Below are 88913 nucleotides of genomic sequence, written 5' to 3' on the forward strand. Positions count from 1 at the left end.
CTCGACCCAGGAGTCCTACGCCAAAGCGGTGTGGGGTTCCAAAGGCGTCGACATTCTTTCCTATCAAAATCAGGATCAGGTGTACGCCGACCTGGTAGTGGGGCGACTGGATGCTTCGTTGCAGGGTTCCATACAAGCCAGCTACGGCTTCTTGAAAACAGCGGAGGGCAAAGACTATGAGTTTGCCGGTGCCACCCTGGATGATCCGGGCTTCTTCGGCGTGGGTGATGGCCTCGGTCTGCGCAAGAACGATGTCGCCTTGCGCGAAGACTTGAACAAAGCCCTGGCAACCATTCTCGCCAACGGGACTTACGCGCGGATCAACAACAAGTACTTCGATTTTGACGTCTACGGTGCCAAGTAACCCACGGCCGATTCGTTGAGCAGGGCGCTCGTTAACTGGCCGAAGAAGGCAGGACGATGGTGGTGGTCACCCGCGAGATGGCGTTTGCCAGGCAGGTGTCCAGCCGCGTGATCTTTCTGCATCAGGGGCCGGTGGAAGAACAGGGCGCGCCGGGCAGTGTTCTGGAGCATCCCCGCAGTGAGCGCTTGCAGCAGTTTCTGGCGGGGAGCCTCAAGTAACGCCAAGTGCTGCGCTGGCTGTCGGGACCACCATCTGGTGCTGGTTAGCTGGAGACCACTACAACCGGTACATGCACTTTTTTAAAGCGCTATGCATAGCAACGCGCACCAGACGGAAGCGGCACAATGGACTTTCGCCTCCATTAGCTCAAGCGTCTCGATTTGCACCCTTGGCAATTCGCTTTCCTGGGAAGTCTGCTCACCCTTGCTGAAACTCGCCTGGATCGCAGTCGCCGTGACAATCATCTCCAGCCCGGGAGCCTGGACTGCACACAGGATCAGTCTCTCGGCTGCCGACTGGCACAAAGGCTGCAAGGCTCACATCGGATTCACCTGGAACGTATTCCTCAGGACAGCCCCCTCGGTCAACGACGATCGATTGGCCGAGCAGGCCATGGGTATCACTGGTGCATCAGGCAGGGAAGTCTGGTTTTAACACTGCAAAAGAACAGGCAAAGGCGCCTGGAACCGAAGGGTTTCAGGCGTTTTTTTTTGCTTTTTTAACCGTAATGGGTTTTGGGGGCGTGTATGAAAACAGCCGCACAATTGCTGAAACTGAAGGCCATGCAAAACCAGCACGTGCATGGCATCGCACCAGATCAGATGGTGTTTGAAGCGCTGAAGATGATGGCTGAAAAGAATGTGGGGGCTCTAGCCGTGATAGAAGAGGGGCGGGTGGTTGGCGTTGTCAGCGAACGCGACTACGCACGCAAGGTCGTTCTGCTGGGCCGCTCTTCGGTCGGTACGCCGGTCAGGGCCATCATGAGCGCGCCGGTCGTGACGGCAGACAGTCGGCAGAGCATCGAGCGTTGCATGGTGGTCATGACCGACAGTCATCTGCGCCACTTACCGGTGGTAGAGGGTGATCAACTGATTGGCCTCTTGTCGATTGGTGATCTGGTGAAAGAAGCCATCGTCGAGCAGGCCGACCTGATCCGGCAACTGGAACACTATATCCGTGGACATTGAAGCGACCTGGGGTAAGGCGGATGCAGGGCTCATAGGCATCGCTGCGACAATTTATGACAGTGAGTCAGGTTTACCAAGTGGTGAGGGCGTCGTTGATGCAGGTATTTGAGAGAAGCCTCAGGCACTTCATGTAGACAGTGCCCAAGGCAGGATTTCTTAAGCTCAGGCGGGCGTAGCCTTCAGACAGTGCGCAGCGCGGCCTCCCATTTGGCAATCACCAACGGTGCCAAGGCATTGCCAAGTACGTTCAGCGCGGTCGTCGGCATTTCCATGAGCCGGTAGACCCCGGCAATAAATGCAATGCCCTCCAGTGGCAGTCCGGCAGTGGGCAGCGCTGCGCCAGGCCTACCCCAAAGTGCAGATCGAACCGTCGGTGGAACTGAGCAGTGAGTTGTTTCGCAAACTGGAAAATGATCAGCTCGATCTGGTCATCGTTCCCGACGTCTACAACGATGCTCGATTCGTAAGTACGCCGTTGAAAAGTGTCGAGAATGCCTGGATGTGTGCCCCGAGTCTGATTTGCGCCCCGGATCCGGTCAGTCTCGAAGTCTTGGCCAATTGCACTGTGTTGACCCAAGGCTCTCAGTCCGGCACTGGTTTGATCTATGAGCGTTGGCTAGCCTCGCATAACGTGCAGATGCCCAAGACAATCACCAGCCATAACTTGCTGGTGCAGGTCGGGCTGACCTTGTCCGGGGTCGGCGTGAGTTACCTGCCCAAGGCTTGCCTGTCCCACTTGATCGAGCGTGGAGCGTTGCGCGCGTTGGTCACGACTCCAGGATTACCACGAATTCGCTATGCCGCTCTGTACCGTACGGATCGACAGTTTGGGCTGAATCAAAACGTGGCGCAGTTGGCGCTGCAATGCTGCGATTTTTCTCGTTTGTTGCTTTAAGCGCAGTGCCAAGGAGTTGGCATTCGAACGGCTTGGTCTTTGTCGCAATACTGTAATAATACGGTCATAGAATTGACACGAGAGCTTACATTTCCTCAAGTCGGCCTTCGGCCTTTTTCATGGATGAGAAAACCCCATGCGTCGTGTTGTGTTCAATCAGAAAGGGGGCGTTGGAAAATCCAGCATTGCCTGCAATCTAGCCGCAGCGAGTGCTGCCGAAGGGTACCGAACACTGCTGGTTGATCTCGATCCCCAGGCAAATTCGACGCACTACCTGACAGGGCTGATCAACGAGAGCATTCCAGCGGGCATCGCTGACTTTTTCAAACAGACACTATCCGGCGGCTTCGAAGGCAGAAGGAATCGAGTGGTCATCACTGAGACCTCTTACGATAACCTTCACTTGGTGACTGCTTGCTCCGACCTGACTGACCTCCAGTCAAAGCTCGAGTCCAAATACAAGATCAACAAGCTGCGCAAGCTTCTGGTTGAACTGTCCGAGGACTATGAGCGCATCTATATCGATACACCACCGTCACTCAACTTCTACACATTCAGTGCGCTGGTAGCTGCAGACAGTCTGCTGATCCCATTCGATTGCGACAGCTTTTCTCGCCAGGCGCTGTATCGCGTCATCGCTCAGGTTGAGGAGCTGCGTCTTGATCACAATGAATCCCTGATAGTGGAAGGGGTGGTGGTCAACCAGTTCACCGGGCATACCGGCTTGCACCAGAATCTCGTTGATGAGCTGTTGGCAGAAGGTTTGCCTGTGCTGCCGGTTTACCTGAGCAGCTCCGTCAAGATGCGCGAGTCTCACGAGGTATCAGTACCCATCGTCCACTTGGCTCCTCGGCATAAGCTTTCACGGGAGTTTTTTGGTTTGCTGGATGCCTTGGAGCGGGCCGCTTAGGACATAGAGAACCTGGCTGATTGAAGACCCTTGAGGCCCGTATGGTTCGGTTTACGAGGGTGGTCATAATCTTCGCACTGTGACGAAGCCGGAGGATGAATGAAAGGAAGCTGCGCTTGTGGAACTGTAGGGTATGAGATCGACAGCATTGATATGCCTATCAGCCATTGTCATTGTATTACCTGCCGGAAGACCCATGCTGCTGCCTATGTCTCCACGGCTGGAGTGCTGAGAGAGCATTTCAGATGGACTCGCGGCCTCGATGTATTGAGGGCTTTCGAGTCATCTCCCGGCAAGATTCGACACTTCTGCTCCCACTGCGGATCGCACCTTGCAGCTGAACGTATCGGCTCAGCCGCAATGATCGTGCGCGTAGCTACGTTAGACGAGGAGCCTGGCTCCAGGCCCGAGTATCACATCTGGACGGAGCAGGACGTGGCGTGGCTGGATGGGGAAGGTCTACCCAAATATTCGCAATGGCAGCCTGATCGATAATGGAAAATTTGCTTGGACATATCGCCATCGCCCTTATGGCTGGGAACGGGTAGGCGACTTCGCCGGACGCTTACAAAGCTTCGGCCCATTACCTCACGACGCGCGGCCATGAGTTCATCAACGAGCCGCAATCGAACATCAGCAGTCAGCGAAGGGTTGCTGTAGCGCTACAACTGCCCTTTGACTACAAAGCATCCACCGTCAGGAGTCATTGGGCTCATCTCTACAACTCCATGGTGCTCTGGTGCGGCACACTCAAGCTCGTCATGTCTTGCAGCGCAATGTTGGTGAGGCACTCTCAGCTGGTAACGGTTTGACACTCTGTAACTCGCATCCAGCCATTAAAAAAAGCACCCCTTACTCCCGGATATCATGATTTTTCACAAGCATGAGCCTTCCATATAGTCCTCCCAAGCCCACTTGGAACACGGTTGTGTTTCCCTTGATGCGAGACAACTTTATGGAAAACAAGAAACGCACCGTCCAGGCTTCAGAGGTCGGGATGGGGACTCGAGTCGTATGGGGAGGAGAGCAGGTTCAACATCCCTACAATGCGACCCAGACACCCATCGTGGTCAGTGCCGCCTATGGCTATGACGATATCGATAAGTGGTATGACGTGGCATTGGGAAAGGAGCCCGGTTTCATTTACAGCCGGATGAGCAATCCCACTGTCTCCGTCCTGGAAGATAAACTCTGTGAGCTCGAAAACGCAGAGTCGGCTGTAGCTTTCAGTACCGGAATGGCCGCAATCAGCGGTGTACTACACACCTTCCTGTCCTATGGGCAGCGTGTGATCTCTACACGTGACAGCTACGGTGGTACGAACAAAATTTTTGAGGAGTTTCTTCCTCGCATGGGTGTGGAGGTAACCCTTTGCGATACGCTCGACACTGTGGCACTTGAGCAGGAGATCGCTAAAGGTTGCAGCGTCCTGTACCTGGAAACACCCACGAACCCAACGCTGAAAATCGTTGATATTCGACGCCTTGTGGCAGCGGCGAAGCAAGTGGGCGCTTTGGTTGTTGCGGACAATACATTCGCGACGCCTCTGAATCAGAATCCGCTCGCTTTAGGCGTTGATGTGGTTGTGCACAGCGCGACCAAATTCCTGTCCGGTCATGGTGATGTGCTCGGTGGTGTGGTCTGCGGCGCCGAGCATTTGATGTCTCAAGTTCGCCATTACCGCGAAATCAATGGTGCCTCGCTGGATCCTTTTTCGGCGTATCTAATCATCCGAGGTATCAAGACTCTGGCTCTGCGTCTTCGCCAGCAACAGGCGAGCGCGAAGCTTTTGGCCGAGTACCTCTGTACCGAGCCGCTGGTCGAGTCTGTGAACTATCCGGGGTTGCCTCAACATCCAGGTCATGACATCGCTCGATCGCAAATGAACGGATTCGGAGCCATCGTCAGCTTCGTGCTGAAAGGAGGCATGGACACAGTGACTCGTTTGCTCCCACTGCTCAGATATGCGCATCGGGCGGGTAATTTGGGCGCTGTCGAGACTATCTATGGGCCGGCTCGAACGACCAGTCACGTAGAAAATACCTTGGAAGAACGTCAGGCACTTGGAATCTCCGAAGGTTTGGTTCGAGTGTCCGTAGGTATTGAAGATTCAGCAGATTTATTGGCTGACCTGAAACAAGCCTTCGCGTCAGTGCGAAGTAAACAAGGTGATGCAAGCCTTCACGCTGACAGTGCCCAACGTTTCATTGAGGTAGGCGCCTGAATACGGGCAGGACTTTCGATATTCATCTTAAGCCCTTCATGAAGAATGAAAATAATAAAATCCAGCGACGACAAAATTGTACTGCCCAAAAGCCGGTTACAAGGCGTTTGTCCGAACATTTCATGAGAATAAAACTATGTCCACGAATATCGAAGATAATCAGCCCGATCCAACCTCGCGATACAAAAAGGCAATGCAAACCAGCAACATCGTTATGTTGGCACTGGGCGGTGTGATCGGTACTGGGTTATTCCTTACTTCCGGTTACACGGTTAATCAGGCAGGGCCACTCGGTGCAGTGATCGCTTACATCATCGGTGCAGTGATGGTGTATTTAGTCATGGTCTGTCTCGGTGAGTTGGCTGTACAGATGCCGGAAACCGGATCTTTCAGTAGCTATGCAACGCGATACCTGGGCCCAGGCACAGGCTATACAGTGGCCTGGCTTTACTGGCTCACTTGGGCAGTAGCTATCGGTTCAGAATTTACAGCTGCGGGCATACTGATGGTTCGGTGGTTTCCCGACACACCGGTCTGGATCTGGAGTGCGCTGTTTGCCATTGCAGTTTTCTTGAGCAATGTTGTCTCTGTTCGGTTGTTTGCAGAGACTGAATTTTGGCTTTCGCTGATTAAGGTTCTGACTGTTATCACGTTCATTGTGATCGGCGGAGCGGCAATTTTCGGTCTTTTTCAAGTACAGAGTTTGCAGGGGGCGGGACTTTCCAACTTCACACGTGAGGGACTTTTCCCCACCGGGTTCTTACCCATTGCAATGACTCTCCTGGCTGTTTCCTTCGCATTTTCCGGAACCGAGCTGATCGGGATTGCGGCAGGTGAAGCGCAAGATCCACAAACTAGCGTGCCCAAGGCAATCCGCACGACAGTGGTACGTTTGGCGCTGTTCTTCGTGGGGACAATTTTCGTCCTTGCGACGTTACTGCCACGAGAACAAGCGGGGCTGGTAGAAAGTCCGTTCGTGATGGTGTTTGAGCTGATTGGCATCCCATACTCTGCCGACATTATGAACTTCGTCATTCTCACGGCACTGATTTCCGCCGCTAACTCGGGGCTGTATGCCGCATCGCGCATGCTGTGGACATTGAGCGATCAAGGACATATGCCTAAGCGCTACGCCAGGCTCTCCAGTCGGGGCACACCGGTGAACGCCATCGTGCTTAGTATGGCGGGCGCAGTGGCTTCTCTGCTCAGCAGTGTGTTTGCCCCTGATACGGTTTACCTGGCCTTGGTGTCCATTTCCGGGCTGGCGGTCGTAGTCGTGTGGATGAGCATTGCGGCAAGCCAGATCGCGTTCCGTCGTCAATACGTCGCTAATGGTGGACGAGTTGAAGACCTGCATTTCCGTGTGCGTGGCTATCCATGGGTGCCGATCGGTGCACTGTTGTGTTGTCTGCTGGCCTGTGTGGGTATCGCTTTTGATCCTGAGCAGCGAGTGGCGCTTTACTTCGGACTCCCCTTTATCGCGTGGTGTTATTTCGTTTACTGGATCACTCGAAACAAGAGAGCAGAGCGGTTGGCTTTAGCCGCAGCCGCTCATTCCTCTAGCACCGCGTGAATTTCTCAGGCAATGATTGCGCATAGATAAAGTCCTGATGAGGTTGCGCCGATGAGTCAAAAGTCACTACCACCCTTGAATTGGTTGAGGGCATTCGAAGTATCGGCGCGTTGTTTAAACTTTACCCATGCGGCGCAAGAGCTCCATTTGACTCAAGGAGCTGTGAGTCAGCAGATCCGTCAGTTAGAAAGTCACCTCGGTGTGGCGCTGTTCAAGCGCCTGCCTCGAGGGCTTGGCTTGACCGAGGAAGGGCAGTCGTACCTGCCTGTCGTACAAGATGCGATCAGTCGCCTGGCAGTCGGCACAAACGAGATTTTCGGCCAGCGTAATCGAAGACATTTGAAGGTGCGCGGCAGCCTTTCCTTTCTTCACTATTGGTTGGCCCCCCGACTCGCTGATTTTTGTCGGGAGTTTCCCCAGATTGATATTCGATATATCAGCAATATTTGGGTGAAAGAACCGGACGGCGAGGATGACCTGGAGATTCGCTGGGGATGCGGTGAGTGGTCGGGCTTGCACGCTCAGCGATTGACTTGGGACATCCTTCAGCCTGTTTGCTCTCCAAAGCTCATGGCCAGCTCACCCATACATGAGCCTCGCGACTTGATGAACCATTCCCTGCTTCACGTGTTGGGTTACGAAGAAGGTTGGGGTTACTGGTTGAAGCGAGTTGGAGCAGACGACGTCGACTATTCCCGTGGCCTTCAGTTTGACACGCTGATTTCCACGATCCGTATGGCCGAGTTGGGGCAGGGCGTTGCGCTGGCACGGTCTTCCGTGGTCGAGGATTTGCTTAAGAGTGGGCAATTGGTTGCGCCATTCAATCATCGAATCGAGGCAAGCGAATCCTTTTATCTGGTGCACGAACAGAACGAAGTGCTATCGCCTGATGCCGCAAATTTTTCTACCTGGCTGGTGGCTCAAGCCCATCGCCTTTTGTAAAACTGATTTGGAGTTGTCATGCATTATGTAAGCACTCGCGGCGGCGACATGCGTGCTGATTTTCGCAGTGTGGTTCTGTCGGGGCTCGCCGAAAATGGTGGTCTCTATGTCCCGGCCAGTTTGCCTGTCTTCACCGAGAAACAGATTGCCAGCTGGTCGTGGCTGCCGTTTGATGAGTTGGTTTGGCGAGTGGTTTCGCCTTTTGTCGGCTCTTCCATAGACGAAAGCACCCTGCGTGCCTTGCTCAGTGACAGCTATCAACAATTCAAGCACCGCGCTATTACGCCGCTTGAGCAGATCGGGCATAACGAGTGGATACTCCAGCTGTTTCATGGCCCGACCGGTTCTTCCAAGGATTTCGCCGCGCAATTGCAGTCGCGCCTGGTCGAACATTTTCTGGAGGAGGTCGGTAAAGAAGCGTTGGTGGTCGGTGCAACTAACGGTGATACCGGCGTCGCGGCGCTTGAAGCCTTTGCTAACTGCCCGGCCGCCCGCTTGGCGATACTGTATCCGCGCGACGGGCTTGCGCCTGGGCAACTCAGTGCCTTGCAGGCAGCCGACCCGCAGCGGGTTCAGCTGTTTCCGGTTGACGGTCATTTCGATGATTGCCAGACACTGGTCTCCCGACTCTTGCGTGAGTGGCCATTGGACGGAGTGTTGCCGGTCTGTTTCAACTCGACCAATTGGATCGGCGTCCTGGCCCAGATCGTTTTTTACTTCCACGCAGCCTTGCAACTGGGCGGTGGCACGCGTCCCGTTGGCTTTAGTGTTCCAGCTGCCGGCTCGGCCGAGATCTATGCCGGTTACATTGCGCAGAAAATGGGATTACCCATCAATCAGGTGATCATTTCCACCAACAGCAATGATGCCCTGCACCAGTTTTTTCATTGCAATCGCTACTCCACCCGGATGACTAATCGAACAGTGTCGCCGGCGATGGACTTCTCGTTGTTTTCCAACCTGGAGCGGTTTATCTGGGAGATTTACGAGCACGATGGCTGCTCAACAAAAGCGCTGATGGAGCATTTTGAAAGTTGCGGAGAAATGAGCATCGGCAACCAGCAATGGCTGCGTGCACGAGTACTCTTCGATTCCTATGCGGTAGACGAATCCCAGGTGCGCGATGAAGTAGTCGAGCTGTTCCGAGAGACAGGCTCGGCCATCGATCCTCACACCGCTGTCGGTGTACTGGCCGGCCGGCTTCATCGACGCAGCCTGGGCGCGCCGATGGTCACCTTCGGGCAAATTGCGCCGGCCAAGTCGGCGGCGCTGTTGGCCGAGCTGGGCGTCTGGCAAGCAAGCACTCCGAGCACTGTCGAGGTGCGCGCGCAACCACCGTACCTGGCCAAGGGCGATCTGGACGGTCTGTGCCAGGCTCTTCGTCTGGCGCAGCAGAGGCCTGCATGAAGCGCATTCTGGATCCGTTGGACGAACGCATACTGGCCGAACTTACCGCCAATGCGCGAATAGCCCATATCGAACTGGGTGCCAAGATCAACTTGTCGCGCAATGCGGTGCGCCAGCGCATTGAGCGTCTTGAGCGCGACGGTGCGATCCAGGGCTATACGGTACGACTCGGTGAGTCGCGGCGGCCTACGTCGCTTATCAGCGCGGTGATCTTCGTCTACCGCTACGACCGCATGCGTGGCGAAGAAGTACTGACTGCGCTGCGCTCCATTCCCGAAGTCGTGCAATGTGAAGTACTCAGTGGTGAGTTCGATTTAATGCTGCGTGTGAATGCCGCCACACCTGAACGTGTCCATCTCGTTTGGAAGGAGATCGCGGCGATGCCAGGGGTGGAAAACACCGTGACATCGTTCGTCCTTTCCGCGGTGTTTTGACAGCTGAGTAATTGCACTGACCTGACCCGCCATTTGCAGCGGACTTGACCAGCACGCTTCGTAGTCTTGACCCTCAGAGAACAACCCGAAGCTGCCTTTCGCAAAAGGCAGCTAGCGGCCAGAGGCGGGCACCTCTGCATCTCGCAAACGCGACTCTCAGGCGCGCTTGGGAAGCTTCCAGTTCGGGCGGATGAAGTGGCATGTGTAGCCATTCGGTATACGTTCGAGGTAATCCTGGTGCTCTGGCTCCGCTTCCCAAAAAGGCCCCGCCGGTTCGATTTCGGTGACTACCCGGCCTGGCCACAGGTGTGAAGCATCGACATCGGCAGCGGTGTCCTCGGCGATGTCGCGTTGCTGTTCGCTGAGGTAGTAGATCGCTGAACGATAGCTGGGGCCAAGATCATTACCCTGACGGTTGGCCGTGCTGGGATCGTGTATCTGGAAGAAGAACTCAAGAATCTGCCGGTAGGTGATCACGACAGGGTCGAAGACGATCTCGATGGCTTCAGCGTGATTGCCATGGTTGCGATAGGTGGCATTCGGCACATCGCCGCCGGTATAACCGACCCGTGTGTGCAGCACACCGGGATAACGCCGTAGCAGATCCTGCATGCCCCAGAAGCAGCCGCCGGCGAGAATGGCAGTTTCGGTTTGACTGGTCATGGTCTGTCCTTCCTCTCGGGGACGTTGGGTATAGCCATTGTTATGAGGGCGTATTGGCCAATTCCAAGGTTTCGTGCAAACAGTACTGGAATGATCGCTTCTGGCCGCTTTCTGCCTGTCGCCGCTACCGGTGGCAATGGGCAATTCTTTGCCGATCATGGTTACGAAGCGTGCTGGTCAAACCCGATGCAATCGATGGTCAGGTCGAATGCAAGAGGGTCATCATGTGAAGTGCAATTTCGCAGACAACATCGTGCTTGGGCAAAACGCCCAATTAATACAGCACTCTGCCATATTCAACTGCCAAAGCCCGGCTCTTAGGATGTTCCTATCGAACAACATCAATATAGGAACAGCGTTTATGACCGAGTACAAAATTGCCTTGGTAGGGTTTGGTGGCGTGAACCGTGGCTTCGCCCAATTGGTCGCCGATCGTAATGCCCAGTGGAAAGAGGCCCTGGGCTTCACTATCAAAATTGTCGGTGTCACCGATCTGTTCCTCGGCTCAATCGTTGCTAAAGACGGTCTGGATGCAAAGCAGTTGGTTGCGCTGCCGGTTGAGAAAGGCGCATTCGCTCAACTGCCCGGCGGCAATGCTGAGGCCTTCAACGAAACCGTGATCAAGCATTCCGGTGCAGACATCATCGCTGAGGCCACTTTTACCAATCCGGTGGATGGCGAGCCTGCAACGACCTTTTGCCGCTGGGCCCTGGAAAGCGGCATTCATGTAGTGACCACCAATAAGGGGCCTATTGCGCTGCACGGTGCCGAGCTCAAAGCGTTGGCTCGTCGCAACCCGGTCGCTTTCGAATACGAGGGAGCGGTGATGAGTGGCACCCCCGTTATTCGTCTGGCCAAGCAGGCCTTGGCGGGTGCCAGCGTGCAAGGCTTCGAAGGCATCCTGAACGGCACTTCCAACTACGTGCTTACCCAGATGAAAGACGGCCTGGCGTTCAACGATGCCGTCGTACAAGCGCAACAGCTCGGCTACGCCGAGGCAGATCCAACCGCCGATGTGGAAGGGTTTGACGTACGCCTCAAGGTGGTGATCCTGGCCAACGAACTGCTCAATGCACGACTGAATGTCAGCGATGTAGCGTGCTCGGGGATCAGCAATATCAGCGCGGAAGATATTGCCCAGGCAAGTGCCAATGGCGCGAGCTGGAAACTGATTGGCTCAGCCGATCGTGCAGCAGATGGCTCGGTTCGAGCGAGTGTGGAAGCCCGGTTACTGTCGAACTCACATCCTCTTGCCGGAATCAGCGGTGCTACGAATGCAGTGTCATTCAATACCGAACTGCTGGGAGCTGTCACGGTGTCCGGGCCTGGGGCAGGGCGTATCGAGACGGCCTTCGCATTGCTGTCGGACATCGTCGCCATCCACACCGCCCACGGCAAATAACAGGAGATAGTGATGAGCGTATCCAGCATGGCCAGTATCCAGCTTGTTGAAGCCAAACAGATTGATGTGTTCAGTCCATTCGATGGTCATTTGGTAGGGAGCGTCCCTTGCCTCGATGCCGCCGCGGTTCCTGGCTTGCTGGAACGCGCGCGAATCGGCGTGCGTGAGAGTGCGGCAATGCCTCGTCACCTGCGTGCACGCATTCTTGAGGAGGCGGCCCGACGTGTAGAGCTTGAGGCTGAAGCGTTTGCCAAACTCATTGTTGCGGAGGCGGGGAAGACGCTGCGACAAGCAGAGAAGGAAGTGAAGCGATGTGTGAACACGCTGAAGCTGTCAGCGCAAGAGGCGCGTCGTAACGCCGGGGAAGTGATTCCATTTGGGGCTTATGAAGGATCGGAGTCGCGTCAAGGTTGGTTCACACGGGAACCGTTGGGGCTTATCGTCGCGATCACTCCCTACAACGATCCACTGAATTTGGTCGCCCATAAACTCGGCCCGGCAATCGCCGGTGGCAATGCCGTGATTCTGAAACCCTCGGAACTTGCGCCGTTGTCTGCTCTCAAGCTCGTTGAGTGCTTGGTGAATGCGGGTCTTCCACCCTCTGTGATTACCCCGGCTACTGGTGGCGTCGACTTGGGTAAAGCATTGGTGGAGGTTCGCGAAGTTCGGATGATTTCCTTTACGGGTGGTTTTGCCACGGGTGAGGCCATTGCTCGTAGTGCCGGGTTGAAGAAGCTGGCCATGGATCTGGGAGGAAATGCCCCGGTTCTTGTGCTTGAAGATTGTGATATCGAACCGACCGTGGAGTCCTGTGTGTCTGGTGCCTTTTGGGCAGCAGGGCAGAATTGCATCGGCACTCAACGCATCCTTATACACCGTTCAATTTATGAGGACTTCCGTGAGCGTTTTGTCAGCCAAACACGCGCCTTGGTAGTGGGTGATCCTGATCAGCGAGCAACGGATGTAGGGCCGATGATTACGGAACTGGCGGCCCGTCGTACCGAACAATTGGTAAATGAAGCACTGGCCGAGGGAGCCGTTCTTCTGTGTGGGCACCATCGCCATGGGGGAAACTATGCGCCAACCGTGCTTGAACATGTGAGGCACAGCAGTACGATTTGGCAGCAGGAAGTCTTCGCGCCGGTGGTTATCCTGGAGCCTTTTGACCACCTGGAAGACGCTATTGCTCTGGCCAACGCTCCTGAGTACAGCTTGCATGCGGGAATCTTCACACGTGATCTTTCCAAGGCCTTGAAATTGGCGCGTCGGATTGAAGCGGGTGGCGTGATGATCAATGATTCTTCCGATTATCGTTTCGATGCCATGCCTTTCGGTGGTTTCAAGTACGGAAGTTTGGGGCGCGAAGGTGTTCGATTTGCGTATGAGGACATGACGCAGCCTAAAGTCGTCTGCATCAACGAGCTGGATTCACGGTATGGCTGACTACGCACTTTGGTAGCCGAGCCGCTCCCTCAATCGCGGAACCGAGAAGTCCAGGAAAGCGCGCAACTTCAGAGGCACTTGGCGCTGGCTGGGATAGAGCAGGTTGACGGGCATGGGCGCAGGTTCATACGCCTCCAGCAAGGTTACCAACGCGCCCGATTCAACTAGCTTATCCACCTGATACGACAATGCTCGTGCGATTCCTGCCCCGGCTGTTGCGGCGATGATCGCCGCCTCGGATGAGTCTACGACGAGCCGCGAGGAGACACGGATCGCCTGCGCAATTGCGTTTGTACCGAAAGCCCAATAGTTCCCGGTCCAGAAACCTTCGTACGTCACACAGTCATGCGATTCAAGATCATCGGGCGTCGTCGGTGTGCTGCGGGCTTCCAGGTAAGCGGGACTCGCGCACAGCACCTGTCGAAGCAACGCGACACGCGTGGCGATCATGCTGCTGTCGGGCAGTTCGCCGAAGCGTAGAGCGAGATCGACGTGCTCCTCCAGGAGGTTCACGTTCCGATCGGTCAGTTGCAAGCGCACACGGATGTCCGGATAGGCTCGGAGAAACTCCACGACAACGGGCACAACATGCATTTGGCCCATGATCGCGGGCGCGCTGATGGTCAACTCCCCTTGCGGTGCATGATATTCGCCGGATGCAGTTCGCTCGGCTTGCGCGATCGCCTCCAGGATCCGCCGACATGAGGCGACGTAGTCATGCCCTGCATCGGTCAGAACAAGTTTGCGGTTGCCGCGCAGGAGCAGGCGCATGCCCAAGTGCTCTTCAAGGTCCGAGACCCGGCGGCTGACTTTGGCGAGGGGGATACGGAGCTGGCGGCTGGCGGCGGAGAGACTGCCAGCTTCTACAGCGGCCACCAGGATGGTCATGGCTTCGAGTCGGTCCATGGTCTCTCACCTGTGAAAGGATTCCTTGCGAATCTACAGGCTAGTCGTTGGAGAGTGAAGGGCCTAATGTCTATCCCATTGGCAATCGCCATCCACGGCAGTAAGGCATGAATACGCAGTGTCTGTACCTGTACGCCAAGCTGTTGAGGCACCGTCTTACGTCGCCCAGAGCGACCTTCGCAGGCTGCCAACCCAATGGAGTCGAGCATGACAACGATAGAGCGCCCTGCCATTTTCGCGTTCGCATCTCTGGGCCTGATCTGGGGCAGCAATTTCATTTTCATGAAGTGGGCGGCCGAACTGATCAGTCCTATCCAGATCGTGTTCCTGCGAGTGCTGTTCGGTTTCTTCCCGATTCTGGCGCTCGCGCTTTATCGCGGCGTCCTGCAAAAGCAACACCTGCGTCACTGGCCCCACTTCCTTGTCATGTCGATATTGGCGACCGTGTTGTATTACTACGCCTTCGCAAAGGGGACCGCGCTGCTGCCATCCAGTGTCGCCGGCATGCTCAGCGGTGCCATCCCGCTTTTTACGTTTGTGCTGACGACGCTGTTCCTGAAGCAAGAGTCGATAAACGTCAGAAAGATCGTCGGCGTGGTATTGGGGTTCCTGGGTGTGCTGTTGATCGCTCGCCCCTGGAGCACCGGTACTGGCGGGCTCGATCCGTGGGGCGTGGGCTACATGATCCTGGGGTCGCTCAGTCTCGGAAGCTCGTTCGTCTATGCCAGGCGATTCATGTCGAACCTGGAAATCGCGCCCCTCGCGTTGTCCACATATCAGGTCGGATTGGCGCTCTTCATTCTCGCGCTGATGACGCCCTATTCGGGCTTGAGCAACATCGGCCAGAGTGGCGTCGCCTTGAGCGGACTCGTCCTCGGTCTTGGACTGACCGGCACCGGGATCGCGTATGTCCTCTACTACTTCATCGTACAGCGGATGGGAGCGGTGCAAGCCTCGACAGTGACGTACCTGCCACCGGTGGTGGCGCTGCTGATCGGCATACTTGTTGGGGAGGGGCTGCGAGCAATGGATTTGATGGCGATGAGCGCAATTCTCGTTGGCGTGTATGTGATCCAGACGCCAGTTCGGCAGCGCTAGGAACGTCCGCTCATGGCTCAGTTCAGAGACAGACGCAACACTTCGCTTCTTTCGACAAAGCTGCGCTGGGCGAAGCCAAAACCCATAGTTGCCGGTCAGCATTGGCTGAAATTGGTCGACTGCGGCCTGTCGCTGCTGCGCAATCCATTAAACGCAGGGTTTGATTCTATTGCCCGCGACAGGCTGCCGGTTTCGCGGATGGCTTCCAACAGCGCTAGGTCTTCAATCGACAGCATGTTCCAAATATTCGAACGAGTAGACCGGAAATCTGATGCGTCATTCGAATGGTATCGGCAGATGATCACTCTCAATCCGCAACCAATCATGGACGGACCTACTGATCACTACCGAGGATTGCACTTACCCGCGTTGCCGTCGTTTACCACAGTGGCTGGCGACGGCGCCATGCTGCTTAAGGTCAGAACTCAGGACACGCGATCGCTGGAAGGGTTGCTAGAAGTAATTCATTCGATTGATGGATTCACCGGAACTCGCAGCTACATCGTATTAACGCCTCACCTAGAGCGCGGGCCATCGCCGGTGCTCTCGGAATGAGTCGGTTGATATCCTGTGGTCTTCTGCTCGAAAATTGAGCAGAAGCAATTGAACAATCGTCAGTTTTCTGTATGCAGAACCGTGTTTACTGGAGCAGTTTTCGGTCAGCGGCAACATTGCTGTTCCCTTGGCCTTCCTTGACTGCTTCTGGGACGCGCATTGCGACTGCCTTATTCACCTCGGTGTTGCCAAGCTGTCCGCTATCCCAGGCTTCAGTGAGCTCGTCTATTCGATCCGCGATTTGAGGTGTTTTTGATCGGACGAGGCAGCGCGTGTTGCCGACAAATTCCTCTATCAGGTACAGCGAATCGCCAACATCCAGCTCCAGTTCCTGCAACGCCTCATCAGGAATTCGAATCGCACCGTCACCATCCCATTCTTCGATCATGATTTTCATAGGTGGCTTTCTCAGTGTGTGGTCTCCGTTGCTTTGAACCGGTGGCACGTTTTACAGATCCGGATAATCATCAAGCCTAAGGCTACGAGCAGCCCCGCCCCCCGGCTCTCGCTTAGGCGTATGTATCACTCCAGCTTCAGCATTAGCACGCATCTGTTCGAGCTCTTTATGAAATGCCTTGTCCTGAACCGTGGGTTTGCTGGTGTACGGTTTGCGCTCTGGTTCAGGCTTGGCTGCGTAAGTCGTTAACACGTCTGGATCGTGCTGCAGCTTTTCTTGGACTTGCGATTCCAGCATCGCACGGAGGGCGTCTTTATCGGGACGGCTACATCACCTGACCCTCGTTGTTCCACCCAAAGCGTTAGCTCCATGATGGCGGCCTCCAAGGCAAGCTGATTCTGGTTGATCTTGTACAGCAGGGAAGGGAGCAGGTCTGCGTTCGACATCGCGATTCCTCCGTGGAAAGAAAAAGCGTAGCTGGAGGTGATGTTAAAGACCGGGCAGTCCACGACTGCGATTTAGGTATTCCCGAAAAGTCATCCGCACTAGGAATGACGAAACGAGTGGATCATAGGCTCAGGGACGTACGACCTGCTCCACTCTGACGTGAATGCTCGGCAATCAGAATCGAACAAACAGCGTCTGCCTCTCCCCTGGTCTTGAACACACCATGCTTGCTAGCTGAGCCTCCCTCGACAAGGTCAACGACCCTGTATCGCTTACTGCCATCTTCCAGTCCGGTGGTCTCAATGACCCGGAATCTTGGGTGCATGGTGCGTTCCCTGCTTAAGATTGGTGATCTAGGAGTACCGGTATGACTCCATGATTTCAACAAGTTTGCAGGACTGAGCTGAGACAATTATGAGTGTCGGCGTGCTCTCTGGCTCCCGAGGAGTCTTGCTTGATTAGGTCGGGCGCATGTCACCATAAATCGAGTTTGCGTCGACGATGATGAATGGCTGAAACCTGCGGAGGCAGATTAGGTGTCAAGGGCTGCAATCAAACCAAGCGGACGATCAAAGCATCAAGAGCCAGCAGTGATTTACCTAATCGACCTCACGCGCAATGGCTTTGCCACCTCTGAAGGATCGCTAGTCCCCCAAGGTGGCCAACACTCAGTCAGTGAGTCACACACCCCTGCGGTATTTTTCCGGCAAAACTGTCAACCAGACTCGCCACCACCATCTCGCCCATTCGCGTTCGGGTCTGCAGCGTCGCGCTAGCGCGGTGTGGCTGCAGCACCACTTGCTCGTTTCCGTACAGCGCTTCGGGAACGTTCGGCTCGTCGACAAATACATCCAGCGCCGCACCTGCGATCCCACCGGCAGCAAGTGCAGACACCAGATCAGCCTCGTTGACGAGTTTCCCCCGAGCCACGTTGATCAAATACCCGCCCTTGCCCAGAGCTTGCAGCACCTGGGCATCGATGATGGCTTCAGCCTTGTCGGCGGCGGCCGCGAGAATCAGCGCATCACTGTCGCTGGCCAGTTGCTTCAGATCGGCGATGAAGGTGTGGTTCACATCGCTCATCGGCTGCAAATCGGTGTAAATGATCGGGCACCCGAACGCCGCCGCGCGGATCGCCACTGCTCGGCCGACTCGCCCCATGCCGACGATGCCAATGCGCATGCCGGAGACCTGGCGGGCCAACGGCAACGGTGCCAACGGTGTCGCACTGTGGGGCCATTGGCCCGAGCGCACGTAACGATCACTGGTGCACAACCCACGACATACAGCAATCAACAATCCGATCGCCAGATCGGCGACATCTTCGGTCAGCGCGCCGATCGTCGCGGTCACGCGGATCCCGCGATCCCGGGCGTAGGCCAGATCCACCGCATCGGTGCCTACGCCGTTGACTGCCACCACTTCCAGGTTGGGCAGCTGCGCCATCAGCGCTTGGCTGATTCCGGTATGCCCGCCGGTGATCACGCCGCGAATGTTCACGCCATGCTCCTGCAAATAGGCTGGCTTGTCGGCCTGCTCGAAGTAACGTCTGACCGTAAACAGTTCATTGAGCCGGGTATTGATTTCAGGGATCAGGATCGGGCTGAGCTGCAAGACTTCTGGCTTCATGTAAACCTCGAATAACGAAATGGAATGGCGGGTTCAACCGCGACCGGCAAACGGCATGGCGGTGGCCATCACAGTCATGTTCAGGACGTTCGCCTCCAGCGGCAGACCGGCGATGTAGCGCACGGCATCGGCCACATGCTTGACGTCCACCATCGGTTCTACCGCGATGGTGCCATTGGCCTGGCGTACGCCTTTGGTCATGCGCACTGACATTTCGGTCAGGGCGTTGCCGATGTCGATCTGACTGCAGGCGATGTTGAATTCTCGCCCGTCCAGGGCCAGGGATTTGGTCAGTCCCAGCACAGCATGTTTGCTGGCGGTGTAAGCGCTGCTGAACGGTCGCGGGGTATGGGCTGAAATCGAGCCGTTGTTGATGATGCGACCGCCTTGTGGCTGTTGCCGGCGCATCAGTCCGAAGGCGCCGTGGGCACAGAGGAAAACGCCGTTGAGGTTCGTGTCGATTACGTTTCGCCACTGCTCGAACGTCAGTTCATCCAGTGGTACGGCGGGAGCATTTACCCCGGCGTTGCTGAACACGACGTCCAGGCGTCCGTACACCTCCGCGATGGTTGCGAACAGCGCATCGACACTGGCCGGATCGCGCACATCGGTGGGCACTGCCAACGCTTCGCGTCCTTCGCCAGCCGCCAAATCGACCAATGCCTGCAAAGGCTCCGGCCGGCGTCCGGCCAATACCAGTGTGTATCCATCGGCCATCAAACCCAGGGCCACGGCGCGACCGATTCCGCTTCCGGCGCCTGTTACCAGGGCCACTTTCAAAGGACTGGACATGTTGTTATCTCCTTTTCAATTCATTAGGGCGTGCGCCGGGTTTAAGGTCGCTGGCTGACGCGCATTTCAAGTTGGCCGATGCCGTCGATCCCGGCGTTGATGATGTCGCCTGGTTGCAGTACGTCGACGCCTGCCGGGCTACCGGTCATGATCAGGTCACCGGCCCTGAGCGCCACCGACTGAGAGATGCGGCTGATCACTTCACTAACCGACCAGATCTGACTGTCGAGGCTGGCGCGCTGGCGCTCTTGGCCGTTCACGTTCAGCCACAACTCGCCATCGGGATGTCCTGCGCGAGTAACCTGCACAATGGCGGTCATCGGTGCGGCGCCGTCGAACACCTTGGCACCTTCCCAAGGCAAACCATTGCTCTTGGCCAGGCGCTGGACATCACGACGAGTCAGGTCAAGTCCGGCGGCGTAGCCCCAGACATACGCCAAGGCCTGGCTTTCCGGAATGTTCGCGCCACCTTCACCAATCGCCACGACGAGTTCGATTTCGTGGGCGAATTCTTCGGTCAACGACGGGAACGCCACCTCACCCACGGCATCAACCACGTTGCTCGCCGGTTTCATGAAGAACACTGGCGGCTGGCGGGATTGACCTTGGGTGTCTGGCCAGGGGTAGTTGCGGCCGACGCAAAATACCCGGCCAACGGGAAAGCGCTGCTGGCTGCCGGCAACCGGTAAGGTCACGGGCAAATCCGGAGTGAAAACGTATTCGGTCATAGTCATTTTTGTCGTTGTCCTGTTGGAAGCATCAGCCTACGGCGGCTTCGTTTTGCGAAGTTGGACGAAAGCCGCTTGATGTTGGAGAAAAACGCTTTTCTGAGCTCAGCGCGCCTTGAGTTCAATGCGATACAAGCGACCGAGCAGCAACGAGTAAGACAAGGTGCCAATCAGCGCCACGCCGCCAATGAACCAGAAGGCGTAGGCAAATGTGCCGGTCGCGTGGACGATGCCGCCGATCACGATCGGGGTGACGATCCCGCCGATATTGGCGGCCAGGCTGGTGACCCCGCCGGTCAGGCCGATCAGTTCCTTGGGCGCCACTTCCGACACCGCGGCCCACGACGATGAGGCGATGCCCTGGGCGAAAAAGGCGATGGTCAGCACGGCAATGCAGATCACGTTCGAGTCGGTGAAATTCACCAGGACGATCGACATCCCCAGCATCGATCCGACTACCAATGGCAGCTTGCGAGCGAAAGACATTGAATAGCCGCGACGGATAAGCAGGTCGGAGACGATGCCGGCGAGCAAAATGCCGACTGTCGCGCCTACGAACGGCAGTACCGCGAAGATCCCGGCCTTGATCATGGTCAGCTTGCGCTCTTCGATCAGGTACGTCGGGAACCAGGTCAGGAAGAAGTACAACGCCGAAGTGCTGGCGAACTTGCCGATGCAAATCGCCCAGATCTGCCGATAGCTGAACAGCTCGGCGATCTGCCGCCAGTTGAATTTGGTACGTTCCTGACTGCTCTTGACCAGGCCACCGCCGGATTCGATGTACTTCAGTTCTTCCTTGCTGACTTTTTTGCAGTTCAGCGGATCGCGGTACAAGTACAACCAGGCCACACCGAAGACAATGCCGAGTGCCCCGGTGCTGTAGAACACATGGCGCCAGTCATAGGTTGTCGCCAGCCATAACAGCACGCCGGTAAACAGTGCCGTGCCCAGATACTGGCCGCACACGTAAATGCTGCTGGCCATGCCCCGTTCCCGGGCTGGGAACCACAACGTCACCGCGCGGCTGTTGGCCGGAAAGGCCGGCGCCTCCATGGCGCCGACCGCCAGGCGCAGCCCGAACAGCGACGCGAAGCCCGTGGCGAAGCCCTGGCACACGGTGACGGTCGACCAACTGATCAGCGATACGCCGTAGGTAAATCGGGAGCCGAAGCGATCGGCCACAAACCCGGCGGGCACCAGGGCGAGGGCGTAAGTCCAGGCAAACGCGGAAAAAATCAGGCCCATTTCGATCTTGTCCAGGCCCAGATCTTTGGCAAGGAACGGTGCCGCAATCGAGATGTTCACCCGGTCGATGTAGTTGATGATGGTTGCAATCAGCAATAGCGAGAGCATGAACCAGCGCCGACGCGTTGGCAGTCGCTGAGGCAGCACGGCGTCCCGGGCGCCGACACCCACCGACGGCGCGGTGGACGGGGAGGTTTGCGAGTTCGACATGAGTAGACCTTTCTATTGTTAGAAGAATCGAGATGTTCGCGCGTAGCCGAATCCGATGCCTCCGAGGCCGGGGCAGAGCAATCGCTACTTGAATGAGAGGCGCGGACAGCAGCTGTCAGGCGCTCAGATACGCCTTCGGCCAAGGGCATTCGGGGGAGGGGTCGAGAGGGAGAAAAGCTTGTTCATGGGTGCGCACCTTTTGATTGTTTTTGGAAGGGTCGGGCTGCATTGGTTGTCACAGTGGTCGTACAACTATCGGAAATCAACGAGGGCGTTAGATCGTTTTTTCTCTTCAAAACAGCCGTTAACGCAGGTGTCCAAGAAAAATAAAATCAGCAATTTTCTATTTATCAGTTAAATATGAACATTAACTATATGATTTATATGGTTTTAATATTTTTTATTGAGCGTCGTTTTTTGGACAGTCGACGTAGCACATGTCGGCGCTGATTGAAAACTGACCCACCCTGCCGATTGAAAAATGACCCAGGACGGATTGCTGATTTTTGCCCCAGCAATTGTGGATAAGCTTAGCAGTAGTGTTCTGGTTGACGATGCATCCAGCCCCACCGCATGTAGGCATGCAGCAGGGCGTTTATGAAGCGGATCAAAACGGCTCATCGTCCTCGATACTCTCTTCATCCTTGCGCTTTCGTTCTCGTGATTTGATCTTTGTCTGGTCTGCCAAGGTGCTGTGTTGAAGGCGGTAAGACTCGTTGCCCGTTTCGACGATGTGGCAGTGGTGTGTCAGCCGATCCAGCAACGCTGTAGTCATCTTGGCGTCGCCAAACACACTCGACCATTCCGAGAAGCTGAGGTTGGTAGTGATGACCACGCTGGTGTGCTCGTACAGCTTGGACAGCAGGTGAAATAACAGGGCTCCACCGCTTTGGCTAAAGGGCAAATATCCCAGCTCATCAAGTATCACCAGATCTGTGCGAAGCAGTCCCTGGGCGATTCGCCCTGCCTTGCCATCGTACTTTTCACGCTCCAGCAGGTTCACCAGATCCACCGTAGAAAAGAAGCGCACTCGTTTGTTATGGGCCGTGATTCCGGATACAGCCAGGGCACTGGCCAGGTGTGTTTTTCCGGTTCCCGGCCCACCGATGAACACAACATTCTGCGCGGTTTCAGTGAACGCCAAGCTAGATAGATCGCTGACCAGCCGGGCATCAGCGCTGGAAACGCTGAAGTCAAAGCCCGCCAAATCACGGTGCATGGGGAGTTTTGCCATGTTCATCTGGTGGTTCACCGAGCGCACCGCGCGATCCGCCTGTTCCTGTTGAAGCAGATGCTCCAGCAGCCATTTCGATGAAGCCGTTGAGGCTGTTCCTTGAGAGACCAGTTCTTCCCAAGCACTGGCCATACCGTGCAAGCGCAGCTCTTTGAGTTCTGTCATTAAGTCACGCATTGCGGTTCTCCTCATCGGTCGTACGGAGCCGGTCGTAGCGAGCCGTATTGGCAACAGGTGCCACCTTGAGTTGCAGGCTGGTTTCTACGCAGGAGGTGGTGCAGTGGAGGTCAGCCGGGCGAGGACATTGAGGATGTGATCGGCGCTCAGACTGCCCGACTCAAGTACCAGCTCCACTGCCACCAGCACCGGTTCTAGACCGGCGATAGCACAGCAGCCAGTACCTGCATCATGATTCGATCACCGTTGGCGTGACGCCTCAGTGCCCGTTTGAGAAGCAGTAACGGCTTCGGTAGATCGGCAAATGGCGCGCCATTACGCAGTGCACCAGGCTTGCGTTCGATAAGCGGGATGTAATGCTGCCAGTCAAAACTGACCTGATCTCGATCAAAGAGGCGCTCGTGACTAGCGATCACCGTTTCATCGGCGATGACCACGATTCGCGAAGGATACAGACGGCTGCTGACCCACTGGCCGACTCGCTCACATGGCACTGAATAGCGATTTCGCGCCACGCTGATCAGGCAGGTGCTGGAGACCCGCACGGTACGTTCGACGTAGCCATCAAACGCTGTCGGCATCGGCATCATTTCAACCCGCTCCAGCTCCAAGACCTCGGCCACCGTCAGCCCGCTGTACTGCGGATGCACCAGCTCGCTCCAGAGCGACCGGCAGCGTTGACCGAGCCAGATATTCAGCTCTTCGAAGGTGTGAAACATGCAATCTTGAGCGTCGATCCAGATGCGCCGTCGGCTGTCTTGGACGTTCTTTTCGACGATGCCTTTTTCCCAACCCGAGGCGACGTTGCAGAAGTCCGGATCGAACAGGTAGTGCGCGCACATTACGGAAAACCTGGCATTGACCGTACGGCCTTTGCCTTTGTTGACCTTGTCGACAGCCGTTTTCATGTTGTCGTAGATGCCGCGACGTGGCACGCCACCCAACGCTCCAAACGAACGGGTATGGGCATCAAACAGCATCTCGTGCCCTTGGCTGGGATAGGCAACCAACCAGAATGCGCGACTGGCGCAGAGCTTCATGTGAGAGACCTGGATGCGTCGAAACAGGCCGCCGATCAGCAGACCTTCTTCGCTCCAGTCAAATTGAAAAGCCTCACCCAAGGCAAAAAGTCAGCGGTACAAAAGCGCGTAAAGACTTGCCTTGCTCGCCTCGCCAAGAGCGCACGAACGCCGTGAGCTGGCTGTAGCCGCCGTCATAACCCTCGGCCTTGATCTGTTCGAAAAGTGCTTTGGCGCTTCTGCGGTTGTGCTTTGCCCGGAACGAATCGGCTTTCAGCGCCTGTTCTAGCGTGTCGTGGAATGGGCTGAGTTTGTTGAAGATTGCGCACCGCTGGTACGCCGGTTGAGTGGCTTCGGGTGCTCTGACCCATTTTCGGATGGTGTTTCTCGACAGCCCGGTACGCTTGGCTATCTGATGCAGCGAGAGCTTGTCGCGGAAGTACATCCGCCGGATTTTTCCCAACATTTCCATGCTGATCACCCTGTGTTCTCCTGCTCGAAAAGTGAGCAGAAGCAGTTGAACACCTGGGTCAGTTTTCAGTCGGCAGAACAGCCTCTACTGGGTCAGTTTTCGGTCAGCGGCAACACACAGTGAGGCTTCGGTAATTTGCCAATAAGTATGGAATCCATCACGCTCCAGATTCACTCGGCAGGCCATTGGCATGATGCAATGGTGATCAGCTTCAATTCATCAGGAGATAGCCTTCGAAGCCGATGCAACATCAACTACCTGCCCGAATACCTTGCGGATCAGTTCATTCAACTGGGTACGGTTAAAGCGCCGGCCGTCAGTGCGAACCTCCCACTGGAATGGGATGTTCGGCGAGAGCTCGCCCCAGCTTTTCTGCACGATATCATCCCGGCTGGTGCTGCACGTCGGCACATATTGTCTAGAGCAGCAGTACCGCCAGGGATCTCGACTGATCTCTTTCTGCTGCAGCAATTCGCCGCCGCTCCCGTTGGACACACGCGCGTAAAAAACGCGGGCGAAACGCTGTATCCCGCAGGCAAAGTGACTGATGGGGCTACGCGAGAAGAGGTTGTTCAGGAGGGTATGGCCTTTCTCGACCTGGCCAGGGAATCGGGAAGGCCAATAATCGGCGCGCTCGGGGCCGGTGGTGTAGCTCCAAAAATGCTGCTGGTCGAAGATGCTTCGGGGCGGCTTTATCCTGATGGGCTGTTAAACGACGCAGATGTATGCCGACATTGGTTTGTTAAATTCCCGCGTCACACCGCAAGTAAATTAGACCGCGATATCCTGCACAGCGAGTACTGCTATTATCGTGCGCTGGGCTCGTTGGGATTCGACACGATCGCCGCCGAGGGGCTGGCATATGAAGCGGCGCAGATGCCTAGCATTTGGATGCAAAGATTCGATCGGAACATCACCCACGGCGGGGTGGAGCGCATCGCGGTCGAGTCTATGTACTCGCTATGTGGCGTCAGCAATCGAGGTGGTTTTTTGAACCATTTCGATGTCGTGAATCGGCTAGCGGAAACATGGATTGCTGCCGGCCAAGAATCTGAATTACCGGACATGGTGAGCGAGTACCTGCGGCGGGATTTGATCAATCAGATCCTCGGGAACACCGACAACCATGGCGGAAATCTCTCGATCCTTCGGGGCAGGGAGCGAGTGAACTTTGCTCCCATCTATGATCTTGCGCCCATGCTGATGGATATCGAGGGTGTTGTGCGGATCACACGGTGGTCAGCAAATATTGAACGGTTAGGTTCGGTCGATTGGGGGGCTGTGTGTGCTCGTTTCGCGCATAGGGCAGATCCGGAATGGTTGTTCGATCGCTTACAGGCGGATGTTCGGTTGCTGCTGGCGTTGCCGGACTTGCTACAGGATCTAGGACTGCCCCAGGAAACCTGGCGCTCGCCGATGATTCCGCTCAGGAGTCTCGAAGATACGTTTCGCAGGTGGAAGTTGATGTGATTGTTCCACTCAACGGTTGCTTTATTGACAGTAAAGACAAGCTGTACATCTTGGTCGGCCAGGGCTCGAGAACGCACGCGCTTTGGCTAGCAGCTATCAAGTCGTTGAGAGCTGCTAGCCAAAGCTGATGCTGTGGATAAAGAGCTGGTTGCCCAGCTGGCCGACGATGATCTGAGCAGTCGTTTACTGAGCCTTCCGTGCGTCGGCCCGATCACCGCCAGCCAGCTGGCCGTGGAGATGGGCGATGGAAAACAGTATAAATGCAGCCGCGACTTTGCCGCCTCGGTGGGGTTGGTACCCAGGCAATACAGTACCGGCGGGCGGGCCAACCTGTTGGGGATCAGCAAGCGCGGCGACAAGAGCCTCAGGCGACTGTTAGTGCAGTGCGCTCGGGTCTATATGCAGAAGTTGGATTACCAAAAAGGGGCTCTGGCCGACTGGGTGCGCTCGCTGCTGATGCGACGCCACTCGAATGTGGTGGCCTGTGCCCTGGCCAACAAATTGGCGCGTATTGCCTGGGCTCTAGCGACTCACCATACACACTATGAAACAGGGTCAGACGCCTTGAGCGCCTGACTCTGTTGTTGCAGCAATATCACGATTCACCCTTCAGGTTTTGCGATAGCTGAACAACAGATGACGTGAACGGCCAACCGGCCTGACGAAGATCCTGACACGAAAATCGGCTTTTGAAGCCGCGTCAGTTTTAAGGATCGTCAGGCGCGACCCTCATCGTGGCGCTGGGGCATACCCCAAACAGACGCCGGATAGATTTAAGCAAGCCAACCACTTCACCCGTTATGCAGTATTGCAAAAGTGGGGGTGACCATAGATTTTCGGTCAGCGGCAACAGCTCCGGCATCAGTACACTCAAGCATTTACTACCGCACTACATCGAGCTGATCGGTGATCGCCGCCGGACCTTCCTTTACAACAGAGCTTACTAATCAGCTGTGACGGAGCCCCGTCTTCCTGATGCTTTAGCTGTACTGAAGTTTTTGATCTCAAAAAACGTGGATTGATGTCAAGTACGAAAGACGTTGAGATGAACCTCGCAGATCACGTTCTGCGTCTCCTCGATAACTAGAAAAAGAGGTTCGCGCCTTATGCGCAAGTTCATGAAAGCCTTAACGCTGGCGTCCATCACAATGATCTCAGATCCATTCGTTGCTCATGCTGAAGAGGCCACTAAGGCAGCTGGTCCAGCCTTCGTGGTGCACAAACTGACTGATTTCCTCTACGCCATCGGCGAGCCCACGTACTACCAGAAAAATTTCTCCTACCTGCTCGTAGGTGAGAAACAGGCTCTGATGTTCGACGCAGGTGCAAACCAGAAGGAGGACATTACAGCGGTGGCGAAGAAAATCACCAACAAGCCACTCTCAGTTCTGCCATCGCATCTGCACTTTGACCATCTGGGCGGCCTGCACAATTTCCAGAGTGTGTACTTAGTCGATACCCCTTTCACTAGCAGGTTCAAAGGGAAGGATGGCCTTTACCACGTACCGGAGCCGGTGTACCTGGGCAACTTCGATCACATGGTAGTACCGCCCTTCAAAGTCTCGCGGCTGGTGAAACCACAGGAGATTATCGACTTGGGTGGCCTTCGGGTTCGCTTGCTGAGCGTACCCGGGCACACTAAAGACGAAGTGGCTTTGTGCGATGAGGCACATGACATCCTGCTGGCCGGTGATCACCTCTATCCATCCTGGCTCCTGGCAGGAAACCTGAAGGACTACGTGTCTTCACTCGATGCCACTCTGAAAGTCATCAATCCGAAGACCGCAATCTACGGCGCCCATGCTGATGAAGACCCATCGAGAGTACCGGCCATGACCTATGCTGAAGTTTTGGCCATCCGCGACAAGATGCTGCTGATCCAGGCAGGACGGGCCAAGGGGGAGTCTTTCAGTGACCCAGAGCTCATCAAAAGCTCCGAGCTGTACAAGGTGGAAAAGGACATCAGCATCCTGACCAACATCCGCTTCACAGATGGTCGCGGGTACGGTTACTGATCAGGCCGGACCACCGTATCCAATAACCAGTCGATGAACGCCCGCACCTCCGGGCGTTCACGTGCGCTTTCGGAGCAAACGACGTAGTAGTTGTGTCGCGTCGGCACAGATATTGGCAAAGGGCAGACCAAACGGCCTTCATCCAGATCCCGGGCAGATACTGTTTCATCACTCAATGCTACACCGAAACCTTCCCGTGCAGCCTGAAGCACCATACCGAAGTCTTCAAAGTGGATATTCTCAAGCCCACCACGCGCGAACCCCGTCTCAGCAAGCCATTGTTGCCACTGACTACCGTCATCCTCATGTAGCAACCGGTGCCTCACCAGATCCCCGACGTCATGAATGGCAAGCGCCCCCCGCAAATGCTGGGGACTGCATACGGGAATCATGCGTATACCGTGCAGCAGGCGCCACCAGTAGCCAGGCCATGGAGGGGGGCCATAAACCACCGCAACATCTGCCCGACGCCAGTCCACCAACGCCATGTTCGGGGCCGTAATCACGGTCACCCTAACCGACTCCGACTCCGACTCCGCCATGAAACGCAGCATGGGCGAGATCAGCCATAGGGATGGAGGCGAAAATAGAAGCCCTGGAGCCGCGAACCTCCGGGGCTTCGTTTTCTCTACTCTGCAACCACGTAGGCAATCGCCAAGCCAACCAGTGATCAACCCGAGGGGGACGAACCTGAAGAGGCGGAAAGTGAGCCCGATGAAGAGGGCTAATGAACCAGTGTAGTGTTCAACTAATCCCGGACACGACGTTAAATTTTTTCTTGGCCTGAGTAAGGCTCCGGCATCATTTTTGTTGAGATCAAAGACAATCGTGTTGAGTCCTGGGCTTTGGAGTAGAGGGCTCGCATTAGCAGGCGAATCCGTGACTGAGTCTTTCGAGCTCAGCTTTTACCAGTTCGTATCCAGCTTCACTGTGCACTAGCTGCAATGGTGTGCTACCACCGAAGGTGTTTTTCGGTTGGGACAGCCAGTTGTTGGCCTTGGCTTTGTTGCCAAACACCAGCTCGGCTTGAAGCTGAATCAGCTCGACATAATTCATTTCTGGCTCTCAGGAGGCTTGCCGGCATCCGCTCGGTTTTAGCGAACCGTTGAGGTCGATATTGGCGTCTTTGCGCAGTATTCGCCAAACGCCTTGATGCCACGTTTGATGATCAGCATAGGTTTGACCATGAACTTGTAGCTGAAGAACAGATTCAATGCGATCCAAGACAGCTGGTAAATCGAGCCTTGGAAATGCCCGTGGTTTGCACTGTTTTCCCAGAGAAGATGCGCTAAGAAGAGAGTAAAAATACCGACCATCAGGGGGACAAGACTCAACCGCCCCAAAGACAATGCAATAAAGGGAATATCCACAACCGACCGAACAGGCTCTCCCTCAACCTGGATGGCCCAGATTCTGCTGACCTCGTCTTTGCCGTACTGGGATGTTACTCGAACCCGATCACCCGCCTTTACATGCGCATCCAACACATCCGGGATTTCCAGCGTTTCGAGTTTCTTACCGTCGATTTTCCAAAAGTGATAGCTCACCATCTCCCCGCCGAAGCCACGGGATTTTTCGTCGAGCCGGCCATCTGTGATTTGCATTTCCTTCACCTTGATTCCCTATCCGTGCGCTTAGAGTGATGGCAAAAGGATATTTCTGCCGAATACTAAGTAATACTTAGCATGTCGTCAAAGCGAATCTAAGACTCTCTTGTCTTTTGCGGCAAGAGAAATGATGACGATAAGCAAGCGCCTTAAAGAGGCACGACAAGCAAGAGGTTTTTCCCAGGAGCGCCTTGGGATAGAAGCCGGAATCGAGCCAGCATCAGCGTCCCCGAGGATGAATCAATATGAGAAGGGCGTTCATCAGCCAGGGGAGAGCATCGTGCAGCAGATAGCTGCGGTACTGAATTACCCAGCGGCGTATTTTTATTGTGAGGACGACGATGAGGCGCACCTACTGCAGTGCTTTCATCTATTGAAAGGGAAGGATCGCAAGGAGGTGATTGATCTGGTGGAGAGGTTAGCTCTGAGTAGCTGAGGCATCGTCAAAGTGCTGAGTTTGGAGCAGGCACGAGGAGGGGCCGTCTTAGGCAGCCTCGGTGTGGATCCTGAAGCACCAGATGATTGGTGAGCAGACAGCCTGCTTGATCATCGGTACGACGCTATTGCTTGAAAGTGGGTTGGCTCGCGGCGTGCAATTCTAGACTGGAAAGCGGTAGGCGAGGCAGGGCGCAACTGAACGGCCACTGAAAGCTTTGCATTGAGCGGGCTCGTCCCCGCAGGGAATTGAACTGCTGCATGTCCCTGGCTCGCCCTTAGGTCAAGCAGAGACATGCTCGAGTCTGACCTGAGGATGTCGACACCTGGGGATCGAGCGGTGGTGCAATCATGAGTTTGGCTTCAAGTCTGATCGACACGTACAGCATCAGGTCTCACTGGCCTCATGAAAACCACCAAATGTGGGTTAACCCCAACTGGTGAGGTTTTGCATGGAGGGTAGGGTGGCTCCGTCATAGTTGACTGATGTGAACGCCGGCGTAACGAATTTCACAAGCAGTGGCGAGTATGGGCCTACATTCAATAGGTAGCCTAATGTTTATCTTTAACTCAACTAAATGTTTCTTTAGTTGAGTTAAAGATGCATTTGGAAGTTAGACCCGTAAAAGCGTAGGGCAGGCCTAATCCCTAGTCACGCCATGCGAAAAAACGCTGGTAGGCATTTTCAGCGTTCGATTTTCGCGCAAGTCTGATGACGTCACTCATCTCCATTGTTCTCGCGCTATGGTGCATGCTTGTTTCTCGCACCCAGAACAGAGTCGCTTTGCGGAACCCTGAGTTAGGCGAGACCACACATCCGCTCTCAGTAAGCCTGTCAATGACGATCTGACATACTGTCCGGAATAACGCTCTCGCATAACCTGAGCTAATCGAACTTTTGCCGCGAATCTTCCCAAGCAACAACGTGTGATCACGCTCGAGCGGAATGAATTGCCGCCCGAGCCTTTCACGGTAACGATTCACATAGTTGGCAACAAACTCAGGATGGATTTTCCACGCCCAATTGCCAGGAAATTTTTCCGCCACTAAGTCGTAAGTTCCATCCCGCATGAGCCTCAGAGCACTGACCGTGAGATCTCCCCCTAGACTGTCGATTTCAGATGGCTGCAGCCTCAGATAATAAATTGACGCAAACATGAGCAGCGTGCGCTCATGTTTGATGTCTTCATCAGCCATGTCGCTAAGCGTCAACATCAACACCGCAAACTCTTCATCAGTGAAGACATTCGCACCACTGTGAACGGGGAGGCTCGGAGTGTAAAAGCCCGCAGCATGCAGTCTTCGCGCAGGGTTGATTGCGATCAAGTCATCGTAATGCAGATGCAGAAAAAAAGACGCAACTACCGACATCTGGATCGCGAGTCCGCTTCTACCAGCAATATACGCTATGCGAGTATCATTCCTTCCAGTAGCTGGTTGAATTAAACAATACGGACGCCAGTCAGGGTTGAAGCCCACCACGCTCCTCAGTTTGCCCTGAGTGAATCGTCGGCAAGACTTATCTGCCACCCACGAGTCCGGAGGGGTTGTGCAGAAATTCATAAACGCTTGAATGTCGGCTTCACTCAAATCAGTTAAGGGTTTTTTTGCCTCCAAAATGCTCCAGAGCAACAGCCGCTCCGTACAGGTTCGGTAGTTGGCATAGCGCGTAGGTTCGGCATGCTTAATTAAAAACTGCTTCACAAGCATGTAGCTTTTTATTGGCAGGCTACTGACTGGGCATCGGTTAAGGAAGTCCTGAACTACAGGAAGCTCGCCATCAAGTGTGTCTGGGTCTAGCAGCGCAAAGTCTTTTAGCGTCTCAAAGCAAGGACGGGGTATTGATTCCATGGTTTTTCTACCGGTTATCTCCGAAATTCAGTCGCGATTTTTCAATCCCAATTTTTTAAGCGAGTACGAACGTTTGTCTTCGTAGCTGCTGTAGTAGATATCCTGCGTAGTGGCCAAATTGTTGTGACGTAGATCCATCTGCAAGTCCTTGGCGTCTCGCCAAGGGGCATCAAGTGTCGCAGCCGTATGCCTTAGCCAGTGAGTGGAGGCCATTTGTAGAGCCTCGATCTCACCCGGCTGACGACCTTCGCTCACCATCTCATCAACGGCTCGGTCAAACAGCTCCTGGATAATCGACTGAACCATTCGAGTGGATAACCCTGGACGGCCATTCAAGGTCGCAATCAGTGGGGTCTGCTCATTAGGTAGTGGCAGTTCAGACAGCCCCATGAACCGCCGGTAGCGCTTTAGGTACCGATCAATGTATTCCGGCCTTACAGCGACCTTGGCGGCCTTGTCACCCTTGCCAATGAGGTGGAACCACCAGTTGCAATCGTGATCCGCCTTGAACGAGCCCATCGTGGGCTGCCAATTGACCCGACCACAGACATCTGAAACGCGTAGGTACATCGAGAACAACGTCGCGGCGATGAACAGCGTGCGTTCATGGCGCTCAGGAATTGTTGCGGCCATTTTTTCAGCGGTGGTCAGCACGAAGTCCCATTGAAGAGGCGTAAGGGCGCGTCCGGTTTGCTCCATTGAGCGCAAGGCTTTGAAGCGCGATTTCTGTTTGATCGCCCTGAAGGGATTCGCTGAGGTCAGGCCCTCATCGAGCCCGTATTCGTACAAGCTGCTGCACACCGAGAAAACTTGGGAAATGCTTCCTCGAGATGGCTGGTAAGGAGCACCGGTACCCGCGCCGTCATGATCACCGGCATCATGCGTGCGATTCGCTGTCTTCACCGAGAATGGGCGCCAGCGGGGATTTGGGTACAGCCCTGAATCTTTGTCGGACGCCACGATCAGAAACCTGCTGCGTGTCACGGGCCCAAGCCAGTCCATCGGTGGGTTCATGCAGAATTCCAAGAACGCTTCGGCGTCTGCGCGACGCAGCTCCATGAGGGGCTTCTTTCTGATCAACAATGCCCAAAGCAGCAGGCGCTCGGCATGGGTGCGATACGAAACGAATGTCGCCTCGACGTTGGAGTAGGAACGCAGAAAACCACTGACGGCGTCGAAACCGTCCATGGGTTTCAGCGGCGCATCAAAGTTCGCCAGATAGTTCATCACCAGCGGTAGGCACGGGTCGGGTTCATCGCTAGTGTGGTTGATGAATTCCTTATAGGTGTTGAACAGCGGATACGGGCTCTGCGTCTCATTATCCTTCTTTGAATGCTGCATTGTAGACTTCCGATTCTGAGAGTTATCGGAAGTAGGGGACTTACCCTTTCGTTTTCTCGAGGCGAGCGCGTCCGTCTGCCTGGATGAATCACTCATCACCTAGCCCTATTCATTTGAACGATGTTGTATAGGTTATACACAGCAAACCTGGCTTTGCAAGTACTCTCTTGGGAAGTTTCACTGGCGACCAGGCAACTAACTACTCTTTATTTATATATTGAGAGTTATGGTCGAATCTGAATTAGGAAATTCCGACCGCACGGCTGCGCGCCCCAAACTGTGTGGGCTCAGCGCTGAGCCGTCCAGAGCTTGAGAGGCGCCACTGCTGCTTTAGATGGGCGGCTGGCCTTCACGCAAGTCGTAACCTAGGAGATCACTTTTAAAAGATTCGGCCATTTTTAAAAGTGTTTAGTCGTACCGCTCAGAAAATACGGCGGCACGGCAGTGATTCGCCATATTTAGCGGGCTTGGTCATTTTTAAAAGTTTCGGTCATTTTTAAAAGTTCATGTTTTGAATGTGTAAAGGCGCCTTGAAAACGACCAGTTATCAGGCCATGAAAAAGACTATTGAAATCCAAAACCATTAGTGTTTTATAATGAAGCTTCTTCGAAGCTTCAGACTTTAAGCCACCTTTATATAGTCTCCTTCCGCGTATATAGCGCTGTTCTAGGCGCTGGAATCTCTCCTAAGCTGACATATTGGTCACGCGCTCCAACATCTACCCACGCTACGCACGCCGACGGAGTTAGTCCGCAACCAGACTGAGTCTTCACGCCGAGGGCGAGGTTCACATCACCTCGGCATGGCTCCCGATTTTTCTGCTTGATATTTGACCTTTGTAGATCAACGTGCACCGGCGGATGAGACTGAACCGATCTGACGGCGAGCGATTGAGCCTATGCGGCTAGGCACGTGTTTCGAGCGCGTCTCAGCTCTCAGCAAATCGCAAACCGTCGCATTCATTGGGCTACAGGCGTGGTCACTTTTAAAGGATTCAGCCATTTTTAAAAGAGATCTCGCATCCTGGCGCTTTGTTGCACTGAACGAGCCTGGTCGAAATGGACGCTTACCAAGACGCATGGAAGCCTTTTTTGCGCGGCATACGACGTCTCGATCCCACAAAAAATGGCCAAACCGTGGGTTATGGCCGATGCCGCCAGAATTAAAAAACGCTGAAATGGAGATCTCTGAGGGGGTTGATTGCTCGCGAAGGCCCGGATTGCAAGGCTTTCGGGGTGGAAACGCTAGACGCCACCTTAGGCGCCATCTTTAAGGGAGGGCCACACTCGATTTACACGATTACTTCCCGTTTTTTTTACACGATTACTTCTGAGAACTATCGTTTCAAAGATTTACTTCCAAAAATTTCAAAGTTTTACTTCCGAGCGCTCTGTTCTCGACATCAAATCTGCCCACTAGACGCTCCCACGTCCGTATATGACGGTACGCATAATGTATATTATGTTAAATCAGCTATTGCGCCGGAGATGACCAAGTGTCAGGATTTTCTATAGATTAGCGCTCGGAACTAAATATTCGAAATTTCGACAATTAAAAATGCGAAATCTGAACGTCTGCATTTTTTGGAAAATTTAGTTCCGGAGCCCTTTTCTGTGCACTACTTTGCGGTAGGTGTTGGCGCTGATGCCGAATTGACCCACTGGCCGAGATGTCACTGACCCAATCTGATTCCTTGCGAACTATTGCCTGTGCTGGATTTGTCCCGAGTGGAGGTGGATCAGTCTTGCGTCGGCACGTGGATCAATTCGGCATCAGCCCCAACACCCATGGAGCCCCCGGCCGTGAAGCGTTGTATCAGCGCTTCCAGGATACCTTCTACCGCGGAGTGGCCTTGAACAAGGAGAACTGCGAACGGGTGGAGATTCCGTACGAAGGCAAACACATCTCCGGGCTGCTGGTTCGCGCAGAGGGTGTCAATGGCCCTTCTCCAATTCTTGTTCAGGTCAACGGCCTCGATTCGTTCAAGGAGATGAAGTATCTCGTCGGCATGCCGGCGTGGCTGGCCAAGCGCGGCGTTTCCTCTCTCATCATTGACCAACCCGGTACCGGCGAAGCCCTTCGCTTGCATGGTATGACCGCACGATACGACAGCGAGCACTGGGCAAGCCGCATCGTCGATTGGCTGGAAACTCGTACTGATATCGACGCCAAACGAATTGGAATGGAAGGGGTGTCCTTGGGGGGGTACTACTGCCCAAGAGCAGTGGCCTTCGAACCTCGCTTTGCTTGTGGAGTTGCCTGGGGTGCCAACCACGATTGGCGTGACGTGCAAAAGCGCAGGCTAGAGAAAGAAGGCGACTTCCCAGTGCCGCATTACTGGGCTCATGTTTGCTGGGTATGGGGTGCCAAGGACATCGATGAATTCATGACCATTGCAAAAAATGTCCACCTGGACGGCGTAGTGGAGCGCATAAAGGTGCCCTTCCTCGTCACCCACGGCGAAAAAGATACCCAGATTCCGCTGAAATGGGCCCATCGCACCTATGAGCAACTGGTAAACAGCCCCAAGAAGGAACTCAAAATCTTTACCGATCGAGAAGGTGGTGCGCAGCATGCCAGCTTCGACAACAGCATTAATGCTGGCCAGTACATTGCAGACTGGGTCGCTGAGACGCTGGGAGGGCGCACCAGTTAATCGCCTTGGCGCCGAGTCATGCCCGGCGCTGCTCCAAAGAGGGTTGTGAGCACCCTCTTACCTTGCGACGCCAAGCCAGGGCAGAGCGGCTAGGCGTCGTTTTTTTTGCGTAGATATATCCGCCCCATAATGGATGAACACTGACTGTTGGCGCTGATAGAAAACTGACCCAGGGTCAATTTCTCATCAGCGCCAACAGGCATTCGGGTCTTGGCCAAACGTAGTGCCTACATTCAGCGCCCACGATCCCAGGGCCGGCAACTGGCAAAACCCCACGGCCTGTCATGTCAGCAACAATAGACTTCGGCGAAGTCCTGGCTGCCTTGGCCAATTCTGAGCCGAAAGCGTATGAGCGCTGGAAGATCTCTATTGCCTCCAAACTAACAAATCTGGCAGTCACACGACCTGAGAGAGCAGAGTGACTAGCCAATAGCCCGCTTCGCACCAGTGCATACGCCACTTCTTGCTTAACCCTGAGCAAACGCGCAGCTCCAGCGACGCTCAAGCTCGACTGAATCTGCTCAGTACGAGCAAAGCTATCCCGATCGACAAGCCAACGTCCCAATGCGAACTGTTCTTCCTCAGCTGTAAAGTATGCACAGACTTTCCCATGCCGAATGGAAACTAATAACTCAACCAACCCACCTTCGGCCGACAGCTCATGCTTCGCAAGATAGGCGATTGAAACCAACTCATCTGTAATCGCCGGGCAAGGGATCGGTATTGCAAGATTAGTCACCGACATGTGGTCAATCCACCATCGCCCTCCTGGCGGAGGCCTGCCACCGAAGGACTGCAGCAAGCCAGCGTCCAGCAGTTGGCGGACGCGATATTCAGTGATTTTTAAGACGTCGGCGGTTTCCTCCAAGCTGATAGCTTGTATAAGCTGCCCCCTGCGATCCGTGAGTTGTAAGAAATCAACTACGACGCCTGCGCGTCCGGATCCGAAAGTCTTCGAGCGGTGAGACAGCTCACCGGTAGACATCATCCGACGCAGCAAGGCACTTGTAACCCCTAAGCGCTCAGCCGCTTTGGGGATCGAAATCCAGCGGTGAGCTGCAATCGTGTCTGGAAGGAGACGGCGGTTGCGCTTCGCCAGCGGCGCTTCCCATTCAGATTGGACGTAGCTGTTGAAAGCGTTCCGCACAAAATCGAAAGATGCCCCCTTCAGCCTTTCATGAATGTCGTTGTATGTTGATCCCATCACAGTTCCAAGCTTCCAAATTGAGGCTCCATGCTCCTCCGAAGTAAGCCCCTTCAGAAAAGAGTGGAACCCAAACGGCCAGTCGCTCAGAACTCGACCAGCTGCTTCAGCCAGCGGGACTGCGACTATCAAATCACCGGCACCACTCAGCTTCAATGGCTTTGGAATCAAGGGATGGGAGGCACGTACGCCAAACCTTTTGGCGAGCTCATGAAATTCGCTAAGCGTCAGGTGCGCTAGCGATGGCGATCGACCGGCTGTTCCCCGCAAACGATGCCCAAACTCAGATGTGAGCCATATCCCCATGGGATCTGCACGGACGGTCGCGACGTCCTGCGCAAGTGATGCTCCGCACTCGGTGCACTCGAGCTTAGCCATGACATCGGCTTTGAATCGGACGCCACACGCAGAGCAATGATCCTGAAGGCAGCATTCGTGAATCGAGCAGCATGTAGCTAACGTCAGGTCCCAAACCTCACGCCAGTGAAGCGATTGACTCAAGCACTGCGAGCAGCATTTTCTGTACCGTAATGACCAACACCTTATGGCTTCGGTCGTTGGATTTAGCAGCTCTTCGACCTGCAACGACCAACTCGGAGCAGAGTGGATACGCTCCCACTCTGCCTGGCCCACCGCGACGCTTCTTTTTAGCAATTCGATAACTTCCAGCCCAGTCAACCCATTTGCATGGCCTGCTCTGTACAGGTAACCGTAGAAGCTTTCATCGCATTTGGGAGAGGGTGTTATCAAAAGCCCAAACATAATCGTCCCCGCTGCTCCTAATCAGTTTTGTGCCAAGCTTTTGGAGTCTTGAGGAACTCATTGATGCCTTCTGAAATGAGCTTGAACGCCTCGCGGTCAAGCTTGTCCATGGCGAGGTCGTGGACATGAATCAAACTGCCGTAAATCGAGTTTGGTGTCACTTGCCAGGAGACGTAAGCCATGCCTTCCCTGAGCAGAGTAAACAACCCACGAGGCCAGTCAGAAAGTGCGACAGCCGCTCGCTCAAAGTTGGAACGTACTAAGCGCATCGAGACCAGGCGGCGGTTCAAATTGAGTGTCATATTCTTTCGATCACTCGAGATCACACCTAGGAATACGACCAGCTTCAGCAACTCGTTCAGTCCAAAAGGCATCAAGTTGCTGAAGTCAAATCCGCTATTATTGGTTGGATAAGCATTCGTGCGTCGCGTGTACAAGCTGACAATAAATGAGGCAAGCGCAACAGCAGCTGCACTCGCTGCGATCGAAGGACCATCCTCAAAGCGCGCGCCACAACGGCACAGGCCCAGCTCGGGTCGGTTATCCCCTAAAGCGACATGGCATGCGGGACACTCATCCCAAAGGTAACAGCCGTGTTCCTCACACACAGCGAGTGGCGCCAACATCCAATGTGCCCGCGCCAGCCCATGTTCCCTTACACAAATCGGACAGATACGTGGCGTTTTGAGTGAGACCAATCGAGCTACGAAATCATGCCCTCCCAATCTCACGCCGTTATTCTGTTCGACAGGCATTGATTCGCGAAGGGACTCTAACGTGGTGCCCGTGCACTTTTGAAGCTGCTCCCTCCTGTTCTCTAATTGCGCATAAAACGCATCGCCCGGAATGTCCAATGCGATCTTCAATTGCGAAATGCCAAGCAGCTGGTTGAGCTTCGCGACACGAAACAAAAGGCTATCGAGACTCTCGCCAGACTTCAGATCGCTTTTCACCAGGAGATTCACTTGGGGCACTGCCAACTGATCAAACGCGCGTTGCATTCGTGCTATCGCGTCTGACCGCGCCTCTGCCTCACGAGACTCTTTCAACGAAGCTTCCAAAGCCAGCAGGTCGGTATAGAAATCGTTTTGCATGGGTAAAAGCCGGGGTTGCCCCCGGCTACCTCTCAGGCAGAAGGTTGATCAAAATTCTCGAAAGGTTCCCGACCGCCCGTTAGCGGTCTGAAATCGAAAGAGGTGCTGAACGGGTTCCTTTCACTAGGAACGCGGCTCCATACCTCATCCCTGAACGCTTGGGAGAGCATGCAAAGGTCAATACCCTCGGCTCCAGTGTGCTGCACCAGCCAAACGGAGCGGTCCAGAATTTTGATCAGGTAATCGATCAATCCAAAACTCGCCAGATGAAAGCGTTGCAGCATGTCCTTGGAAAGAAAGCTGATGCTCTGAACAGGCAACAAGCTGTGAACGGCCTTAAGTAAACCCGCGAAATGCTTCCAAGTGTCCTCGGTCAGGTCATACCTTCCATAGTCAATGCTGGCCGAGAACCTACGTCGCAGTTGCTCGTTAGCCCACAGCAGTCCCTCCGTTCGCTTGAGCCCAACAAGCACCACGGTAATGTCTGCCTCGTTCATCAAGCTCTTGATCCAATCAGCGGCCTCGTACGCACCGACTTTCTTGTAATCAACCAGGTGTTGAGCCTCGTCCAGAATGACCATCGCAATTCGCTGGTTTCTCAGCAACGTGATGATCCGAGAAAACTTGTGCTCGGCTGAATGACCACGTGCCGTGGCGAATGGATCCTTCATTGCAGTCAATACAGCAGTCGCAAGGTTTTTCTTGGAAGGCGAAGAGGGCATCTCCACAACCAAGACCGAGCTCTTGGATTCTGGATACCCATCGGCTTCGGATCGCATGTACTCCCGTATCAGGGAGCTCTTGCCAACGCCGCTCGGACCTTGGATAACCAGCCCTTTGCTAGTCTGCGTCCTCAGGGTGTCTTGTCGAACCTCCTCCATGCGCGCTATGGCATGATCACTCTGCGGGCTGCGAATAAAATGGTGGCGAAGAGAGAACTGCGCCTGAGTTTCGAGAATGGCGTCCATTATGATTTGCTCATTTGAGGTGCGCGCGACACCACTGAATAGCCGGCAATAGCGTCCGTATCGATGTCTCCATCGACAAAATCCGCGGCTTTCTGCGGGCTCGCTAAGGAGGTTTGCTGCAGCCCGCCACGATCAAGTTTCACCCTTGCCGCCTCTCGACGTTCACGAGTCTTCTGGGATCGTTTCAGATCTGCCACATCACCCATGATGTCTTGATAGGCTTGATGAATAGCCTCGAAGGAGGGAGATCGTTTGCCCGTGTGACGCAACTTCTCCCTCGCCAGATCAAAGGTCTCGCGACTAAGACCAATGAGACGTTTATCTTTAGCTGGTACCAGAATGAACACGTTTCTGAAGCGATCATGTATCCACACGTGTCCGAGTTCGTCTCGGTACCTCACTTGGACTTTTTCACCGTCGTCGAGCTTCATTTTCAGCTCAGCAAGTTCAGCGGAATGGTAGACGTGTGTCCCGACCTCCACCCCGTAATGATGAACCGGGGAGTGTTTACGCTTGGCTAGGACAGATTCCAGCGCATCTAAATCGGTTGGCAGGCAAATATGACGATGCCCCTCCCCAGCGAGCCAAGCTTGTGCAGGACTCATCTGGGCAGGCAGACCACGATGCGTTCGTTGGTGATAAACATCGACTATCCATTTGACCAGCTTGGCTTCGAGATCCTCCAGCGTCAGGCACGCGAGTGCTTCCGAGGGGTAATCACCGCGTTCTTTTGTATTCGAGAACGTGGTGCCAGGCAGCCGGTGTATGAGCCCATCATTCAACGTACGAAAGAATCGTTCTACCGCCCCTTTTTTTTGGGGGGCACGGGACGCCGGATACATGATCTCGATACCCAGCTCGTTGAACGCGTTGATCAGGTCGTCCGCGTGAAACTCGGCTGCGTTGTCGGGAACAATGCGGGAGGGAAGTCCGTGAGCTCGCCATTCGCTCAGCACCGAAGGAAATCGTGCGAGCCAAGCCGCTTTCGGGCGTATTGCACGCTCAATAGCACGCAGCACGCTTTCTGTATTTGGCGCGGCGAAATGAATCAGATAAGCCATGATCATTCGAGAATGACGGTCAAGTACGATCGTTAAAAATGGCCTCCCAATGTGCTTACCCGTTTTCGCATCGACCACCAGAATATCCAGTGGAGTATGGTCAATCTCCCAGCGATCCAGAATCTTCTCGACTACCAGCTTGCCTATAGCGGTTCGATGAATCTGGTTCGCGGCATGTTTACCCAAGCGGCCCTTGTCCAATGCATAGGGGTCCATGCTGTCAATGTATCGCCTGAAGGTCATCTCAGACGGAATAACCAACCTAAGAGACGGTAGCCGACCTTCATTTACCTTTTCTATCTGCGACTTGAGCTTCTCGTAGACCGGCGACACGAGAGGGCGCTCAAGAGCCAGGTAATCCGTCTGGATCAAATCGGAAACAAGATCTTCCAGCTCTCCCTGGATAATACGGCTGCGCCCCTTGTCAAAGTGGTGAGGCACCAACTTAACGATGCTTCCGGTCCGGAAGAGGTTGAACCACCTTCTTACCGTGGAAACCGACGGGGGAGGAAGCGTGTCGCCTGTGTCCTTGGCCACCTCTTGGATGAGTTTGCCGAGATACCTATTAGGCGGCAACATAAGCCCGACGCTATTAATCAACCTAACTAAATAAGAACGTCGCCGGAAGGCCATTGCAGCATGATTTTCAGGGAAGCATGTGATGTCTGGGGGCGCATTTCTGACAGTTGGAATCATGCCAAGATGTGGCTGCTCGTCATCTATGAATAGTTCTCTTGAATCATAAAAGCTATAGAAATCTGACTCCTTTATTTTGGAAGTCTCATCAAGCTCATTTGTCCAAAGCAACACTCCGTTACCCAAGCTCTTTCTTAGTCTGAGTTTCGCTCCGTGCAGCGTGACCACCAATCCCGCCTTAAGAGAAAAAGTTTCCATGACGGTGACCTCCTTGCAGGTATATGGCTGCCCCAGCGATGACAGGTTTATCGAGGTCTACCCCTAAAGCCCCCTGACCAAGAAGGTGCCAAGCCCTCGAATTACCGACGAGCCCACAGAGTTCATCGATCGTTTTTGGCTGGCGGATTTCCAACATCGATTCAATACTGCCCAAATCGAAATTGATGAGCATTGAACTCCTGCGGTAATACATCAAATTACGCAGATTACTAACGAAAGGCTCGGCCATGAGCTGCTCATCGGTAACCACCGAGAACACCCGATTAGTGTTCTGGAAGTGACTCCCTATGGCCTCCAAACGTGAGCTCACATATCGGACGCTCAGCTTTACGGCTGGCTTGACCTCAAACCACCGCTCCGAGCCATCTCGTAACACTGCGCGGACATCGGGGTAGTAGATCCCCGCGTCGTCGCCCATAGCGAAAATTTCCTTGCTCGGCTGAACGTCGTATCGGAGCACTTGAGGGGAGAGCTCCAACAAGCTCAAAAAGACTCCCTCCAGCTGAGATTCCCAAGGTATCGGCTTTCCGTTTTTTTGGGAGGGAATAAACCCTCGGAAGTGGCAGGATCTGCGGGTTACAACCTTTCGTACGGTCATGATATTTCTCCAGGTCGAGCGAGACCGTGGCGCACAAAACTGGATGCGCCAGCAGGCTCATGGAGGCGATTCATCGGACAACACTGTGCCCTCGAGAAGCCTCGCTTAGGTCGAAAAATTAGGGGAGAGTTGACATGCGCCGAAAAAAGGCAGAAATTACAGCCACCACAGTAGTAATCTTTGCTTCATCAAGGCGCGGTCATCCTCCCAAGGTTGATCGCGTTTTTTACATCTGACTTCTCCTTTCGCTTCTTCGCTTCGAAATTCTCGTACGCCACCAGTGGCGCCGATCAGATCAAGCTCACACCTTAATAGCTTCTATGCATTGAAAGTAATTTGGTCATTAACCTTCAAAAGCATAAGGTCGTTGATATTAAGCCACACCTGATCAACTGACAATTCCTTTATAGCTAAACAGCCAAATTTAAACTGATATTATAGTTCCGTGTTATATGTAAATATCTTCTATAAATCGTGTATTAAATATGAATCTTGAATAACGGGATTTTTAAAATTCCTGCCGCTTCAAAACCAATAAATCGTCCGCGCACCGAAATCCTCAACTTCAGTTATTAATCGCACAGGCATAAAAAAGCCAACGTTTATTCAACGTTGGCTTTTTCATTACCGGTTCAACTATTTGTGAAAATTCTCAATTATTTTGAGAACCTACACCAATCAGAAGTCCAGGTTGGACACCGCCAGGGCGTTGCTTTCGATGAAGTCGCGACGAGGTTCGACCGCATCACCCATCAGGGTGTTGAAGATCTGGTCCGCGCCAATGGCGTCTTCGATGGTCACTTTCAGCATGCGGCGCACACTTGGGTCCATGGTGGTTTCCCACAGCTGATCCGGATTCATTTCGCCCAGACCTTTGTATCGCTGGATGGTGTGACGCTTGGTGCTTTCGGCCATCAGCCAGTCCAGGGCTTCCTTGAACTCGGTGACCGATTTACGGCGCTCGCCACGCTGGATGTACGCGCCATCGTCGAGCAGAGTACTCAGTTGAGCGCCCAGGGAAACAACGGTCTTGTAGTCGTTGCTGCCGAAGAAGTCGCGGTTGAAGGTGACGTAGTTGGACAGGCCGTGGGAGATCAGTTCGACCTCTGGCAGCCACACGCCACGTTCGCGGTCTTCACGCAGGCTGGCCTTGTAGACCAGACCTGACTTCTCGACGGTGCGCAGACGCACTTCGTACTGCGCCAGCCAATCCTGCATCGCTGCGTGATCGGACAGTTGCTCCATGCTGACGGCCGGCAGGTAGATGAAGTGCTCGGTCAGTTCCTGTGGATACAGGCGCGACAGGCGCTTGAGGGTCTTCATCACCAGACGGAAGTCATTCACCAGACGCTCAAGGGCTTCGCCGGAGATACCCGGTGCATCCTCGTTCAGGTGCAGGCTCGCATCTTCCAGGGCCGACTGCGTCATGTACTCTTCCATGGCGTCGTCGTCTTTGATGTATTGCTCTTGCTTGCCTTTCTTCACTTTGTACAGCGGCGGCTGAGCGATGTAGATGTAGCCACGCTCGATCAGCTCCGGCAACTGACGGAAGAAGAAGGTCAGCAGCAGGGTACGGATGTGCGAACCGTCGACGTCAGCATCGGTCATGATGATGATGTTGTGATAGCGCAACTTGTCGATGTTGTACTCTTCGCGACCGATGCCGCAACCCAGCGCAGTGATCAAGGTGCCCACTTCCTGGGAAGAGATCATCTTGTCGAAGCGTGCCTTCTCGACGTTCAGGATTTTACCCTTGAGGGGCAGAATCGCCTGGGTCTTGCGGTTACGTCCCTGCTTGGCAGAGCCGCCCGCGGAGTCACCTTCCACGAGGTACAGTTCGGACAGGGCAGGGTCCTTTTCCTGGCAGTCGGCCAGTTTGCCCGGCAGGCCGGCGATATCCAGCGCGCCTTTGCGACGAGTCATCTCGCGGGCTTTACGTGCCGCTTCACGGGCACGGGCCGCGTCGATCATCTTGCCGACGACCAGCTTGGCTTCGTTCGGGTTTTCCAGCAGGAAGTCGGAGAAGTACTTGCCCATTTCCTGTTCGACCGCGGTCTTCACTTCGGAAGACACCAGCTTGTCTTTGGTCTGGGAGCTGAACTTCGGATCCGGCACTTTCACCGAAATGATCGCGGTCAGGCCTTCACGGGCGTCGTCACCGGTGGTGGCGACCTTGTGCTTCTTCGCCAGGCCTTCGGCTTCGATGTAGGTGTTCAGGTTACGCGTCAGCGCGGAACGGAAACCTACCAGGTGAGTACCGCCGTCGCGCTGCGGGATGTTGTTGGTGAAGCACAACAGGTTCTCGTTGAAGCTGTCGTTCCACTGCAGGGCGATTTCCACGCCGATGCCGTCTTCACGCTGGATGTTGAAGTGGAACACCTGGTTGACCGGGGTCTTGTTGGTGTTCAGGTATTCAACGAACGCACGCAGGCCGCCTTCGTATTTGAACAGTTCTTCCTTGCCGCTGCGTTCGTCCTTGAGGACGATACCGACACCGGAGTTGAGGAAGGACAGTTCACGAATCCGCTTGGCCAGGATGTCCCAGCTGAAGTGGATGTTTTTGAAGGTTTCGCTGGAAGCCTTGAAGTGGATCTGCGTGCCGGTGGTTTCGCTGTCGCCAACGATTTTCATCGGCTCTTGCGGAACACCGTGGACGTAAGTCTGTTCCCAGATCTTGCCGCTACGGCGAACGGTCAGGACCAGCTCTTCCGACAGGGCGTTAACTACTGACACACCCACACCGTGCAGACCGCCGGAAACCTTGTAGGAGTTGTCGTCGAATTTACCGCCAGCGTGCAGCACAGTCATGATGACCTCGGCTGCCGAAACGCCTTCTTCTTTGTGTACGTCTACCGGGATGCCACGGCCGTTGTCGCGAACGGTGATGGACTCATCCGGGTGGATGATGATGCTGATGTCGTCGCAGTAGCCGGCGAGCGCTTCGTCGATCGAGTTGTCGACCACCTCGAACACCATGTGGTGCAGGCCGCTGCCATCGTCGGTATCACCAATATACATACCGGGACGTTTGCGTACGGCATCCAGGCCTTTCAGCACTTTAATGCTCGTTGAGTCGTACGTATTTTCTTCGCTCAATGCCTTCACTCCCGATGGTCGTGGGTCTGGGTGATACGGCCCTGTTCCACGTGGAACAGAGCGACTGGCGTTTCCGTCTGCCAGCCTTCCCTCAATAATTCGTGATCTACACAGGTGATAAATACCTGGCAGCGTAAGTCTTCCAACAAGCGGCAAAGCGCGCGACGGTGGTGCTCGTCCAGCTCGGACGGCAAGTCATCCACCAGATAAATACACTGACCGCGTCGAGCCTGGCTGACCAGGTGCCCCTGGGCAATCCGTAATGCGCAAACCACCAACTTCTGCTGGCCACGGGACAAGATGTCCGCGGCGTTGTGCGCGCCCAGTCTGAGACGCAAGTCAGCACGTTGTGGTCCGGCCTGGGTATGCCCCATTTGCTGGTCTCGTGGAAGAGACCCGGCGAGCACAGCACTCAGTTCACGGTCCTTGTCCCAGCCGCGGTAATAGCTGAGCGTCAAGCCTTCAAGCTCAACCAGTTCGCTCAAGGTTTGTTCAAAGACTGGTTTCAAGGCTTTGATATAAGCGCGGCGGTATTCATCAATTTCAGCGCTGGCCTGGCACAGTTCCCTGTCCCAAACCGCTTGCGAAACGGCGTCAAGTGTACCATGCCGCAGCCAAGAGTTTCTCTGGCGCAGGGCCTTCTGCAAGCGCTGCCAGGTTGACATGAAGCGCGGTTCCACGTGGAACACACCCCAGTCGAGAAACTGTCGGCGAATCTTCGGCGCACCTTCCAGCAATCGAAAGCTGTCCGGATTGATCAGTTGCAGTGGCAGGATCTCTGCCAGTTGCGCGGCGCTGCGCGCATTCTGCCCATCGATACGGATCTGGAATTCGCCTTGGCGATCCCGGGAAATACCCAAGGCGCTATGCCCGCCCTCCGCCAGTTCAACCTGGCCAAATACCGTACAGGCAAGCTGTTCGTATTGAATGACCGGCAACAGACGGGTGCTGCGAAACGAACGGGCAAGCCCCAGCAGGTGGATGGCTTCCAGAACACTGGTTTTGCCGCTGCCGTTGGCGCCGTAAAGAATATTGATGCGGGGGGAGGGGGAGAAGGTCACCGGGTGCAGATTGCGCACCGCGGTGACCGAGACGCGACTTAAGGACATCTAGCTTCTGCTGAGCATGATTACAGACGCATCGGCATGACAACGTAGGCCGAGTCGTCGTTATCCGATTCCTGCACCAGCGCGCTGCTGTTGGAGTCGGACAGGATCAGACGAACCTGCTCGGTGGTCATCACGCCCAGTACGTCGAGCAGGTAGCTCACGTTGAAGCCGATTTCCAGAGAGCCACCGTTGTATTCAACGCCCACTTCTTCTTCCGCTTCTTCCTGCTCCGGGTTGTTCGCCTGGATCTTCAACTGACCGCTGGCCAGTTGCAGACGGATACCACGGTACTTCTCGTTGGACAGAATCGCGGTACGGCTGAACGCTTCGCGCAGAGCCTGGCGATCGCCAAGAACCAGCTTGTCGCCGCCTTTTGGCAGAACGCGTTCGTAGTCCGGGAATTTGCCGTCGACCAGCTTCGAGGTGAAGGTGAATTCACCGGTGGTGGCGCGGATGTGGTGCTGACCCAGTACGATGCTGACATTGCCGTCCGGCTCGGTGAGCAGGCGTGCCAGCTCAAGGATACCTTTGCGCGGCACAATGACCTGGTGACGATCCGGCTGGCCGATATCGGCCTGCATCGAGCACATGGCCAGACGGTGACCGTCGGTGGCTACGGCACGGATCACGCCAGCAGAGACTTCCAGCAACATGCCGTTGAGATAGTAACGCACGTCCTGCTGGGCCATGGCGAAGCTGGTGCGCTCGATCAGGCGACGCAGCTTGCTTTGCTCCAGGCTACAGGTCAGCGAACCCGGGCCTTCTTCCACGGTAGGGAAATCGTTGGCCGGCAGTGTCGACAGGGTGAAGCGGCTACGGCCGGCCTTGACCACGAGCTTCTGCTCATCGACCTTGATGTCGATCAGCGCATCGTTCGGCAGGCTTTTGCAGATGTCCATCAGCTTGCGCGCCGGCACGGTGATGGAACCCGGATCCGCCGGCTCTTCGAGTTGAACACGACCAACCAGCTCGACTTCCAGGTCGGTACCGGTCAGCGACAATTGCTGGCCTTCGACAACCAGCAGCACGTTGGAAAGCACCGGCAAGGTCTGTCGGCGTTCGACGACGCCTGCGACCAGTTGCAGGGGTTTCAACAGGGCTTCGCGTTGAATGGTGAAATGCATGGTCTAGTCCCTTGCCTTAATAAGCTGCGCTGGTGTTCATCAAGTGGTCAGCGTACGCAGCAGGTTCTTGTAGTCCTCGCGGATGTCCGCGTCGGATTCCTTAAGTTCGTTGATCTTGCGGCACGCGTGCAAGACCGTTGTATGGTCGCGACCGCCAAACACATCGCCGATTTCCGGCAGGCTGTGGTTGGTGAGTTCCTTGGACAACGCCATGGCGACCTGACGCGGACGAGCGACCGAACGCGAACGGCGTTTGGACAGCAAGTCGGAGATCTTGATCTTGTAGTACTCGGCGACAGTGCGCTGAATGTTATCCACAGAGACCAGTTTATCCTGCAACGCCAACAAGTCCTTCAGGGATTCGCGAATCAGCTCGATGGTGATATCGCGACCCATGAAGTGCGAGTGGGCGATCACGCGTTTGAGCGCGCCTTCCAGCTCACGGACGTTGGAACGAATGCGTTGGGCAATGAAGAACGCGGCGTCGTGAGGCAACTCGACTTTGGCCTGATCGGCCTGTTTCATCAGGATCGCCACGCGGGTGTCCAGCTCCGGAGGCTCGACCGCTACGGTCAGGCCCCAGCCAAAGCGGGATTTGAGGCGTTCTTCAAGGCCTTCGATTTCTTTCGGGTAGCGGTCACTGGTGAGAATGACCTGCTGACCACCTTCGAGCAGGGCGTTGAAGGTGTGGAAAAACTCTTCCTGGGAACGCTCCTTGCGGGCGAAGAACTGAATGTCATCGATCAGCAACGCATCCACCGAACGGTAGAAGCGCTTGAACTCGTTGATCGCGTTCAGTTGCAGGGCCTTGACCATGTCCGCCACGAAACGCTCGGAATGCAGGTAAACCACCTTGGCATTCGGGTTCTTCTTTAACAGGTGGTTACCCACAGCGTGCATCAAGTGGGTTTTACCCAGGCCGACACCACCATAAAGGAAGAGCGGGTTGTAACCATGCTTGGGGTTGTCTGCCACCTGCCAGGCAGCGGCGCGCGCCAACTGGTTGGATTTACCCTCAACGAAATTCTCGAAGGTAAAGGTACGGTTCAGGTAACTGGTGTGCTTGAGCGCACCTTCGACCTGCACGGTACGTTGCTCGGCACGAACCGGAGCCTGTTGCGAACTGGCGCCGGCCATCGGGTCGAAGCTGTCACGGGAAGGTTCTTCCTCGGTGACCTCAGAGACTTTTTGCGTAGCCCGCTTGGTCGAAGCCGCGGCAGGTGCTGGCGGCGACGGATTGGCGGGCGCTTGAGCAGCCTGAGCCTGGGAAGCCGCGGCAGCCAGGGGAGCGTTTGGCGCGGCCCGGGGTGCCGAACTGCGTTTGCTGCCTATTAATAAGGAAAGCGCAGGCGCCATGCCGTTGCCGTGCTCATCGAGCAATTCGAGAACACGCCCCAGGTACTTTTCGTTGACCCAGTCCAGAACAAAACGATTGGGTGCATACACACGCAACTCGTCGCCCTCGGCTTCGACCTGTAGTGGACGGATCCAAGTGTTGAATTGTTGGGCAGGCAGCTCATCGCGCAAAAGCTCCACGCACTGCTGCCAAAGTTCCACTGACACGGATATCCCCTAAGTTGAAAGCCGGTGAGGCAAAAACAAGCGGTCATTGTAACGACCAGACGCCGACTTATCCACACGAAGGTGGTTCATCGACCAAGAAGAATCGCCGTTTTATACGCAAAAAAGACGACCAGCGGTCTGTGCATAAGCTCTGTGGATAACCGGGGTTAAGGTCATTGCACAAGTGGGGGCGAAACTCGGTGGATAACCGGACTGTGGATAAACCAGCCTTCCACACACAGGTTATCCGACAGCGCAGCACAGGCTGAACACCGTTTTCCACTGTAGTTGTCATTCTCTGTACAGTAGGTAAAACAAGGGCTGAATCGACTTATCCACAGATGGGTGTTTGCCTTGTTTTTATAAGCTTTACAGAAAAGCTTTAAATACTTTCCTTTCTTATTTTTATATTTGCCGACGGTTCGTTCAGCGCAAAACCTCTGGAGATCTATTTATAAGGAAACGCTGGTTGGAAATTGACCTAGAGGCTTGCTTTCTCTAGAATCCCCGGTCTCTTAAAACGGGGGCCATTCCGGCCCGTTGTGGACGAACCAGGTAACACGACAATGAAACGTACTTTCCAACCAAGCACTATCAAACGCGCTCGTACCCACGGTTTCCGTGCTCGCATGGCTACCAAGAACGGTCGTGCCGTCCTGTCGCGTCGTCGCGCCAAAGGTCGTGCGCGTCTGGCAGTTTGATAATCCGGCACTGGAGGTGAGTCAGGACTTCAGTCGGGAAAAGCGTCTGCTTACCCCCCGGCATTTCAAGGCAGTCTTTGACTCCCCTACCGGCAAGGTTCCGGGGAAAAATCTCCTGCTCCTTGCGCGCAACAACGATCTTGATCACCCCCGTCTCGGGTTGGTTATCGGGAAAAAGAGCGTAAAGCTCTCCGTCGAGCGCAATCGCCTCAAACGTCTGATGCGCGAATCGTTTCGCCTGAACCAGGATTCACTGGTCGGTTGGGACATTGTTATCGTCGCGCGCAAAGGTTTGGGTGACGTAGAAAACCCCGAATTGATTCAGCATTTCGGCAAACTCTGGAAACGTCTGGCTCGCAGTTCGCCAGTACCAGCAGTCAAAACCGAAACTGTAGGGGTAGACAGTCCAGATGCGTAAACTGGCACTCGTTCCGATCCAGTTTTATCGCTATGCCATTAGTCCTCTGATGGCCGATCACTGTCGTTTCTACCCCAGTTGTTCCTGCTACGCGTTAGAAGCCATCGAAAATCATGGCCTTCTTCGCGGTGGCTGGCTGACCTTTCGTCGTTTAGGTCGCTGTCATCCGTGGAATCCCGGTGGTTATGACCCGGTTCCACCTATCCCTACCTCCCGTTCTTCTTCGATGGCCGAGTAATCATGGATATCAAACGCACGATCCTGATCGTCGCCCTGGCAATCGTGTCCTACGTTATGGTTCTTAAATGGAACCAGGACTATGGCCAGGCTGCCCTGCCGACTCAGAATGTTGCCACCAATACGACTGCATCGGGCCTGCCGGATACGGCATCTGGCTCCAACGCTTCCGCCAGTGACGACATTCCACGTGCTGCAAGCGACACCAGCGCACCTGCCGAAACACCGGTGGCTGTGAGCAAGGACCTCATCCAGATCAAAACGGATGTACTGGACCTGGCTGTCGACCCACAAGGTGGCGATGTTGCCCAGCTGACTCTGCCGCTGTATCCGCGTCGTCAGGATCACCCGGAAATTCCGTTCCAGCTGTTCGATAACGGCGGCGAACGTACTTATCTGGCGCAAAGTGGTCTGATCGGCACCAACGGTCCGGATGCCAATCCGGCCGGTCGTCCGGTTTACTCTGCGGAGAAGAAGGTTTATCAACTGGCTGACGGTCAGGACCAATTGGTCGTAGACCTGAAGTTCAGCAAGGACGGCGTCAACTACATCAAGCGTTTCACTCTGAAACGCGGCCTGTACGACGTAACCGTTTCCTACCTGATCGACAACCAGAGCGCCCAGCCATGGACTGGTGCGATGTTTGCCCAGTTGAAGCGTGACGCCAGCGCCGATCCTTCGTCGACCACGGCTACCGGCACCGCGACTTACCTGGGCGCCGCCCTGTGGACAAGTTCCGAGCCGTACAAGAAAGTGTCCATGAAGGACATGGACAAGGCACCGCTCAAAGAAACCGTCACTGGCGGTTGGGTTGCCTGGTTGCAGCACTACTTCGTGACCGCATGGATTCCGGCCAAGGGCGAAAACAACGTCGTCCAGACCCGTAAAGACAGCAAAGGCAACTACATTATCGGCTACACCGGCCCATCGATGAGTGTTGCGCCAGGTGCCAAGGCCGAGACCAGCGCTGTTCTGTACGCCGGTCCGAAAAGCCAGGCCGTGCTGAAAGAGTTGTCCCCAGGCCTGGAACTGACGGTCGACTACGGCATTCTGTGGTTCATCGCCCAGCCGATCTTCTGGTTGCTGCAACACATTCACGCCATTGTGGGTAACTGGGGCTGGTCGATCATCTTCCTGACCATGCTGATCAAAGGGATCTTCTTCCCGCTGTCGGCTGCCAGCTACAAATCCATGGCGCGCATGCGTGCAGTGGCACCGAAACTGGCCGCGCTGAAAGAGCAACATGGCGATGACCGGCAGAAAATGTCGCAATCCATGATGGAGCTGTACAAGAAAGAGAAGATCAATCCGCTGGGTGGTTGCTTGCCAATCCTCGTGCAGATGCCGGTTTTCCTCTCGCTGTACTGGGTTCTGCTGGAAAGCGTCGAGATGCGCCAGGCACCGTTCATGCTGTGGATTACTGACCTGTCGATCAAGGATCCGTTCTTCATTCTGCCGATCATCATGGGTGCAACCATGTTCATCCAGCAGCAGCTGAACCCGACTCCACCGGATCCGATGCAGGCCAAGGTCATGAAGCTGATGCCAATCATCTTCACCTTCTTCTTCCTGTGGTTCCCGGCGGGTCTGGTGCTGTACTGGGTAGTGAACAACTGCCTGTCGATCGCCCAACAGTGGTACATCACACGCAAGATCGAAGCGGCTACCAAAGCAGCTGCCTGATTTACACTGTGGATAACCACTCAAAACGCCCCCTAGTGGGGCGTTTTGCTATCTGTCACTTTTGTCTGGATACCGGTTTATGAGCGTTCCTCGTGAAACCATCGCAGCCGTCGCCACCGCACAAGGTCGCGGCGGTGTAGGCATCGTGCGTATTTCCGGGCCGTTGGCCAGCGTTGCGGCCAAGGCTTTCAGTGGTCGCGAGCTCAAGCCGCGATTTGCCCACTATGGCCCGTTTCTCGGTGAAAACGACGAGGTGCTGGACCAGGGCATCGCGCTGTATTTTCCAGGGCCAAACTCGTTCACCGGCGAAGATGTGCTGGAACTCCAGGGCCATGGCGGCCCGATCGTTCTGGATATGTTGCTCAAGCGCTGCCTGGAACTGGGTTGCCGTCTCGCCCGACCGGGGGAGTTCAGTGAGCGCGCCTTCCTCAACGACAAACTGGACCTCGCTCAGGCCGAGGCGATTGCCGACCTGATTGAAGCCAGTTCTGCACAGGCTGCGCGAAACGCGTTGCGCTCCCTGCAGGGTGCTTTCTCGTCACGTGTGCATAACCTCACCGAACAACTGATCGGCCTGCGAATCTATGTCGAAGCGGCCATCGATTTCCCGGAAGAAGAAATCGACTTCCTCGCCGATGGCCACGTCCTGAGCATGCTCGACAAAGTCCGCGACGAGTTATCCACCGTCATGCGCGAAGCCGGGCAGGGCGCCTTGCTGCGAGACGGTATGACCGTGGTCATTGCCGGTCGTCCGAATGCCGGTAAATCCAGCTTGCTCAATGCACTGGCCGGGCGTGAAGCGGCGATCGTGACCGAAATTGCCGGCACCACCCGGGACGTGCTTCGGGAACATATCCACATCGATGGCATGCCGCTGCATGTGGTGGATACCGCCGGTCTGCGCGATACCGATGACCATGTGGAAAAAATCGGCGTCGAGCGAGCCTTGAAAGCCATCGGCGAAGCGGACCGGGTGCTGCTGGTGGTCGACGCGACGGCACCGGAAGCTCTCGATCCATTCGCACTATGGCCGGAGTTTCTCGAAATTCGTCCCGATCCCGCGAAAGTTACCCTGATCCGCAACAAGGCCGACCTTACGGGCGAAGCCATTGCCATCGAGGTCAGCGACGATGGCCACGTCACCATCAGCCTGAGCGCCAAGTCCGGTGGAGTCGGCCTGGAGCTGCTGCGTGATCACCTGAAGGCCTGCATGGGCTACGAACAAACGTCCGAAAGCAGTTTCAGTGCTCGCCGGCGACACCTGGAGGCGCTTGGCCATGCCAGCGCTGCTCTCGAACATGGTCGCGCTCAGTTGACCCTGGCCGGTGCCGGCGAGTTGTTGGCCGAGGATTTGCGCCAGGCTCAACAATCGCTGGGAGAAATCACCGGCGCCTTCAGCTCGGACGATCTGTTGGGGCGAATTTTCTCCAGCTTCTGTATCGGCAAGTAGCCCTCCTGTTGTTCACAGACAGGCCATTCGCGCCTGTCTGCTCTCTCCTTTTCTGAATAAACCTTCCAGTGCCGAGCGGACTTTGTCTGCTTGAGCGGAATTCCTGCACCTGAATTTCGCGTAAACAGGGCTTTTCTGTGGATTAAGCCCTGTGAATAACCGCCGCTAAGGTCAGTTGATAACAGGGCCTGAAAACTGAACATAACCGCCTCTGTGGATAACCACCCCTTTCATCCACAGGCTTACACCGGTTATCCAAGGGCCTCATTGGCACCTGAACACAGGGTTTTGAATCTCTGTACATATTGAAAACAAAGGGCTGTATAGATCTATCCACAGAATGGCATGTGCATAGAAATAAACATAAAAACAAAGATTTAATAAATTTCTCTCTTTTTTAATTTCTATAACTCCGACTTTTCCACAGCTGGTTAAATTTTGTGCAAAGGGTTCTTTAGGAAGGTCGAAGTCCCTATACTTGTCGACCAGGTCCGAAAACCTGAGCTCAAACTATTCCTGAATTACCTACTTAAGCAGGCACGAGGTGCGTGGTGGATTTCCCTTCCCGTTTTGAAGTGATCGTCATCGGCGGCGGTCATGCCGGTACCGAGGCAGCACTGGCCTCAGCACGTATGGGGGTTAAAACCCTGTTGCTGACGCATAACGTGGAAACCCTCGGTGCCATGAGTTGCAACCCGGCCATTGGCGGGATCGGCAAAAGCCACCTGGTCAAGGAAATCGATGCCCTCGGCGGCGCGATGGCCATGGCTACCGATAAAGGCGGCATCCAGTTTCGCGTGTTGAACAGCCGTAAAGGTCCCGCTGTGCGAGCAACCCGCGCGCAGGCGGACCGGGTTCTGTACAAGGCTGCTGTCCGCGAAATCCTGGAAAACCAGCCGAACCTGTGGATATTTCAACAGGCTGCGGACGATCTGATTGTCGAGCAGGAACAAGTCCGTGGTGTTGTCACCCAGATGGGCCTGCGTTTCTTCGCCGATTCCGTGGTGTTGACCACCGGCACGTTCCTCGGTGGACTTATCCACATCGGTTTGCAGAATTTTTCCGGCGGTCGCGCCGGTGATCCACCATCGATCGCGCTGGCCCACCGTCTGCGTGAACTGCCATTGCGTGTGGGTCGTTTGAAAACCGGTACTCCGCCGCGTATCGACGGCCGGTCTGTGGATTTCTCGGTGATGACCGAACAACCGGGTGATACGCCGATCCCGGTGATGTCGTTCATGGGTAGCAAGGAACAGCATCCACAGCAGGTCAGTTGCTGGATTACCCACACGAATGCGCGCACCCACGAAATCATTGCCGCGAACCTCGACCGTTCGCCGATGTATTCCGCTGCCGGTGAGATCGAAGGCATCGGCCCGCGTTACTGCCCGTCGATCGAAGACAAGATCCATCGCTTTGCCGACAAGGAAAGCCACCAGGTCTTCATCGAACCGGAAGGCCTGACGACAAACGAGCTGTATCCGAACGGGATATCCACATCCCTGCCGTTCGACGTGCAACTGCAGATCGTGCAATCGATCCGCGGCATGGAAAACGCACACATCGTGCGTCCGGGCTACGCCATCGAGTACGACTACTTCGACCCGCGTGACCTGAAGTACAGCCTGGAAACCAAAGTCATCGGCGGCCTGTTCTTCGCCGGGCAAATCAACGGCACCACCGGTTACGAAGAAGCCGGTGCCCAGGGTTTGCTCGCCGGGACCAACGCTGCACTGCGTGCGCAAGGCAAAGACGCCTGGTGCCCGCGTCGCGACGAGGCCTACATCGGCGTGTTGGTCGACGACCTGATTACCCTCGGTACCCAAGAGCCATACCGGATGTTCACGTCCCGTGCCGAATACCGCTTGATCCTGCGCGAAGACAACGCTGACCTGCGTTTGACCGAAAAAGGTCGCGAACTGGGCCTGGTGGATGACGTGCGTTGGGCGGCTTTTTGCAAAAAACGCGAAAGCATCGAACTGGAAGAGCTGCGCCTGAAAAGCACCTGGGTACGCCCGGGCACTGAACAGGGCGATGCGATTTCCGAAAAATTCGGCACGCCGCTGACTCACGAATACAACCTGCTCAATCTCTTGAGTCGTCCGGAAATCGACTACGCTGGTCTGATCGCCGTGACCGGCGGCGGGGCAGAAGATCCACAAGTCGCCGAACAGGTCGAAATCAAGACCAAGTACGCCGGCTACATCGATCGTCAACAGGACGAAATCGCCCGCCTGCGCGCCAGCGAAGACACCAAACTGCCTGTGGATATCGATTACACGAATATTTCCGGTCTCTCCAAAGAGATCCAGAGCAAGCTCGGTGCGACCCGTCCGGAGACTTTGGGCCAGGCCTCGCGTATCCCGGGCGTAACACCGGCAGCCATTTCACTGTTGATGATTCATTTGAAAAAACGCGGCGCGGGCCGTCAGTTGGAGCAAAGCGCTTGAGTTCGTTGGTCACTTCGCAACACGCAGAAGAGTTATCCACAGGTGCCCGCCAGCTTGGCGTCACGCTGACAGAAACCCAGCACGCGCAACTGCTGGGTTATCTGGCCCTGTTGATTAAATGGAACAAGGCTTACAACCTCACTGCCGTGCGTGATCCGGACGAAATGGTCTCCCGTCACTTGCTCGACAGTCTGAGCGTGATGTCATTCATCGAAAACGGACGCTGGCTCGACGTCGGCAGCGGCGGCGGCATGCCTGGCATCCCGTTGGCCATCCTGTTTCCAGAGTCCCAAGTGAGCTGCCTGGACAGCAACGGCAAGAAAACCCGCTTTCTGACTCAGGTCAAACTCGAACTCAAACTGGATAACCTGCAAGTTATCCACAGTCGCGTCGAAGCGTTCCAGCCTGCCCAGCCATTCAACGGGATCATTTCCCGTGCGTTCAGCAGCATGGAAAACTTCAGCAACTGGACTCGCCACCTCGGCGATAGCGAAACACGCTGGCTGGCAATGAAGGGCGTTCATCCGGCCGATGAGCTGGTAGCATTGCCGGCAGACTTCCACCTCGATAGCGAACACGCCCTGGCCGTACCTGGTTGCCAAGGCCAACGCCATCTGCTGATACTGCGCCGCACGGCATGATTGGGAACACAAGCAAGAATGGCTAAGGTATTCGCGATTGCGAACCAAAAGGGTGGCGTGGGTAAAACCACCACCTGCATCAACCTCGCAGCATCCCTGGTCGCAACCAAGCGCCGGGTGCTGTTGATCGACCTTGATCCACAGGGCAACGCCACCATGGGTAGCGGTGTGGATAAACATGGCCTGGAAAACTCGGTCTACGACCTGCTGATCGGTGAATGTGATCTGGCCCAGGCCATGCACTTCTCTGAACACGGTGGTTACCAGTTGTTGCCGGCCAACCGCGACCTCACCGCGGCCGAAGTGGTGCTGCTGGAAATGCAGATGAAGGAAAGCCGTCTGCGCAGCGCGCTGGCGCCGATCCGGGAAAACTACGATTACATCCTGATCGACTGCCCGCCGTCGCTGTCTATGCTGACCCTCAATGCACTGGTTGCCGCCGACGGGGTAATTATCCCCATGCAGTGCGAGTACTTCGCACTCGAAGGCTTGAGCGACCTTGTGGATAACATCAAGCGTATCGCTGAACTGCTGAACCCGAACCTCAAGGTCGAAGGCCTGTTGCGTACGATGTACGACCCGCGCCTGAGCCTGATGAACGATGTCTCGGCGCAGCTCAAGGAACACTTCGGCGAACAGCTCTACGACACCGTCATTCCGCGCAACATCCGTCTGGCCGAAGCACCAAGCTACGGCATGCCGGCGCTGGCGTACGACAAGGCATCGCGAGGCGCCGTTGCCTATCTGGCATTGGCGGGCGAAATGGTTCGTCGTCAACGCAAAAACTCACGCATCGCCGCTGCTCAGGCAACTTAAGGAATCCCCATGGCCGTCAAGAAACGAGGTCTCGGACGTGGACTGGATGCTCTGTTGAGTGGTCCGACTGTCAGCTCGCTGGAAGAACAAGCGGCGCAAGCCGATCAGCGTGAGCTGCAACATCTTCCCCTGGACCTGCTCCAGCGCGGCAAGTATCAGCCGCGTCGTGATATGGATCCTCAAGCTCTGGAAGAGCTGGCGATGTCGATCAAGGCGCAAGGCGTGATGCAACCGATCGTGGTGCGCCCGATTGGCGGTGGCCGCTTTGAAATCATTGCCGGCGAACGCCGCTGGCGCGCCAGCCAGCAAGCCGGGCAGGAAACCATCCCGGCGATGGTTCGCGATGTACCCGATGAAACCGCGATCGCCATTGCGCTGATCGAGAACATCCAGCGCGAAGACCTGAACCCGATTGAAGAAGCCGTGGCCCTGCAGCGTTTGCAGCAGGAGTTCCAGCTGACCCAGCAACAGGTGGCCGAGGCTGTGGGCAAGTCCCGGGTGACCGTGGCCAACCTGCTGCGCCTGATTTCCTTGCCGGAAGTCATCAAGACCATGCTGTCCCACGGCGACCTGGAAATGGGTCATGCCCGTGCTTTGCTCGGTTTGCCGGACAATCAACAGGTTGAAGGGGCGCGACATGTTGTCGCACGCGGGCTGACCGTGCGCCAGACTGAAGCACTGGTCCGCCAGTGGTTGAGTGGTAAACCTGAGCCTGTTGAACCGGTAAAACCGGACCCGGATATCGCCCGTCTCGAACAGCGCCTGGCCGAGCGCCTAGGCTCTGCGGTGCAGATTCGCCACGGTAAGAAGGGTAAAGGGCAGTTGGTGATTGGTTACAACTCCCTGGATGAGCTTCAAGGCGTACTGGCACATATTCGCTGAAACATTTCCTCATGTAGCGTGCAGACGGAAATCACTACCTGACAGTTGAATAGGGGCAGAACCGCCCCTATACTCTGCGCGCATTTTGTCGGCACAAATTATGCCAAGTTATTGAATTTCGGCAGCCGGCCATTGGAGAGCAAAAGTGATGGAAACCCGCACGCCAAACCGCCTGCCGTTCCATCGCCTGGCAGTTTTTCCGGTGTTAATGGCTCAATTTGTCGTTCTGCTCATTGCCGCTTTGGCGCTCTGGCAACGGTATGGAGTCGTTGCCGGGTACTCGGGACTTTGCGGAGGCCTGATAGCCTTGCTTCCCAATGTTTATTTCGCTCACAGGGCATTTCGGTTTTCCGGCGCCCGGGCAGCTCAAGCCATCGTCCGGTCATTTTATGCCGGCGAGGCGGGCAAACTGATTTTGACGGCGGTGCTTTTTGCATTGACGTTCGCAGGTGTGAAGCCATTGGCGCCGCTGGCTGTATTCGGCGTCTTCGTGCTGACCCAACTGGTCAGCTGGTTCGCTCCCCTGCTGATGAGAACAAGACTTTCGAGACCTTAGGGCGTTTGAGGCAACCATGGCAGAAACAACCGCTTCGGGCTATATCCAGCACCACTTGCAGAACCTGACCTTCGGTCAGCACCCTACCGGCGGCTGGGGCTTTGCCCACACCGCAGCTGAAGCCAAGGAAATGGGCTTCTGGGCTTTCCACGTCGATACTCTCGGCTGGTCGGTCGCATTGGGTCTGATCTTCGTTCTTCTTTTCCGCATGGCGGCAAAGAAGGCGACTTCCGGTCAGCCAGGTGCTTTGCAGAACTTCGTTGAAGTTTTGGTCGAATTCGTCGATGGCAGCGTGAAAGACAGCTTCCATGGCCGTAGCCCGGTGATTGCACCGCTGGCACTGACCATCTTCGTCTGGGTGTTCCTGATGAACGCCGTCGACCTGGTACCGGTCGACTGGATTCCTCAGCTGGCCATCCTGATCTCCGGCGACCACCACATCCCGTTCCGCGCCGTGTCGACCACCGACCCGAACGCTACTCTGGCCATGGCCTTCACGGTGTTCGCGCTGATCATTTTCTACAGCATCAAGATCAAGGGCCTCGGCGGCTTCATCGGCGAGCTGACCCTGCACCCGTTCGGCAGCAAGAACATCTTTGTTCAAGCCCTGCTGATCCCGGTGAACTTCCTGCTGGAATTCGTGACCCTGATCGCCAAGCCGATCTCCCTGGCTCTGCGTCTGTTCGGCAACATGTATGCCGGCGAGCTGGTGTTCATTCTGATTGCTGTGATGTTCGGCAGCGGTCTGCTCTGGCTCAGCGGCCTGGGCGTCGTTCTGCAGTGGGCGTGGGCAGTGTTCCACATCCTGATCATCACCCTGCAGGCGTTCATCTTCATGATGCTGACCATCGTCTACCTGTCGATGGCGCACGAAGAAAACCATTAAGACCAGTTTCGACTAGTCTGATGTCCCTCCCCGTTAAACGGGAGGGGGCTCTTAACGGGGCCTCTGAAACGATTTGTTTTACCGCTTTAAATTAAAAAAACCTAAACCATACGACGTAAAAGTCGGGAGGAAAGATGGAAACTGTAGTTGGTCTAACCGCTATCGCTGTTGCACTGTTGATCGGCCTGGGCGCACTGGGTACCGCAATTGGTTTCGGCCTGCTGGGCGGCAAGTTCCTGGAAGGCGCAGCGCGTCAGCCAGAAATGGTTCCAATGCTGCAAGTTAAAATGTTCATCGTTGCCGGTCTGCTCGACGCCGTAACCATGATCGGTGTTGGTATCGCTCTGTTCTTCACCTTTGCGAACCCGTTCGTTGGTCAAATCGCTGGCTAATTACTCGGATCTTCCGGGTAATTTGGTGTGATGGACAACGTAACTGCGAGGTGTTGGCGTGAACATTAATGCGACCCTGATTGGCCAGTCCGTTGCGTTCCTGATTTTTGTACTGTTCTGCATGAAGTTCGTATGGCCTCCGGTCATCACGGCACTGCACGAACGTCAAAAGAAGATCGCTGATGGTCTGGACGCTGCCAGCCGAGCAGCTCGCGACCTGGAGTTGGCCCAAGAGAAAGCGGGTCAGCAACTGCGCGAAGCGAAAGCTCAGGCAGCTGAAATCATCGAGCAAGCCAAGAAACGCGGTACCCAGATTGTCGACGAAGCCCGTGAACAGGCTCGCGTCGAAGCTGACCGTGTGAAGGCTCAGGCTCAGGCCGAGATCGAACAGGAACTGAACAGCGTCAAAGACGCGCTGCGCGCCCAAGTGGGTAGCCTGGCCGTTGGCGGTGCTTCGAAGATCCTGGGCAAGGCAATCGATCAAAACGCGCACGCAGAGCTGGTTAACCAACTGGCTGCTGAAATCTAAGCGAGGGCGATCATGGCAGAACTGACCACGTTGGCCCGACCTTACGCTAAGGCGGCCTTCGAGCACGCTCAGGCCCACCAGCAACTGGCCAATTGGTCAGCCATGCTCGGCCTGGCTGCAGCGGTGTCGGAAGACGACACCATGCAGAGCGTGCTCAAGGCCCCGCGACTGACGAGCGCAGAAAAGGCCGCCACGTTCATTGACGTGTGCGGCGACAAGTTCGATGCCAAGGCACAGAATTTCATCCACGTTGTTGCCGAAAACGAGCGCCTCCTGCTTCTGCCGGAGATCGCCGCTCTGTTCGACCTGTACAAGGCCGAGCAAGAGAAATCGGTAGACGTAGAAGTGACCAGTGCTTTCGCATTGAACCAAGAACAGCAAGACAAACTCGCCAAGGTTCTCAGTGCACGACTCAACCGGGAAGTGCGCCTGCAAGTCGAGGAAGATTCATCCCTTATTGGGGGTGTTGTCATCCGCGCCGGCGACCTGGTTATCGATGGCTCGATTCGCGGCAAAATCGCGAAACTTGCCGAAGCATTGAAATCTTGAGTTTGAAGGGGCAGCAGAGCAATGCAGCAACTCAATCCTTCCGAAATAAGTGAAATTATCAAGGGCCGCATCGACAAGCTCGATGTGACCTCCCAAGCCCGTAACGAAGGCACTGTCGTCAGCGTATCTGACGGCATCGTGCGGATTCACGGTCTGGCCGATGTTATGTCCGGCGAGATGATCGAGTTTCCGGGCGGCGTCTACGGTATGGCCCTCAACCTGGAGCAAGACTCCGTAGGTGCCGTTATTTTGGGCGCATACCAGTCTCTGGCTGAAGGCATGAGCGCCAAGTGCACCGGCCGTATCCTGGAAGTTCCGGTTGGTAAGGAACTGCTGGGTCGCGTAGTCGATGCACTGGGTAATCCGGTTGACGGCAAAGGTCCGCTGAACAACACCCAGACCGACGCGGTCGAGAAAGTTGCTCCAGGCGTGATCTGGCGTAAGTCGGTAGACCAGCCTGTACAGACTGGCTACAAGGCTGTCGATGCCATGATCCCTGTCGGCCGTGGCCAGCGTGAGCTGATCATCGGTGACCGTCAGATCGGTAAAACCGCTCTGGCGATCGACGCGATCATCAACCAGAAAGACAGCGGCATTTTCTGCGTCTACGTAGCCATCGGTCAGAAGCAATCGACCATCGCCAACGTGGTTCGCAAGCTGGAAGAAAACGGCGCACTGAAGAACACGATCATCGTGGCTGCCAGTGCTTCGGAATCTCCTGCGCTGCAATACCTGGCACCGTACGCCGGTTGCACCATGGGTGAATTCTTCCGCGACCGCGGTGAAGACGCGTTGATCGTTTATGACGATCTGTCCAAGCAAGCAGTGGCTTACCGCCAGATCTCCCTGCTGCTGCGCCGTCCACCAGGCCGTGAAGCTTACCCAGGCGACGTGTTCTATCTCCACTCCCGTCTGCTGGAGCGCGCATCCCGCGTTTCGGAAGAGTACGTAGAGAAGTTCACCAACGGCGCAGTGACCGGCAAAACCGGTTCCCTGACCGCACTGCCGATCATCGAAACCCAGGCTGGCGACGTTTCCGCGTTCGTTCCGACCAACGTGATTTCCATCACCGACGGTCAGATCTTCCTGGAATCGGCCATGTTCAACTCGGGCATCCGTCCTGCAGTGAACGCCGGTGTTTCGGTATCCCGTGTGGGTGGTGCCGCTCAGACCAAGATCATCAAGAAGCTGTCCGGTGGTATCCGTACCGCTCTGGCTCAGTACCGTGAACTGGCGGCATTCGCCCAGTTCGCTTCTGACCTGGACGAAGCGACCCGTAAGCAACTTGAGCATGGTCAGCGCGTTACCGAGCTGATGAAGCAGAAGCAATACGCGCCTATGTCGATCGCCGACATGTCGCTGTCGCTGTATGCCGCTGAGCGTGGGTTCCTGACTGACGTTGAAATCACCAAAGTCGGCAGCTTCGAGCAAGCGCTGATTGCTTACTTCAACCGCGATCACGCCGAATTGATGGCGAAGATCAACGTGAAGGGTGACTTCAATGACGAAATCGATGGCGGCCTGAAAGCCGGTATCGAGAAGTTCAAGGCCACCCAAACCTGGTAAGCCGCAGCGGGAGCCTAGCGGCTCCCGCTTGCTAACCTGATAGGTGTTACATGGCAGGCGCAAAAGAGATTCGCAGTAAGATTGCGAGCATCAAAAGCACGCAAAAGATTACCAGCGCCATGGAAAAAGTGGCGGTCAGCAAAATGCGCAAGGCACAAATGCGCATGGCTGCTAGCCGTCCTTATGCGGAGCGCATCCGCCAGGTTATTGGCCATCTGGCCAACGCTAACCCGGAATATCGCCACCCGTTCATGATCGACCGTGAAGTAAAGCGCGTCGGTTATGTCGTAGTGAGCAGTGACCGTGGTCTGTGTGGTGGCTTGAACACCAACCTGTTCAAGGCTTTGGTCAAGGACATGGCGGTAAACCGCGAAAACGGCGTCGAGATCGATCTGTGTGTAGTTGGTAGCAAGGGTGCGGCTTTCTTCCGCAACTTCGGCGGTAACGTCGTTGCAGCTATCAGCCACCTGGGTGAAGAGCCGTCGATCAATGATCTGATCGGCAGCGTCAAGGTGATGCTGGATGCCTACCTGGACGGCCGTATTGACCGCCTGTCCGTGGTGTCCAACAAGTTCATCAACACCATGACACAACAGCCTACCGTGGAGCAGTTGATTCCACTGGTGGCAACCCCGGATCAAGAACTCAAGCACCACTGGGACTATCTCTACGAACCGGATGCCAAGGAGCTGCTCGACGGCTTGATGGTCCGTTACGTGGAGTCGCAGGTCTACCAGGCGGTGGTCGAGAACAACGCGGCTGAACAAGCTGCGCGGATGATCGCGATGAAGAACGCTACCGACAACGCCGGTGATTTGATCAGCGATTTGCAGCTGGTCTACAACAAGGCGCGTCAGGCTGCGATCACCCAAGAGATCTCGGAAATCGTCGGCGGCGCTGCCGCGGTTTAACGGTTCAAATATTCAGAGGATCCAGCTATGAGTAGCGGACGTATCGTTCAAATCATCGGCGCCGTTATCGACGTGGAATTTCCACGCGACAGCGTACCGAGCATCTACAACGCGCTGAAAGTACAAGGCGCGGACACTACCCTGGAAGTTCAGCAACAGCTGGGCGACGGCGTAGTTCGTACCATTGCGATGGGTTCCACCGAAGGCTTGAAGCGCGGTCTGGACGTTGTCGACTCTGGCGCTGCCATTTCCGTACCAGTCGGTAAAGCGACCCTGGGCCGGATCATGGACGTACTGGGCAACCCGATTGACGAAGCTGGTCCGATCGACACCGAAGAGCGCTGGGGCATTCACCGTCCTGCGCCATCCTTCGCTGAACAAGCGGGCGGCAACGACCTGCTGGAAACAGGCATCAAGGTTATCGACCTGGTTTGCCCGTTCGCCAAGGGCGGTAAAGTCGGTCTGTTCGGTGGTGCCGGTGTAGGCAAGACCGTAAACATGATGGAACTGATCCGTAACATCGCCATCGAGCACAGCGGTTATTCCGTGTTCGCCGGTGTGGGTGAGCGTACTCGTGAGGGTAACGACTTCTACCACGAGATGAAGGACTCCAACGTTCTGGACAAAGTGGCACTGGTTTACGGTCAGATGAACGAGCCGCCGGGAAACCGTCTGCGCGTAGCCCTGACCGGCCTGACCATGGCCGAGAAGTTCCGTGACGAAGGTAACGACGTTCTGCTGTTCGTCGACAACATCTATCGTTACACCCTGGCCGGTACTGAAGTATCCGCACTGCTGGGCCGTATGCCTTCGGCAGTAGGTTACCAGCCGACCCTGGCTGAAGAGATGGGCGTACTGCAAGAGCGCATCACTTCGACCAAGCAAGGTTCGATTACTTCGATCCAGGCGGTATACGTACCAGCGGACGACTTGACCGACCCGTCGCCAGCAACCACGTTTGCTCACCTGGACGCCACCGTCGTTCTGTCCCGTGACATCGCTTCCCTGGGTATTTACCCGGCGGTAGACCCACTGGACTCGACTTCGCGTCAGCTGGACCCGAACGTGATCGGCAACGACCACTACGAAACCGCTCGCGGTGTTCAGTACGTGCTGCAGCGTTACAAAGAACTGAAGGACATCATTGCGATCCTGGGTATGGACGAGCTGTCGGAAGCCGACAAGCAGTTGGTAAACCGCGCTCGTAAGATCCAGCGTTTCTTGTCGCAGCCGTTCTTCGTGGCTGAAGTCTTCACCGGTGCATCGGGTAAATACGTTTCCCTGAAAGACACCATTGCTGGCTTCAAAGGCATCCTCAACGGTGACTACGACCACCTGCCAGAACAAGCGTTCTACATGGTTGGCGGCATCGAAGAAGCGATCGAGAAAGCCAAGAAACTGTAATCCCGGCGCCCGGCAACGGGCGCTAATTTAGGTTGAGGCAATCAGATGGCTATGACAGTCCATTGCGATATCGTCAGCGCGGAAGGAGAAATCTTTTCCGGTCTGGTCGAGATGGTGATTGCGCACGGTGCACTGGGTGATCTTGGTATCGCCCTGGGTCACGCGCCGCTGATCACTAATCTGAAGCCAGGTCCGATCCGCCTGGTCAAGCAGGGCGGGGAAGAGGAGGTGTATTACATCTCCGGTGGTTTCCTCGAGGTTCAGCCGAACATGGTCAAGGTTCTTGCCGACACCGTGCAACGTGCTGCCGACCTGGATGAAGCCGCAGCTTTGGAAGCCGTTAAGGCTGCCGAGAAAGCCCTGCATGAGCGAGGCGCGGAATTCGATTACGGTTCTGCTGCCGCACGTCTGGCCGAGGCTGCAGCCCAGCTGCGCACCGTCCAGCAGATCCGCAAGAAGTTCGGCCATTAAGGCTGCACTTGTTGTGTGATTGATTAAAAAGGGTAGCCTCGGCTACCCTTTTTTCTTTTCCGATTTTTACAACCCGGTCGCAGCCGCTGACCACCCAGGATTGGTAGCCAGTCATGTCTCTCGAAATCGTTATTCTCGCTGCTGGCCAAGGCACGCGTATGCGTTCTGCTTTGCCGAAAGTTTTGCACCCGATTGCCGGCAACTCCATGCTCGGTCATGTTATCCACAGCGCCCGGCAACTTGATCCACAGCGCATTCACGTGGTGATCGGTCATGGTGCCGATGCCGTACGCGAACGCCTGGCGGCGGATGACCTGAACTTCGTCCTGCAGGATAAACAGCTGGGTACCGGTCACGCCGTTGCTCAAGCAGTGCCGTTCATTCAGTCCGACACCGTGCTGGTGCTCTACGGCGATGTGCCGTTGATCGAAGTCGAAACCCTGCAGCGCCTGCTCAAGCAGGTGGGGCCGGAGCAGTTGGGCTTGCTGACCGTGGAACTGGATGACCCGACCGGTTACGGCCGTATTGTTCGCGATGCCGCTGGCAAGGTTGCGGCCATCGTCGAACAGAAAGATGCCAATGACGCCGAACGCCAGATCACCGAAGGCAATACCGGCATTCTGGCGCTGCCTTTTGCCCGTCTTGGCGACTGGATGAGCCGTCTCTCCAACAACAACGCCCAGGGCGAGTACTACCTGACCGACATCATTGCCATGGCAGTGAGCGATGGTCTGGTGGTGGCCACCGAGCAACCGCACGATGCCATGGAAGTGCAGGGCGCCAACGACCGCAAGCAGCTTTCCGAACTGGAGCGGCATTATCAATTGCGCGCCGGTCGTCGTTTGATGGCTCAAGGTGTGACGCTGCGCGACCCGGCTCGTTTCGACATTCGTGGTGAAGTCACGGTCGGGCGCGACGTACTCATCGACATCAACGTGATTCTCGAAGGCAAGGTCGTCATTGAGGATGACGTGGTGATCGGCCCGAACTGCGTGATCAAGGACAGCACCCTGCGTAAAGGCGTGGTCATCAAGGCCAACAGCCATATCGAAGGTGCCATTCTGGGTGAAGGCAGCGATGCTGGCCCGTTCGCCCGTCTGCGTCCAGGCACTGTGCTGGAAGCCCGCGCGCATGTGGGTAACTTCGTCGAGCTGAAAAACGCCCACCTGGGCGAAGGCGCCAAGGCGGGTCACCTGACTTACCTGGGCGATGCCGAAGTGGGCGCGCGCACCAACATCGGTGCCGGCACCATCACCTGCAACTACGACGGCGCCAACAAGTGGAAAACCGTGTTGGGCGAAGATGTGTTCATTGGTTCCAACAACTCGTTGGTAGCGCCTGTGGATATCCTGTCCGGTGCGACCACGGCGGCCGGTTCGACCATTACCTCGACTGTGGATAAATCCCAGTTGGCGATTGGGCGTGCTCGTCAGAAGAACATCGATGGCTGGAAGCGGCCGGAGAAAATCAAGAAGGGCTGAGTTATCCACAACTCCCCTGTAGGAGCGAGCTTGCTCGCGATGGACGTGAACGATGACGCATTCTTTCTGGAAAAATGCGTCGCTCTCATATTTCTCGCGAGCAAGCTCGCTCCTACAAAGGGTTATCCACAGCTCTTTTTATCGCATGGCGCTTGACGAAGTTTCGCTGATAGGTTTTGATTGCTTCCGCTATCTTTCGAAACGAAACTTACCAGCTCATGTCGAAGCGCAACACACCTCAGCGTCGTCACAACATCCTCGCCTTGCTCAATCAGCAGGGCGAAGTCAGTGTGGATGAGTTGGCCAAGCGCTTCGAAACGTCGGAAGTTACGATCCGCAAGGATCTGGCGGCACTTGAAAGCAATGGCCTGTTGCTGCGTCGTTACGGCGGCGCGATCACCATGCCTCAGGAACTGGTGGCCGACCTGGGTCAGCCGGTATCCAAGTACAAACAAGCCATCGCCCGTGCCGCCGTCGCGCGGATTCGCGAGCATGCGCGCATCATTATCGACAGTGGCAGTACCACCGCTTCGATGATCCCGGAACTCGGACTGCAACCTGGTCTGGTGGTGATGACCAACTCGCTGCACGTCGCCAATGCCCTGAGCGAACTTGAGCATGAACCGGTGCTGTTGATGACCGGTGGCACCTGGGACCCGCATTCCGAGTCCTTTCAGGGGCAGGTTGCCGAGCAGGTACTACGCTCCTACGATTTCGACCAGCTGTTTATCGGCGCCGATGGCATCGATCTGGTTCGCGGTACAACCACCTTCAACGAACTGCTCGGGCTGAGCCGGGTCATGGCCGAAGTTGCCCGCGAAGTGGTCGTGATGGTGGAGGCCGACAAGATCGGCCGCAAGATTCCAAACCTGGAGCTGCCCTGGAGCAGTGTCCATACCCTTATTACGGATGAGCGCCTGCCACTTGAGGCTCGCGATCAGATTCAGGCCCGCGGCATCACTTTGATTTGCGCGGCTGTCAGTCAGGAGAAATAGCATGTGTGGAATTGTCGGCGCAGTTGCAGAACGTAACATCACCGCCATCCTCGTCGAAGGCCTGAAACGCCTCGAATACCGTGGGTATGACAGCGCTGGCGTGGCGGTCTACACCAACGATGAAAAACTCGAGCGCCTGCGTCGTCCGGGCAAGGTCAGTGAGCTGGAGCAGGCATTGGCCGCCGAGCCGCTGGTCGGTCGCCTGGGCATCGCCCACACGCGCTGGGCCACCCACGGTGCACCGTGCGAACGCAATGCCCACCCGCATTTCTCCGGTGACCTGTCAGTGGTGCACAACGGCATCATCGAAAACCACGAAGCCCTGCGTGAACAACTCAAGGCCCTGGGTTATGTGTTCACCTCGGACACCGACACCGAAGTCATCGCGCACCTGCTGAACCACAAACTCAAGGATCTGCACGATCTGACCGTGGCCCTCAAGGCGACCGTCAAAGAGTTACACGGTGCTTACGGCCTGGCAGTGATCAGCGCGCAACAACCGGATCGCCTGGTTGCGGCCCGTAGCGGCAGCCCGCTGGTGATCGGCCTGGGCCTGGGGGAAAACTTCCTGGCGTCCGACCAGTTGGCCCTGCGTCAGGTCACCGACCGCTTCATGTACCTGGAAGAAGGCGATATCGCCGAAATCCGCCGCGACAGCGTGCAGATCTGGGACGTTGACGGCAAGGCCGTCGAGCGCGAAGCCGTGCAATATCGCGACGGCGCCGAAGCCGCTGAAAAGGGCGAGTTCCGCCACTTCATGCTCAAGGAAATCCACGAGCAACCGTCCGTGGTGCAGCGCACCCTGGAAGGTCGCCTGAGCCAGAACCAGGTACTGGTACAGGCATTCGGCCCACAGGCGGCCGAGCTGTTCGCCAAAGTGCGTAACGTACAGATCGTCGCGTGTGGCACCAGCTACCACGCCGGCATGGTCGCGCGTTACTGGCTCGAAGAGCTGGCCGGCATTCCGTGCCAGGTCGAAGTCGCCAGCGAATTCCGCTACCGCAAGGTGGTGGTGCAGCCGGACACCTTGTTCGTGACCATTTCCCAGTCCGGTGAAACCGCCGACACCCTGGCCGCGCTGCGCAACGCCAAGGAGCTGGGCTTCCTCGCCAGCCTGGCGATCTGCAACGTCGGCATCAGTTCGCTGGTGCGTGAATCCGATCTGACCCTGTTGACCCAGGCCGGTCGCGAAATCGGTGTGGCTTCGACCAAAGCCTTCACCACGCAATTGGTTGGCCTGTTGTTGCTGACACTTTCCCTGGGCCAGGTTCGTGGCACTTTGGCCGAAGGTGTCGAAGCAACACTGGTCGAAGAACTGCGTCGTTTGCCAACCCGTCTGGGCGAGGCACTGGCCATGGACAGCATCGTGGAAAAAATCTCCGAGCTGTTCGCCGAGAAACACCACACGCTGTTCCTCGGCCGTGGCGCGCAGTTCCCGGTAGCGATGGAAGGGGCACTCAAGCTCAAGGAAATCTCCTACATCCACGCTGAAGCCTATCCGGCCGGCGAGCTGAAACACGGTCCGTTGGCGCTTGTGGATAACGACATGCCAGTGGTGACCGTGGCGCCGAACAACGAACTGCTGGAGAAGTTGAAGTCTAACCTTCAGGAAGTCCGCGCCCGCGGTGGCCAGTTGATCGTCTTCGCTGACGAGAAAGCCGGCATGACCAACGGTGAAGGCACCCACGTGGTGCACATGCCGCACATCCACGACATCCTGTCGCCGATTCTCTACACCATCCCGCTGCAGCTGCTGTCGTACTACGTTGCCGTACTCAAAGGCACCGACGTTGACCAGCCGCGCAACCTGGCGAAGTCGGTTACCGAATAAGTTATCCACAGTTGATCTAAGCTTGATCCTACGAAATAAAAACTGTCGCAACTAAATAAAAACTGTCGCTGGCGTCCCCCGGTCCTCTGGGTTGGCTTGCCAGCGACAGCTCTCTCTCACCGCGCCTCCCTGCTCTGGGCGCAGCTCATGGTTTGAAAACCTGAAATGATCCTAGCGATTCAGCCCGAGGAAACCGTGCGTTCCTTCGTGGAAAGAACTCTGTTTATTAAAGGTAAACAGTCCTCCGAGGAGGATTTTCGAGAGTTCCACAAATACTGCCCCACAAATACGGATATATTGAAAATTGCCGAAATGTTGGGATGGGCAGGTTGCTACGGCTTGAATAAGATGCTTCATAAGCATACTGACTATCCGCTCACGGCCGTTTTTAAGAATATCCAAGATGTTTCCTATTCCGCCAAAGAATATACAGTTTATTCGAGGAGTTTCCATTCAAATAGAAGCCTAGCGGGGTTCTGTCCAATTTGTGTTGATGAGGATATTAAACGCTTAGGATTTTCTTTCTGGCGGCGTGCTCACTGCTCTTACCTAGAGGTCTGCGCTGAGCACAATGTAACGCTGGTCAAACGTTGTCCCGTCTGTGAAAAGCAGTTTTCCCATGGTGGCCATGATCTGGGGGTGATGTGGAAGACCTGTGGGGGACGACATTTGAAAGACTGCCCTGTGACGATGAACACAGATCCATTAGAGCTAAAAAAATCTCAAATTTTTACAAGTATTCTGTCGTTCACTCATCACCTTTCAGAGGAGGCAGTTCTAGCTGTTTTAAAAGAAAAAATTCATCTAGACGAAACCTTAAAGAATAAAGTTTGGAACTCAACATGTGATAATTCGGTGGGGGATCAATTTGCCAGGCGGTTGAGAGTCGTCAGAAATGGCAGGTCTGGAAATCGCCTTCCACTTACGGAGTCCACTGATTTTATCTTCCAAGCTATAGTCGAAACTTATGAAACGTTCACTGAATTTGTCAGTGATGTGAAAGCATACGGGGACGAACTTCGCCCGATTGAGTCTTTGTGGTCGACATATGAGGCAGGCAGCCAGGAATCAACACATTTCGTTGAGGAAGTTTACAACTTAGGTGTGGGAGTTTGGTGTTGCCCATATCCAGCTAAGAAAAATTGGGGGCTTTGGGATTGGCGCCCCGTGAGTTATCCCTGCTGTAATTTTGAGCGACCAAAGAGGAAAGGTCCTCAACCCCAACCCAAACGTGTCGGGTATCCGCCGCCAGGTATCTACCGACGGAAGTAGATTCTGCGCTGTCCCCATAGCGGTGCGGCGCAAGGAATCCAGACCTGATCACATGTAGTTGCCGTGTTCGATCCTTAGCAGCACGTTTCGAACCTCAGGGTAACCATCAGCGTTGGCTAACAGGCTGCACGGCTGCGTCGGTTGAGTGCGAGTATTGAAGAGTCGAGCCACTTCAAATCCTAGGATTGCAATGATGCTCATATCGCTTCACCTTCTGCGTGTCTCTAGCCTGATTGCGAGATTGCGAGATTGCGAGATTGCGAGATTGCGAGGTTGCTGAGGCTCGGCTGGCTCTACTGTTTCGTAGTTGAAGGGATCTGTCGACGCTGGTATGTCACCCAGCACGGTGGACAAATACGCTCTAGACATGGCGTATCGGTCCCGATTTTCCAAGCAAGACGAGAGCATTGGGACCATGGTGTACAGCTCGCCCTTTGTAACCGGCTCTTGTCGCAATTTAGAGATCGACCCGCACGCCGTTTCTATCATACTCAGTAACCGATAATCCCTGGCCTCCCAGTCAACGGGATGATTGTTCATCCGAGCAGGTTTAGTGAAGGTATGCACTTCGGCCATGAGCCAGGCTTTGTCATTTCTGTAAAGCCAGGCGTAGAGAGAAGGCATTTTGCTCCTCAACGCCTGAACTCCCAGTTCGGAGTACAAACTATGCAGGTGTTGCCAATCCCCTCTGTGCTCATCTATCTCGCGGCCGTGCTTAGCTTCAAGAGCTAGGGCGTAAGTCGTTGGATTTGCACGCAACAGCTTATTGATCGTTGAGACAGTGATCTGAAACTCTTTACAAAGCTTCTGTTTCGAAACCCCTTTAGCCAATTTTGTTAACAGATCCTCTTTGAGCTGGCCTTTTAGTCGTTTGGGCCGGGGAGTGTTTCTGGCCGGAGCCGCGACGCTTGAAAGGGAGCTGCTCTCAACAGGTTGTCTCGATGGAGCGCATGCGACTTTCTGAGATGATATGGCCACTTCAGTTTTGTAAGCTTCCAGAAACGAATGTAAGCCATCAAATAGCCAATTAATCAGAACCAGATGCTTTAGAGGATGAATGCTTCTGCGGGGAGTACGAGTCAGCTGATTAACAAATGACTCGGTACTTTCCTCGTCTGCCGGCAATGATTCAAACAGATGAAAGCAGCGAAGTGGCTTTATGCGGTCGAAGAGTGAGTCAGGTCGGTTCCCATGGAGTACAGCAGTTCGATACGCTGCAGCTACGGTGCAAGGATCGAAGGAATTCATTCGACCGATGGACGCAAGGTCGATGACATTGGCCGCCAAGGTCAAAAAAGCCGGGCGTGACCAGTGTTCCTGGGATGAGGCTTGCTCGATCAAGAAGTCCTCGTCAGGTAGCGACCACTCAAACCGAGCCGACCACCGTCTACTTTTGGTTGATGTCATGAGCCAGGCTTGATGGCGTGGACAAATCAGCACCCCTGGATATTGGTGGGTGAGATGCCAGTAAGCTACACCGTGGGCATTCATATCCTCGTGCATACAGTACGGACATGCTTTCAACGGATGTTCGGCTCCAAAGCCACTTGATACTAGGCCAAGTCGATATTTAAGTGAATCAATGCGACTCCCTTTTATGGTTCTTATCGCGTCTTCAATTCTAACTTTATTTTGGAATGGAACAAATATTGGAAATATTGTGTGATAGAGGAGTATCGACTCTGCGCTCCCACAATACTTAAACCCAGTTTGCTCTAATGCCGCTATTCCGCAGGGAATATCATGCTTTATAAATTGTTGAGTTAGGCCCAGCACAGCATTGGATGTAGTCGAAGGGGCTAGGTTACCCATTACCAGATGCTGCCGGCTGCACAAACTGAACAGTGTTTCGTCGGGCAGCCAGTCCAGACGAGGGTACGGCGTAGCCACCCATTCTTGACCTGAAGCGGCGCTCATGGGGCCTCCAAGCCGGGCCAGAAAGGGGAGAGTATAGCGGCTGGCGCCTCGTGCTAAGGATCCATTCCGCCTAAAGCGGCGGAAGCTTATTCGCACACCGTAGATGCCATAACCGTGGGCATTTACCAGCGATATTTTTAATACGCGAGCATCTATGAATGCCGGTTTGTGGCCCTCCAAGCACCGAAAACACTGGGAAGTCAGTAAAAATCCGCCTCCAGAGGCGCAACTTTGCTGGTTTATTCTAGTTGTCAACTACCATTTTTCGACGGTACCATGCGGGATTAAGTGACGTTTAGTAAAGGCAGCACTGAAAACCGAAGATGCACGACAAACAATCGGCGCAAATTCTGCCTAATTAACGTAGCGGCAACTGCCGAAGTGCGGCTAGCTAAAACGAGAAAGTTAACCGGCCTATTACTGAGGCCTGAGGAAAACAACATGGAATCTGGATAGAAAACCCAGGAGCCAGATAGACAAAGGCCCAAGTGTGACCTTGGGCCTCTGAGGACAAGTCAGCTTTCGACACCTGACGAATCCATTGTCCATCCCCTCGTGTAGGGCGTCAAGCCCTGCTCGGCTCCGCTCATTCCGAGAAAAGTAAATTGCGCGTGGCGTAGCCATAGGCGTGCCCGTGCGCTATTGGACGGCTTATTCATCCACTGTAGGAAGGACTTTTATGTGCTGCCTGCTATGGAATGAATGGACGATGGATAACATCAGTGAATCTTCAGAAATCGTTACTCCGCATTGTAGGTCGACAAGGCCGCTTCAAATGGGGAGACAACTACTCAGCCGGAATTTATGCAGTCCCTGGTGAAGCGCCCAAGGGCTCTCGTGTTTGCCGCCTTAATAGCAGAAAACTTGGCCGAGCACTTCACCTCCTTTCTACACCTGAAAGGATATTCGCCCAACTGGCTCTTTATAATCCAGACGTTTTCGAGCTACACGAGCAGAAGATGCTCAGCCCAGTTCCAGATATTCATCCGCTTCAAGGGCATCCCTTAGCTGCAGGGCTGGACCTTTTGCCGGTGAAGGGAACGTCATTGGTGGCAGAGGAAATTGGGCTCAAACATGCTACTGCAGTTGTGACCTACAGTGATGGAGAACGCCATAGAGTTCCCCACCCATACCTGAGCGATCTGCTTCTCTATCTCAAGCCACAAGTCTCGGCCCCTTACGCTGTTAACTGGACAGTGAAGTTGAGCGCGCTGGATTTTGATGAAGTCGCTCGGGGAAGCCTGAAGAGCATGGAGAAACAGAAAGAAGATCGAGAGAAAGCTCGCTTACGACATGCATTGGAAGAGGAGTACTACCTCAGTGCAGGCATCAGGACTGTGAGGGTCTCTAGAGACATGCTGGATCAAGTGCTGGTGGGCAACTTGGATCTTCTATATGGCTACCATGATCGCGAGATCAGTCTCGAATCAAATCTTCTTGAGGACTTCTCACACGAAATCGAAGACTGTGTTACTCATGGGGCGCCAGTAGCGACCGTTGCCTTAAAGTACGGAAAGCGTTGGGGGCGGCGTGATCTTTTTCTGACGAAAATCTACAAAGACATATGGGATCGTAAGTTACCGGTTAGTTTGTTTGATCCCATTCTTATCGATCATCCATTGGTGACGGATGCACCGGATGTTCTGCAGATCTATGGCTCACTTTATGCCGGGCTGCCCGAATGATCACTGGCTCCAAGCTGAAAGCACCTGAAGGATTCAAAGGGCTAACGAAGGATGTCGAATACTATTTCCTTGCGAGTGACGGCAGGGCGAATCGGGCACGGCTGGTGTTTTTTGATGCCGATGGTACCTCCGTCCAATTGATGACTTTGTCCCGTCCAGAATTTGAGTATGCACTCACCAATGGAGATCTCGTGGAATGTGGCAGGGACGCCACTCCTCCTTGGCTCCAGGAGATTAGCGGCATTTCGATAGATCACTTGGAACGACGTCGAGTCAGACCAACGAAAAGCTATGATGAAACGGTCAACAAGCGTTACCTCGCCATAGCGGATTTGATAGACCGTGTTGAGGAGATCCTCTCAGGCGACAAGCCCGAATCGATCATCAACGCCCATGCCAAAAACCAGTCACCTCCTCAGAACGCTGGCCGGTTGCGGGTCTGGTTTTTTGCCTATCTGGTGTTCGGTCGCACGAAATGGGCGCTGATGCCCAAGTTCCACCTTAGTGGGGGTGGTGAAAGGGAGCAGTCAGCCGACGGAAAGGTATTGGGCAGGCCTCCTAAGTCGGGACGGAAATCCCGATTCCCTGCTACGGCCGAAATGCAGGCTTCTATCGTGGAAGGGTTTAACAAATACAATAATACAACCAAATCTGACGCTGAGATTTTTGGTGACGTGCTTGTGCATCAATTCGGTTGTGTTTCTTTAAAAAACTCGAAAGGGGTAACCCAGTTTTACCATCCAGAAGCAAAGCCTTTCCCTACAAGGGGGCAATATGACTTCTGTCTAGGAAAATCAATCAGCGCCAAGTCGTATAGGAAGGCACGTAGAGGCCCCAGCGGGGCTCGGGCAAAGTCCGGTTTTGTTGGAAGCTTTGCTCATCACTTGGTCAATGTAAACCAACTTGTTGAGTTTGACGGCTATAACCCCAAAGGCAAGATATCAGGTTTGCTCGAAGGAGCCGCCTTAGACTCGGCGTGTATAGTTCGAGGGGTGTGTGGCCTATCTGGAGCGGTCGTCGGCCTGGGATTCTCCGAAAGCAAAGAGAGCATGGAGGCTTATCGGATGGCCCTGTTTTCAATGGCCATTGGTAAGGTCAAATGGGCATCGTTGTTCGGCTTAACAATCACAGAAGAGGACTGGCCAACTTATGGTCTGCCACAAAACATCGTCTTCGACCGTGGGCCGGGATCTACCATGGGCGTACCGATTCGTTCACGAGAAGTCGCCCGTGGCGAAATGATGAGCTGGCTATCCAAGCTTGAGTTGACGCCTACTCACTCAGGTCAGTCGAAAGCGACCGTTGAATCGTCACATCCTCGGACCAAATCTGATAATGATCAGCCAACACATTTTCATAGCTCGCTTAATTTTGTGGAAATGTGCAAACGGCATATTTTGCAAGTTATTTACGATAACCGTTCTTCGAACGCTGAAGAAAGGATGACGCCTGAGATGTTGGAGTTAGGCTTCAGCCCCACCCCGAATAATATATATAAGTTCTACAGTAGAATTGGTTATGATTCGGGAACGGAGGTAACTTTTGACTATGCCGTTCGAGAATTCCTGACGCCTCACCCGGCGCATATCAAAAGAAGTGGGGTTTTCTTTTATGGCCGCAAGTACAATTCATCGAAGCTGATTGATACAGAGGTTTTTGACAGGATTGCGCTCAATGGCCAGATACCTGTCAAAGCTTATGTGATGACTATGTGCGTCAGACATATTTGGATCGAGCTTGAAGGTGTCTTATACGAACTCGACTTTGTGAAACCGGCGAGCGTCCATCCCAGCAGCGTCGACATTTCGCTGTCGGATCTTCAAGTGCTCAATGAGAATCGGCTGCGTGGCAACGCGCAGCTTCGTGAGGAGCAGCCAGCGATCCTTCAAGATCGCAACGCCCAATTTCTTCAAGCAACAGGCAAAGCTTGGGACAGTGGTGCTCGCAAGCTTGGGCGTCCTGTGCAGGGCGGAGCGGCCGAGCGTGACGCCGCTGATCACCGGCGGTTGATGGGGAAAGGTCATGACTAATATCTTTTCCACACGCTTTGACGGACCTGACACACTGGCTGATATCCGGCGTTTGGTTACTGTGCATCCTGAACCGGTGACCGGTCTTGAGGAGTTAAGCCCCGCATTGGCCGCTGAGCGTTTGCTTAAGGTCTTGAAGACGATCTTCCTTCCCAACCAGTTTTCTCTGGATTTCATCAAGGACTGCGTTGATCGCGCGCGCAGCTTTTCGGTCGAGAATTTCGCCACCGATCAACAATATCAGCATCGGCTGTATCACCCCCCTGGGGATGAGGCGTTCCCTATATGCCTCACCGGCCTTGCCGGCGTTGGGAAGAGCCAGACCATCAATGCGCTCACAAAAGTGATGCCTGGACCGGCACACTACACATCCGCCCATTACCATGAACCACACACTGTAGTGTCGTACTGGTATGCCAGCGCGGAGGGTAAGGCTGGCGGCAGGCAACTGCTGGCAGACTTTCTCGGCGGCGACGCGGTAGGTGTAAGAGCGAACATATCGAAGCTGCTGATTGAATGCCGGCGTCGGGTTAACCGTGATGGCGTATCACTTACGATGCTCGAAGAGATGCAGCATCACACCACTGGTCAAGGTGTAGCTCAGGTCACGGATATTCTCCTCAATATGGCCAAGCTTGGCGTCCCGATGATTTATGTGGCGAACTACAGCCTGGGTCACAAATTGCTAACAAGGAACAGTGAGGACAAGCAACGGCTTCTGTCCGAGCCTATAGTGATGCTGCCCGACGCTCCCGGTTCGAAGGCTTGGGAGGAATATGTTCTAGAATGCATTCGGGTGAGCGGAGGGCGCCTGTCTGCAGATTCTGTCGCCCTCGCGCGTGAGCTATACCGCTGTACGTTCGGTATAAAGCGTTTGACAGCTCATCTGATCAAAGCAGCTTACCTTGAAGCCCGCGCCGCCCGTCGCAATACGGTCAGTATTGAGGACGTCAACAAGGCATACCTTTCAGTCTCCTACTCAAGCAATAGGCGCGACGTCGAGGATCTATTCCTCATTAACCTTCAGAAGTGTCGACCCGGATTCAGGCCTGACCTTCGTTGTCCGTTCCCCGTACCGGTCCAATCGAACGTCTTGAATTTCACCAAGGAAGATCGTGCTGCACGGGTCAGCGAGAAGGTTTTCGTCGCAGCTCTGACAGCCGAGGAGCGCAAGAACTTTGAGGAGCTCCACCCACAAGGATCAGCCTCCAACCCGTCTTCGAAGCCCCAGCGTGAGAAGCGACCAGCGCTACCTAAGCAGACCCGTGAAGGTTTGGAGGATGCGTACAGCCGGTTGATCGACGAATCCAAAGGGTCGCCTAAGCCGCGAGGGCCTACAAAATAAGCGCTACGAAAGCAGCCGCGCGTTTTCCAGAGATGCTGCCAGGTCTAGGTCGAGGGTGATGCTTGCAACAATGCAGGCAACACTTGCGCGGCCGAGCCAATCAGCATCAGCTCGTTTGGAGCGCCCAGGCAAACGTATACTATGTTGACGTGGATGACTGTCGCGCCAGATGCCAACGCAATTTCAGGAATGTCCGCAGCAGGCCTGACGATTCCTGAAGTCCCCACGGAGATCAGGACGTCGCATTTTCTGACCTCGGCCATTGCTGCTTTCCAGGCTTCACCAGGGAGGTCCTCTCCAAACCACACGACCCCTGGACGCAGTTTTCCGTTGCAACGCGTGCACCTGGGCGGCTCAACCAATTCTCCTTCTGTAGAAGCCGTTAGTTGATCAGTCGTCAGCTCCGCTGGGTTGTTGGCGCTGATGCCGAATTGACCCAGTAGCCGAGATGTCACTGACCCAATCTGATTCCTTGCGAACTATTGCCTGTGCTGGATTTGTCCCGAGTGGAGGTGGATCAGTCTTGCGTCGGCACGTGGATCAATTCGGCATCAGCGCCAACAGCCAGCGATCACGAGGTAAACGTTGTCGCCAGACTGGCCGCTCATGACAATCCACGCCGTGGATCTGGTCGGATAGCAGCGGCGCATTACTGCGCCGCCGCCCCCTGAGAACCGGACGTGCGGGTCACCCCGCATCCGGCTCAAGCCATTCTTCAGCACCATGGTGTGGCACCGAACAACTTGACGAGGCGTTTCTGGATTCGACGGCGAGCGAAGTAAGTGGTCGACACCGGATCAAATGGACTAGGGCGTGTTAACGCTAATTGGCATCAGGTGGCATATTACGCGATACTTCGCGCATGGAAATTACACCTGAACAATTCTCGACCATTGAACATTGTTTCCCACGACAACGGGGCAATGTCAGCCTGTTAAACCTGGATGTGTTGAACGCGATTCTTTATGTCACCGAGCATGGCTGCAAGTGGCGCGGCCTGCCGAAGCGTTTTGGCAATTGGCACACTATCTACACCCGCATGAGTCGTTGGTCGACGGCGAGAGGGGACTCTCGACCGTCGTAGCGCCATTGTGCTCGCGCTCGGCGCGTCTGCCGTTTTTTACACGACAAAAACTCATCTAAATCAATTGGTTGCATGGTTGCGACAGTTTTTATTTAGTAGGTCGTGCGGCAAAAGCCCAAGAAATCGGTGCTGCGACAGTTTTTATTTCTGCTTCGCCCACCGGCTAGCCCCTATATTTGCTGGGCTCGATCCGACAGTTTTTATTTCGTAGGATCAGTAGTCTTCAGTGATCATTAGAAAATAAAATGAGCTCATTAGATTATAAAATTGAGTGAGGACTTGACCACCCATTTGCATCGGACTTGACCAGCACGTTCCGTAACCATAACCGACAGAAAACGGCCGATTCTGTTGAAAAAGTCGGTTCTTCCAGACTGCCCGCATACTGCCCGCTGAATACGCCGTTTTTGCGCGCCGCTACGCGAAATCTGAGCCCGGAATCCTCTGCTCAATGTAAAGATTTCAATCTCGAGCGCATACTTTTCTACAGTGGAAACCATGGCCGACTTTTTCAACAGAATCGGCCAAAAGCAGTCAATTGCGATCGGCTGCAAACGGTCAGCGGCACGCTGTTCGACCATGGCAGAGTTCATTTACTCGTTGAAGACCTCAGGCCCAGCAAGTTAGAGAGCTCAAATAAGATCCACACCCAAAACGTCAAAGAAAGCAGAAAATACCCAACGCTAAAACCGGTTATCAATAATCGACTCCCCGTCATCGCCTTGAACACATGATATGAAAAATGTAGTTCACTAACGGGCATCGCTTTAAACAATGGCAGTAACATTAGCACTAGCATAAACCCAACAGTCAAAACCCTTACAAGATAGCTTTTACTCTCAACAACCTGAAAAGCATGCATATGAACTCGAGTCAACGACATCACAATGGCAGCAACCCATGACAAAATAATCGCCATAGAAAAACTAACCATTATTACCAAAGGATATCTTGATCCCTCACTAAGACCCCCAGCATCCTTATATCCAATCAAGATCATCTGCTGGACCAGCAGCCACCCTTCCTCATTAGCCGTATCGGGTACAACAGCACTGACTACAACCAGCAAAAGCATCAGCAATACAATAATCAGCTTTGTCTGCCCTATACTGAAAACGGGAAAAAAACACTTGCCCTACTGCGTCCGCAACCGTCGCCAGACATAACCTAGCCTCAATCGATACCTGATCGGGAAATCAAGCATTCATGCGAGCATAGACCAAAAATCGGGTGAATTAAAAATAATTAGATGAAAAGACTATCACGCATGACGGCGCGAAGAACTGCCGCTGGCTAAATTTTAGAGTTCATTCCGAACGGGTTGCACCATTTGGCGTGTCGAGAGTTCGCATCAAAAATAAACGAGCAAACTTGCAAGAGAAACTCTACAAATGACCTATAACGGACCGGTTTCACCCGTTCGTGGAAGACAGAAAACGGCCGATTCTGTTGAAAAAGTCGGCCATGGTTTCCTCAGCAGAAAAGTACGCGTCCGAGATTGAAATCTTTACTTTCGGCAGAGGCTTCCGGACTCGGATTTCACGTAGCAGCGTGCAATAAAGGCGTTTTCACCAGCCAATGATCAGGCCGTTTGGGCGGACCGACTTTTTCAACAGAATCGGCCAAAAGCGGCCATCGAATGTCCACTTATTCAGGGGCGATTCACAAACAGGATTGGCCTGATAGGGTATGGGGACAGTCGAAACACGCATCGGTCGTCCGCACCAGCTGTATACCGGTTTGAAGAAACGCGACTATCCGGCCTGTTCAGACCCATAAAAGATCATAGTGCCACTACCTGACACCAGGTAACACCATGACCCCGAGCGCCAGGTACCGGCGCTCCACTCCCCGTTGCGCCCCCCCTCATATAGCCCCGCTCACAAAGCATTCATTTCAGCAATATCACGCACCACCTGATCTGCAGAGCGGTCGAACATCGCCTGCTCCTGCGCATCCAGAGACAACTCGATCACCCGCGCCACCCCATCCTCTGCCAGCACACAGGGGACACCCATGGCAATACCTGTTCGCCCGTACTCGCCCTCGAGAATCGCGACCGTCGGCAAAATGCGGTTTCGCCCATTGGCGATAGCATCCACCATCTGTGCAATTGCCACGCCCGGCGCATCGCAGGCGCTCCCCACCTTCTTCAAACCCAGAATCTCGCCGCCACCCTGACGTGTGCGCTCAACAATCCGCTCTATCTGCTGATTGGACAGGAAGTGAGACAGCGGCACCGAACCGACCGCACAGTATCGCATCAGCGGCACCATGCTATCGCCATGCCCTCCCAGCACCAGCGCCGTGATATCCCGAGCAGAAAACCCTGTCTCCTCGGCAATGAAACACTTCATGCGCGCTGTATCCAGTACCCCCGCCTGCCCGAACACCCTGTTGCGTCCCAGCCCACTGAGACACCAAGCCCGATAGGTCAGCACGTCGACCGGGTTCGACACCACCAACACCGTCGCCGCCGGAGCATGACGATTAATATCCAGCATGATGCTATCGAGAATTGGCAGATTGATACTCAATACATCCTGACGCGATTGACCAGGCTTGCGGGGCACACCCGCCGTAATCACCACCAGGTCAGAATCCTGGAGCAATTCGGCATTGGACCCGCCGTAAACCCTGGTATCAGAACCTGACTCAACTGCCGCCTGCCAGACGTCCAGCGCCTTGCCCTGTGCCAACTCACCCTGCACATCAATCAACATCAACTCACGACAGAACTCTTCCCGAGCGATGATCTGAGCCGCCGCCTCACCCACCATACCGGCACCCACAATTGATAACTTGTTCACCTCACACCTCCCCGCGGCTCGCGCCACCAGCAACACGCCTGTCTATACAGAGAAGTATTACCCGCTAATGCTAAAAGGCCACCCGAAGGTGGCCTGTAATTGTTTTACCTGCTTTTCGCCATTCCCATGGCGGCATTACTTTAGCCTCAGATACCCCCCATAGGCCGAGCCGTGCGGCCTTAGCGGACTGCTCCAGGTCGATCGCAGCCCTTTGCCATCGTCCGCAATGGGTCCAGGCTGTGTGAAAACGCATGCACCGTTTTGAAGTCTGCGTTGCTACGTAAAATCTGCCAGCGTTTGTTAATCAGCAGACCAACAATTTGCGTAGGATCGCGATTTTCGGTCCGCCTCTGACCGTAAACTCCGCTCTAAAACGTTTTCACACAGCCTGCGTCGAAATCGGCCCTTCCCGATGTGCGCTGCGACTGCCAAATCACGTTCAGATCAGGCAAGCCTAATGATGGGCAATATAAATCATCTCGATAGACCACAGCCAAAAGCTGCCGGTGGTGACAGGCAGAAACCGGCCGATTCTGTTGAAAAAGTCGGTTTTTCCAGACTGCCTATGCGAACTGCTGAAAACGCCTTTTTTTGCGCGTCACTATGCGAAATCTGAGCCCCGAAGCCTCTGCTCAAAGTAAAGATTTCAATCTCACGCGCGTACTTTTCTTCTGAGGCAGCCATGGCCGACTTTTTCAACAGAATCGGCCAGAAGCAGACTTCCCACTTTTCACCCCAGGCAAGGGACTACGACCGCAGTCCTGATTGTTTTTCCATTGTGCCCCGCGCTACCCTCACCGCCAGTCGAACACCGTACGCATAGGGATTTGTCGTCATGGAGCATAACTGCCTTGTACCCCCTAACCTCTTCACAGGCACCGCACTCCAGAGCCGCGTGGTGCGTCGCTTATTCATATCTGCTCTGATCCTGTTGTTGTCATGCATGGAAGCTAACGCACAACAGGTTTCTGGTGACTCGTCAGTTTCACCTTGGGCAAAGGCTGATCTTTCAGAGTTATATATGCGTGAACTGTCAAAGCATCAGTGTATGGAGAAGACGATTGCGTCGCTCAAGTCTGGATGCACCTCTGACCAGTGTTTGAAAACCCTCGCAGGTATCAGTGGAGACTGCATTACATGGGCAAAGGGTGATGCAATGGAGTTCTGCACTTCCTACAGGCAAGCGTACATTTCACGGTACTGTGCTACGAATGAACTTGACGCGCGAAGTTGTATTTTACTGCATATCGCTGAGCCCAAGGACTGCGAAAAAACGGGGCTACGGTAATGTCCACGCCAAAGCAGAACTAAAACATTAGGACTCATGGAAGGTAATATGCAGCTTGAACAAGCAAAGCAACGAGCAATTGAAATCGCAGAAGCCCTTCATGGCCGTCACATCAAGGGAGACCTGAGATCGAGGCTGTGTGCTGCGTGCTTTGCGGTCTCCCAACAGCATCACAATTCTATTCTTATCTTGCTTTCCCGGAATCCCCCACTGCAAGCAACTGCCTTTGCACTGCTTCGGCCGCTGACAGAGTCCACGATTAGAGGGCTTTGGCTGTCCCATGTTGCCAGCGACGAGCAGGTGGAGAACTATGTCCAATCCGGAACCAAGTTGGATATGGCCAGCATGATGATTTCGGTAGGCAAGGCCGCTGGCATCAACGCGCATCAAGCGATTTATAGGCACTGGCATTCGCTTTCGGCGTATACACATACCGGAGAGCACCAAGTTCAACGATGGCTCACAACCGAAAATATTGAGCCGAGCTATTCGGCGTCAGAATTGTCGGAGCTGGTGAACCTATCAGGCGTTGTTGCCGAATTGGCGTTCCAGGCCGTCCTTGCAATCTCGTCAACGAGATAACCTGGATATCTCCATATTGGAAAGCCACTGCGTTGATCCTCCAAACTACGCAAAATGTCAGACATCAAGAGCGGACAACTCCCCTCCTGTCCACTGGCTTTTGTGAACCCATTAAAATCACCGGCCCGGCGCCGGCGTTTTCGTTATCGTCACGCAGCGTACAGCTAGCCCGTCAGGCTCATTGGCCTGGCCGCTATTCACTGCGCAGAGCCGCCACCGGATGCAGGCGGGCCGCCCGCAGTGCCGGAGCCAGGCCGGCGAGAATGCCGAGCACCGCCGCCAGCAGCAGCGCCAGCAGCAGAAACAGCGGCTGCAGCGCCAAGGGCAGGCTCGGCATGGCCAGGTGCAGTAGCCCGAGCAGGAGGCCCATCAACAGCAGGCCAAGCAGACCACCGGCCAGGGACAGCAGCGTCGCTTCGGCGAGAAACAGCCCGAGCACCTGCCGCGGACTTGCACCAATCGCCCGCAACAGGCCGATTTCCGCCGTGCGCTCGCCCACAGTGGTCGTCATGATGGTGAGAATGCCGACGGCGCCGACCAACAGGGAAATGCCCCCCAAGGCACCGATGGCCAGGCTCAGGGTGCCGAGAACGCGGTTGAAGCTGCGCAGCATGTCGTCCTGGGTGGTCAGACTGAAATCCTCCACGCCGTGCCGTTCGCCGAGCACCTGGCGAATCTGCCGACTCAACGTTCGCGAAGTGGTACCGGCGCCGAACACCACATGGACTTTGACCACCCCGGTGCGGTTGAACAGGCTTTCGGCCCAATCCACCGGGATGTAGGCGATATCGTCGAGGTTGAAGCCGAGCAACTGGCCCTTCTCCGCCATCACGCCGATCACCCGGAAACGTACACCGCCGACGCGGATCAGTTCGCCTAGCGGATTGCGTGCACCGAACAGCTCGACACGCAGCTGATGGCCGAGCACCACATAGGGCGGCGAACGACCGTCACGGGGCACGGGCAGGAACTCGCCCAGGCTCAACTGCATGCGCCAGGCCTGCGCCAGCTGATGGCCGCCACCGAGAATGTCGCTGCGTCGGCTCAGTTGACCGAACTGGATATCCCCGCTGCCCGGAATGATCGGCACCGCCGCCTCGACATGCGGCAAGCGCCGCAGGGCGTCGGTGTCACTGATAGTCAGTGGCCGTACGCTGCCGAGCAGACCGCCGAGACCGCTGGTCTGGGTCTTGCCCGGGCGCACGGTGATGATCCGCGTACCAAACTGCGAGAAGTTCTCCAGCACATAGCCGCGCACGCCTTCGCCTATGGCCGTGAGCAGCGCCACGGCGGCTATCCCGATCGCTATCCCGAGCAGGGTCAGCAGGCTGCGCAAGGGTCGACAGGTCAGCGCCGAACTGGTCAGCCGGAAACCATCTTGCCAGCGCATCAGTGCGCTCCCGGCGGGCGTAGCGCCGCCACCGGCTCCAGCGCCGAGGCCCGAGCGGCCGGCAGCCAGGCGAACAGCAGCGCCGTGCCGAGTGCCAGCAGCACCGCGCTAGCCCGCGCCCACCAGGGTGCATAGAGCGGCAGATCGAACGCCAGGCGCCCCAGCCAGAGCAAGGTTTCGGCCAGAAGCAGCCCCGCCAGCGCTCCCGCCAGGGCGAGCAGCGCCGCCTCGCCGAGGAACAGCAGGCGCAGCTGCGCCGCCGTCACACCTATGGCCTTGAGCAGGCCGATCTCGGCGCTGCGCTGGCTCACCGCAATCCAGGTCACGTTCATGATCAGGATGCCTGCCACCAGCAGGCTGATCGCGGCAATCCCAGCCACCGCCAGGGTCAGCATCGCGAGTATCTCGTCGAAGGCGCTGAGCAGGCTGTCCTGGCTGATCAGGGTGACGTCTTCCTCCCCATCGTGGCGCTCCTTGAGCGCGGCGAGTATCAGCCGCTTGCTACGGTCGAGAAAGCTCGGACCACGCACCTCGACAAACACCCGCAACAACCCCTCGCGATTGAACAAGGCCTGGGCACTGGCCACCGGGATGATCAACATCTCGGCGAAATCCATCCCCAGGGATTCGCCCCGCTCACCGAGGATGCCGACCACCCGGAAGCGCCGGTCGCCGGCGCGCACCCATTCACCCAGGGCCGGGCGCGCACCGAATAGCTCGCGCCGGAGTTTGCCGCCGATCACGCAGACGGCCTCGGCTTGCTCGGGGTCCAGCGCCGGCAGGGGCTGGCCCTGGACGACCGTCAGTTGGCGAATGGCGAAGAAGTCCCGGGTGGTGCCCAGGGTCAGCACCTCACGATTGCGGTTGCCGACTATCACCTCCATCTGCCCGGCCTGCATCGGCGCGACCCGGCGGATGCCCGGCAACTGGGTGATGGCCTGGACGTCCTGCAAGGTCAACTCGTGCGGCGTCAGGCCGGTGAGCGGCGGCATGCGCCCCGTGGTTTCCTTGCGGCCCGGAAAAACGATGAGGATGTCGCGCCCGAGCAGCGAGAACTCGTTCAGGACGAAGGCCCGCGCCCCTGCGCCGAGACCGGTGAGCAGATTGACCGCAACCACCCCGATAGCGATGGCCAGCAGCAGCATCAGGCTGCGCGAGCGATGCCCACGCAAGGCGCCGAGCCAGAAGCCCAGGGCATCGGCAGCGCGCATCAGGTGAGCGCCCGCTGCGGCGCAGCACTGTGGATCCGCCCGTCACGCATGTGTAACTGGCGCTGTGCGCGGGCGCCCAGGCTGGCGTCGTGGGTCACTACTATGAGGGTCAGGCCCTCGTCGTTGAGCTCCTCCAGCAGGCTGAAGACCTCGGCGCCGGCCTGGCTATCGAGATTGCCGGTGGGCTCGTCGGCCAACAACAGCGCCGGTTGCATGACCATCGCCCGGGCGATGGCGACCCGCTGGCGCTGACCACCGGACAACTCGGCCGGGCGGTGGGCAATGCGCTCGCCCAGCCCCAGGCGCGCCACCAATTGGCTGCTGCGCTTGTGCCGTTGCGCCGTGCCGATGCCGGCGAGGACCATCGGCAACTCGATGTTTTCCAGCACCGTCAGCCGTGCGATCAGGTGGTAGGACTGGAACACGAAACCTATCAGTTGGCTGCGTAATTGGGCGCGCCGCGCCTCGCTCAGCATCGCCGTGGCCTCGCCCTGCAGCCAGTATTCGCCGGCGCTCGGCGCATCGAGCAAACCGAGGATGTTCAGCAGGGTCGACTTGCCCGAGCCCGACGGGCCCATCACCGCCACGTAGTCACCGGCGGCGATGTCCAGATCCAGGCCGTCCAGCCCCATCACCTGCTGCTCGCCCAACTGGAAGCTGCGGCTGCCGCCGCGCAGGCGGATCATTTCTCAGTCTCCGTCGCATCCACCGGGATCACCGCCACGGTGTCCTTGAGCCCTTCCTGCTCGAGGCTGGCGACTATACGCGCGTCCTCGTCCAGCCCTGCGAGTACCTCGGTCCAGCGCCAGTTGCTCAACCCGGTTTGTACCTTCACCTCGCGCAACACCCGGGCGTTCGGGTCATATCGCAGCACTCGCTGCCCTTCCAGCAGGGTCTCGGTGGGGATGCGCAAAGCACGTACGCGCTGCTCCAGGAGGATCTCGACATCGGCGCTATAGCCGGTGAGCAGGACCAGATCGGCCGGCGGCTGGTCGAAGCGCACCTCGACATCGACGGTGCGCGCCTGCTTCTCCAGTTCGCGTACATAGGGCGCGATGCGGCTGACGCGGCCGGAGAAATGCTGGCCACGGAAGGCATCAAGAGTGATCCGCACGGCGGTTCCGGGGCGAACCCGGGCAGCGTCCACCTCATCGATCGGCGCCTCGACATACAGGCAGCTGTCGTCGATCAGGTCGACCGCCGGCGGTGTGGGAATACCCGGCGGCGAAGGGGTGACGAACTCGCCGAGTTCGCCGTTGATTTCTGCGACTATGCCGGCGAATGGCGCACGCAGGGTCGTTTGCTCCAGCAGTGAACGCTGCAACTGCAGGTTGGCGTCGGCCTCGCGGATCAGCACGGCACTGGCACTGCACATCAGCTTCGCCAGGCGAGCCTTGGTCTCGGCCTGGTCGAGGCGATCGGCGGCAACCAACTTGCGGTCGGCCAACTGGCCCAGGCGATCGAGGTCGCGCCGGTCCAGATGAGCCTGCTGGCAGCGCTGTTCGCCGGCGTTGCGTTTGGCCTCCAGCCGCGCCTCGGCCTCCTGCAGTCGGGCCTGTTGCTCGTCCTGCCGCAGGCGCATGAGCACCTGACCCGCCTGGACCCGCTGGCCCTCGCCGATCAGCAACTCGGCAACCTGGCCGCCGACATTGAAGGACAGATGCGAGCGTCGACAGGACTTCAGCGTACCCGCGCGAGTATTGGCCACCAGCGTCTCCACCGGCCCCCGCTCAACTTCTAGCAGCCTGACCGGCAACGGCTGTGGTCGACTCAACCAGCCGCCCAGCACCACCAAACAGGCCAGCATCGACGAGGCAATCAATAATTTGCGCATGGACTGCACCTCCTCCCCACATGGCTTGAGCCTAGGTCAGGAGGGTAAAAGCTCAACGCGAAACGTCATTTATCCGACGATTTTCAGACGAGCGTCAGATAAATGGCGTAATGAGATTTATTTCTCTCGTAACTGCTATTCCCCAGCCATGGCAACTCAATAAGATTCCTCGCCGCGACGATGCTACGACGTCGAAATATCCCCGGAAACTGTGCCACGTTTTGCCCATACCCGAATGTCTTCAAGCGGCCGATTCTGTTGAAAAAGTGGCTCCCCTGTCAGGCCTGCGGCAAAATCTCTGCATCGGCCAGCAGGGAAGCACGCAGCATGATGGGACAGTTATCGAGTGGGCAGGAGCGGCTGTTTTACTCGTTCAACCTTGAAGATCACATC

General features: G+C 55.5%; 73 protein-coding genes and 9 pseudogenes (1 of these 82 cut by a window edge). 47 read left to right on the forward strand and 35 right to left on the reverse strand.

The genetic code is table 11. From position 1 onward, the window contains the following. The 3 genes and pseudogenes from RS887_RS28680 to RS887_RS28690 all read left to right on the forward strand — a co-directional run. A protein-coding gene (locus RS887_RS28680) for an ABC transporter substrate-binding protein (RefSeq protein WP_322618039.1) crosses the window boundary here: on the forward strand, positions 1-364 show its end. Its footprint begins 425 nt before the window's first position; 364 of the gene's 789 nt are visible here — the last part of the coding sequence; its start codon lies off the left edge, out of view; it ends in the stop codon at positions 362-364. 35 nt (positions 365-399) lie between these two features. Further along, positions 400-582, forward strand: a pseudogene (locus tag RS887_RS28685) (histidine/lysine/arginine/ornithine ABC transporter ATP-binding protein); the annotation flags it as partial. 528 nt (positions 583-1110) lie between these two features. Beyond that, the gene (locus tag RS887_RS28690; RefSeq protein ID WP_322618040.1) at positions 1111-1551 is read left to right on the forward strand and encodes a CBS domain-containing protein; all 441 of its coding nucleotides are present in this window, start codon (positions 1111-1113) and stop codon (positions 1549-1551) included. Positions 1552-1730: 179 nt separating this feature from the next. Here RS887_RS28690 and RS887_RS28695 read toward each other — a convergent pair. Beyond that, positions 1731-1889, reverse strand: a pseudogene (locus RS887_RS28695) (cation:dicarboxylate symporter family transporter); the annotation flags it as partial. Here RS887_RS28695 and RS887_RS28700 point away from each other — a divergent pair. The 8 genes and pseudogenes from RS887_RS28700 to RS887_RS28735 all read left to right on the forward strand — a co-directional run. After that, positions 1883-2446: pseudogene (locus RS887_RS28700) on the forward strand (substrate-binding domain-containing protein); the annotation flags it as partial. The pseudogenes RS887_RS28695 and RS887_RS28700 sit on opposite strands and share 7 nt — an antisense overlap. Positions 2447-2582: 136 nt before the next feature. Continuing rightward, a complete protein-coding gene (locus RS887_RS28705) occupies positions 2583-3356 on the forward strand; it encodes a ParA family protein (protein WP_322618041.1) in 774 nt (257 codons plus the stop codon). Positions 3357-3455: 99 nt separating this feature from the next. Continuing rightward, entirely contained in the window at positions 3456-3851 is a 396-nt protein-coding gene (locus tag RS887_RS28710) for a GFA family protein (RefSeq protein ID WP_322618042.1), read from the forward strand. 460 nt (positions 3852-4311) lie between these two features. Continuing rightward, on the forward strand, positions 4312-5580 hold the full coding sequence (locus tag RS887_RS28715; protein WP_322618043.1) for a cystathionine gamma-synthase family protein: 1269 nt from the start codon (positions 4312-4314) through the stop codon (positions 5578-5580). 136 nt (positions 5581-5716) lie between these two features. Next, complete coding sequence (locus RS887_RS28720) at positions 5717-7153, forward strand: amino acid permease (RefSeq protein WP_322618044.1); 1437 nt, start codon at positions 5717-5719, stop codon at positions 7151-7153. Between the two features lie 51 nt (positions 7154-7204). Beyond that, on the forward strand, positions 7205-8095 hold the full coding sequence (locus RS887_RS28725) for a LysR substrate-binding domain-containing protein (RefSeq protein ID WP_322618045.1): 891 nt from the start codon (positions 7205-7207) through the stop codon (positions 8093-8095). Positions 8096-8113: 18 nt separating this feature from the next. Continuing rightward, positions 8114-9502 (forward strand): threonine synthase, encoded by a 1389-nt coding sequence (gene thrC / locus RS887_RS28730; RefSeq protein ID WP_322618046.1) that lies wholly within the window; start codon positions 8114-8116, stop codon positions 9500-9502. Beyond that, on the forward strand, positions 9499-9936 hold the full coding sequence (locus tag RS887_RS28735) for an Lrp/AsnC family transcriptional regulator (RefSeq protein ID WP_111286445.1): 438 nt from the start codon (positions 9499-9501) through the stop codon (positions 9934-9936). The genes thrC and RS887_RS28735 overlap by 4 nt, the downstream gene beginning before the upstream one ends. 156 nt (positions 9937-10092) lie before the next feature. Here RS887_RS28735 and msrA read toward each other — a convergent pair whose 3' ends face one another. After that, entirely contained in the window at positions 10093-10599 is a 507-nt protein-coding gene (gene msrA / locus RS887_RS28740; protein ID WP_322618047.1) for a peptide-methionine (S)-S-oxide reductase MsrA, read from the reverse strand. 361 nt (positions 10600-10960) lie between these two features. Between msrA and RS887_RS28745 the strand changes: the two genes are divergently transcribed. Further along, positions 10961-12001: a homoserine dehydrogenase gene (locus tag RS887_RS28745; protein WP_322618048.1), complete on the forward strand. Its 1041-nt coding sequence runs from the start codon at positions 10961-10963 to the stop codon at positions 11999-12001. Positions 12002-12013: 12 nt separating this feature from the next. Next, a complete protein-coding gene (locus tag RS887_RS28750; RefSeq protein ID WP_322618049.1) occupies positions 12014-13444 on the forward strand; it encodes an aldehyde dehydrogenase family protein in 1431 nt (476 codons plus the stop codon). Here the strand turns inward: RS887_RS28750 and RS887_RS28755 are convergent, their stop codons facing one another. Beyond that, positions 13445-14350 (reverse strand): LysR substrate-binding domain-containing protein, encoded by a 906-nt coding sequence (locus RS887_RS28755; protein WP_322618050.1) that lies wholly within the window; start codon positions 14348-14350, stop codon positions 13445-13447. 207 nt (positions 14351-14557) lie between these two features. On the opposite strand from RS887_RS28755, the gene RS887_RS28760 reads away from it, so the two are divergent. Together RS887_RS28760 and RS887_RS30685 are read left to right on the forward strand one after the other, a co-directional pair. Then, complete coding sequence (locus tag RS887_RS28760) at positions 14558-15448, forward strand: DMT family transporter (RefSeq protein WP_322618051.1); 891 nt, start codon at positions 14558-14560, stop codon at positions 15446-15448. Between the two features lie 324 nt (positions 15449-15772). Further along, complete coding sequence (locus RS887_RS30685) at positions 15773-16003, forward strand: Lrp/AsnC ligand binding domain-containing protein (protein WP_416340018.1); 231 nt, start codon at positions 15773-15775, stop codon at positions 16001-16003. Between the two features lie 178 nt (positions 16004-16181). Here RS887_RS30685 and RS887_RS28770 read toward each other — a convergent pair. The 8 genes and pseudogenes from RS887_RS28770 to istA form a co-directional block, all read right to left on the reverse strand. Then, positions 16182-16415, reverse strand: a pseudogene (locus RS887_RS28770) (AbrB/MazE/SpoVT family DNA-binding domain-containing protein); the annotation flags it as partial. A gap of 230 nt (positions 16416-16645) precedes the next feature. Then, positions 16646-16846, reverse strand: coding sequence for a hypothetical protein (locus RS887_RS28780; RefSeq protein WP_322618054.1), 201 nt, complete (start codon positions 16844-16846; stop codon positions 16646-16648). Between the two features lie 673 nt (positions 16847-17519). Beyond that, positions 17520-18476 (reverse strand): 2-hydroxyacid dehydrogenase, encoded by a 957-nt coding sequence (locus RS887_RS28785; protein WP_322618055.1) that lies wholly within the window; start codon positions 18474-18476, stop codon positions 17520-17522. A 33-nt stretch (positions 18477-18509) separates the two neighbouring features. Next, the gene (locus RS887_RS28790; protein ID WP_322618056.1) at positions 18510-19268 is read right to left on the reverse strand and encodes an SDR family oxidoreductase; all 759 of its coding nucleotides are present in this window, start codon (positions 19266-19268) and stop codon (positions 18510-18512) included. 41 nt (positions 19269-19309) lie between these two features. Then, positions 19310-20002, reverse strand: a complete 693-nt coding sequence (locus tag RS887_RS28795; protein WP_111283906.1) for a fumarylacetoacetate hydrolase family protein — start codon at positions 20000-20002, stop codon at positions 19310-19312. A gap of 99 nt (positions 20003-20101) precedes the next feature. Then, positions 20102-21451 carry an MFS transporter gene (locus RS887_RS28800; RefSeq protein WP_322618057.1) on the reverse strand — a complete coding sequence of 450 codons (1350 nt, stop codon included), beginning with the start codon at positions 21449-21451 and terminating at the stop codon, positions 20102-20104. Positions 21452-22058: 607 nt separating this feature from the next. After that, entirely contained in the window at positions 22059-22862 is an 804-nt protein-coding gene (gene istB, locus RS887_RS28805; RefSeq protein WP_322615747.1) for an IS21-like element ISPsy20 family helper ATPase IstB, read from the reverse strand. After that, positions 22855-24353, reverse strand: a pseudogene (gene istA / locus RS887_RS28810) (IS21 family transposase). The gene istB and the pseudogene istA overlap by 8 nt, the downstream one beginning before the upstream one ends. 147 nt (positions 24354-24500) lie before the next feature. Between istA and RS887_RS28815 the strand changes: the two are divergent. From RS887_RS28815 to RS887_RS28825, 3 genes and pseudogenes are all read left to right on the forward strand, one after another. Next, positions 24501-25823: a type II toxin-antitoxin system HipA family toxin gene (locus tag RS887_RS28815; RefSeq protein WP_322618058.1), complete on the forward strand. Its 1323-nt coding sequence runs from the start codon at positions 24501-24503 to the stop codon at positions 25821-25823. A 132-nt stretch (positions 25824-25955) separates the two neighbouring features. Then, positions 25956-26399: pseudogene (locus RS887_RS28820) on the forward strand (transposase); the annotation flags it as partial. A 530-nt stretch (positions 26400-26929) separates the two neighbouring features. Continuing rightward, positions 26930-27838: an MBL fold metallo-hydrolase gene (locus tag RS887_RS28825; protein ID WP_322618059.1), complete on the forward strand. Its 909-nt coding sequence runs from the start codon at positions 26930-26932 to the stop codon at positions 27836-27838. Here RS887_RS28825 and RS887_RS28830 read toward each other — a convergent pair. From RS887_RS28830 to RS887_RS28840, 3 genes are all read right to left on the reverse strand, one after another. Further along, entirely contained in the window at positions 27832-28392 is a 561-nt protein-coding gene (locus tag RS887_RS28830) for a LysR substrate-binding domain-containing protein (protein ID WP_322618060.1), read from the reverse strand. The two genes, RS887_RS28825 and RS887_RS28830, sit on opposite strands and share 7 nt — an antisense overlap. A 310-nt stretch (positions 28393-28702) precedes the next feature. Beyond that, the gene (locus RS887_RS28835) at positions 28703-28894 is read right to left on the reverse strand and encodes an MbcA/ParS/Xre antitoxin family protein (RefSeq protein WP_322618061.1); all 192 of its coding nucleotides are present in this window, start codon (positions 28892-28894) and stop codon (positions 28703-28705) included. A 38-nt stretch (positions 28895-28932) separates the two neighbouring features. Further along, complete coding sequence (locus RS887_RS28840) at positions 28933-29442, reverse strand: hypothetical protein (protein WP_322618062.1); 510 nt, start codon at positions 29440-29442, stop codon at positions 28933-28935. A gap of 133 nt (positions 29443-29575) precedes the next feature. Between RS887_RS28840 and RS887_RS28845 the strand changes: the two genes are divergently transcribed. Next, on the forward strand, positions 29576-29881 hold the full coding sequence (locus RS887_RS28845; protein ID WP_322618063.1) for a helix-turn-helix transcriptional regulator: 306 nt from the start codon (positions 29576-29578) through the stop codon (positions 29879-29881). Between the two features lie 647 nt (positions 29882-30528). On the opposite strand, the gene RS887_RS28850 is transcribed toward RS887_RS28845, so the two are convergent. Both RS887_RS28850 and RS887_RS28855 read right to left on the reverse strand, forming a co-directional pair. Beyond that, positions 30529-31731 carry a hypothetical protein gene (locus RS887_RS28850; protein WP_322618064.1) on the reverse strand — a complete coding sequence of 401 codons (1203 nt, stop codon included), beginning with the start codon at positions 31729-31731 and terminating at the stop codon, positions 30529-30531. Between the two features lie 27 nt (positions 31732-31758). Then, positions 31759-33072 carry a site-specific integrase gene (locus RS887_RS28855; protein ID WP_322618065.1) on the reverse strand — a complete coding sequence of 438 codons (1314 nt, stop codon included), beginning with the start codon at positions 33070-33072 and terminating at the stop codon, positions 31759-31761. A gap of 1787 nt (positions 33073-34859) precedes the next feature. On the opposite strand from RS887_RS28855, the pseudogene RS887_RS28860 reads away from it, so the two are divergent. After that, positions 34860-35729, forward strand: a pseudogene (locus RS887_RS28860) (alpha/beta hydrolase family protein); the annotation flags it as partial. A 175-nt stretch (positions 35730-35904) separates the two neighbouring features. Here the strand turns inward: RS887_RS28860 and RS887_RS28865 are convergent. The 9 genes from RS887_RS28865 to dnaA all read right to left on the reverse strand — a co-directional run bounded on the left by RS887_RS28865 (position 35905) and on the right by dnaA (position 49223). Next, complete coding sequence (locus tag RS887_RS28865) at positions 35905-37239, reverse strand: hypothetical protein (protein WP_322618066.1); 1335 nt, start codon at positions 37237-37239, stop codon at positions 35905-35907. Positions 37240-37712: 473 nt separating this feature from the next. Beyond that, positions 37713-38789 (reverse strand): TniQ family protein, encoded by a 1077-nt coding sequence (locus tag RS887_RS28870; RefSeq protein WP_322618067.1) that lies wholly within the window; start codon positions 38787-38789, stop codon positions 37713-37715. A 32-nt stretch (positions 38790-38821) separates the two neighbouring features. After that, positions 38822-39757 carry a TniB family NTP-binding protein gene (locus RS887_RS28875; protein WP_322618068.1) on the reverse strand — a complete coding sequence of 312 codons (936 nt, stop codon included), beginning with the start codon at positions 39755-39757 and terminating at the stop codon, positions 38822-38824. Further along, positions 39757-41712 carry a DDE-type integrase/transposase/recombinase gene (locus RS887_RS28880; protein ID WP_322618069.1) on the reverse strand — a complete coding sequence of 652 codons (1956 nt, stop codon included), beginning with the start codon at positions 41710-41712 and terminating at the stop codon, positions 39757-39759. Before RS887_RS28880 ends, RS887_RS28875 begins: the two co-directional genes overlap by 1 nt. After that, positions 41693-42331, reverse strand: a complete 639-nt coding sequence (locus RS887_RS28885; RefSeq protein WP_322618070.1) for a transposase — start codon at positions 42329-42331, stop codon at positions 41693-41695. Before RS887_RS28885 ends, RS887_RS28880 begins: the two co-directional genes overlap by 20 nt. 678 nt (positions 42332-43009) lie before the next feature. After that, positions 43010-45427, reverse strand: coding sequence for a DNA topoisomerase (ATP-hydrolyzing) subunit B (gyrB, locus tag RS887_RS28890; RefSeq protein ID WP_111283364.1), 2418 nt, complete (start codon positions 45425-45427; stop codon positions 43010-43012). A gap of 5 nt (positions 45428-45432) precedes the next feature. After that, positions 45433-46536, reverse strand: a complete 1104-nt coding sequence (recF, locus tag RS887_RS28895; protein ID WP_322618071.1) for a DNA replication/repair protein RecF — start codon at positions 46534-46536, stop codon at positions 45433-45435. Positions 46537-46556: 20 nt separating this feature from the next. Continuing rightward, positions 46557-47660: a DNA polymerase III subunit beta gene (dnaN, locus tag RS887_RS28900; protein ID WP_007969885.1), complete on the reverse strand. Its 1104-nt coding sequence runs from the start codon at positions 47658-47660 to the stop codon at positions 46557-46559. A 39-nt stretch (positions 47661-47699) separates the two neighbouring features. Then, complete coding sequence (gene dnaA / locus RS887_RS28905; protein WP_322618072.1) at positions 47700-49223, reverse strand: chromosomal replication initiator protein DnaA; 1524 nt, start codon at positions 49221-49223, stop codon at positions 47700-47702. 566 nt (positions 49224-49789) lie between these two features. Between dnaA and rpmH the strand changes: the two genes are divergently transcribed. From rpmH to RS887_RS29015, 22 genes are all read left to right on the forward strand, one after another. Continuing rightward, complete coding sequence (gene rpmH / locus RS887_RS28910; RefSeq protein ID WP_003213577.1) at positions 49790-49924, forward strand: 50S ribosomal protein L34; 135 nt, start codon at positions 49790-49792, stop codon at positions 49922-49924. Between the two features lie 16 nt (positions 49925-49940). Then, entirely contained in the window at positions 49941-50342 is a 402-nt protein-coding gene (gene rnpA / locus RS887_RS28915; RefSeq protein WP_015097448.1) for a ribonuclease P protein component, read from the forward strand. Then, a complete protein-coding gene (gene yidD / locus RS887_RS28920; protein ID WP_010565858.1) occupies positions 50335-50580 on the forward strand; it encodes a membrane protein insertion efficiency factor YidD in 246 nt (81 codons plus the stop codon). The genes rnpA and yidD overlap by 8 nt, the downstream gene beginning before the upstream one ends. A 2-nt stretch (positions 50581-50582) precedes the next feature. Next, on the forward strand, positions 50583-52262 hold the full coding sequence (gene yidC / locus RS887_RS28925) for a membrane protein insertase YidC (RefSeq protein WP_322618073.1): 1680 nt from the start codon (positions 50583-50585) through the stop codon (positions 52260-52262). 79 nt (positions 52263-52341) lie between these two features. Then, positions 52342-53712: a tRNA uridine-5-carboxymethylaminomethyl(34) synthesis GTPase MnmE gene (mnmE, locus tag RS887_RS28930; RefSeq protein WP_322618074.1), complete on the forward strand. Its 1371-nt coding sequence runs from the start codon at positions 52342-52344 to the stop codon at positions 53710-53712. 551 nt (positions 53713-54263) lie between these two features. Next, a complete protein-coding gene (gene mnmG, locus RS887_RS28935; protein ID WP_322618075.1) occupies positions 54264-56162 on the forward strand; it encodes a tRNA uridine-5-carboxymethylaminomethyl(34) synthesis enzyme MnmG in 1899 nt (632 codons plus the stop codon). After that, complete coding sequence (gene rsmG / locus RS887_RS28940; RefSeq protein WP_322618076.1) at positions 56159-56803, forward strand: 16S rRNA (guanine(527)-N(7))-methyltransferase RsmG; 645 nt, start codon at positions 56159-56161, stop codon at positions 56801-56803. The genes mnmG and rsmG overlap by 4 nt, the downstream gene beginning before the upstream one ends. Positions 56804-56821: 18 nt before the next feature. After that, on the forward strand, positions 56822-57619 hold the full coding sequence (locus tag RS887_RS28945; protein WP_007969897.1) for a ParA family protein: 798 nt from the start codon (positions 56822-56824) through the stop codon (positions 57617-57619). Positions 57620-57628: 9 nt separating this feature from the next. After that, positions 57629-58501, forward strand: coding sequence for a ParB/RepB/Spo0J family partition protein (locus RS887_RS28950; RefSeq protein ID WP_008018370.1), 873 nt, complete (start codon positions 57629-57631; stop codon positions 58499-58501). A gap of 148 nt (positions 58502-58649) precedes the next feature. Then, positions 58650-59057, forward strand: coding sequence for a F0F1 ATP synthase subunit I (locus RS887_RS28955; RefSeq protein ID WP_007985054.1), 408 nt, complete (start codon positions 58650-58652; stop codon positions 59055-59057). Positions 59058-59073: 16 nt separating this feature from the next. Continuing rightward, positions 59074-59943 carry a F0F1 ATP synthase subunit A gene (gene atpB / locus RS887_RS28960; protein ID WP_111283171.1) on the forward strand — a complete coding sequence of 290 codons (870 nt, stop codon included), beginning with the start codon at positions 59074-59076 and terminating at the stop codon, positions 59941-59943. A gap of 134 nt (positions 59944-60077) precedes the next feature. Further along, positions 60078-60335 carry a F0F1 ATP synthase subunit C gene (gene atpE / locus RS887_RS28965; protein ID WP_003097235.1) on the forward strand — a complete coding sequence of 86 codons (258 nt, stop codon included), beginning with the start codon at positions 60078-60080 and terminating at the stop codon, positions 60333-60335. A 58-nt stretch (positions 60336-60393) separates the two neighbouring features. Then, positions 60394-60864 (forward strand): F0F1 ATP synthase subunit B, encoded by a 471-nt coding sequence (locus RS887_RS28970; protein ID WP_007969903.1) that lies wholly within the window; start codon positions 60394-60396, stop codon positions 60862-60864. 12 nt (positions 60865-60876) lie between these two features. Next, positions 60877-61413, forward strand: coding sequence for a F0F1 ATP synthase subunit delta (locus RS887_RS28975; RefSeq protein WP_008018367.1), 537 nt, complete (start codon positions 60877-60879; stop codon positions 61411-61413). A gap of 21 nt (positions 61414-61434) precedes the next feature. Then, positions 61435-62979, forward strand: coding sequence for a F0F1 ATP synthase subunit alpha (gene atpA, locus RS887_RS28980; RefSeq protein WP_111283167.1), 1545 nt, complete (start codon positions 61435-61437; stop codon positions 62977-62979). A 50-nt stretch (positions 62980-63029) separates the two neighbouring features. Further along, a complete protein-coding gene (gene atpG, locus RS887_RS28985; protein ID WP_007934344.1) occupies positions 63030-63890 on the forward strand; it encodes a F0F1 ATP synthase subunit gamma in 861 nt (286 codons plus the stop codon). A 27-nt stretch (positions 63891-63917) separates the two neighbouring features. Further along, on the forward strand, positions 63918-65294 hold the full coding sequence (gene atpD, locus RS887_RS28990) for a F0F1 ATP synthase subunit beta (RefSeq protein ID WP_008018365.1): 1377 nt from the start codon (positions 63918-63920) through the stop codon (positions 65292-65294). A 45-nt stretch (positions 65295-65339) separates the two neighbouring features. Next, positions 65340-65765 carry a F0F1 ATP synthase subunit epsilon gene (locus RS887_RS28995; protein ID WP_007985046.1) on the forward strand — a complete coding sequence of 142 codons (426 nt, stop codon included), beginning with the start codon at positions 65340-65342 and terminating at the stop codon, positions 65763-65765. Positions 65766-65878: 113 nt separating this feature from the next. Continuing rightward, positions 65879-67246 carry a bifunctional UDP-N-acetylglucosamine diphosphorylase/glucosamine-1-phosphate N-acetyltransferase GlmU gene (glmU, locus tag RS887_RS29000; protein WP_322618077.1) on the forward strand — a complete coding sequence of 456 codons (1368 nt, stop codon included), beginning with the start codon at positions 65879-65881 and terminating at the stop codon, positions 67244-67246. Between the two features lie 218 nt (positions 67247-67464). Further along, positions 67465-68241, forward strand: coding sequence for a DeoR family transcriptional regulator (locus RS887_RS29005; RefSeq protein ID WP_322618078.1), 777 nt, complete (start codon positions 67465-67467; stop codon positions 68239-68241). A 1-nt stretch (position 68242) separates the two neighbouring features. Beyond that, a complete protein-coding gene (gene glmS, locus RS887_RS29010) occupies positions 68243-70072 on the forward strand; it encodes a glutamine--fructose-6-phosphate transaminase (isomerizing) (protein ID WP_322618079.1) in 1830 nt (609 codons plus the stop codon). Between the two features lie 165 nt (positions 70073-70237). Beyond that, positions 70238-71344 carry a TniQ family protein gene (locus RS887_RS29015; RefSeq protein WP_322618080.1) on the forward strand — a complete coding sequence of 369 codons (1107 nt, stop codon included), beginning with the start codon at positions 70238-70240 and terminating at the stop codon, positions 71342-71344. A gap of 207 nt (positions 71345-71551) precedes the next feature. On the opposite strand, the gene RS887_RS29020 is transcribed toward RS887_RS29015, so the two are convergent. After that, complete coding sequence (locus RS887_RS29020; protein ID WP_322618081.1) at positions 71552-73261, reverse strand: TnsD family Tn7-like transposition protein; 1710 nt, start codon at positions 73259-73261, stop codon at positions 71552-71554. 722 nt (positions 73262-73983) lie between these two features. Here RS887_RS29020 and RS887_RS29025 point away from each other — a divergent pair. The 3 genes from RS887_RS29025 to RS887_RS29035 are packed head-to-tail and all read left to right on the forward strand — an operon-like array spanning position 73984 to position 78321. After that, a complete protein-coding gene (locus RS887_RS29025) occupies positions 73984-74946 on the forward strand; it encodes a hypothetical protein (protein WP_322618082.1) in 963 nt (320 codons plus the stop codon). Next, positions 74943-76976 (forward strand): transposase, encoded by a 2034-nt coding sequence (locus RS887_RS29030; protein WP_322618083.1) that lies wholly within the window; start codon positions 74943-74945, stop codon positions 76974-76976. The genes RS887_RS29025 and RS887_RS29030 overlap by 4 nt, the downstream gene beginning before the upstream one ends. Beyond that, positions 76969-78321, forward strand: coding sequence for a transposase (locus RS887_RS29035; RefSeq protein WP_322618084.1), 1353 nt, complete (start codon positions 76969-76971; stop codon positions 78319-78321). The genes RS887_RS29030 and RS887_RS29035 overlap by 8 nt, the downstream gene beginning before the upstream one ends. 44 nt (positions 78322-78365) lie before the next feature. Here the strand turns inward: RS887_RS29035 and RS887_RS29040 are convergent. Further along, positions 78366-78731: pseudogene (locus RS887_RS29040) on the reverse strand (SIR2 family NAD-dependent protein deacylase); the annotation flags it as partial. Positions 78732-79183: 452 nt separating this feature from the next. On the opposite strand from RS887_RS29040, the pseudogene RS887_RS29045 reads away from it, so the two are divergent. After that, a pseudogene (locus RS887_RS29045) lies at positions 79184-79375 on the forward strand (transposase); the annotation flags it as partial. 284 nt (positions 79376-79659) lie between these two features. On the opposite strand, the gene RS887_RS29050 reads toward RS887_RS29045, so the two are convergent. From RS887_RS29050 to RS887_RS29065, 4 genes are all read right to left on the reverse strand, one after another. Continuing rightward, positions 79660-79986 carry a hypothetical protein gene (locus tag RS887_RS29050; protein WP_322618085.1) on the reverse strand — a complete coding sequence of 109 codons (327 nt, stop codon included), beginning with the start codon at positions 79984-79986 and terminating at the stop codon, positions 79660-79662. A gap of 8 nt (positions 79987-79994) precedes the next feature. Beyond that, on the reverse strand, positions 79995-80480 hold the full coding sequence (locus tag RS887_RS29055; RefSeq protein WP_322618086.1) for a hypothetical protein: 486 nt from the start codon (positions 80478-80480) through the stop codon (positions 79995-79997). Between the two features lie 805 nt (positions 80481-81285). Further along, on the reverse strand, positions 81286-82215 hold the full coding sequence (locus tag RS887_RS29060) for a malate dehydrogenase (protein WP_322618087.1): 930 nt from the start codon (positions 82213-82215) through the stop codon (positions 81286-81288). Positions 82216-82689: 474 nt separating this feature from the next. Then, positions 82690-82899: a hypothetical protein gene (locus RS887_RS29065; protein WP_322618088.1), complete on the reverse strand. Its 210-nt coding sequence runs from the start codon at positions 82897-82899 to the stop codon at positions 82690-82692. A 652-nt stretch (positions 82900-83551) separates the two neighbouring features. On the opposite strand from RS887_RS29065, the gene RS887_RS29070 reads away from it, so the two are divergent. Beyond that, a complete protein-coding gene (locus RS887_RS29070; protein WP_322618089.1) occupies positions 83552-84085 on the forward strand; it encodes a DUF6988 family protein in 534 nt (177 codons plus the stop codon). Between the two features lie 193 nt (positions 84086-84278). Here the strand turns inward: RS887_RS29070 and RS887_RS29075 are convergent, their stop codons facing one another. Genes RS887_RS29075 through RS887_RS29090 form a run of 4 tightly spaced genes read right to left on the reverse strand, consistent with a single transcriptional unit; the run spans position 84279 to position 88520 of the window. Next, entirely contained in the window at positions 84279-85475 is a 1197-nt protein-coding gene (locus tag RS887_RS29075) for an ABC transporter permease (RefSeq protein WP_322618090.1), read from the reverse strand. Continuing rightward, positions 85475-86686 (reverse strand): ABC transporter permease, encoded by a 1212-nt coding sequence (locus RS887_RS29080; RefSeq protein WP_322618091.1) that lies wholly within the window; start codon positions 86684-86686, stop codon positions 85475-85477. Before RS887_RS29080 ends, RS887_RS29075 begins: the two co-directional genes overlap by 1 nt. Beyond that, positions 86686-87372 (reverse strand): ABC transporter ATP-binding protein, encoded by a 687-nt coding sequence (locus tag RS887_RS29085; RefSeq protein WP_322618092.1) that lies wholly within the window; start codon positions 87370-87372, stop codon positions 86686-86688. The genes RS887_RS29080 and RS887_RS29085 overlap by 1 nt, the downstream gene beginning before the upstream one ends. Beyond that, complete coding sequence (locus RS887_RS29090; RefSeq protein WP_322618093.1) at positions 87369-88520, reverse strand: efflux RND transporter periplasmic adaptor subunit; 1152 nt, start codon at positions 88518-88520, stop codon at positions 87369-87371. The genes RS887_RS29085 and RS887_RS29090 overlap by 4 nt, the downstream gene beginning before the upstream one ends. Between the last annotated feature and the right edge of the window lie 393 nt (positions 88521-88913).

Source organism: Pseudomonas sp. BIC9C (genome assembly GCF_034541995.1).
GTDB lineage: Bacteria > Pseudomonadota > Gammaproteobacteria > Pseudomonadales > Pseudomonadaceae > Aquipseudomonas > Aquipseudomonas fluorescens_CC.

What these genes read in the sequence shown, in the direction of transcription:
- RS887_RS28690 (WP_322618040.1), top strand. Translation starts at nt 1,111, where the DNA reads ATGAAAACAGCCGCACAATTGCTGAAACTGAAGGCCATGCAAAACCAG.
- RS887_RS28705 (WP_322618041.1), top strand. Translation starts at nt 2,583, where the DNA reads ATGCGTCGTGTTGTGTTCAATCAGAAAGGGGGCGTTGGAAAATCCAGC.
- RS887_RS28710 (WP_322618042.1), top strand. Translation starts at nt 3,456, where the DNA reads ATGAAAGGAAGCTGCGCTTGTGGAACTGTAGGGTATGAGATCGACAGC.
- RS887_RS28715 (WP_322618043.1), top strand. Translation starts at nt 4,312, where the DNA reads ATGGAAAACAAGAAACGCACCGTCCAGGCTTCAGAGGTCGGGATGGGG.
- RS887_RS28720 (WP_322618044.1), top strand. Translation starts at nt 5,717, where the DNA reads ATGTCCACGAATATCGAAGATAATCAGCCCGATCCAACCTCGCGATAC.
- RS887_RS28725 (WP_322618045.1), top strand. Translation starts at nt 7,205, where the DNA reads ATGAGTCAAAAGTCACTACCACCCTTGAATTGGTTGAGGGCATTCGAA.
- thrC (WP_322618046.1), top strand. Translation starts at nt 8,114, where the DNA reads ATGCATTATGTAAGCACTCGCGGCGGCGACATGCGTGCTGATTTTCGC.
- RS887_RS28735 (WP_111286445.1), top strand. Translation starts at nt 9,499, where the DNA reads ATGAAGCGCATTCTGGATCCGTTGGACGAACGCATACTGGCCGAACTT.
- msrA (WP_322618047.1), bottom strand. Translation starts at nt 10,599, where the DNA reads ATGACCAGTCAAACCGAAACTGCCATTCTCGCCGGCGGCTGCTTCTGG.
- RS887_RS28745 (WP_322618048.1), top strand. Translation starts at nt 10,961, where the DNA reads ATGACCGAGTACAAAATTGCCTTGGTAGGGTTTGGTGGCGTGAACCGT.
- RS887_RS28750 (WP_322618049.1), top strand. Translation starts at nt 12,014, where the DNA reads ATGAGCGTATCCAGCATGGCCAGTATCCAGCTTGTTGAAGCCAAACAG.
- RS887_RS28755 (WP_322618050.1), bottom strand. Translation starts at nt 14,350, where the DNA reads ATGGACCGACTCGAAGCCATGACCATCCTGGTGGCCGCTGTAGAAGCT.
- RS887_RS28760 (WP_322618051.1), top strand. Translation starts at nt 14,558, where the DNA reads ATGACAACGATAGAGCGCCCTGCCATTTTCGCGTTCGCATCTCTGGGC.
- RS887_RS30685 (WP_416340018.1), top strand. Translation starts at nt 15,773, where the DNA reads ATGGACGGACCTACTGATCACTACCGAGGATTGCACTTACCCGCGTTG.
- RS887_RS28780 (WP_322618054.1), bottom strand. Translation starts at nt 16,846, where the DNA reads ATGTCGAACGCAGACCTGCTCCCTTCCCTGCTGTACAAGATCAACCAG.
- RS887_RS28785 (WP_322618055.1), bottom strand. Translation starts at nt 18,476, where the DNA reads ATGAAGCCAGAAGTCTTGCAGCTCAGCCCGATCCTGATCCCTGAAATC.
- RS887_RS28790 (WP_322618056.1), bottom strand. Translation starts at nt 19,268, where the DNA reads ATGTCCAGTCCTTTGAAAGTGGCCCTGGTAACAGGCGCCGGAAGCGGA.
- RS887_RS28795 (WP_111283906.1), bottom strand. Translation starts at nt 20,002, where the DNA reads ATGACTATGACCGAATACGTTTTCACTCCGGATTTGCCCGTGACCTTA.
- RS887_RS28800 (WP_322618057.1), bottom strand. Translation starts at nt 21,451, where the DNA reads ATGTCGAACTCGCAAACCTCCCCGTCCACCGCGCCGTCGGTGGGTGTC.
- istB (WP_322615747.1), bottom strand. Translation starts at nt 22,862, where the DNA reads ATGCGTGACTTAATGACAGAACTCAAAGAGCTGCGCTTGCACGGTATG.
- RS887_RS28815 (WP_322618058.1), top strand. Translation starts at nt 24,501, where the DNA reads ATGGAATCCATCACGCTCCAGATTCACTCGGCAGGCCATTGGCATGAT.
- RS887_RS28825 (WP_322618059.1), top strand. Translation starts at nt 26,930, where the DNA reads ATGCGCAAGTTCATGAAAGCCTTAACGCTGGCGTCCATCACAATGATC.
- RS887_RS28830 (WP_322618060.1), bottom strand. Translation starts at nt 28,392, where the DNA reads ATGCTGCGTTTCATGGCGGAGTCGGAGTCGGAGTCGGTTAGGGTGACC.
- RS887_RS28835 (WP_322618061.1), bottom strand. Translation starts at nt 28,894, where the DNA reads ATGAATTATGTCGAGCTGATTCAGCTTCAAGCCGAGCTGGTGTTTGGC.
- RS887_RS28840 (WP_322618062.1), bottom strand. Translation starts at nt 29,442, where the DNA reads ATGCAAATCACAGATGGCCGGCTCGACGAAAAATCCCGTGGCTTCGGC.
- RS887_RS28845 (WP_322618063.1), top strand. Translation starts at nt 29,576, where the DNA reads ATGACGATAAGCAAGCGCCTTAAAGAGGCACGACAAGCAAGAGGTTTT.
- RS887_RS28850 (WP_322618064.1), bottom strand. Translation starts at nt 31,731, where the DNA reads ATGGAATCAATACCCCGTCCTTGCTTTGAGACGCTAAAAGACTTTGCG.
- RS887_RS28855 (WP_322618065.1), bottom strand. Translation starts at nt 33,072, where the DNA reads ATGCAGCATTCAAAGAAGGATAATGAGACGCAGAGCCCGTATCCGCTG.
- RS887_RS28865 (WP_322618066.1), bottom strand. Translation starts at nt 37,239, where the DNA reads ATGGGGATATGGCTCACATCTGAGTTTGGGCATCGTTTGCGGGGAACA.
- RS887_RS28870 (WP_322618067.1), bottom strand. Translation starts at nt 38,789, where the DNA reads ATGCAAAACGATTTCTATACCGACCTGCTGGCTTTGGAAGCTTCGTTG.
- RS887_RS28875 (WP_322618068.1), bottom strand. Translation starts at nt 39,757, where the DNA reads ATGGACGCCATTCTCGAAACTCAGGCGCAGTTCTCTCTTCGCCACCAT.
- RS887_RS28880 (WP_322618069.1), bottom strand. Translation starts at nt 41,712, where the DNA reads ATGGAAACTTTTTCTCTTAAGGCGGGATTGGTGGTCACGCTGCACGGA.
- RS887_RS28885 (WP_322618070.1), bottom strand. Translation starts at nt 42,331, where the DNA reads ATGACCGTACGAAAGGTTGTAACCCGCAGATCCTGCCACTTCCGAGGG.
- recF (WP_322618071.1), bottom strand. Translation starts at nt 46,536, where the DNA reads ATGTCCTTAAGTCGCGTCTCGGTCACCGCGGTGCGCAATCTGCACCCG.
- dnaN (WP_007969885.1), bottom strand. Translation starts at nt 47,660, where the DNA reads ATGCATTTCACCATTCAACGCGAAGCCCTGTTGAAACCCCTGCAACTG.
- rpmH (WP_003213577.1), top strand. Translation starts at nt 49,790, where the DNA reads ATGAAACGTACTTTCCAACCAAGCACTATCAAACGCGCTCGTACCCAC.
- yidD (WP_010565858.1), top strand. Translation starts at nt 50,335, where the DNA reads ATGCGTAAACTGGCACTCGTTCCGATCCAGTTTTATCGCTATGCCATT.
- yidC (WP_322618073.1), top strand. Translation starts at nt 50,583, where the DNA reads ATGGATATCAAACGCACGATCCTGATCGTCGCCCTGGCAATCGTGTCC.
- mnmE (WP_322618074.1), top strand. Translation starts at nt 52,342, where the DNA reads ATGAGCGTTCCTCGTGAAACCATCGCAGCCGTCGCCACCGCACAAGGT.
- RS887_RS28945 (WP_007969897.1), top strand. Translation starts at nt 56,822, where the DNA reads ATGGCTAAGGTATTCGCGATTGCGAACCAAAAGGGTGGCGTGGGTAAA.
- RS887_RS28950 (WP_008018370.1), top strand. Translation starts at nt 57,629, where the DNA reads ATGGCCGTCAAGAAACGAGGTCTCGGACGTGGACTGGATGCTCTGTTG.
- RS887_RS28955 (WP_007985054.1), top strand. Translation starts at nt 58,650, where the DNA reads ATGGAAACCCGCACGCCAAACCGCCTGCCGTTCCATCGCCTGGCAGTT.
- atpB (WP_111283171.1), top strand. Translation starts at nt 59,074, where the DNA reads ATGGCAGAAACAACCGCTTCGGGCTATATCCAGCACCACTTGCAGAAC.
- atpE (WP_003097235.1), top strand. Translation starts at nt 60,078, where the DNA reads ATGGAAACTGTAGTTGGTCTAACCGCTATCGCTGTTGCACTGTTGATC.
- RS887_RS28975 (WP_008018367.1), top strand. Translation starts at nt 60,877, where the DNA reads ATGGCAGAACTGACCACGTTGGCCCGACCTTACGCTAAGGCGGCCTTC.
- atpA (WP_111283167.1), top strand. Translation starts at nt 61,435, where the DNA reads ATGCAGCAACTCAATCCTTCCGAAATAAGTGAAATTATCAAGGGCCGC.
- atpG (WP_007934344.1), top strand. Translation starts at nt 63,030, where the DNA reads ATGGCAGGCGCAAAAGAGATTCGCAGTAAGATTGCGAGCATCAAAAGC.
- atpD (WP_008018365.1), top strand. Translation starts at nt 63,918, where the DNA reads ATGAGTAGCGGACGTATCGTTCAAATCATCGGCGCCGTTATCGACGTG.
- RS887_RS28995 (WP_007985046.1), top strand. Translation starts at nt 65,340, where the DNA reads ATGGCTATGACAGTCCATTGCGATATCGTCAGCGCGGAAGGAGAAATC.
- glmU (WP_322618077.1), top strand. Translation starts at nt 65,879, where the DNA reads ATGTCTCTCGAAATCGTTATTCTCGCTGCTGGCCAAGGCACGCGTATG.
- RS887_RS29005 (WP_322618078.1), top strand. Translation starts at nt 67,465, where the DNA reads ATGTCGAAGCGCAACACACCTCAGCGTCGTCACAACATCCTCGCCTTG.
- glmS (WP_322618079.1), top strand. Translation starts at nt 68,243, where the DNA reads ATGTGTGGAATTGTCGGCGCAGTTGCAGAACGTAACATCACCGCCATC.
- RS887_RS29015 (WP_322618080.1), top strand. Translation starts at nt 70,238, where the DNA reads ATGATCCTAGCGATTCAGCCCGAGGAAACCGTGCGTTCCTTCGTGGAA.
- RS887_RS29020 (WP_322618081.1), bottom strand. Translation starts at nt 73,261, where the DNA reads ATGAGCGCCGCTTCAGGTCAAGAATGGGTGGCTACGCCGTACCCTCGT.
- RS887_RS29030 (WP_322618083.1), top strand. Translation starts at nt 74,943, where the DNA reads ATGATCACTGGCTCCAAGCTGAAAGCACCTGAAGGATTCAAAGGGCTA.
- RS887_RS29035 (WP_322618084.1), top strand. Translation starts at nt 76,969, where the DNA reads ATGACTAATATCTTTTCCACACGCTTTGACGGACCTGACACACTGGCT.
- RS887_RS29050 (WP_322618085.1), bottom strand. Translation starts at nt 79,986, where the DNA reads ATGGTCGAACAGCGTGCCGCTGACCGTTTGCAGCCGATCGCAATTGAC.
- RS887_RS29055 (WP_322618086.1), bottom strand. Translation starts at nt 80,480, where the DNA reads ATGCTTTTGCTGGTTGTAGTCAGTGCTGTTGTACCCGATACGGCTAAT.
- RS887_RS29065 (WP_322618088.1), bottom strand. Translation starts at nt 82,899, where the DNA reads ATGGCTGCCTCAGAAGAAAAGTACGCGCGTGAGATTGAAATCTTTACT.
- RS887_RS29070 (WP_322618089.1), top strand. Translation starts at nt 83,552, where the DNA reads ATGCAGCTTGAACAAGCAAAGCAACGAGCAATTGAAATCGCAGAAGCC.
- RS887_RS29075 (WP_322618090.1), bottom strand. Translation starts at nt 85,475, where the DNA reads ATGCGCTGGCAAGATGGTTTCCGGCTGACCAGTTCGGCGCTGACCTGT.
- RS887_RS29080 (WP_322618091.1), bottom strand. Translation starts at nt 86,686, where the DNA reads ATGCGCGCTGCCGATGCCCTGGGCTTCTGGCTCGGCGCCTTGCGTGGG.
- RS887_RS29085 (WP_322618092.1), bottom strand. Translation starts at nt 87,372, where the DNA reads ATGATCCGCCTGCGCGGCGGCAGCCGCAGCTTCCAGTTGGGCGAGCAG.
- RS887_RS29090 (WP_322618093.1), bottom strand. Translation starts at nt 88,520, where the DNA reads ATGCGCAAATTATTGATTGCCTCGTCGATGCTGGCCTGTTTGGTGGTG.